Below are 101419 nucleotides of genomic sequence, written 5' to 3'. Positions count from 1 at the left end.
GGCGCGTGGGCCGCCCCCGCCCCGCCCCCCCGGGCGGTCCCCCCGCGCCGCGCCCCGGGCCGCGCGTGGGGGGGGGCGGGGCCCCCCTCCCGGGGGGGGGGGCGGGCGCCCCCCCCCCCCCCCACGGCCCGTATGTGACGGAGTGTCAGCAGCAGGTGCCGCCCGGAGCGCACTCGACGGTGGCGCTGTCGAGCGGCTTGCGGGCGCGGATGATCGCGGCGTGGAGGCCGTCGGCCGCCTCCTGGGTGAAGACGACCTCCGCGTCCTTCAGACCGACCGCGTCGAGGAGTTCCTTGTACTCGCCGACCGAGAGGGCGCCGGCGATGCACTGGCTGTGGCCGCCGCGTTCGGCCCGCTCCTCGGGGCTGAGCCGGTCCTCTGCGACGACGTCGCTGATGCCGAGGCGGCCGCCGGGGGTGAGGACGCGCGCCATCTCGGCGAAGACGGCGGGCTTGTTCAGCGACAGGTTGATCACGCAGTTGGAGATGATCACGTCGACGGTGTCGGCCGGCAACGGGATGGACTCGATCGTCCCCTTGAGGAGGACGACGTTGTCGATCTCGGCGTCCTCGACGTTGCGGGCGGCGAGGGCGAGCATCTCCTCCAGGAAGTCCAGGCCGAAGACGCGGCCGTCGGGGCCGACGCGCCGGGCGCTGAGGATGACGTCGAGTCCGCCGCCGGAGCCGAGGTCCAGGACCGTCTCGCCCTCGCGCAGTTCGGCGACGGCGGTCGGGTTGCCGCAGCCGAGGCTGGCGAGGAGCGCGGAGTCCGGGGCGGTCCCGGGGCCGATCTCGTCGTACGCGGCGGGGCCGAAGGTCTGGGGGTCGGGCGAGCAGCAGGCGCCGCTCGTCTCGGCCTCGGCGGCCTTGGCCCGGTAGTACTCCCGGACCTCCTCCTGAAGGCTCCCGGCGGTGGCGGTCGTGGTGGTGTCGCTCATGACGGTGGTCCTTCTCGGTCAGGCGCCGGCGGGGGCGAGGCGGTGCACGGGGCGCGGGTAGGAGGGCTTGAACGACACCGGGGTGGTCGCCGAGGAGGTGACGGCGCCGGCCAGGTCGGCGGCCTCGACGGCCTCGGTGACGGCCGCGTCCAGGGCGTCGGGCTCGCAGGCGACCCGGGCGTTGACGACGGCCCGGCCCGACGGCGCGAGCGCGGCGGCGGCACGGTCGAGGGTGGGCTGCGCGCCGGCCTCGGTGAGGCTGAGCTTGGCGAAGTCCCCGTCGGCCGTCTCCACGGTGATCTTGGCGTGGCCGATGACGGCGTCGTGCGCGGCGGCCCAGGCCGACAGCTCCTGGAGGACGGTGCGGGCCCACGCGGTCGCGTCGAGGCCCTCACCGGCGGCGGTGAGGTCGAGCTCCTGGTTCATCCAGGCGAGCTGGGCCTCGGCCGCCGCGTAGCGGTCGTAGTCGATGTCGAGGACGACGTCCTCGTTCGTCGCGGGGGCCTGCCAGGCGTCGAGCAGCGTCTCCAGGTGGGCGCCCGTGGTGGCCGAGTAACCGACCACGGTCGCCTTGGGGTTGCTCGTACGGAGCGAGGCGAGGAGCTCCTCGGCCCGCTCCGGCGTGACGGTGTCCAGCTTGTTGACGGCGATGACGTCGGCCTCGGTGACCTGCTGGCGGAAGAGGTACGACAGGTCCGACTCCGGCTCGCCCCGCTCGGCGGCGCGGGCGAAGGCCAGGTGCCGCAGCGGGTCGACCACCGTGGTCAGGGGCGCGACGACCATGTCGTCGCCGTAGTACTGGCGCAGCGGGCGCACGACGGTGGCCTGGAGGTCCGTACAGCTGCCGACGGCCTCGGCGATCACCGTGTCGACGCTGTCGGAAGCGACCAGGGCGACGATGGCCTCGACGAGGTCCTCGAACTTGCAGCAGAAACAGCCGCCGGTGACCTCGGCGACGCTGTCGAGCTTGCTGCGGACCAGCTTGGTGTCGACCAGTTCGACGCCCTGGTCGTTGGTGATGACGGCGACCTTGCGGCCCTGCTCCTGGAGCGCGAGCGCGGCGGCGGTCATGGTCGTGGTCTTGCCCGCCCCGAGGAATCCGGTCAGGGGGATAAAGGTGATCATGGGGTCCTTCTCGTCCTTGTCGTGGGGTCGGTCGGGGTCAGCCGCAGCAGCTGTCGCCGGAGCCGGAGCCGGATCCGGAGCCGCCCAGGAGGGGCAGGTTCACGGGCTGCGCCTGCGCCGGGGCCGCCGCACCGAAGGCGACACGCCTGCTGTTGCCGAAGGCGTCGAGCCAGACCTTCGCCTGCGGCCGCAGTGCCGGGTCGGAGAGCAGGATCGAGGTGGTGACCTCGCGCGGGGTGCAGCCGCGCAGGGCCTTCGCCTGGTGGGCACCGGCGCCGAACTCGACGGTGCGCAGCCCCTCGGCGTACGCGTCACGGACGGGCGCGTCGAGGACGAGGGCGAAGTAGATGCCGCTGCGCTCGCCGATCGCGGCGTAGTCGAAGCCGGCCCACTTCGGGAAGAGGCGGTGGTTCTTGCGGATGGTGACGCAGGTGGCGACGAGCGCGCCGTCCTTGTAGCCGAGGTAGGCGCGGACGTCCGCGCCCTCGTCGATGAGCGCGGAGAGGACGCCGACGATGTGCTCGGGCTCCTCGCCGGCGCCGTTCTTCTCCCTGTTGAGACAGGTGAGTTCGGCGATCCGGGCGACGTAGGGGCGGATGTCGGTGCCGTCGACGCGCTGGATGGTGACTCCTGCCGCTTCGGCGCGGCGGACGTCGCCCTTGATGCGCTGACGCTTCTTCAGCGGCAGGGCGGCGAGGTGCCCTTCCCAGTTGGGGGCGTCGAGGCTCATGAAGTCCTCGTAACCCCAGAAGGTGCTGGACGCGCCGGCGGCGTCGAGGGCCTCGACGAGGGCGTCGTTGCCGCGACGGCGCGGAATCCAGGGGGCGACGATGCAGCGGATGCCGGCCTCGAAGGCGGCGGGCACGAGCTTGTCGACGATCGCCCCCATCAGGGTGGGGGTCCAGAAGTTGTAGGCGACCTCGGTGCGGTAGCCCAGCGGGGAGCCGAGGAGGAGCGTGGGGAAGAACGGCTCGGTTCCCAGCGCGTCGACCTCGGCGCTGCGCGCGGCGTCGGTCTCGGCCCCGCAGCACACCTCCTCGCCGGAGGGCGCCTGCCAGCCGAGGTAGGTGCGCGGCTCGTGGTCGACGACCGGCGGGGTGGTGAGGATGTAGCCGGGCAGCAGGGCCAGTTCGCCCCGGGCGCGGTGGGCCAGGGTGTGCCAGGGCTGGACGTCGGGGAGTACCTTCTCCGTGGCGCGCAGCCAGGTGGGGCCGAGGTACGGCCAGGAGTCGGTGAGTCCGGCGAGCTCGCCGTTCCAGTCCATGTCCGGGAGGGCCTGGCCGGTGGAGATGACGACGCGGGGTGATCCACCCATGTCAGTGTCCTTGTCAGTCGAGGGGGTGGGTCAGCACTTCACGCAGCAGCGGATCTTGCCCGCGTCCTCGGCGTCGGTGCGGCGCTCCTGCCAGAGTTCCTCGACGCGCTTGTCGGGGTGGGTCCACTCCACCCAGAAGCCGCGGTCGACGGTGGCGATGTCCTCCATCCAGGGCGAGGAGAGCAGCGGGGAGCCCTTGAAGAGCAGCAGGCGGGTCTGCAGGGCGGTGGGGTCGGTGACCTTGGCGAGGCCCGTCTCGACCAGCCAGTCCTCGAAGCCGAGGAGCTCCTCGTACTCGATCCACGGGGTGAAGGGGATGAACGTCGGGTACAGCTCGAAGCCGATCCGCGCGGCCTCGTCGACGGCCTCGCGCATGTGGTCGACGTCGATGTGCTTGTCGAAGATGCGCAGGATGCGGTTGGAGGGGAACTCCAGGGCGCAGGTGACGCGGCGGAGCCCGAGGGAGACGAGCTTCTCCAACTCCTTGGTGTAGTCGAGGACGTGGTCGACGCGGGTGGTGAACTCGAAGGTGATGGGGCCGATGGCCTCGACGAGTCGCTCGACCACACCGATGCCGATGGTGCGGGAGTTGAAGAACTCGGCGTCGATGAAGCAGAAGTGCCGGACGCCCTCCTCCGCGAGCTGCAGGGCGTCGGCCAGGACGCTGTCGGCCTCGTAGGCGGCGACTCCGCCGTCGTACGCGCCGTAGACGGAGCAGTAGGTGCACTTGTGGTGGCACCCTCGGGAGGCCTCGATGTTGCCCATCAGGCCGAACGGGGAGTGGTGCGCCGGATAGTGCACGAGGGAGGGGAACAGCTCTCGGGCCGGCTTGGTCACCGAGATGCGCCGGCGCGGGGGCTTGGGACGCATGCCCGTACGGGTCATCAGGGCGGGCACCGCGCCGAGTTCGAGGGTTCCGGCGGCGAGCTGTGCCAGCTCCTTGCTGATGAGCTCGGGCTCTTCCATGATGACGCCGTCGGCGACGTCGAGGAACTCCCGGTGGTTCATCTGCGCGTACTGGCCGAAGGTGACGACCGTGGTGCCGTACGCCTCCGAGACGCGGCGCGCCAGGGCGATGCCCCGCTCCAGGCCCTCGAACTGCTGGACCGAGACGAGCGTGAGGTCGAAGGGACCTTCCGGGACGGCGTCGGGAAGCAGGTGCGCGTCCCAGCCGACGACGTCGGCGCCGTGCTGCCGCAGGGCGGCGGCCGCACACGCGGAGGTCAGGGGCTGGAGCTCCGCTTCGAACGCGGAGGCAACCAGAACACGGGGACTACTCACACTTCCCCCCAGGGAGTGATCAAGGAGCGTCAACGGGTCGAGTGGGGGCCGGGTCAGGGCCCCGGTCGGTAACGACGCTGTCGACCGACGGCCGGAACCCTGCCAGCGTTAAGCGATGTATGTCAATAGATCGATGAATGACTGAAAGCCGATCTCCGAGGCCCCCCGTGGAGGCTGGGTGCCGGTGCCCCGATTCGCCCGCCTCTGTGGCTGGTTGCGAGCGGATCACACGCACGTAAATCCTGTGGTTCACACTGCTCGAAGCGGTACGGGCAGGGCGGCGGCGCGGCGGCCCACGGAGCTGCGGAATCCGTGGCGCACCCCGCTACGGCCGACCGCCCCTCCCCCGGGTGACCGAAATTCCATCGCCGATCATCGATGATTTTGTTCCTTCGATCTGTCGCCAGGACGACCCCGAGGCGGTAGCGTTCGCCCCCGGCAGCACGGTCCGCACCCGGGGTCAGCGGGTGGAACGGGAACACCGATGCCATGCCATGCCGTCCCCCGGCGCGAAGGCGCGTCAGGGCATCCGGCCACCGGCCGCCCGTGGCGTCGTCCGCCCGTCGGCCTCCACTCCCTCCCACACCGCAAAGGCACCGCCATGTCTTTCCTGTCCACCGAAGTCCGTCGTGCTGCACTGTGTCCCGCCGGACAGCGCGTCCGGCGGAGCACCGTCGCCGTCTCCGCCGCGGCCCTCCTCGCCGCCGCCCTCACCGGCTGCGCCGGCTCCGCGAAGGCCGACTCGGACGCCATCCAGGCCAGCGGCTCCACCACCGTCGCCCCGGTCGCCTCCGACGCCGCCGAGGCACTGAAGGCCCAGGGCCTGAACATCACCGTCGCCACCCAGGGCGGTTCCGCCGGCGGCATCTCCCAGCTCGGCACGGGCCAGATCGACATCGCCCTCAGCTCCAAGCCCCTGTCCGACAAGGACCACAAGGCCTATCCCGACACGGACTTCGTCACGACGCAGATCGGCGCGGACGCCGTCGGCGTGATCATCACCAAGGAGGTGGCCGACGGCGGGGTCAAGGGCCTGTCCAAGGTCCAGGTCGCGGGCCTGTTCGAGGGCAGGATCACCAACTGGAAGGAGGTCGGCGGACCCGACCTCCCGGTCTTCGTGTACGACAAGGAGCCCGGCCGCGGCACCCGCGAGGTGCTCGACAAGTTCATCTACGGCAAGGGCGAGGCGCCGGCCCCGCCGAAGTCCGCGAACTACGCCGTCGTCGGCGGCAACCTGGAGACCCGCAACAAGCTGAAGTCCACGCGCGGCTCCATCGCCCCGCTGTCGACCGGCTTCATCGAGGGTCACCCCGATCTGGTCGCCGTCCCCCTGGAGGGCGTCGCCCCCACCCTGGAGAACGTCTCCTCCGGCACGTACCCGATGACCCGTCCGCTGTACATGATCACCAACGGCAAGCCGCAGGGCACCGTCAAGCAGTACATCGACTACATCCTCTCCGCCGAGGGCCAGAAGCTGCTGCCCAAGCACGGCTACCTCACCCGCGAGCAGATGGGTCTCTGACCATGGGTCTCACTCTGGAGCGCCCCGCCCGGGCGCCCGGACCCACCGCGCCGCGGCCCTCCTCCGGGAGCGGCCGCGGCAGCCGGGCGCGATGGGTCTGGAGCTGGGCGTACAGCGGCATCCTGTCCGTGCTGCTCACCCTCGCGGTCCTGGTCGGCTACCTGGTCACGGGCATCGCGAGCGGAACGGTCGACTGGACCGCGCTGCTCACCTCGTCCACCTGGAGCCCGGGCAACCTCGCCTTCGGCGGCCTCGCCATGGTGTACGGCTCCGCGGTCGTGTGCGTCCTTGCCCTGGTGCTCGCCGTCCCGGTCGGCTGGGCGGCGGCCGTCGCCCTGTCCGAGTACCTGCCGCCGCGCCTCGCGAAGCCCCTGCGCCTCAGCATCGAGCTCCTGGCTGCCGTCCCCTCCATCGTCTACGGCCTGATCGGCATCATGGTGATCCGGCCGTTCGTGGCGGAGCTCGGTGACGTGCCCGGCGGAGACAGCCTGCTCGCCGCCGGCATCGTCCTCGCCGTGATGATCATGCCGACGGTCGTGGCGGTCAGCGTGGACGCGCTGAGCGCCGTTCCCGGACGGTACCGGGAGGCCGCGTACTCCCTCGGCCTGACCCGCCGCGAGGTCGTCCGGTCCGCCGTCCTGCCCCAGGCCCGGGCGGGCATGCGCGCCGCCGTCCTCCTCGGCCTGGCCCGCGCGCTGGGCGAGGCCATCGCGGTGTTCATGGTCATCGGCCGCGCCGACGGACGGACGCCCGAGTCCCCGGGGGACGTGTTCTCCTCCCTCGTACGCCCCGGTCAGACGCTCACCACCAAGCTGGCCGGGCCCGAACCGATGCTCGCGGGCACCTCGGGACCGTACTTCGCGGCCCTCTGCGGACTGGGCATCGTCCTGCTGGCCCTGGTCGCCGTCGCCACCGTCTGGGGCACCCGCGGCTCCACCGGGAAGGCCGTCCGACCGCCGCGCGTCGGGCGGTCCGCCGTGTGGCTGCGCACGCCGAAGGACCGGCTCACCACCGCCGTCCGGCTGACCGCCCTGCTCCTGCCCGGCGCCCTGCTCGTCGGCATGCTCGGCATCCTGCTCGCCCGGGGCGGCGCGGCGCTGAACCCGCTGTTCTGGTTCACGCCCTCCGAAGGCGCGGCGGGCGGCGGCATCCGCGACCAGATCGTCGGCACCCTCCTGCTTCTCGCGACCACCGCCCTCATCGCGCTGCCGCTCGGTTACGGCGCGGGCATCGTGATCGGCACGCGTGCCTCCGCCAGGACCGCGCGCGTCCTGGAGACACTGACCGTGGCGATCGGCGGGACGCCCACCATCCTGCTGGGCCTCGCGGGGTACGTCCTCTTCTGTACGACGATGGGCTGGGGACGTTCCTGGCTGGCCGGAGCCGTGGTGCTCGTCCCCGTGGTGGTCCCGGTGGTCGCCCTCACCACGGCGGGCCGGATCCGGAGCATGCCCGGCGAGATCACCGAGGCCGCGCTCGCCCTGGGCCTCACCGGCTCCCAGTACGTCCGCTCCGTCGTCGTTCCGTACACCTGGCCGGCCACGCTCACCGGCCTGCTGCTCGGCCTGGCCCGCGCGGCCGGCGAGACCGCACCCCTGATCTTCACCGCCACGGTGTTCTTCGGGGCGCCCGCCCTTCCGGCCGGCATCGTCAACGCGCCGGTCCAGGCCCTCCCCACGCACATCTTCACCCTGTCGCAGGACTCGGGCGCTCCCGAGGCGGTCGCCCAGGCATGGGGCAGCGCCCTCGTCCTGGTCCTGATCACCGCGGGCCTGCTGAGCCTGGCGGTCTTCCTGCGCAACCGCTTCGAAGGAGCACGCCGATGGACGCTGTGACGACCGATGCCGAGGCGAGGGGCGGCACGCACGAGGGACGTCCCGTCATCGCCGTCCGCGACCTGGAGATCCTCGACGGCGCCAAGCGGCTCGTCGGACCGGTGACGTTCGAGCTGGCCGCCGGTTCCACCACGGGTCTGTGCGGTCCCTCGGGCGCGGGCAAGTCCACCGTGCTGCGCGCCCTGGTCGACCTGCTGCCGCACGGGCTGCGCCGACAGGGCGAGGTCGAGGTCCTCGGCCGTCCCGTCCGGTACGGCAAGGGCGACGCCGACCTGCGCAGCACGGTCGTCCTGGTGCCGCAGACCCCCGTGGTCTTCGGCGGCAGCATCCTGGACAACGCCCTGTTCGGGCTCCGTCACCTGGTACGGGCGTCGCGGTCGGAGCTGCACGACCGCGTCGAGCGGGCGCTGCGCGAGTCGGGCCTGTGGAGCGAGGTCTCGCACCGCCTCGACACCCCCGCCCAGACGCTCTCCAACGGCCAGCGTCAACGGCTCTGTCTGGCACGGGCCCTGGCCCTCGAACCGGCGGCGCTCCTGCTCGACGAGCCGACGAGCGCGCTCGACGAGCGGAGCCGCGACACCGTCGAGGAGTCCGTGGCGGCCCTGCGGGGCAACCGGACGGTCCTGCTCGTCTCCCACGATCCGGCGCAGGTGGAACGGCTCTGCGACCGGACGGTCCGCATCGACCTGCCGACCGCCCGGGAGACTCACCCCGTGGGGGACTGACCGTCCGGGGACGGGCTCCGGGGACGGACTCCGGGAGGGACGCCCTCAGGACGTCGGGCGTTCCTCCGGGAGGGTTCTGCGGCGCGGCAGCGGCGAGCAGATGATGACGAGCGGTCCCAAGAGGAGCAGGACGGTCAGGACCCAGAGCGCCGGGCGCAGGCCGATCGCCGAGCCGACTACGCCTCCGAGCAGCGAGCCGACGGGCACCATCCCGTAGGCGACGAAGCGGAGCGAGGCGGTCATCCGGCCGGTGAGGGCGTCCGGGGTGAGCATCTGGCGCAGGGACACCTGGAGGACGTTCGAGACGCCGGTGGCGAAGCCGGCGAGGCCGAGGCCGGAGCAGACGAGGGCGAAGACCATGGTCTGACTGCCGTCGGCGAGCGGGATCAGGAGGAACGAGCCGCCGCCGACCACCGAGCCGAGCACGATGGTGGGGCCGAGGCCCAGCCGCGCGTCGGCGAGCTCGGAGAGGAAGGTGCCGAGCAGCGCGCCGACGCCGCCCGCCGCCAGGCTGAGCCCCAGGAGCAGCGGGGAGAAGTCCAGTTCGCGTACCGCGTAGACGGTGTAGAGGACGAGGATTCCCTGTTCGCAGGCGTTGAAGACGGCGGTCTCCAGGGCCAGGGCGCGCAGCTCCGCCTGGCCGAAGACGAAGACGAGCCCTTCGCGTACCTCCTGCCACCAGGTCGCCAGCGCGCCCCGGGGCTTCGGGCTCGGCGCGGTGTCGGGCTCCGGCACGGACTCGGGCTCGGGCTCGGCCTCGGAGCCCTGCCGGGAACGGGAGCGGGAGCGGAGGGGCCCGATGGCCGCCAGGGTCACCGCCGACAGGGCGAAGGACAGCGCGTCGAGGACGAGCGCGAGCGGAGCGCCCAGCGCGCCGACGACCAGGCCGCCGAGCCCGGGACCGCCGAGATCGGCGGCGGACTGGCTGGCCTGGAGGTTGCGGTTGGCCCGGGGCAGCTGTTCCCGGCCGACGAGCTGGGGCACGTACGCCATGTAGGCGGAGTCGAAGAGCACCTGGAAGACGCCGATGACGAACGGCAGTGCGTACAGCCACCACAGGGTGAGCACGCCCAGGAAGTGCAGCAGCGGCACCACGGCCACCAGCAGCATGCGCGCCACGTCGGCCACGAGCATCAGCCGGCGCCGGTCCTTGCGGTCGACCAGCGGACCGAGGGGCAGGGCGAACAGGAGGAAGGGCAGGTACTGCAGCGCCTTGATGACGCCCAACTGGTCGGCACTGGCGTTCAGTTCGATCACGGCCATCAGGGAGAGGGCGAGCGTGCCGATCTGTGTGCCGATCAGGGAAAGGCTCTGCCCCAGCCACAGGGCGCCGAATCCGTACCGTCGTCCGGTGGCCGGGGAAGCCGTCTTCACTGTGTGGTGCCTGCCTCGAGGAGAGCGTTGCGGTGGATGCCGTCGTACTGGTCGATGAGGTCGCCGTTGAGCTCACGCATCATACGGAGCCGCTCGTCGAGAAGCTGGTAGTAGGAGAGGTGTTCCGTGTTCATCGGCGACAGGTAGACGCTGATGACCTCGGGGTCGCGCTCGATGTCGAACTCCAGGCGGTCGGACTTCTTCTTGAAGTCCGCGGTGCCGGGCAGCAGCGTCCGGTTGAAGACGTTGAAGTACGGCACCACCTGGGGGGCGCGGTCGAGGAGCGCCTGCTTGAGCTGGAGGCTGCGCCGCAGGTAGGTGTCGATCGCGGCCCGGTCGTCCCCGTCGTGCCCGATGAGCACGTTGAAGGTCATGTAGTTGACCCCGTAGCCGAGCATGGCGTCGAGGATCTCCAGCTCCTCCTCGAACCCGCGCAGCTTGTTGAACTGGCTGGTGGGATCGTCGCCGAGGAACTCCAGCGGGATCTGGACGCGGTAGCAGCCCTTCCAGACGTCGCTGGACTGGTCGCTCCAGAACATGTACTCCATGAGCTCCAGGTCGGGCTTGCCCATGTCGAGGAACTTGCCGAACTCCAGGCCGTTGGCGAACTCCCAGGAGAATCCGTACTCCCGGGCGAGGGTGAAGATCTGCTTGACCTCTTCCCGGCCGGTGTCGTAGTACGGGGTGCCCCGGCCGCTGCGCTGCAGCCGGGAGAGGATGTTGTCCTCCTGGAAGAGGATGTTCTGGATGCCCTTCTCCCGGAAGTAGGCGAAGTGCCGTTCCACCGCCGCGGGCGACATGAAGCGGTACTTGCCGCGCATCGGGGTGGCGCAGAACGAGCAGGTGCGGTGGCAGCCGCGGGAGGACTCGAAGCAGGTGAAGGGCGCCGAGACGGTGGGCGGCGGGGTGCCTTCGCCGGTGTCGTTGTACTGCTCCAGGCCTTCGACGAGGTCGAGGGCCATGGGGGGCAGTTCGTCGAGGTTCAGGGCGGGGCTTCCGAAGACGACCTGTCCGCCGTGGTACTCGCGGCAGAACACGGCCTCCTTCAGCGGCTTCCCCTGGGACACCGCCTCGACGATCTTCGCCAGGAGGAACTCGCCCTCCAGCTGGACGACCACGTCGAAGCCGTTGTCGAGGTACCACTCGGGGCGTGCCGTGGCGTCCATGCCGCCGGCGATCACCAGGGCGCGCGGGTTGACGGCCTTGGCGTGCTTGGCGAAGTCGGTGACGGAACCCGCCGAGTTGGTGAAGTTGTTGGAGATGCCGATGATGTCGGCTTCCCTCAGCGACCCGTCGTAGCGCTCGAAGGAACCGCCGTACCGCAGGCACTCGATGCTGCGCGGTCCGTACGCGAACGACTTGTACAGGATGGGCTCCTGGTCGTCGTCCACCTGCGTGTCGATGATCCGGAACTCGGCCTCGACGCCCCACTCCGCGAGGTAGGAGCGCGCGCCCGCCGCCAGGGTGACCAGCGCGCTCTTGGGGTTGCGGACCCGGACGGGGCTGATGGTCTCCTCCTCCCCGGCGAACCGCTGGCCGGGGTACGGAGCGTAGTAGAGATGGACCTTCACGCCGTCACACTCCCGCCGGGGTCGGTCCCGCGTAGATGCCGTCGTACAGCCGGTGCAGTTCCCGGTCGTTGAGGTCGGTGGTCATCTGCAGGCGCTTCTGGTAGACGTCCCAGTAGCTGAAGTGCTCCGTGTCGATCGCGGACAGGAAGATTCCGATGACCTCGGGGTTCGCCTCCACGTCGAAGGCCAGGTGCTTGCGCAGGGTGGTGTAGTCGCGCGCGCCGGGCAGCAGCGACAGGTTGAAGACGTTGAAGTAGGGCTGGTAGGTGTCGCCGCCGAGGGTGGTCAGCTCTTCCTTGATGCGCCGGCAGTAGTCGTTGAACTGGTCGATGGCGACCGCGTCCTGTTCGGGATAGCCGATGAACAGGTCGTAGGTCTGGTGGCCGACGCCGTACTCGGTCAGCATCGTGGCGAGGACGTCCACCTGCTCGTCGAACCCGAGGAGCTTGGGGAAGCGGCTCTTGGCGATGTTCATGTTGTCGAGCGGGATCTGGACCCGGTAGCAGCCGGTCCAGCTGTCCCCCGTCTTGTCGCTGCCCAGCAGGGCCTCGCCGAGCTCGTGGTCGAACTTCCCGTTCTGGTGGAACTTGCCGAACTCGATCCCGTTGGCGAACTCCCAGGCGAAGCCGTACTCGCGGATCATCCGGAAGATCTGCAGGAGTTCCTCGCGCCCGCTGTCGTACAGGTAGCGGCCGGTGCCGTTCTGCTGGATGCGGGAGAGCGGGTTGTCCTCCTGCCAGACGATCGTGTTGATGCCCAGCGAGCGGAAGTACTTCAGGTGGTGCTCGACGGCCTCCGGTGACATGTACCGGTACTTGCCCCGCGAGGGGGCCGTACAGAAGGAACAGCGCCACGCGCACCCGCGGGAGGTCTCCCAGCAGATGAAGTTCCCGTTGACGCCCGCCGGCGGCGGGCCCTCGGCCGTGTCGTTGAAGACGGAGAGGTCGCCGACCAGGTCGAGGGCCATGGGCGGGAGCGTGTTCATGTCGAGGATGTGCGACATGTCGATCTTCGGGTGGATCCGGCCGCGGGTGGCGATGTTGGGGATCTCGCTGTAGTCGCCGCCGTTGGCGTACGCCTGCACCACGCGGGAGAAGACCCACTCGCCCTCGCCCTGGACCACCAGGTCCACACCGCGCTCGAGGTAGTACTGCGGCCGCGCGGTGGGGTCGACACCACCGGCGACGACGAACGCCTTCGGGTTCACGCTCTTGATGAACTGGGCGAGGTCGGCGGTGATCTGGGCGCTGTTGGTGAAATTGCAGGTCAGTCCGTGGATGTCGGCGTCGCGGATCTTCTCGACGTAATCCTCGAACGGCGTTCCGTAACGGAAGCAGTCCATTTGGTGCGGCCCATAGGGAATGGTCTTGTACTTAACCCGCTCCCCGCCGAGCTGCATGTCGATGATCTCGACATCGCACTCGAATCCCATGTCCTTCGAGAACATCCGCAGCCCTGCCGCGAGGGTCGGCAGTGCGCTCTTCGGATTGAATGGACGCTCGGTATTGATCGGCTCGTCGCAGCCTCTGAATATCTGCGAGGGGAAGGGGGCGTAGTACAGGTTGACCTTCACACAAGGCTCCCTGGGCTTGGGGCGTCTGGGCCGAAGGCACATTGTGTAGGGGGGGTGATGGCGCGTCAAGCTCCATCAGAATTGGGCCAGTTGGCCGAGAGACGACGTCTTGCGGAGGGTGTGACGGCCCCTCTCGGCACCCTCCGAAGGAAATTCTTCCGCCTCCTCGCCACCACGGAGAAAATACTTCTCACGTGTTGTGCATATCGTTCGGGATGTGCACTATCCCTCCGCATGGAATCAGCTTCGACTCCCCAGCTCGTCCTGCCAGAGCCGGACGGGAACATCAACAGCGAACGACGCAAGCTCAAAAAGAGCCTCGGACGGTTCGACATCCTGTTCTTCCTGCTGTGCACGATCGTCGGACTCGACACCGTCGGAACCGTCGCGTCCCACGGCCCCGAGGCATTCACCTGGATGATCGTCCTCGCGGTGATCTTCTTCGTCCCCTCGGCCTTCCTCTGCGCCGAGCTGGGAGCGGCCTTCCCCCAGGAGGGCGGGCCCTACCTGTGGGCGCGCCTGGCCTTCGGCCACCTGGCGGGCTCCTTCACCGCCGTCCTGTACTGGATCACCACGCCGGTCTGGATCGGCGGGACCCTGTCGGTCGCGGCCCTGACCTCCTTCGCGACCTTCTTCGGCGACGGCGACCTGCCGACGGGCCTCGTCTTCTACGGGGCCACCGCGGCCTTCATCTGGCTGGGCGTGCTGACCGCCGTACTGTCGTTCCGGATCGGGAAGTGGGTGCCGATCATCGGGGGCTGGGCCCGGCTGGTCCTGCTCGCCCTCTTCTCGCTCACGGTCGTGGTCTACGCCGTCGAGCACGGGCTCAACGGCTTCGGCGCGGGGGCCTTCGCACCGAGCTGGGCGGGCTTCGTCGGCCTGATACCCGTGCTCATGTTCAACTACGTGGGCTTCGAGCTGCCGAGCAGCGCCGGAGAGGAGATGCGCGACCCGCAGAAGGACGTGCCGTTCGCCATCTTCCGCAGCGCCGTGCTGAGCGTCCTGCTCTACTCGGTACCCGTCCTCGGCATCCTGCTGGTGCTCCCGGTGGACGCGGTCACGGGGCTCAGCGGATTCCTCGACGCGGTGCGCCAGGTGTTCACCGTGTACGGCGGCCAGGTCCAGGCCGACGGAACGGTGGAGCTCGCCGGGGCCGGCCTGGTCCTGGGCGGGGCCTGCGCGGTGGCGTTCGCCCTCACCCTCTTCTCGTCGGCCGCCGCCTGGCTCATGGGGTCCGACCGGGCCCTCGCCGTCGCCGGCTACGACGGCTCGGTGCCGAGGAGCCTGGGCGTCCTGTCCGAGCGGTTCGGGACTCCCGTGCGCGTCAACGTGCTGTCCGGGGTGGTGGCCACCGGTGTCCTCGTCCTGACCCATGAGCTGACGGGAGGCAACACGGCGAAGTACTTCGGCGCGGTGCTCTCCCTCGCCCTGTCCACGACGCTGATCAGCTATCTGTTCATCTTCCCGGCACTGCCGGCCCTCCGCTCCAAGTTCCCTCTCGTCGAGCGGCCCTACCGCGCGCCCTGGCCGCGCGTCACCGGCACGGTGCTGACCCTGCTCATCGCCTTCGCGACGCTCCAGCTGGTCGCCCCGGGCCTGGGCGCGGACTGGTTCGGGGCCGACTTCGCCCCGTCGGGGTGGGAGCACGGCGAGCGGTGGGCCTACCTGGCCACCCAGGGCATCCCCCTGATCGCCATCGCCCTGCTCGCCGTCGTGTTCTGGGCCTTCGCGGCCCGCACCCGCCGGGCCGCCGGCGGCAGCTAGACGACTCGCGCCGGTGCCCCCGCCCGTCGTACGGGCGGGGGCACCGGCGTACGGGCGTCAGTCGTTTGTCAACGCACCGACGCAGAGGTCCAGTTCCCTCCCCCGCACCGGTTCCCAGTCCAGCCCGCACGCCTCGGCGAGCTCCGCGCCGAGCTTGTACGAGGCCGTCGCCCACCCGTCGTGGAACAGGTCGGAGAGCGCGTCGGGCCCGGCGGCGTCCGGATCGGTCAGCAGCGACTGGAGCGCCTGGAGGCCCGGCTCGCCCCGGTCCCCGCCCCGGGTGACGGCGGCGTGGAACTCCCGGTAGCCGACGCTCCGCAGCGGCACCCGCTCGTCCAGGAGGTCGAGCAGCGCCTCGACCCGCACGGTCCCGGGCCTGATCACGTGGAAGGTCTCGTTGTCGCGCCCGGTCAGCAGGGCCGCGACGACCGCGGCGGCCGCCTGGTCCACCGGCGTCCAGTCGGTCACCGCGTCCGTCGCCACCCTGAGGCCGAGACTCCGGCACCCGCGCAGCAGCAGCTCCAGGGTGGAGACCGGGTTGCCGCGGCCCGTACGGGAGTGGGCCATCACCTCGCCGAGGCGGACGACCGTGCTCGGGACGCCCCGGGCCCGCGCGTCGACGAGGATCCGCTCCGCCGCCCACTTCGAGCGCTCGTAGCCGTGGCGCGGCGCGACGGGCGGGAGCTCCTCCTCGCGCGCCGGCTCCCGGACCGCGTCGCCGCCCGCCGGCCCGGCCGGGTCGCCGACGGGAACCCGGGGCAGTACGGCCAGGGTGGAGACGTGATGCAGCCGCTTCGGCCGTCCCGTCGTGGCGAGGCGCAGCACCTCGGCCGTCCCCAGCACGTTGGCCTCGCGCAGCCAGGAGTAGCCGAGCAGCAGATTCACCTGAGCCCCGACGTGCAGCACGGAGTCGACACTGTCGGCCAGCGACCGCCAGGTCGCCGCGTCGAGGCCGAGGCGCGGCCGGGCCAGGTCGCCGGGCAGCGCGACCACCCGCCGCGGATCGCGGTCCCCGAGCGCCTCGGCGATCCTGCGCCGCGCCTCGCTCGGGCCGTCGGCCCGTACCAGGCAGTGCACCACCGCGTCCGTGCGGTCCAGGAGTTCGGTCAGGACCTGCGCCCCCAGGAATCCGGTGGCGCCGGTCAGCAGCACCTCCCGGGGCTCGTGCGCCGGGAGGGGGCCCGGAGCCGCCGCGAGCGTGGAGGCCAGCTGGATGTCGAGGTGCAGCTGGGCGTCCGCCGCGGGTGACCAGGCGCCGCCCGGGGCGTCGAGGAGCCCGGCCTGTTCGGCCAGGGTGCCCGCCGCCGCCAGGGCGCCGGGGGCGACGCGGACTCCCACGGTACGGAGGACCAGCGCGGCCAGTCGCTGGAGCGTCAGGGACGTACCGCCGCACGCCCTGAAGTCCGCGTCCGGTCCCAGCTGTTCCGCGTCGACGTGCGGCAGCACCTCCTGCCACAGCGAGGCCAGCCGCCGCTGGGGCCCCGTGAGGGTGCCGGGATCCTCCGAGGTCCGCGCGGTGCGCTCGCCGGACAGCAGGGCGGCCACCTCGCCCCGGAGCGCCCGCCGGTCCGTCTTGCCGTTGGGGTTGAGCGGGATCCGGCGCACCGGCAGGAACACCCGCGGCACGGCCTGTGCCGTCAGGGTGTTCGCGCAGTGCCGCGCCAGTGTCTCGGTGGTGACGCCGGAGGCGGCCGGGTCGAGGACGACGCAGCACACCAGGATCTTCAGGTCGCCCTCGCCGTGGACGACGGCCTTGGCCTGGCGTACGGCGGGGTGCTCCATGACGGCGCTCTCCACCTCCAGGAGGTCGATGAGCACACCGTTGAGCTTGATCTGCTGGTCGCTCCTCCCCGCGAACATCAGCGCGCCGTCCGCGCGCTGCCACGCCAGGTCGCCGGTGCGGTACAGCACCGGCCCCGGTATCTCGGGGAACGGGTTGGGCGGGAAGGCCGCCGCCGTGCGTTCCGGATCGTCCAGGTAGCCCATGCCGAGGCAGTCGCCGCCGAGATGGATCTCGCCGACCGTCCCCCGCTCGACGGGCTCGCCGCGCGCGTTCAGGACGACCGCCCAGGTGTTGTCGATGGGCCGCCCGATGGGGATGGCGCCGTCGTCCTCGTCCCGTATCTCGTGGAAGACCGAACCGATGGACGCCTCCGTCGGCCCGAACGTGTTGGTGAGGGTGACGCCGGGCAGCATCGCACGGAACGCCCGTACCGCCGCCGGGTCGATCTCCTCGCCGCCGATGAGCAGATGCCGCAGCGAGCCGAGCCGTTCGCGCATGCCCTCGTCGACGGTGAGCAGTTCCACCAGCATGTTGAAGACCGACGGCACGAAGTCGGTCGCCGTCACCCCGTAGGCGGCGATCTCCTCCACGGTCAGCAGCAGGTCGAGGATGCCCTCCCGCTCCGGCAGGACGACCTCGCTGCCCTTGGTCAGCGGCCAGAGCAGCTGCCACAGGGAGGAGTCGAAGACGTGCCGGCTGTTCTGCAGCACCACGTCGTGCTGGCCGCCGAAGCGGCGGGTCATCGTCAGGAAACGATTCAGCAGGCCGAGGTGCCGGTTGAGCGCGCACTTGGGCGCTCCCGTCGACCCCGAGGTGAAGAAGCCGTACGCCATGTCGTCCACCGTGGGGACCGCACGGCTCACCGGCTCCACGGGACCCGGCGGGGGTATCGCGCCGTCGACACGGACCACCGTCAGCCCCTCGGCGGGAACGTCCCCCGGGCTCGTCAGGACGACCACCGGAGGGCGCAGCCGGCGCAGGCTCTCGGCGAGCCGCGCCGGGGGCCAGGCGTCGTCGACCGGCACGAACACGGCGCCGAGCTTCATGGACGCCAGCATCATCATGGGGAGAGCGGGTCCGCCGCCGGTGACCAGAGGGACGAAATCACCTCTGGCCAGCCCGAGTTCGCGCAGTGCGGAGGCCCACTGGCCCGCCAGCAGGTCGAGCTCCCCGTAGGTGAGGCAGCCCCGCGCCCAGCGCACGGCCGGGCGTCCCGGGTGCTCGCGGGCCTGGTCTTCGAACAGATGGATCGTGGTCCGGTCGGTGGGATAGGGCACCCGGCGCCCTTGCAAGTCCGCCAAGAACCTACGTCTCAGATCGGGCCGCACCTTTGCTCCTTTCACCGGCTGTCGGCAGGTCGGGCGTTGTACGGTTGCAAGGTCATGACACTACGTTGGGGAAGGCTCGGCGGGTGCGGTTTCGTCGCTTCGGACGTACAGGCTGGCAGGTCAGCGAGATCGGCTACGGCATGTGGGGGATCGGGGGTGGGACCGGCGGCTGGAGCGGGGCGAACGACGACGAGGGCCGCACGGCCCTGAACCTCGCCGTCGAGGGAGGGTGCAACTTCTTCGACACGGCGTGGATCTACGGTCGCGGACACAGCGAACAGCTGCTCGGCGGGCTCCGGCGGTCCCATGCCGACCGTCTCCTCCACATCGCTTCCAAGATCCCACCGCTCGACCGGCGTTGGCCGCCGTCGAAGGAGGCCCGGTTCGTCGACGTGTTCCCCGACGACCACGTCGAGGAGTACCTCCGGTACAGCCTGGAGAACCTGGGCACCGACCGCGTCGACCTGATGCAGTACCACGTGTGGGAGGACTCCTGGGCCTCGGATCCGCACTGGCTGCGGCAGGTGGAGCGGATGAAGCGTCAGGGTCTCGTCGAGGCCGTCGGCATCAGCGTCAACCGCTGGGAGCCGGAGAACGTGGTGGCCGCCCTGGAGACCGGGCTCGTCGACTCCGTCCAGGTCATCTACAACATCTTCGACCAGGCACCCGAGGACGAGCTCTTCGGCGTCTGCGAACGTCTCGACATCGGCGTGATCGCCCGTGTCCCGTTCGACGAGGGAACGCTGACCGGCACGCTCACGGCGGACAGCAGCTGGCCCGAAGGCGACTGGCGCAACAGCTACTTCGTGCCGGAGAACCTGGCCGCGAGCGTCGAGCGGGCCGAGAAGCTGCGCCCCGTGGTGCCGGAGACGATGACCATGCCGGAGCTGGCCCTCCGGTTCATCCTGCACCACCCGGCGGTGCACACGGTGATCCCGGGCATGCGCACCCCCACCCATGTGCGCGCGAACCTTTCCGTCAGCGACGGCACCGCGCTCTCCGCGGAACTCCTCGGCGCGCTGCGCGGGCACCGGTGGGACCGTCTGCCGACGGAGTGGTCGCAGTGAGCGAGCCCGTGGTCGAGGCGACCGGGCCCGCAGTCGCGGCGACCAGGCCTGTGGTCGCGGTGGTCGACCCGTTCAGCACGGGCGCCCAACTCGCCCCGGAATTCGCCCGTCGCGGCTGGGACGCCGTCGCGGTCCTCAGCACGGACCAGGTGCCCGACTCGCTGCTCCGTCACTTCACGCCCGAGCACTTCCTCGCGGTCCTGAGCTCCTCCGACGACGACCTCGCGGAGCGGCTCGGCGCCTACGCGCCGAAGCTGGTCGTCGTCGGCTCCGAGTCCGGGGTCCACACCGCCGACCGACTGGCCGAGGAGCTCGGGCTGCCGGGAAACGGCACGGAGTTGAGCCCGTGCCGCCGCGACAAGTACGCGATGGCCCGGCGCCTCGCCGACCAGGGAGTCGCCGCGGCCGCCAGTCTCGCCACCGACGACCTGGACGAGCTCCTGGACTGGGCTGACGGCCACGGCCACTGGCCTCTCGTCGTGAAGCCCCTCGCGAGCGCGGGTTCGGACTCCGTGACGATCTGCGCCGACCGGGACGAGGCCCGGCAGGCGTTCGCCGGGATCATCGGACAGCACGATCAGATGGGCGGCTTCAACGACCGAGTGCTCGGTCAGGAACTCCTCACAGGAGAGCAGTACTTCGTCAATTCCGTGAGCCGTGACGGCCGGCACTTCATCCACGAGATCTGGCGCGAGCAGCGCGTCGGCGTCGACGGCGCCGTCGTCTACGACTACCAGGACCTCCTCCCGGCCGACGGCGCGACCCAGCGCGCGCTGGCCGAGTACGTCGGCCGGGTGCTCGACGCCCTGGGCATCCACCACGGCCCCGCGCACTCCGAGGTGATGCTCACCCCGCGCGGGCCCGTCCTCATCGAGACGGGCGCCCGGCTCGAAGGGTCGGTGACCTCGCGCGGGCCCCAGGCCGCCACCGGTCACAGCCAGGTGTCCCTGACCGTGGACGCGTACACGGACCCCGCGGGCTTCGCCTCCCTGCCGGGCAGCGAGTACCGGCTGGACAAGCACCTCAGGGTGGTCGTCCTCATCGCCCCGGCGGACGGACACGTCGACGCCGTCGCCCTGGACGAGGTGAGACAGCTGCCCAGCTACCTGTGCGGATCCACCGACGCCCTGCTACCGGGCACCCCCGTCCGCCGGACCGTCGACCTGTTCAGCTCACCCGGCCACCTGTACCTGGTCAGTGACAGCCGTGATCAGGTGGAGCGCGACTACGAGCAGGTCCGGGCGCTGGAACGGAAGGCCTTGTACGGGTCCCCGGACAGCGGTGTGTGAAACTTCGCGGGGCGAGCACCCGGAGGAGTGAAACCGGCGCCCAAATGCCCCGTGGGCAAAGGTTTCTGACGTCACGTCGTCCAGCGTGCGCCACTAGACTTCTCCCCGATCAGCACTCCGGGGAAGGACGCACGTTGGACAGCTTCACGTACGAGAACGGATCGCTGCGCTGCGAGGGGGTGGACCTCCAGGACGTGGCCGCCGAGTACGGCACACCCACCTACGTCTACTCGCGCTCCACCCTGGCGACCCACCTCGCCGACCTGAGCGCCGCCTTCGCCGACCTCGACCCCCTGGTCTGCTACGCCGTGAAGACGTGCAGCAACCTGCACCTGCTGAGCGAACTGGCCTCGGGCGGCGCCGGAGCCGACGTGGTCAGCGGCGGCGAACTGCACCGGGCGATCGCGGCCGGCATCCCGCCGGAGCGCATCGTGTTCGCCGGGGTGGGCAAGTCGCAGGAGGAACTCGAAGAGGCGGTCGCGCACAACATCGGGTGCATCAACGTCGAGTCCGAGTCCGAGCTCGAACTGCTCGCCCGCGTCGTGGCGAAGGCCGGCCGACCGCAGAACGTGGCGGTCCGCGTCAACCCCGACGTCGAGGGCCACAACACCCCGGAGAAGACCACCACGGGCACCCGGGGCAGCAAGTTCGGGGTCGACCTGGAGCGCGTCGCGGACATCTTCGCGCGCGCCGCCGAACTGCCCCACCTGCGGCTCACCGGCCTCCACGTCCACCTCGGCTCGCCCATCCACTCCCCCGAACCGTACGTCCGCGCGCTGACCCGCATCCTCGCCCTGGAGGCCGAGCTGCGCGCCGCCGGTCACACCGTGGAGCTCATCAACATGGGCGGCGGCTTCGCGGCCGCGTACGAGACGGGCAGCGCGCCCGGCTGGAAGGACTACGCGGAGGCCATCGTCCCCGTGCTGCGGCCCTTCGTCGAAGCCGGCGGGCGCGTCGTCATGGAGCCGGGCCGCTCCATCGCGGCGAACGCCGGGATCCTCCTCACCCGCGTCCGGTACCTCAAGCAGGCCGGTGACCGCACCGTCGCCATCGTGGACGCGGGCATGAACAACCTCATCCGGGCCGCGTTCTACGACGCCTTCCACTTCATGTGGCCGGTCCGCCCCGCCGACGGCGTCATCCCGCCCGCGCGCACCGAGAGCCTCCGCCTCGACGGCTCCGTCACGTACGACGTGGCGGGACCGATCTGCGAGTCCAGCGACTACCTCGCCCGCGACCGCGCGCTCCCCGCGCTGCGCGAGGGGGACCTCATCGCCGTGTTCGGCGCGGGCGCGTACGGCATGACCATGGCCAGCCAGTACAACTCGTCGCTGCGTCCCGCCGAGGTCCTCGTGGAGGGCTTCGACAGCCGGCTCATCCGGCGCCGGGACACCTACGAGGACCTGGTCGCCGCGGAGCTGGGACTGCCCGGCAGCCGGATCTGACGAAGTCCGCACCGTTTCGGGCGCCCGGCGGAGACGATCCGCCGGGCGCCTTCGCCGATCCCGATCCAGATCCCGATCCCGATCCCGGGGCCGGGTCCGGGGCCGGGGCCGGGGCCGGGGCCGCGACCTAGTCCGGCCTCGCGCAGCCCCTCGGGCCGTAGGTGTTCAGGAACAGGACCGGGCCCTCGACGTCCGGTGACAGGGCCGCCGCGAAGGCCTTCGCGCTGTAGACGGGGTCCAGGTGGAGGCCGAGGGCCGAGGCCGTCGCGGCGGCGGCCGTGGCCTCGGGAGTGGGGTGGCCGTAGCCCGCGCCCAGGTGGGACCGGGTCGCGGTCAGCGCGAGGGGTGGTGGCGCGGCGGTGGCTCCCCGGTCACGGAGGAGGGTCGACGTCCGGTCGGCCAGGCGGGTCAGGTCCTCCGTGGACAGCGGCAGCGTGTCGTTGACGACCACGGCCAGGACCCGCGAGCGCAGTCCGGCCATCGCGCAGCCCAGGGCCAGGCCCGCGGCCGTGCCGCCCGAGCCGACGGCGGTGACGATGTGGCGGGGCTCCGGCAGTGCTCCCGCGGCCACCTGATCCGCGATCTCCAGGCCCGCCTCGACGTAACCGAGGACGCCGACCGGGGCCGATCCGCCCGCCGGCAGGTAGTACGGGAGCCGGAGTCCGTGCGTGTGGCGCAGGACCAGCCAGGGGGCCAGGGCTATCGTCCGCGCCTTGGTGCGCGTGCGGTGGATCGTGGCGCCGGACTGCCGCAGTCGGCGCAGCTGCTCGCGCACGTGCGCGTCCTCGGGCTGGTCGACGAGCGCGAGCGCCGTGCCGATCCCGAGCTCGCGGGCGTACAGGGCCGCCGCGAGGCCCCAGTTGGTGCCGGTGGCGCCGACGGTCAGGACGGTCCGCGCGCCGCGCCGCCGGATCTCGGGCAGAAGCCATTCCAGCTTCCGCACCTTGTTGCCGCCCCAGCCACCGGAGCCGTACCCGCTCTCGTCCTTGCACCACAGGTCGGAGCGGACGGCCGGTCCGGTCAGCCGTCGGACCGGCGTGGGGGCGTCGCCGAGCCGGAGGAACGGGAGGGTGCGGGCGAGTTCGGGGTGGTGCCGGTGCAGCAGCGGTGTGGTCATATTCTCTCCGGGCACGCGGGGGGGGGCGGGTCGTCGGCGGACGGCCGCCGCAGTTTCCCGGCTCCGCCGCCAACGGTCAACGGACCGGCCCCGTCGAAGGGAGAGACCTTGCGCCTGCGGATCCGCTCGACCGTCCTGCTCCTGTCCACCGCCCTGCTGGCCGGCGGGCTGAGCGGGTGCGCCCTGCTCGTCGCCGAGCTCCGGGGGTGCGACGGGACCGAGGAGCGGGTGAAGGAGCTGGACGCGCTCTCCGTCCTGGACGACCGGCCGGACGGGGCCACGCGGGCCGCGCCCTTCGGCGAACCCGATGCCGGGTGCTGGGCGGACAGCGGCGACGTCGTCGTGTACGCCAACCGGACGTACACCTTCTCCGGCGACCGGGCCGAGGTGTTCCCGTACTACCGGGAGGTGGCGCGGCGCGAGGGGTGGACGGAGTCCGCGGTGCCCTGGCACACCGAGCCCGGCCGGCCGGAGGACCTGTACTTCACGCGCGAGGACGGCGCGGTCACCCTGCTGGTCTCCTTCCTGACGCCCGAGAGCTTCGCGCACGCCGAGGAGAGGCCCGGTCCCGAGTTCTTCTCCTCGGGTTCGCCGTACGAGGTGTCGGTGGAGTCCTTCCTCGACTGAGGCCCGGCCCGGCCTCGACCAAGGCCCGGCGGCCCGCCGCCCCCCGTCTCAGGCGGTGTTGACGTCCAGGAGCCGGTGGGTGCGGGTGCTCGCGCCCGTCAGGGCGAGCGGGATGCCGAGGCTGGCGCACATGCGGTGGGCGCGGGCCAGGGCGCTGAGGGTGGCGGGGGTGGGGTCGGCGGCCGGGACCGCGATGACGACGCGGGTCGGGCGGTGGTCCTGGACCAGGGCCTGGATCTGGAGGGCGGCCGCCGCCCGGTTGGTGACGTCGAGGTCGCGGTGGAGCGTGACGTGCAGGACCTCGTGGCGGACGATGTGGCTGATGAACATGGTGTCCCTTCGCGCAGGACGACGAGAGCCCGCAGTCGGACACGGCGGGGAACATCGTCCGAGGATGTCACGGTGATCGGCGCGCGGGACGTCTCGTCGCGCGGTCGGACGCACGTGTCTGCCCGCGCGTTCCGGGGAACCCCGAAAAGTATTCATGTATATGAATCGGTGCCGGTCGCGCACTAGGGTGGGCGGGACCGGGGCGAGCCGGTCGACCCTTCGCACGTGATTCCTTCCTTTCCACCAGGCCCCAGGCGGTTCCCATGAGTCACTTCGACCTGCCCATCGACCAACTCCGCGCCCACCGCAGCACGTCCGTGGAGCCGGCGGACTTCGACGCCTTCTGGGCGAAAACCCTCGACGAGACGCGGACGCACGCGCTCGACGCGCGTTTCTCGCGCGTCGAGACGGGGCTCGCGCTCGTAGAGACGTACGACGTGACGTTCGCCGGATTCGACGGGCACCCGGTCAAGGGCTGGTTCGTCCTGCCCGCCGGGACGGCCGAACCGCTGCCGGTGGTCGTCGAGTTCCTCGGGTACGGGGGCGGGCGCAGCCTGCCGCACACGCCGCTGCTCTGGGCCTCGGCCGGGTACGCGCACTTCCTCATGGACACCCGGGGGCAGGGCTCCGGCTGGGCGCCCGGTGACACCCCGGACCCGGTCGGCAGCGCGCCGGCCTTCCCGGGCTTCATGACCCGGGGGATCGAGGACCCCGCCACGTACTACTACCGGCGCGTGTTCACGGACGCGGTCCGGGCCGTCGAGGCGGCGCGCTCGCACCCGCTGGTGGACGCGGCGCGCACGGCGGTGACGGGTGGGAGCCAGGGCGGCGGCATCACCCTCGCCGTCGGCGGGCTCGTGCCGGATCTGGCCGCGGTGGCTCCGGACGTTCCGTTCCTCTGCGACTTCCCGCGGGCGACGACGATCACCGACGACGCCCCTTACCGGGAGATCGGGAACTACCTGAAGACGCACCGGGGGAAGGTCCAGCGGGTGCGGGACACCCTCGCCTACTTCGACGGGGTCCACTTCGCCGCCCGGGCCACGGCGCCCGCGCTGTTCTCGACGGCGCTGGAGGACACGACCTGCCCGCCGTCGACGGTGTTCGCCGCCTTCAACGCGTACGCGGTCGAGGACAAGGAGATCGAGGTCTACGACTTCAACGACCACGAGGGCGGCGGGCCGTTCCAGCAGGCCGCCCAGCTGCGCTGGCTGCCGGGGCGGCTGCGCGCGTAACACCGTACGAGGCGTACGGACCGGGGCCAGGTGTCACGTGTGGGCCGGGGCCCGGGCCGTACAGCCGGCTCGGGCCCCGGCGGGGTGGCGCCTCACGGACGGGCGCCACGCTCACGGGTCTCAGTGCCAGTACTTCATGGTGCTACCCCCTCCCCCGTTCCTGGGCGCAAGGCGACCTGGAAGCGGTCGAGACCGCGCAGGGTCAGATTGCGCCGGTGTTCCGGTTCCGCGACTCCCCGCGCGTCGGGGTACTCCCTGGCCAGGGTCCCGAGGACCGATCCGGCGAGCCGGATCGCCATGGAGGCGCCCAGACAGGCGTGGGCTCCGCGGCCGAACCCGAGGTGCGGGTTGGGCGCGCGGTCGAGTCGCAGGTCTGTGGGGTGGTCGAAGCGGAGCGGGTCGTGGTTGGCCGCGCCCAGGAGGAGCGTGACCGGTTCCCCCGCCCGCAGGGTGACGCCACCCAGTGCGGTGTCGGTGACGCAGACCCGGGCGTCCGCCTGGACGGGTGCGTCGTACCGGATGAGTTCGTCGACGGCGGCTGCCGGGGTCGCCCCGAAGGCGGCCGGCGCGCCGGGGGTGGTGAGGAGCGCCGCGGCGGCGTTGCCGAGGAGGCGCGAGGCCGATTCGTATCCGGCATGGAGGACCGCGCGGAGACTGTTCCGCAGAACCGTTTCCTCAACGCCGCTGTCCGCCGCGTGCGCGGCGACGTGGGCGATGAGGCCGTCCTTGGGCGGGTCCGCGAGCCAGCCGCCGGCGTACTCGGCGAGCCGGGCCCGGGCCGCGACGGCCGGCTCGTGCTTCTCCGGCCAGAGCCCGGCGTCCATGCCGTCGACGACGGTACGGGACATGGGCACGAACCAGTCGAGCTCGGGTGCCGGGACGCCGAGGAAGGCGGTCACGAAGCGGAGCGCCACCGGCTCGGCGAGTTCGCCGACGAGGTCGAAGGAGTCCCGCCGGGCCAACTCGGCCAGGAGGTCCTTGATCTGGTGGTCCAGGTCGTCGTGGAGCGCCCGGCGGTCCTGGGCGCGGAAGCCGTCCAGGAGCAGGTGCCGGATGGCGGTGTGCTCCGGCGGGTCCAGGGTCTGCACGCTGAGCAGCGGCGCGGGGATGTCCTCCCCGGCGCGGCGCCAGTCGGAGGCGAAACGGTCGCTGTCGGTGAGCACGGCGAGGCAGTCGGCGTGCCGGGTCAGGACCCAGGAACCGAGCGTTTCGTGCCAGAAGACGGGGGTCTCCTCACGCATCCGGGCATACGCCGGATACGGGTTCCGCAGGTTCGACGGTCCGGCCAGATCCAGAAGCGGGTCCACGGCTGCCGCTTGCTCCACGAAACGTAACCCCCATCGCATTGGGCCTGGTTGAGGCCGTGACTGCATCCGAGTCGAGCAGTGCGGGACGAGCCGCCGGGTGGGGCGGAACGCCTCGCTCGTACGTCCCCGGCGGGTGGCCGGGTTCCTCTTCGAGCATCATGCGGTTCGAGCGCCGGTGACGCTACCACGCAACTGGGGTGGCTGGTATGACTACTTGCCACAGATCTTTCACGGACCTTCGGGGAGTTACGGAAGATGACCGGCCAGGAGCAGACGATTGTTCACGACGTCCCGGTGAACGTCGCCCAACAGCCCGACCCCTACCCGCTTTTCGAGCGCATCCGGGAGCACGGAGTCGTCCAGCGCGTCCGGCTGAATCCGACCCTTGAAGTCTGGATGGTCACCGGCTACGACGAGGCGGTGGCCGCGCTGACCGACCCGAGGCTCAGCAGCAGCCCGGTCGGGGTCACCGGCCTCAAGGAGGAGATGGACCACCAGGAGCGCACCAACGTCCTGATGGCCAGCATGCTCGTGGCCGACGGGGAGAACCACAGCCGGCTGCGGAACCTCGCCTCGAAGGCCTTCACCTTCCGCCGTGTCGAGGAGCTCGCGCCCCGCGTCCAGGCGCACACGGACGCGTTCGTCGACTCCTTCGCCAGTCGCGGATCGGCCGATCTCGTCTCCGAGTTCGCCCTGCCGCTGCCCATGGCCGTCCTCAGCGAACTCATCGGGATCCCTGCCGAGGGGCAGCCCGACTTCGCACGCCTCGCGGTCGGCCTCATCATGCCGCCCAACACCCCCGAGCGGCTCACCAAGGGGGCGAAGGCGCGGGCCGAACTCGCCGAGTTCTTCGAGCCGTTGATCGCCGAGCGCAAGGCGAACCCCAAGGACGATCTGATCAGCGCCTTCTGTGCCGCCCACGCCGAGGAGAAGATCAGCGACCGCGAGCTGACGGCCATGACGATCCTGCTCACCCTGGCCGGGCACGAGACGACGGCGAGCCTCATCGCCAACGGGATGCACGCGCTCCTCCGCCACCCCGAGCAGTTCGCCGCGCTGCGGGACGACCCCTCGCTGCTTCCGGGCGCGATCGAGGAACTCCTGCGCTACGAGGGGCCGGTGAGCCGGGGCGTCGCGCGCTTCACCGTGGACACGTACGAGATCGGCGGCGTGACCATCCCGCCCGGCGAGATGATCATCGTCGGCCTGGCGGCGGCCAACCGCGACCCCGCCCGTTACGACCGTCCCGACCTCCTCGACGTCGCACGCCGCGAGGTTCCGCAACAGCTCGCTTTCGGCCACGGCGTGCACTTCTGCCTGGGGGCACCGCTGGCCCGCGCGGAGGCGCGGATCGCGATCGGCACGCTCCTCCGCCGCCTCCCCGATCTGCGGCTCGCCGACCCGGACGTCGACCTGACCCGGCGGGAGGGGATCCTGCGCGGGATGGCGACGCTGCCGGTGGTGTTCACGCCGGAGGGATAAGCCCGGGGAAGGCAGCCCCCGGGAACCGGCTCTACGCGCGCGGCTCTACGCGCGCGGCTTCCTCGCGGGCGTGCCCTTGCCGCGCAGTGCCGCCGCGTAGGCCACGTCCGGGTCGAGGCGGCGCAGTTCCTCGGCTATCAGTTCGGCCGTGGTCCTGACCTTGAGGGCGAGGACCCGGCTGGGCTGGCCGGGGATGGCGAGACGGGCCACCGGGCCCTCGGGACGGTCGATGCGGATCTCGCCGCCCGCCGTGCCCATGCGGACCGCCGTGACGACCGGGCCGTCGGTGACGACCCGGTCGACGGGGACGCCGAGCCGGACCTCGAACCAGCGGGCCAGGAGTTCGGCGCTCGGGTTCTCCGCCTCGCTCTCGACGGCGGCCGAGGTGACGGTCGCGTGCGCCTGGTCGAGCGCGGCGGCGAGCATCGACCGCCAGGGCGTGAGCCGGGTCCAGGCGAGGTCGGTGTCCCCGGGGGCGTACGAGGCGGCGCGGGCGGCGAGGGCCGCGAGCGGGTCCTCGACCGCGTACATGTCGGTGATACGGCGCTGCGCGAGCACGCCCAGGGGGTCGAGGGACGGGACCTGGGGCGCGTCGACGGGCCACCAGACGACGACCGGCGCGTCCGGCAGGAGCAGGGGCAGGACGACGGAGTCGGCGCGGGCGCCGAGTTCGCCGTGGAGGCGGAGCAGGACCGTTTCGCCGGACCCGGCGTCCATCCCGAGCCTGACCTCGGCGTCGAGGCGGGTCTCGTGGCGCTCGCGCGGGGAGCGGGCGTGGCGCTTGATGACGACGAGCGTGCGGGAGGGGTGCTCCTTGGACGCCTCATTGGCGGCCTTGACCGCGTCGTAGGCGTTCTCCTCGTCCGTCACGACGATGAGGGTGAGGACGACACCGACGGCGGGTGTGCCGACGGCCCTGCGCCCCTCCAGGATCGCCTTGTTGATCTTGCTGGAGTTGGTGTCCGTCAGATCGATCTTCATGCGCCGCGCCTGTCCCTTCGTCTCCGGCGAGCCTAACCCTCCTGCGCCAGTGGGTCGTCCGCCGAGTCGTCCCCGTCCGGGGAGCCCTGGTCCTGATCCTGGTCCTGATCCTGGTCCTGGGCCCGGCGGCCGACGACGGCCGCCGCCGCGAGCGCGGCACCGAGGAAGGCGGTGACGACCACCCAGGGCCGGTCGAGGACGTGGCCGGTGGCGTGGTCGAGGGAGTAGCGCCCGGCGCCCGTGACGCCGATGGCGGCGGCGGTGAAACCGAGGAAGGCCGGGTACTCGTATCCGCCGCCCTGCGCGAAGAAGCCGGCCGGGGCGTGCACGGCGACGGCACCCGCCATCGCGCCCGCGGCGGCGGCGCCGGCCGCCGGGGTGGCGAGCCCGAGGGCGAGGAGGGCGCCGCCGCCCGCCTCGCCGAGCCCGGCGGCGATGGCGCTCTCCCTGCCGGGCGAGAAGCCCATCGCCTCCATCGCGTGGCTGGTGCCCTCGATGCCGCCGCCCCCGAACCAGCCGAAGAGCTTCTGCGTCCCGTGCGCCGCGAGGACGGCGCCGGTGCCGACCCGCAGGACGAGCAGCCCGAGGTCGCGTCGGTTGAGGTGGGTCATGAGCAGTCTCCGTAACGGGTGGGGGGAGGGCTCGTTCCTCGACCACTCTCGGGCCGCTCGTCCCGCTCCGCCGCTCGGAAGCACCGCCCTGTGCTCCATCGGAGTCATCTTTTGCGGCTTATGTTCCGTATTGATTTAGTAAGGAAGCAATTACAGATTTTTCCGACCCGTAGGAAGTGGGTGCGCATGACCGCCGAGTCCGCCGAGACGGCCGCGCTGCGGGAGAAGGTCCGGGCGCTGATGCCCCGCGCCAAGGAGGACCTCACGGAGCTCGTGGCGATGCGGTCCGTCGCCGACCCGCGCCAGTTCCCGCCCGAGGAGTGCGCGAAGGCCGCCGACTTCCTCGTCCGGGCCTTCACCGAGGCGGGCCTGCGCGACATGCGCCGGGTGACGACCCCGGACGGCACGGACGCGGTCGTCGGCCACGCACCGGGCCCCGGGGGCGCGCCGACCGTCCTGCTCTACTGCCACTACGACGTGCAGCCGCCGCTCGACGACGCGGCCTGGCAGACCCCGCCGTTCGAGCTCACCGAACGCGACGGCCGGTGGTACGGCCGGGGCTCCGCCGACTGCAAGGGCAACATCGCCATGCACCTGACGGCCCTCCGCGCGCTCGGCGGACCGGAGGGCAAGGGCTTCCCGGTGAACATCAAGTTCGTCGCCGAGGGTTCGGAGGAACAGGGCACGGGCGGCCTGGAGAAGCTCGTCCCCCTCCAGCCCGACCTCTTCGCCGCCGACACCCTGCTCGTCTGCGACACCGGCAACTTCGCGCTCGGACTGCCGACGACCACCACCTCCCTGCGCGGCCTGGCGAACGTGGTCGTCACCGTCTCCACGCTCAAGGGCGAGATGCACTCCGGCATGTTCGGCGGCCCCGCGCCCGACGCCCTCGCCGCGCTCGTACGGATCCTCGACAGCCTGCGCGACGAGCACGGCAACACGGCGATCAAGGGGCTGCCGGGAGACGGGACCTGGGACGGCGTCGACTACCCCGTCGACCAGTTCCGCGCCGACGTCGGCACCCTCGACGGCGTCGACCTCGTCGGTACGGGTTCGGTCGCCGACGAACTCTGGGCGCGGCCCGCCGTGACCGTGCTCGGCATCGACTGCCCGCCGGTCGTGGGCTCCTCCGCCGCGATCCAGGCGAAGGTACGGGCCCGGGTCAGCCTGCGGGTGCCGCCCGGCATCGACGCGGACGACGCGCTCCGCGCCCTCACCGACCACCTCACCTCGGCCGCGCCGTGGGGCGCGCGGGTCGAGGTGGAGGCCGAGAGCGGCGGCCAGCCGTTCCGGGCGCGCACCGACGGCCCGGCCTACGGCGCCCTGGCGGCCGCGCTCAGCGAGGCGTACGGCAAGGAGATGGTCCAGTCCGGGCAGGGCGGGTCGATCCCGCTGTGCAACGTGCTCGCCGGCCAGTTCCCCGACGCGGAGATCGCCCTGATCGGCGTCGAGGAGCCCGGCTGCCTCATCCACGCGCCGAACGAGAGCGTCGACCCGTCCGAGATCGAGCAGATGGCGCTGGCCGAGGCGCTCTTCCTGCGCGGGTACGCGGCGACCGCTTCCGGCGGCTGACCGCACCGCCCTTCTCCCCCTCCAACGAAAAAGAAGCGAGAGTTCCATGACGCAGACTCACGGCAGACCAGCCCACGACGGACCGACGCGGTCGGACGTCCCGCCGGGCCCCCTCGCCATGCTGGCCGGAGCCGCCTGGCAGGCCCTGCTCATCGCCGGAATCGTGTCCGCGATCCTCGGCATCCTGGTGCTCGTCTGGCCGGGCACCTCGCTCATCGTGGTCGGTGTGCTCTTCGGCCTCTACCTGCTCTTCAGCGGCATCATGCAGCTGGTCGCCGCCTTCGGCACGCACGCGACGACCGCGCTGCGCGTCATGGCGTTCATCAGCGGCGCCCTGTCGATCCTGCTCGGCCTGTTCTGCTTCCGGGGCGCGATGCAGTCGACCCTGCTCCTCGCCCTCTGGATCGGCATCGGCTGGCTCTTCCGCGGCATCACGCAGACCGTGGCCGCGGCCTCCGACTCCGCGATGCCCGCGCGCGGCTGGCAGATCTTCCTCGGCATCGTCAGCGCCATCGCCGGCATCGTCCTGATCGTCTCGCCCCTGGAGTCGGCGGCGGTCCTCATCGTCCTCGCCGGCATCTGGCTGATCGTCGTCGGCATCGTCGAGGCCGTCACCGCCTTCATGGTGCGCTCCCGCGCCAAGAACCTGCCGCCGGGGGCGTGAAGCGGCGCCCGTTCCCCGCGTGACGCGCACCTGGCCGTCCGCCCGTCGCCCACTCGCGGCCCGCTTGCCGCCCGTCCGCCGTCCGCCCGATCCCCGGGCGGGCGGCGGACGAGCTTGACCTGTGCGCTACATTTTGCCGGTCCTTGACCACCGATCCCCCGTGATCGCAACCTTCCGGAGTCGGCAACCCATGAGCGACATCGTCAACGGCCTCGGCCGGGCCGGCGCCTACGGCGCCCTCGGCGTGGTCCTGCTGATCCTCGGCATCGTGCTCGTGGACGTGCTGACGCCCGGCAAGCTCGGCCGGCAGATCTGGGAAGAGCGCAACCGCAACGCCGCGATCCTCCTGAGCTCCGCCCTCCTCGGCATCGGCGGCATCGTCTTCACCTCCATCTGGACGACGTACGACAACTTCGGCAAGGGACTCGTCTCCACCGCCGCGTTCGGCCTGCTCGGCCTCGTGATGATGGCCGTCGCCTTCCTCGTGGTGGACCTGGTCACCCCCGGCCGCCTCGGCGCGACGCTCGTCGACCCCGAGCCGCACCCGGCCGTCTGGGTCACGGCCTCCTGCAACCTCGCCGTCTCGGCGATCGTCTCCGCGTCGATCGCCTGATCCGCCGGGCAGCAGACCTGACACCCTCCGTACCGTGAGCGCGTGGCCCACCGGGTCACGCGCTCACGGCGTACGGGCGTTCCTGGCGTTCCCGGCGTTCCCGGCGTTCCCGGAAGCTCCCCCCTCACCCCTGCGCGCCCGGCTCCACCTCCAGGAAGCGGCGCCCGCGCGGCCCCTTGTAGAGCAGCGCGTCCCAGCCGAGGCGCGCGAGCACCGGTACGCACGCGCCGAGGGCCTCCGCCTCCTCCTGGGCCGCGCCCGAGCCCGTCGGGCCCCGCCACTCCACCACGGCCGTCTCCGGGCGGTCCCCGGCCCTGACCCGGTATCCCGTGCCGACCGGGGCCCCCGTGGCATCCACGGCCGAGGGCGCGATCCCGCCCGCCTCCAGGGCGAGCGCCACCGCCCGGACCGGCCGCGCGCGCTCCCAGTCGGCGGGGAGGGCTCTCGGGTCGCCGCCCCGACCGTTCGTCACTCTCCTGATCTGGAGCAGCCCTTCGAGGGCCGCGCGGACCTCCCGCGACCGCTGCTCGGCGTCGGCCTCCGGCAGCGGTGGTCCGTCGCCCGTGGCCGCCTCGAACGCTCCCCCACCGCTCGTCGTCGTCATGGTCCCAACGTAGGGGCCGCCACTGACAACGGCCTCCCGGGGAGCTTCCGGACTAGGGACCAAAGTCCCGGGCATTCGGGACTTCCGTCCCGGCAATTGGGACATTCTCCACTGTGACGATGGTTTCTGAAGATCATCAGACGTGCCGTCATCTCCCGGACGGCCGGAAGGGCCTCATGAGCGAGCCACAGAAGCGGCCCCTACCCGTCCGATTCCGCCGCCCGTCCGACGGCATACCGATGGACGACCTCTTCCGGTCGGACACCGGGCGGGCGACCTCGGCCACCCTGCCGCGACCCACCGAACCGACCGAGCTCCTGGCGCCGTTGACCGCCGACACGTCCGCCACCCCACCCGTCCGCCCCGACGGCCTCACCCGGCGCCCCCCGCCCTCCGACCCCGACCTCGTCGAGCGCCCCGGCCCCGCCGTCCCCGGCTGGCTCGCCGTCCTCACCGGACTCACGGCACTCGCCGGAGCCGGTGCCACGCTCTGGCGCAGCCGTCCGCTGCGCGACATCCACCTCCTCCCGTGGGAGTGGGCGGTGCTCGGTGCCTGCGCCGTCGTCGCCGTCATCGCCTTCGGCGGCCTGACCCGCGGCCGTACCGGATCCGCCTGGGTCCTCTCCCTCTTCGGCCGCTACCGCGGCACCGTACGCCGGACCGGGCTCGCCTGGATCAGCCCGTTCGTCCTGCGCCGCAGGATCGACGTCAGGCTCCGGCACTGGCGCAGCGAGCCCATCTCCGTCGTCGACGCCGAGGGTTCGGCGCTGCGCGTGGTGGTCCTCGTCGTGTGGTCGGTACGGGACACCGCCCGCGCCCTGTACGCCGTCGACGACCACCTCGACTACCTGCGCGAGCAGGTGGAGGCCGCCGCCGCGCGCGTGCTCTCGCAACTGCCCGCCGACGCCTTCCGGGGCGACGGCCCGAGCCTGCGGGACGCCGAGGCCGTCGGCGACGCCCTGACCCGTACCCTCGCGGCCGAGTGCCGGCCGGTCGGCATCGCCGTCTTCTCGGCCACCCCGACCCGTATCGAGTACGCCCCCGAGGTCGCCGCCGCCATGCACCGGCGGCAGATCGCCGCGCTCGACGCCAAGCACCGGGACAGCGTCCTCACCGGTGTCGTCGACGCCGTGGACGACACCGTGACCCGGCTGACCACCCGCGGGCTCGTCGAGCTCGACGACTTCGAACGCCAGGCCCTGGTCAAGGACCTGACCGTGGCCTTCTACACCCGCCGCAGCGGCACCACCGCCCAGAACCAGGAGTGACGAGGATCGTGAACACCCCCGTATTCACCGTGCCCGGCTTCACCGACGAGATACCCGTCGGCTGCTCCTGCCCCGGCTGCGCGGCCACCGCCGCCGGCGAGACCACCGCCGACCGGGTCGGCGCGGGCCGGGTCGGCGTGTGCCGGGCCGCCGTCGTCGCGACCGTCGGCGTCGTCGCGCTCGCGGGCGCGGGGACGGGCACGGCGCTCGCCGAACCGGCCCCGGCTCACGCGGGCTGGGACGGCACGAAGTACTGGTACAAGAACGCGGCCGGCGAGTGGCGCTGGACCAGCCACCAGTGGAAGTACGAGCAGAACAGCACCGGCGGCGCGGGCACCGGTGCCGGCACCGGCACCGGCACCGGCCAGAACAAGACCCCGACCGCCAAGTACCGCTCCGGCGCGCCCGTGTTCCCCGGCCGCCAGGGCTGGGACCCCCGGTACGGCGTCTACTGGTACAAGTACAACAACCACTGGTACTGGACGAGCCACCAGTGGAAGTACGAGCAGCGCACCGACACCTCCGGGAGGCCCTCGAAACCCTCGAAGCCGTCCAACCCCGCTCCCCCGACCCCGCCCTCCACGCGCGGCTGGACCGTGCCCGTCTCGTCGTACGTCTTCACGGGGTACTACGGCCAGCCCGGCTCCTGGTCGAAGGGCTACCACACGGGCCAGGACTTCGCCGTTCCCACCGGGACGACGGTCCGCTCGGTCGGGCCCGGCCGGGTCGTGTCGACCGGGTACAACCGCTCGTACGGGTACGAGGTCGTCGTCCGGCACGCGGACGGGCGCTACAGCCAGTACGCCCACCTGTCCCGCATCGACGTGTCGTCCGGGCAGAGCGTGTCGGCCGGGCAGCGGATCGCCCTGTCCGGGGAGACCGGCCGGGTGACGGGCCCGCACCTCCATTTCGAGGTACGGACCACGCCGTACTTCGGCTCGGACGTCAACCCGCTGGCGTACCTGCGGAGTCACGGCGTGGCGGTCTGACGGCGCGGGCACGAGGCCGCTGCGCGGGGCCTCTTCCCCACCCCGCCCCTTCCCGAACTGGGGCGCTGCCCCAGCCCCCGCGCCTCAAGCGCCGGCGGGGCTGAGGTGCCGGGGCTCCGCCCCCGGCCCCGGTCCTCAAACGCCGGACGGGCTGAAAAGACTCGGGGCTCCGCCCCCGGCCCCGGTCCTCAAACGCCGGACGGGCTGAAAAGACTCGGGGCTCCGCCCCGGACCCCGCGCCTCAAACGCCGGCGGGGCTGGGTTTCCCGCCCTGCGGGCGGAAACTCAGCCGCGCCGGCATTTCAGCCGGTCCGGCGTTTGAGGACACGGCCGCGTGCCGTACGGGGCCGGGGCGGAGCCCCGGTATCCCAGCCTCGCCGGCGTTTGAGGCGCGGGGTCCTGGGCTGAGCCCCGCACTCCAGCCCGTCCGGCGTTTGAGAACCGGGGGTCCGGGGCTGAGCCCCGCACTCCAGCCCGTCCGGCGTTTGAGGACCGGGGGTCCGGGGGCAGCGCCCCCGGTTTCGGGAAGGGGCGGGGTGGGGGAAGAGGCCCCGCGCAGCGGCGTTACGTGGGGGCGTGGGCCAGGGGGTCCGCCAGGACGTCGTGGAGGACCAGTGCCGCCGCACCCCGCGCCGCGTCCGCCGTCGGCGAAGCCGCCCGCAGCCGCCCCGTCGTCGGCGTCCAGAGGCCGGAGACGACCCGCTCGGCGAGTTCCTCGGTCACGGCCGGCCCGAGCCACGGCATCAGGCGCGGATAGATGCCGCCGAGGACGACCGCCTCGGGGTCGAGGAGGTTCACCGCCCCCGACAGCGCGCGCCCGAGCATGCGGCCGGCTTCGGCGAGCGCGCCGAGGGTCCGGGCGTCGCCGGCCTCGGCGCGGCGGACGAGTTCGGCCAGGTCGGCCGCCTCCGAGGCCTTGAGCAGCGCGGCCTGCCCCGCGTACTGCTCCAGGCAGCCGCGCGAGCCGCAACGGCACTGCATTCCCTCGGCGTCGACGACGAGGTGCCCGATCTCGCCCGCGAACCCGTGCGCGCCGCGCAGGAGTTCGCCGTGGACGACGATCGCGCCGCCGACGCCGATCTCTCCGGTGAGGTGGAGGAAGGTGCGGAGGTCCCCGAGGCCGCCGAACCACAGCTCGGCGAGGGCGGCCATGTTGGCCTCGTTGTCGGTGGTGAGGGCGAGGCCGTCCGGCCCGCCGGTGCCGGGGCGTCGGGTGGCGAGGGCCTCGGTGAAGAGGCGGCCCGCGTCGACCTCGTTCCAGCCGAGGTTGGGGGCCTGCCGGACGGTCCCGGCGGTGACGAGCCCGGGCAGCGCGAGCCCTCCGGCGGCGGGGACGAGCCCTTGACCGGCGGCTTCGTCGAGGGCTTCGGCGGCGATGCGGGCGGCCCGGTCGATGACCTCGGCGGCGTCGGCGGAGCGGTTGTCGTGGCGCTCGGTGCGCCGGATCCGGTCGGTGCCGGTGAGGTCGACGAGGCAGACCGTCACGTAGTCGATGTTGATCTCGACGCCGAGTCCGGCGGGGCCGGTGGGGGCCGGTTTGAGGACGGTGCCCGGCCGCCCCGCCTGGCCGCTGAACGTCTTGCCCGACTCGACGAGGAAGCCGAGGTCGAGGAGCTGTTCGACGAGCGAGGAGATGGCGGGCCTGGTCAGCCCCGAGCTGGCCGCCACGGCGGCGCGCGTGGTCTCGCCGGCCTCGTGGACGGTCCGCAGCACGAGACTCAGGTTGTGCCGGCGCACTCCCGACTTGTCGGCCTTGGGTTCCGTGGGCTGATTCATGGTGAGCGTGAGCCTAGTCGTCCCCTTCGCCCCCATGAAAACAGTTCAGTCACCGAACTCTTCTGCGCTAACCTGCCGCCATGACGCTTCCGCGCGACTACCGCCGCCAGACGTGTGCCCTCTCCCGTTCGATGGAGATCGTCGGGGAGCGCTGGACGCTGCTCATCCTGCGCGACGCCTTCTACGGGGTCCGCAGGTTCGGCGAGTTCGCCGCGCACCTCGTCCTCCCCCGGGCCGTCCTCACCGACCGTCTCGCCACGCTCGTCGAGGCCGGGGTGCTGGACCGGCGCACCGAACCGGGGTCCGGCCGCCGCGAGGTGTACGTCCTGACGGAGAAGGGCGTCGCGCTCTGGCCCGCCGTCCGCGCGCTCACGGCCTGGGGCGAACGGTTCCACCCGGCGGGGGGCGGCGCGCGCCGGACCTTCCGGCACGAGGCCGACGGGGCCGTACTCGACGAGGACGGCCGATGCGCCGGCTGCGGCGAGGCCGTTCCCGTCGGAGACGTCCTGGTCGCCCCCGGTCCGGGGCTCACACCCCCGGCCGACGACGCCGACCCGGTGACGGCGGCCCTCGCCCGCCCGCACCGGCTGCTCACTCCCCTGATCGTCCCCGCGCCCTCACGGCGCCCCACTGGAGGTTCCCTGTCATGAAGATCCTGGTCGTCGGCGCCGGTGCCACCGGTGGATACCTCGGCGCGCTGCTCTCCCGCGCCGGAGAGGACGTCACCTTCCTCGTACGCCCGGCTCGCGCCGCCGCGCTGCGCGAGCGCGGGCTGCGGATCGTCGGCACGGACGAGGAGTGGGCCGTCGAGCCCCGGCTCGTCACGGCCGGCGAGCTGTCCGTCGACGGGTCGGCCGGCTCGTACGACCTCGTCCTCCTCGCCGTGAAGTCGAGCGGGTTCGCGCGGGCGGTCGAGGACCTCGCGCCGGCGGTCGGTCCCGGCACGGCGATCGTGCCGCTGCTCAACGGCCTCGCCCACCTCGACGCCCTCAACGAGCGCTTCGGCCCCTCGGCCGTGCTCGGCGGAGTAGCCCGGGTCGTCACCGTCCTCGACGAGAACGGGGACATCCGCCGCCTCGCCCCGCTGGCCCGCCTGGACATCGGCGAGCAGGACGGCATCGTCTCGGCGCGGGCCGAGAGGATCCGGGCCGTCCTCCAGGGCGCGGGCATCGACGCCCCGGTGTCGGAGCGGATCCTCACGGCGATGTGGCACAAGTGGGTGTTCATCACGACGTTCGGCGCCGTGACGGGCCTGATGCGCGGCACGGTCGGGGACGTGTACGACACGCCGGGCGGACCGGCGTTCGCCCCCGCGGTCCTCGACGAGATCGCCGCGATCGCCGCCGCCGCGGGGCATCCCCTGCCGGAGCCGGAGCGCGCGGCGACGCTCGCCATGGTCGCCGCGCCGGGCTCACGGATGGTGCCGTCGCTCTACCACGACCTGACGGCCGGACGGCCGACCGAGGTCGAGCACCTCTTCGGCGACCTCGCCGACCGGGCACGGTCGTACGGCCTGCCGACGCCGCTGCTCGACCTGACGACCCTGCACCTGCGGGTGCACGAGCGACGGGTCGCGGCAACGGCGTGAGGGAGGCCCTAGCGGCGGCGGTCGCCCCGGATGTGGACGTCCGAGGCCGTCGGCAGGGAGTTGTGGACTCCCAGGCCGAAGGAGACGTGGTCGTCGTGGGCCTGCTGGGCGGCCTGCTGCTCCTTGAGCAGGCCCTCGGCCGTCTCCGTACGGCTGTTGCCGCGCCGCATCAGCGTGACCGTCAGCAGCACGCCGATCCCGGCGAGCAGTCCGAAGAACATCAGTACAGCGGTCATGGCGACTCCCCCGTCGTGGTCGGCTCACCCTACGCGCGCGGCTCCTCGTTGTCCTGAGGTACGCGCGTGACGGGCGAGTTCAGCGGTCAGCGGTAGTCGTCCGGGTGGCCCTGCATCCACGTGTTGATCTTGTCGCGGGTGCCGACGAGCAGCTTCTCGTTCTTCTTCAGGTTCTCGAAGGAACGGTCGCCGCCGAGTACGCCGCGGAGCTTCGCGATCCAGTCGATGGGCTCCGGGAAGTGTCCGGGACCCTTCGGGTCCGCCTTCATGGCGCGGTCCAGGCCGTCGAGTTCCTCGTAGACCCGGCCGAGGAAGTACGCGCAGTCGGTGGCGCAGGAATCGTTCAGGGTCGCCTGGAGTCCGGCGAAGGCGTCGCGGACCTTCTCGGGCGGGGGCGAGGCGGGGTCGACGGAGGCCCCGGAGGTCGCGGAGGCCTCCGGAACCGGCGCCTCCTCCGGGGTCTCGACCTTGACCGTGGCTTCCGCCGAGGCCGAATCCTCCGCCGTCGCCTCCGGGGCCGTCGTGGCGACCTGACCGCCGCCACCGCCCCCGCCGCCCTGCGCGTCGCTCTCCGCCGTACCGCTACAGCCGACGCAGAGCGCGGCGAGCGCGACGGCGATGACCACCGCGCCCGGCCCCTTCGACTTGAACATGGGATTCCCCTTTGATCGTGGAATCCGACGACCCTACCTAACCCGAGCCCTCACCCCAGGAGCGTCGGTGCCGCCGACGTCAGGACTCCGCCGATACGGTCCCAGGTCGCCGTGTCACGTGGCAGCGGCGGCAGTTGCTCGCCGTCGCCCGTCCCCCAGCCCGTGGCGACGGCCACCGGATCGGCTCCGGTGACGGCTCCGGCGGCGAGCGCCGCCGCGCCCAGGGCGACGAGCTCCTCGGCGGCGGGGATCACGACGGGCCGCCCGGACAGCCTGCGGACGGTGTCGGTCCAGGCCCGGCCGCGCGCCCCGCCGCCGATCAGCCGGATCGGCCGGTCCCGTACGGCGGGGTCCGCCGGGTCGAGGCCGCAGGCGGCGAGGAGTCCGTCAAGTGCGCGCAGGACGGTGAAGGCGGCGCCCTCGTAGGCGGCGCCGAGGATCTCGCGCGGGTCGGTGGCGTGCCGGAGGCCGGTGACGAGCCCCGCGGCATGCGGCAGGTCGGGGGTCCGTTCGCCGTCGAGGTACGGCAGGACGACGACCTCCCCGCCGGGCCGTACGTCCTCCCGGTCGAGGCCGAGGAGCGTCGCGAACCGGTCCACGGCGAGCGTGCAGTTGAGGGTGCAGCCGAGCGGGAGGTACGTCCCGTCGGCGGCGGCGAAGCCGGAGAGGCCGGGGTCGGCGGGGCGCGCGCGCGTCGCGGCGAAGACGGTCCCGGACGTGCCGAGACTGACGACCGGGTGGTCGAGCAGCCCCGCACCTCCGAGGCCGAGCCCGACGGCCGCGGCCATGTTGTCGCCGGTGCCCGCCGCGACGAGGACGGCGGGGGAGAGGCCGAGCGCCTCGGCGGCGGCGGGGGTGAGGGTGCCCACGGGGGTGGCACCGGTGGGGGCGACCTCGGGCAGGAGCGCCGGGTCGATCCCGAGGTGGGCGAGGATCCCGGCGTCGTAGGCCCCTGACGACGCGTCATCGGCACCCCGACCGTGTCCGTACCAGCCCGTGCCCGACGCGTCGCCGGGGTCTGTCGTCGCCCGTCCCGTCAGGCGTTCCGTCAGGTAGTCGTGGGGGAGGCGGATGGCCGCCGTGGCGGCGGCGTGTTCCGGTTCGTGGGTGCGGAGCCACTCCCATTTGGCGGCGGTCAGGGCGGCGACCGGGACCGAGCCGGTGCGCTCCAACCAGCCTTCGGGGCCGCCCAGTTCGCCGGCGAGCTCGGCCGCCTGGGGGGCCGGTCGGGTGTCGTTCCACAGCAGCGCGGGACGCAGCGGCCGGCCGTCGGCGTCGAGCACGACGAGGCCGTGTTGCTGGCCGGCGACCGCGAGGCCGGTGACGGCGGAGGCGGGGACGCCCGCGTCCCGTACCGCCGCCCGGACGGCGGACACGAGTGCCGTCCACCATTCCTCGGGGTCGCTCTCGCGGGCGCCTCCGGTGCCGGTCACGGTGTGCGGCGCGCGCCCCAAAGCGAGGACCTCACCGGTCTCCGCGTCCACGACGGCGGCCTTGGTGGACTGCGTGGAGCTGTCCACACCGATCACGACAGAGCGGCTGTCCGCCACATCCTCACCTCGACTTATCGCTACGGGGGGCTGGCGTCGGGCCACCCCCATCCCGTATTAGTTATGTCAGAAAACAAATCCCGCCGCCAGGGTCTCGCACGCCCTGACGCAAGGAGGACCACCATGACGGAACGCTTCTCCCCCACCCCTGACGACCGCTTCACCTTCGGCCTCTGGACCGTGGGCTGGCAGGGCCGCGACCCGTTCGGCGACGCGACCCGGCCCGCCCTCGACCCGGTCGAGTCCGTGGAGCGGCTCGCGGAGCTGGGCGCGTACGGCGTCACGTTCCACGACGACGACCTCATCCCCTTCGGCGCCTCGGAGAGCGAGCGCGACACGGCCGTGAAGCGGTTCCGCGCCGCGCTGGACCGGACCGGCCTCGCCGTCCCGATGGCGACGACCAACCTCTTCACCCACCCCGTCTTCAAGGACGGCGGCTTCACCGCCAACGACCGGGACGTCCGCCGCTTCGCCCTGCGCAAGACGATCCGCAACATCGACCTCGCGGTCGAGCTCGGCGCGAAGGTGTACGTGGCGTGGGGCGGCCGCGAGGGCGCCGAGTCCGGCGCCGCCAAGGACGTCCGGGTCGCGCTCGACCGCATGAAGGAGGCCTTCGACCTCCTCGGCGAGTACGTCACCGAGCAGGGGTACGACCTCCGGTTCGCGATCGAGCCGAAGCCGAACGAGCCGCGCGGGGACATCCTCCTGCCCACCATCGGGCACGCGCTCGCCTTCATCGAGCGGCTCGACCGCCCCGAACTCGTCGGCGTGAACCCGGAGACGGGCCACGAGCAGATGGCCGGCCTGAACTTCCCGCACGGCATCGCGCAGGCGCTGTGGGCGGGCAAGCTCTTCCACATCGACCTCAACGGCCAGTCCGGCATCAAGTACGACCAGGACTTCCGCTTCGGCGCGGGCGACCTGCGCCAGGCCTTCTGGCTCGTCGACCTCCTGGAGACGGCCGGGTACGACGGGCCGCGCCACTTCGACTTCAAGCCGGTCCGCACCGACGGCTTCGACGGGGTGTGGGAGTCCGCGAAGAACTGCATGCGGAACTACCTGATCCTCAAGGAGCGCGCGGCGGCCTTCCGCGCCGACCCCGAGGTCCTCCAGGCGCTGTACGCCTCCCGCCTGCCCGAACTCACCCTGCCCACCGCCGCCGACGGGCTCGCGGGCCTGCTCGCCGACCCGACGGCGTACGAGACCTTCGACGCGGACGCGGTGGCCGGCCGCTCGATGGCCTTCGAGCGGCTGGACCAGCTCGCGCTTGAGCACCTGCTCAACGTGCGCTGAGGGGCAGGACCCCGATCACGCCGTCGATCACGCCGTCGATCCGGCCGTCAGGCCGACTCCCGCCGCACCAGCTCCGTCGGCAGGATCACCGTCGCCGGGTCCTCGCCCGCTATCCGGGCGAGCAGGGTCCGGACCATCTCGGCGCTGATCCGGTCCCACGGCTGACGGATCGTCGTGAGCGAGGGGCGGGTCCCGAGGGCGGCCGGGGAGTCGTCGAAGCCGCCGACCGCGATGTCCTCGGGGACCCGGCGGCCCGCGCGGGCGAGGGCGTCAAGGACGCCCTGGGCCATGAGGTCGGAGGCGACGAAGACGGCGTCGATGTCGGGGGCGCGGGCGAGGAGGGCCTCGGCCGCGTCCTCGCCGCTCCCCCGGCTGTAGTCGCCGGTGGCGACGAGGGCCTCGTCGAGCGGGAGCCCGTACTCCGCGAGGGTCTCGCGGTACCCGGCGAGGCGCTCCACGCCGCCGGGGGTGTCGAGCGGGCCGGCCACGGTGGCGATGCGGCGGCGGCCCGTCCCGTACAGGTGGCGGACCATGTCGCGGGCGCCGTCGCGGTCGTCGGCGGCCACGTACCCGATCTTGGCGGTCTGGCCGAGGGGCTTGCCGCAGGCGACGACGGGGACGCCGGCCTCGTGCAGCCGCTCGACGACGGGGTCGCCGGAGTGGCTGGAGACGAGGAGGACGCCGTCGACGTGACCGGCCTCGATGTACCGGAGGTTGCGGCGGCGCTCGTCCTCGGTGCCCGCGATCATCAGGAGGAGCGGGATGTCCTGGGCGGCGAGGGCCTGGGTGCAGGCCCTCAGGAGGACGTTGAAGTTGGGGTCCTCGAAGAACCGCTCCTGCGGCTCGGTCAGGAGGAAGGCGACCGAGTCGGACTTCCCGGTGATCAGCGAGCGGGCGTGCCGGTTGACGACGTATCCCGTTCTTCGGATGGCGGCGTCGACGGCGGTCTTGGCCGCCGGGCTCACGTAGTGGCCGCCGTTGAGGACGCGGGAGACGGTGCCTCGCGAGACGCCGGCCTCGCGGGCGACGTCGTGGATGGTCGCGGGACGGCGGCGGGACGCTGCTGCTGTGCTCATGCTGTGTGTTTCCCCTCGATCCCCTGTGGTCAGGCGATCCCCTGTGGTCAGGACTTTACGGCGCCGGAGAGCAGATCGAGGCTCCAGAAGCGCTGGATGACCAGGAAGAGCGCGATCAGCGGGACGATGGCGAGGAGGGCTCCGGTGATGACGAGGTTGTAGAGGGCGGGCTGGCTCGCGCCCTGCTTGAGGAGGGTGAACAGGCCTACGGTCATGGGGAACTTCTCGTCGTCGCCGAGCATGATGAACGGCAGCAGGAAGTTGTTCCAGATGGCGACGAACTGGAAGAGGAAGATCGTCACCAGGCCCGGGGACATCATCGGGACGGCGATGCGCAGGAAGATGCGCCACTCCCCCGCGCCGTCCATGCGGCCGGCCTCGACGAGCTCCATGGGGATGGCGGCCTGGGCGTAGATACGGCCGAGGTAGACGCCGTACGGGGAGAGGATCAGCGGCAGGAGGACGGAGGCGTACGTGTCCGTCAGATCGGCCTGGGCCATGAGCAGGTACTGCGGGATGGCGAGGATGACCGGGGGCATGAGGACGCCGGTGAGCATGACGTTGAAGAACGCCTCGCGTCCGCGGAAGTCGTAGACGGCGAGCGCGTATCCGGCGAAGGCGGAGACGACCGTGGACAGGACGGCTCCCAGCCCCGCGTAGAAGACGGAGTTGGCCATCCAGCGCCAGTAGATGCCCTCGCGGTAGGCGGTGAGGTCCTCGACGTTGCCGCCGAGGCCGTTGCCCGGGAGGAAGGTGAAGGTGGAGAAGAGGTCGGAGGCCGGTTTGGTGGCGGCGACCAGGACCCAGGCGACGGGCAGCAGGCAGTAGAGCGCGCCGAGGACGAGGGCGGCCGTGGGCAGCAGGGCGGTACGGCGCGGGCGCGGGCCCCGGTCGGCGGCGGGCGGCCCCTGGGAGGTGCCGGGGGTCGTGCCGGCGGCCGGGGCGGACGCGCGGAGCGGCGGGGAGGCGAGCCCGGTCATCGGCTTGCTCCTTGTGTGGTGCGGCGGTTGGAGATCCTGAGGAGCGCGAAGGAGAGCGCGAAGGTGGCGAGGGCGAGCACGACGGCGGTGGCCGAGGCGGCGTGGATGTTCCCGCCGGTGAAGGCGTCGCTGTACACCTTCATGAGGGGGCTCCAGGAGCTCGGGATGCCGTTGGTGAGCGGCTTGAGCGTCATGGGCTCGTTGAAGACCTGGAGGGTCGCGATGATCGAGAAGAAGAAGGTGAGCACCAGCGAGGGCGCCACCATCGGGATCTTGATGCGGAGCGCGATCTGGAGCTCGGAGCAGCCGTCGAGCTTGGCCGCCTCGTAGACCTCGGCGGGCAGGGAGCGCAGCGCGGTGTAGATGACGATCATGTTGAAGCCGGTGCCGCCCCAGACCGCGATGTTGGACATCGCGAGGTAGAGGGGGCCGCCGTCCATGAGGTCGGGCTGGGGGAGGCCGAGCCGTTCGAGCAGGTAGTGGAAGGGGCTGACGTCCGGGAGGTAGAGGAAGCCCCAGAGGACGGCCGCGATCACGCCCGGGACGGCGTACGGGAGGAAGATCGCGAGCCGGGCGAAGCCGCGGGCCCGGACGCGCTCGGAGTCGAGCAGGAGCGCGAAGAACAGGGCCAGGCCGAGCATCATCGGGACGACGATGGCGCCGTAGCCGAGGACGCGCAGGGCGCTGCCGAGGAGTTCGGAGTCGGTGAGGGCGGAGACGTAGTTGTCCAGGCCGGCCCAGACCTCGGTCTTGGCGCCCTTGCCGAGGCCGAGTCCCTTGATCTCGACCTTGCGGAAGCTGAGCCACAGCGCGTAGCCGATGGGCAGCGCGAAGAAGAGGAGGAAGAGGGTCGCGGCGGGGAGGAGAAAGAAGTAGGGGGCGCTTCGCGCTCGTTTGAGGGTGGTGGTGGGCGACGGGAGGGCGTACGGGGCCGTCTTGGCCCCGTACGACCGGCGCGCGCCCTTGGGGGGCTGCGTCACTTGGCGACCTCGAAGCCCTGCTTGGCGAGGTCGTCGACGGTGGTCTTCTGGACCGTGGCGAGGGCGGCGTCGAAGGCGGGGACCGTCTTGGCCTTGGCGGCCTTGCCGAACTCGTCCTTGAAGGCGGTGTAGGCGACGTTCACGTTCGGGCCCCAGGCGGCGGGGGCCGTGGTGAGCGCGATGCCGGCGGCCTGGGTGTAGAAGTCGGGCTGGTTCGGGAAGAAGGCCGGGGGCTTGGAGAGGGCGCCGCTGGTCTGGGCGGCGGTGGCGGCCGGGTAGATGCCGCTCTCCTTGACGAGGGCTTCGAGGGCCTTCGGGTCGGTGTTCAGCCAGGTGGCGAACTTCGCGGCGGCCGCCTTGTGCGGGGAGTCGGTGGTGACGGCGGTGGAGGAACCGCCCCAGCTGCCGGTCAGGGCCTCGCCCTTGGTCCACTGCGGGAGGGGGGCCATGGCCCACTTGCCCTTGGTGTCGGGGGCGGCGGTGGTCAGGACGCCGGGGGCCCAGACGGCGCTGACCCAGGCGATCTGCTCGCCGGTGTTGAGTGCCTTGTTCCAGGCCGGGGTGTACATGGGCTGGTTGTCGACGGCGCCCTCGGCGACCAGGCCGCCCCAGAAGTCGGTGACCTTCTTGGTGGCGGCGTCGTCGACGCCGACCTTCCAGGTGTCGCCCTCGAAGGACCACCACGTGGCGCCGGCCTGCTGGGAGAGGCCGGCGAAGAGGCCGGCGTCGTTGGCGGAGAAGGTGGTGAGGGACTTCCCGGGCGCCTTCTTCTTGACGGCGCGGGCGGTCTGGGCGAACTCGTTCCAGGTGGTGGGGACCGTCAGGCCGTACTGCTTGAAGAGGTCCTCGCGGTAGAAGAACATCAGCGGCCCGGAGTCCTGCGGCAGCGCGTACACGGCGTCGGTGCCGAAGGTGGTCTGCTGCCAGATGCCGGGGGCGAACTTGTCCTTGGCGCCCTCGACCTCCTTGGCTATGTCGGCGAGGGAGTCGTTGCTGACCAGGGTCGGGAGGGCCTGGTACTCGGCCTGGACGAGGTCCGGGCCCTTGTGCGCCTTCGTGGCGGTGATGATCTTGGTGACGAGGTCGTCCCCGGAGGCCTGCTTCTGCACCGTGACCTGGATGTCGGGGTGTTCGGCGTTCCAGAGGGCCGCGACCTTGTCCATGCCGGGCGCCCAGGCCCAGTAGGTGAGCTTGACCGGGCCGGTCTCGGCGCCCGCCTTGTCGCCGGAGTCGGAGGATCCACAGGCGCTGAGCGCGGTGGCACCGAGGAGGACGGCGGTGGCTGCGGCGAGGCTGCGGCGCGTGAAGTGGGGCATGGGGTGCTTCTCCCTGACCGAAAGGGGCCTCTTCCTCGAAGCGGAAGGGCCTGCCATGCATCTGTGAGCGTTCACAGTAGAGAAACGTTCCGGACACTTGTCAATGGTTGTTCCTGTGCGGTTATGTTGCGTTGCCACATCGAGATCACGTGTGTGCACGTTCCCAAGCAACAGAGCTTTTCACTTCCGAGGGTTCAGGAGACACTCATGCCGCACACCGCTCCCCAGGACGCTCCCGAGGGCGCCCCCAAGGGACTGGAACGGCTCGCGTTCGGCGGTGACTACAACCCCGAGCAGTGGCCGGAAAGCGTCTGGCAGGAGGATGTCCGGCTGATGCAGGAGGCCGGCGTCACGATGGTCAGCGTCGGGATCTTCTCCTGGGCCCTCCTGGAACCCGAGCGGGGCCGGTACGACTTCGGCTGGCTCGACCGGCTCCTCGACCTGCTCCACGCCCACGGCGTCCGGGTCGACCTGGGCACCCCCACCGTCGCCCCGCCCGCCTGGTTCTACCGCGCCCACCCCGAGGCGCTGCCCGTCACCGCCGAGGGCATGCGCCACGCGTACGGTTCCCGCGGGGCGATCTGTCACAGCTCCGCCGCCTACCGCGAGGCCGCCGCCGGGATCACCACCGCGCTCGCCCGCCGCTACGGCGGCCACCCGGCACTCGCCCTCTGGCACGTCCACAACGAGTACGGCGTCCCCGTCAGCGCCTGCTACTGCGACAGCTGCGCCGCCCACTTCCGCCGCTGGCTCCACGGGACGTACGGCTCCCTGGACGCCGTGAACGAGGCCTGGGGCACCGCCTTCTGGGGGCAGCGCTACGGCTCGTACGAGGAGATCCTCCCGCCCCGCGCCACCCCGACCGTCGGCAACCCGGCCCAGCAGCTCGACTACCGCCGCTTCGCCGACGCCACCATCCGGGAGAACTTCCGGACGGAACGGGACATCCTGCACACGCTCTCCCCCGGCATCCCCGTCACCACCAACTTCATGACGGCGCTCAGCCAGTGCGACTCCATCGACTACTGGGCCTGGGGCCGCGAGGTCGACCTCGTCACCAACGACCACTACCTCATCACCGACGGCCGCCGCACCCACGTCAACCTCGCGATGGCCGCCGACCTCACCCGCTCCGTCGCCGGCGGCGCCCCCTGGCTGCTCCTGGAGCACTCCACCTCGGGCGTGAACTGGCAGGCCCGCAACCCCGCCAAGCGCCCCGGCGAGATGGCCCGCAACTCCCTCGCGCACGTCGCCCGCGGCTCCGAGGGCGCCATGTTCTTCCAGTGGCGCCAGTCCCGGCGCGGCGCCGAGAAGTTCCACTCCGCGATGGTCCCGCACGGCGGCACCGACACCCGGATCTGGCGCGAGGTCGTCGCCCTCGGGGCCGACCTCGGCGCCCTGGAGCAGGTACGCGGCAGCCGGACCGTCGCCGACGTCGCCGTGCTGTGGGACTGGCAGTCGTGGTGGGCGCAGAACCTGGAGTGGCGGCCGAACGCGGCCCACGACGCCCGCGAGCGCGCCGACAGCTTCTACGAGACCCTCTACGACCGGCACCTCACCGTGGACTTCGCCCACCCCGAGGCCGACCTCTCCGCCTATCCGCTGGTCGTCGTGCCCGCGCTCTACCTGATGACCGAGGCGGCGGGCCGGAACCTCCGCGCGTACGTCGAGAACGGCGGCACCCTCGTCGTGTCGTACTTCTCCGGCATCGTCGACGAGCACGACGCCGTGCACCCCGGCGCCTATCCGGGCGCCCTGCGGGACGTCCTCGGCCTCACCGTCGACGAGTGGTCGCCGCTCCTCGACGACCAGCGCGTGACGATCACCGGACCCGGCGGCGCCACGCTCGAAGGCGACGTGTGGACGGAGTTCGTCCGGCCGCGCGGCGCGGAGACCGTGTGGACGTACGCCGACGGGCCGGCCGCCGGAGGCCCCGCCGTGACCCGGCACCGGCTCGGCGAGGGCACGGCCTGGTACGTCTCCACCCGCCTCGACGCGGCCTCGCTCGACGCGGTCGTCGGCGCCGCCTGCGCGGACGCCCGGGTCGCGGAGCGGTCCGGGCTCGCGCGGGACGTCGAGGTCGTCCGGCGCGCCGACGAGAACGGCGCCGTGTACGTCTTCGCGCTGAACCACTCGGGCGAGGACGCCGAGGTGCCGCTCGACGGCACCGGCATCGGCACCGGCATCGGCACTGGCACTGGCACCGGCACCGGCACCGGCACCGGCACCGGCACCGAGCTGCTCGGCGGCGGGACGCCCGTGGCCGGGAAGCTCACGGTGCCGGCGGGGGCGGTCAGGGTCGTACGGCTCGACGGCTGACCCCCTGCACCGATCGCCCCCTCTCCCGGTTCCCACCGGGGCCCCTGATCTCCCCGGGGGCGGCCGCCCCGCACGCGCCGCCCCCGGGTGAGCCGCACGACTCCCCCCATCCGCCACCGTCGAAGGGACTCGACGATGCACCTCACCCTGCCCACCGGGCGCCGCTTCCGTGTGCGCGCCGCGGCCGTGGCCGCCGCGCTCGGCGCCCTGCTGCTCGCCCCGCTGCCCACCGCCCAGGAGGCCGAGGCGGCGAGCACGCTCACCAACGCCGGCTTCGAGACCGACGGCACCGGGACCGCCACCCCCGCCGGCTGGTCCACCTACTCCGCCACCGGGCAGAACGCGGCCTCGTTCACCGAGGCCGGGGGCCGCAGCGGCGGCTACCGGCTCAGCCACTGGTCGGCGTCGGCGTACAAGGTGGAGACGTACCAGTACCTCTCCGGGCTCGCCAACGGCACGTACACGCTCAGCGCCTGGGTGCGCTCGGGCGGCGGACAGAACTCCGCCTACCTCGCCCTGCGCAACTGCGGCTCGGCCGAGCAGCGTACGGACCTGCCGGTGACGTCGAGCGCCTGGATACGGATCGTGACGTCGGTCAACGTGACGTCGGGGGCCTGCACGGTCAGCGTCAACTCCGACGCGAACGCTGGCAATTGGCTGAACGTCGACGACCTCACCCTCACGTCCGGCTCGACCGGTCTCGCGGTCAAGGGCGTGGACCTGTCGGCGCTGAAGAAGAGCGAGGACCTCGGCGGCACGTACCGGACGAGCGCGGGGGTGACCGGTGACCCGGTCACGATCCTGCGGAACGCCGGCGCGAACTACGGCCGTCTGAAGGTGTGGGTGAACCCGGCCGACGGCTACAACAACAAGGCGCGGGTCCTCGCCACGGCGCAGCGGATCAAGGCGCAGGGCATGAAGCTGCTCGTCGACTTCCACTACTCGGACATCTGGGCCGACCCGGGCGCCCAGAGCAAGCCGGCGGCCTGGTCCGGGCACTCGTACTCCCAGCTGAAGACGGACGTCTACAACCACACGTACGACGTGCTCAACGCGCTGAAGGCGCAGGGCACGACGGCCGACATGGTGCAGATCGGGAACGAGATCAACACCGGCATGCTGTGGCCTGAGGGTTCGACGTCCAACTGGTCGCAGCTCGGCGGGCTGCTCAAGTCCGGGATCTCGGCGGCGAAGGCGGTCTCGTCGAGCACGCAGATCGCGCTACACCTCGCCAACGGCGGCGACAACGCGCTCTACCGCACCTGGTTCGACAACGCGGCGGCACAGGGCGTGAGTTACGACGTGATCGCCCTGTCCTTCTACGGCTACTGGCACGGCGCGCTGTCCTCGCTCCAGGCCAACCTGGACGACATCTCGGCGCGTTACGGCAAGAAGGTCATGGTCGCGGAGACGGCCTACCCCTTCCGCCTGGACAGCGAGGACTCCCACGAGAACATCATCGACCTGAGCTTGGAGCTCGTCTCCGGCTACGCGGCGAGCACCGCGGGCCAGGCGGCGTGGCTGCGGGACGTGATGAACGTCGTCGAGGCGGTGCCGAACGGCCGGGGTCTCGGCGTCGTCTACTGGGAGCCGGCGTGGACCGCCGTGACGGGCAACGGCTGGGACCCGACGGACGCGTCGTCGGGCAACGGCTGGGAGAACCAGGCGCTGTTCGACTACGACAGCAGGCTGCTGCCGGCGGCGAGCTGGTTCTCGCACCGCTGACCGCGCACCCGGCAGGCCCTGTTCAGCCGAGCCGGGCGGGCTCCGCGAGCAGATCGTCGACGAGCGTGAGGCGCGTCTCGGGGAAGTACTCGGCGATGGCCTCGCGCATCATCGCCTCACCTTCCGGATCGGGGGTCCCGCACTTCTCGCGGGTCTCCCGGTCCGGCCAGCGGGCGTACGCCACCCACGTGTCGTCGTCCGCCTTGTGGAGGCGGGAACCGTAGCTGCCGCACTGCTCGTGGATCGCCTCCGTCACCCGGTGCCACCCGTCGAGGAGCAGCTGCTCCTGCCCTGGACGCACCCGCCACCGGTACACCACAGCGAACATCTCTCCGCCTCCTCACGGGACCCGGCGACCGCTGCCGCCTGACCGGAACTAAACTACACCGACCAGTTCAGAGTCAAGACCGAACGGTTCAGTCGAAGGGTGGACGACGGGCCCGACTAACCGACCGAGCCGGACGAGCCGACCGAGAACTCCTCCCCCGCCCGCAGGGCGATCCGGCGCACCCCCGACGGGGTGCGGAGCTCGATCCGCGCGTCCCGCTCCGGCCTGAGGAGCGCGTGATACGCCCCCGGCGTCCAGGTCAGGTCGAGCCGCGCGCCGAACCGGGTCCGCACCCCGACGAGTCGCCCGCGCGGACAGCGGGCCGGCGGCGCGGGGAGCAGGACGAGCCGCCCCGGTGCCGACTGGACGAGCGACTCGATCAGGAGCGCGGGCAGGACATGGGCGACGACGGAGTGGCGGCCGCTCCGACCCGAAGAGCGCGCACTCATGAGGGAGTCATGGAAGAAGCCCCCCGCGAGAACCCGGGCGAGAGCCTCCTCGGCGCTTTTCCCGTCGCCCAACCGGGCCGCGATCAGGCCGTGGTGGAGATGAGAGACCGCCGAGTCACCCTCAACGCCTGCGAGTTCGAGGTCACGATGGGCCGCCGCCGCAGAGAAGTCCCCGCAAAGCTCGGCGACTTGGGCGAGTTCGGCGATGAGCGCACCGACGTCGGTCGTGAGGCCGCCCGGCCGGGCCGTGCCCCACTCCCCCGCCCAGAGTCCGGCGGAGGGAGAAGCCGGGGACGAGGAGGAGAGGAGGTGGTAGCGGCCGGCGGCGAAGAGGCGTTCCAGGAGGGCGGGGCTGCCCGGGCGCCGGAGCAGCGCCGAGCCGGGCAGGGCCCGCTCCGCGGGGTCGGCGCCCAGGTCGAGGGAGACCCGTCCGTAGGCGGGGCCGTGGAGGGCGGTGTGCCGGGCGAGGAGCCGTGCATGGACACCGGCGGGGTCGGCGGGGTCGGCGCGGCCGGTGCCGCCGGTGCCACCCGTGCCGCCGGTGCCTGTTCCGGCGACCGACCGCACCAGGGCCCGCAGCGCGGCGCCCTCCCCCTCGGGGTCGGGCTCACCCTCGTACCTCCGCACCCGGGTGAGGAGCAGCAGGTGTCCGGCGCCTTCGATCCGGACCCCGCCCGAGGTGACCGTGGTGCGCCCGGTGTCGGTGAGGACGAGGGTGTGGCCGGTGTAGCCGAGGCGGCTGCCGGGGTAGCGGGCGCGGAGGGTGAGGAGGGTCCCGTCGCGGCCGGTGGCGACGCCGCGCCCCGCGCCCAGCTCGGCGGGGACGCCGGGGAGCCGGTGGTCGAGGTCGATCTCGACCACCGGGCCGGGAGCGGAGACGTACTGGACCAGGACGTCGTCGGCGCGGGACACGAACACCTCGCTCCGGCGGTCGCCGCAGACGCCCGCGACCAGGCCGGTGGTGAAGTCCACGGACCGGTGCACGGGATGCGCCGAAGGGCCGGACCGCCGTCGGCGTACACGCGTCTGGAACGCCGGATGGAGGGGGCGGACGAGCGCCTGGTGGGTGACGATCACCCGGTCGTCGTCCGGGTCTCCGTGGACCATGGCCCCGTGGCGGCCGTTCCCGGAGAGGAAGGCGTCCTCCCACCGGGCGGCGGGGGCGGGCTCCCAGGTTCCGTGCGTCACGGCGCTCCTCCTTCCGCGGCTTCCCGCTCGAAGAGCTCCCCACGAGGCCTGGCCGTGGTCACCGTCATGGTCACCTCTCTTCCGCACCCCGGGTCGGGTGGCTACCCCTCTGTCGCCGCCGACGGCGTGAAGGTTGCCGCCGACCGCGAATCCGCCGGCGCGGTCGTCACCTCACGTCCCGGCCGCCCACACCCCGTCCCGCATGAGGTGCCGACCCGCCAGTTCCGGTTCCTCGTGCCAGGCCTGCACGGCGGTCGGCCGGACCCGGTACCAGCGGTAGGCCGGTCCCGAGCCGCGCGGGTCCCAGCCGGTCTTCGCGTGGAACGCGTCCGCCGCCTCCGCCGGGACCTCCTGGGAGGTGTACGTGGTGACCTCGCCGTCCAGCAGCACCACGTCCCGCGTGTCCCCGAACGCGAGCCGCGCCCGCCCGCCGGCGGTGAGGTTCAGGCCGGTCGGGTTGGTGGACCGGGTCGCGAGCCACAGGTCGGCGCCGTCCCAGACGAACGACAGGGGGACGAGGTACGGACCTCCTTCGGGGTCCGCCGAGGCCACCCAGATGTCCTGCTCCCGCTCCAGGCGGGCCAGCACGTCCCGCTTGCGCCGGGCGGGGCCGCGCGGCTGCTGCTCCATGATCGTCATGAACCCGACCCTACTGAGCCGGGACGTCCCCCCATGCGCCCGCCCTTGCGTCCCCCCCTTGCGTCTCCCCATGCGTCTCCCCATGCGTCTCCCCCGCCCGCGTCACATAGAAAGCGCTTGCGCGAAGCATTGACGAAACACGAACTGCCCCCTAACTTCATGCCCGTTGCACTTCGTACGTCATATATGAGACGCGATACACGAGATCTGAGAGTGCTCCATGGCCTTCGCCCCCAGCCCCATTCCCTCCCGGACGCAATACGTCCTGGAAGCCATCAAGCACGACATCCTCACCGGCGGCCTCCCCCCGGGGCAGGCGCTCGTGGAGACCGAACTCGCCGCGCGCTTCGGGGTGTCGAAGACCCCCGTCCGCGAGGCGCTCAAGACCCTCGCGGGCAGCGGGCTCGTGGTGATGAGCCAGTACAAGGGCGTCACCGTCCGGATGGTCGACGCGGACATGGCCCGCGCGGTCTACGACGTACGGCTCCTCCTGGAGCCCGAGGCCGTCCGCCGGGCCGTCGCCTCCGGTGCCTCGCTCGACGCCGCGCACGAGGCGCTGCACCGGGCCGCCTCGGCCGCCGACCCGGCCGAACGGTCCCTGGCCAACCGGGAGTTCCACCGCGCGCTCTACCTTCCCTGCGGCAACCCGCTGCTCGGCCGGATGCTCGACGAGGTCCGCGACCAGGCCGCCCTGGTCTCCACGGTCGCCTGGGCCGCCGTCCCCTCCTGGGAGCGCGAGGCCGCGGAGCACGAGGAGATCCTGCGGCTCGCCGCCGCCCGCGACGTCGAGGGCGCCGGCCGGGCCGTGCACGACCACATCGCGTCCTTCGTCGAGCGCGCCTTCCCCCACTCCCCCGTGAACAGCGAGTGAGCCACGTGACCCGAAACCGCACAGCGGATCCCCTCATGGTCAGGGATGCCGAGGCCCTGAGGCTCGCCCTCGCCGACATCGTCGCCATCCCCGTCACCCCTTTCGCCGAGGACGGATCCGTCGACACCGCGGCCCATCGCGCGCTGCTGCGCCGCCTGTTGGACGGCGGGGTGCGCACGCTCACCCCGAACGGCAACACCGGCGAGTTCTACGCCCTGACCCCCGAGGAGCGCCGTTCGCTCACCGAGGCGACCGTCGAGGAGGCGGGGGACCGTGCCACGATCCTGGTCGGCGTCGGCCACGACGTGCCGACCGCCGTCGAGGCCGCCCGGCACGCCCGCGCCACGGGAGCCCACATGGTGATGGTGCACCAGCCCGTCCACCCGTACGTCTCCGAGAGCGGCTGGGTCGACTACCACCGGGCGATCGCCGAGGCCGTGCCGGAGCTCGGCGTCGTCCCCTACCTCCGCAACCCGCTCCTGAGCGGGGCCCGGCTCGCCGAACTCGGCGCCGCCTGCCCGAACGTGGTCGGCGTGAAGTACGCCGTCCCGGACGCGGCCCGGTTCGCCGCGTTCGCCCGGGACGCGGGCCTCGACCGCTTCGTGTGGGTCGCGGGCCTCGCGGAGCCGTACGCCCCCTCGTACTTCGCGGGCGGCGCGACCGGCTTCACCTCCGGTCTCGTCAACGTCGCCCCCGCGCTCTCCCAGGAGATGCTGCGCGCGCTGCGGGCCGGGGACTACCCGACCGCGATGAAGGTGTGGGAGCGCATCCGCCGCTTCGAGGAGCTGCGCGCGGCCAACGGCAGCGCCGACAACGTGACGGTGGTCAAGGAGGCCCTCGCCTCATTGGGCCTGTGCCGTCGCGCCGTCCGGCCGCCGAGCCGCGAACTCCCCGAGTCCGAGCGGGCCGAGGTCGCCGCGATAGCCGCCGGGTGGCCGGTGTGAAAGAGAGCGGCCAGGAGCGGAAGAAGGGGAAGCGGCCCGAGGAGCTCCGCAGTCACCAGTGGTACGGCACCGACGGCCTCCGCTCGTTCAGCCACCGTGCCCGCACCCGCCAGCTCGGCTACCTGCCCGAGGAACACCTCGGCAAGCCGGTCATCGCGATCCTCAACACCTGGTCCGACATCAACCCCTGCCACGTCCACCTGCGCGACCGCGCGCAGGCCGTGAAGCGCGGGGTGTGGCAGGCCGGCGGCTTTCCGCTCGAATTCCCGGTCTCCACGCTGTCGGAGACCTTCCAGAAGCCGACGCCGATGCTCTACCGCAACCTCCTCGCCCTGGAGACGGAGGAGTTGCTCCGCTCGTACCCGGTGGACGGGGCCGTCCTGATGGGCGGCTGCGACAAGACGACGCCCGCGCTGCTCATGGGCGCGGCCTCCGTCGACCTGCCGACGGTCTTCGTGCCGGCCGGCCCCATGCTGCCCGGTCACTGGCGGGGCGAGACCCTCGGGTCCGGTACGGACATGTGGAAGTACTGGGACGAGAAGCGGGCCGGGCGGATCGGGGACTGCGAGATGGCCGAGCTGGAGAGCGGCCTCGCCCGCTCCCCGGGCCACTGCATGACGATGGGTACGGCGTCCACGCTGACCGCCGCCGCCGAGACCCTCGGCGTGACCGTGCCGGGCGCCTCCTCCGTACCGGCGGTGGACTCGGGCCACGACCGGATGGCCGCCGCCTCGGGGCTGCGCGTCGTGGAGCTCGTACGGGAGGATCTGCGGCTGTCGCGGCTGCTGACCAGGGAGGCGTACGAGGACGCGGTCGCCGCCGTGCTCGCGCTGGGCGGTTCGACGAACGCGGTGATCCATCTGATCGCGATGGCCGGCCGTTCCGGGGTGAAGCTGACGCTCGACGACTTCGACCGGATCGCGCGGACCGTCCCGGTGCTGGCGAACCTGCGGCCGGGCGGGCGCTTCCTCATGGAGGACTTCCACTTCGCGGGCGGGATGCCGGGCTTCCTCTCGCGTCTGACCGACGTGCTGCACCTGGACCGGCCGACGGTCTCGCACGCGACGATGCGCGAGCAGCTGGCGGGGGCCCTGGTCCACAACGACGAGGTGATCAGGGAACGTTCGAGGCCCCTGTCCGCCGAGGGCGGGGTCGCGGTGCTGCGCGGGAACCTCTGCCCGGACGGCGCGGTCATCAAGCACATCGCCGCCGATCCGAAGCTCCTCACCCACACGGGGCCGGCGATCGTCTTCGACGACTACCGGACCATGCAGCGCACGATCGACGACCCGGCGCTCGGGATCACCGCCGACCACGTGCTCGTGCTGCGCGGCGCGGGGCCGAAGGGCGGTCCCGGCATGCCGGAGTACGGAATGCTGCCGATCCCCTCGTACCTCCTGGAACAGGGGGTGAAGGACATGGTCCGCATCTCCGACGCCCGGATGAGCGGGACGAGTTACGGGGCGTGCGTGCTGCACGTGGCCCCCGAGTCCCACGTCGGCGGCCCCCTCGCCCTCGTCAGGACGGGCGACACGATCACCCTCGACGTCAGAGACCGCTCCCTCCATCTGCACGTCACGGACGAGGAGTTGGACCGCCGCAGGGCTGCCTGGACACCCCCGCCGGAGCGGTACGGGCGCGGCTACGGCGCGCTCTACATGGAGCAGATCTCCCAGGCCGACACGGGCTGCGACTTCGCCTTCCTCGCGCGCCCGGGGACGACCCCCGATCCGTACGCGGGCTGAGTCCGCCCCCTCGTCTCACCTCGCCTCCGCCCCCTTCACCTTCCCTCGCTCACCCTGTCCGACATCTCGAACGTCGTTCGCCTAGCGCTTCACCGAGAACGGAGCCGCCGTCATGGCCTCAGCTGTGACCTCACCGCCCCCGGCCGCGCCGCCCGAGGCCGCACCGCCCCGGGCCGCCACGGCACGGAGCCGCCGCCGCACGGGAGCCACCCCCCGCCGACTGCCGTATCTCCTGATCGCCCCGGCCGGACTGCTGATGCTGGGCTTCATCGCCTACCCGGTGCTCAGCGTCTTCTACTACAGCCTCCAGCACTACAACCCCACCAAGCCCTGGCGGAACGGCTTCGCCGGCCTGGAGAACTTCACCGAGATCTTCACCGAGGACCCGCACTTCTGGGGGACGCTCTCCTTCAGCTTCCAGTGGGTCGCGGTGGAGGTGACCCTCCAGCTGCTCTTCGGTCTCGGCCTCGCGCTCATCGTGAACCAGACCTTCGTGGGCCGCGCGCTCGGCCGGGCCCTCGTCTTCTCGCCGTGGGCGGTCTCGGGCGTCCTGACCTCGGCGATCTGGGTGCTGCTCTACAACTCCCAGACGGGCATCACCCGTTACCTGGCGGACCTGGGCTTCGGCGAGTACGGAACATCGCTGCTCTCCGACACCTCCACCGTCTTCTCTGCGGCGATCGTCGCCGACCTCTGGCGCGGAGTGCCGTTCTTCGCCATCCTCATCCTCGCCGACCTCCAGTCCGTGCCGAAGGACCTGTACGAGGCGGCCGAGGTCGACGGGGCGGGCAGGATCCGCCAGTTCCTGCACATCACGCTCCCGCACATCCGGGACGCGATCGTCCTCTCCACGCTGCTGCGCGCGGTGTGGGAGTTCAACAACGTCGACCTGCTCTACACGCTGACCGGCGGCGGCCCGGCGGGCGAGACGACCACGCTCCCGCTGTACATCGCGCACACCAGCGTCGACGCGCACGACTTCGGATACGCCTCCGCGCTCACCACGGTGGCGTTCGTGATCCTTCTCTTCTGCTCGATGGTCTACCTGCGCCTGAGCAAGTTCGGAGGCGACGGCAAGTGACAGCCCCCGCGTTCCCCCAGCGCCGACGCGCCTGGGACGAGGTCCCCCGCTGGCAGATCTACCTGCCCCTCGGCATCTACCTCGTCTTCACCCTCGTCCCCTTCTACTGGATCCTGCTCTTCGCGGTCCGCCCGGCCGGCTCCACCTCGCTGCTGCCCTGGCCGATGACCGCCGCCCACTTCGAGAAGGTGTGGACGGACCGCAGCTTCGGCGTCTTCTTCCAGAACAGCCTGCTCATCGGCGTCGCGGTCCTCGTGATGACCACCGTCGTGGCCCTGGCCGGCGGATACGCCCTGGCCCGCTTCGACTTCCGGATCAAGAAGGGCTTCATGCTGGCCCTGCTCTGCTCGCAGTTCGTGCCGGGCGCCCTGCTCCTCGTACCGCTCTTCCAGATCTTCGCCGAGCTGCGGATGATCAACTCGCTCGGCTCCGTCATCATCGCCGAGACCGTCTTCCAGCTCCCCCTCTCCATGATCCTCATCAGCGGCTTCATCAGGAACGTGCCGTACTCCCTGGAGGAGGCCGCCTGGGTCGACGGATGCAACCGGTTCCATGCCTTCCGGATCGTCGTCCTGCCGCTCCTTCGGCCCGGGCTCGTCGCCGTCGGCTCCTTCGCCTTCGTCCACGCCTGGAACCACTTCCTCTTCGCCCTGATGTTCCTCAGCAGCCAGACCAAGCAGACGATCCCGGTCGGCCTCAACACCCTCATGGGCGCCGACAGCGTCGACCTCGGCGCGCTCGCCGCGGGCGGGGTCATCGCCGCCGTGCCCGTCGTCCTCGTCTTCGCCTTCATCCAGAAGTGGCTGGTCACGGGCTTCAGCGCCGGGGCGGTGAAGGGATGAACCACCCCCACGCGACCAGCGACGTCACGAACAGGGAAGCCATGAGCACCACACCCACCCCGCTGCCCGTCGTCCTCGCCGGTGCCCGCGGCCACGGCCGCAGCCACCTCCTCACCATCCGCCGCCTCGAAGAGCGCGGGCTCGTCCGCCTCGCCGGCGTCTGCGAGCTCCGCCCGCTCGACGCCGACGAGCTCGACGGCATCGGTGACCCCGAGCAGTCCTCCGACCTCGCGGCCCTCCTCGCCTCCACCGGCGCCCGGATCGCCGTCCTCTCCACCCCCATCCCGACCCACACCGACATGACCCTCACCGCCGCCCGGCACGGGGCCCACGTCCTCCTGGAGAAGCCGCCGGCCCCGTCGTACGCGGAGTTCCGGCGGATGGCCGACGGGGTCGAGGCAGCCGGGGTCGCCTGCCAGATCGGCTTCCAGTCGCTCGGCTCGCACGCCGTGCCCGCGATCCGCCGGATGGTCGAGGACGGAGCCATCGGCGAACTCCTCGGCGTCGGCGCCGCCGGTGCCTGGGTCCGCGACGAGGCCTACTTCCGGCGCGCGCCCTGGGCCGGACGCCGGAGGCTGGACGGCGCGGACGTCGTCGACGGGGCGCTCACCAACCCCCTGGCGCACGCCGTCGCCACCGCGCTCGCCCTCGCGGGCGCGACCCGCGCCGAGGACGTCGACCACGTCGAGACCGAGCTGCTGCGGGCCCACGCGATCGAGTCCGACGACACCTCCTGCGTACGGGTGGTCACCTCGGGCGGTACGCCGGTGACGGTGGCCGCCACGCTCTGCGCCGAACGGTCCGGCGAACCGTACGTCCTCGTCCACGGCAGCCGCGGCCGGATCACCTTCTGGTACCGGCAGGACCGGGTGCTCGTGCAGCGCGCCGGGCACGGCCCGGTCGAGACGGAGTACGGCCGGACCGACCTCCTGGAGAACCTCGTCGCCCATGTGACGGACGGCGAGCCGCTGTGGGTGCCGCCGGCGGAGACCGGCGCGTTCATGCGGGTCGTCGAGGCGGTCCGTACGGCTCCGGAGCCTCGGGCGATCCCCGCCGGGTACTGGCGCGCCGAACCCGGCGAGAACGCCCCGCGCCGCGTCGTCGACGGCATCGACGCCCTCGTCGACGCGAGCGCCGACCGGCTGCGGCTGTACTCCGAACTCGGCGCAGTCTGGGCCCCGTCGGGCCGGGCGGCGGCCCGATGAACGCCGGGCCGCCGACCCCGCCGACCCCTCCGACCCCGCTTTCCTCTCCGCTCCGGCTGCGCTGCGCGGGCCGCACCGTCGCCCGCTACACGACCCGGCCCGACCTGGCCCCCGGCCACTCCCCCCGGCCCCACCTGCACCCGGTGACCACCCTCGCCGGGCGGATCGTGACCGAGACCGCGCCCGAGGACCATCCGCACCACCTGGGGGCCGGGGTCGCCGTCCCCGACGTCGCCGGGCACAACTTCTGGGGCGGGCGCACCTTCGTCCGGGACCGGGGGCCGGTCGCGCTGGACAACCACGGCGTGCAGCGGCACGACGGGTTCGCGCTGTGCGATCCGGACGGCTTCGTCGAGGAGCTGACCTGGACGGCGGGCGGCGAACGGCTGCTGCGCGAGCACCGGACCGTGTCGGCGCACGTCCTCACGGAGTCCGCCTGGGCGCTCGACCTCACCTTCTCCCTCGCCAACGTGTCGGGCCGCGACCTGTCGATCGGCAGCCCGGCGACGAACGGCCGGCCGGGGGCCGCGTACGGCGGCTTCTTCTGGCGGGCGCCCAAGGAGGCGGCGGCACCGGAGGTGTTCGGCGCCGTCGCGGGCGCGGACGGCGAGGAGGCGGTGCACGGGACCCGCTCCAACTGGGTGGCGCTCGCGGGCGACGGGTGGACGCTCGTCTTCGCGGGGGCGACCGGGGCGACCCGGCGCGACCCGTGGTTCGTGCGCGCCGCCGAGTACCCGGGCGTCGGGTCCTCGCTCGCCTCCGACGAACGCCTTCCGGTGGCCGCCGGAGAGACCTTCGTACGACGGGTGGTGACCGTCGTCGCCGACGGGCGGCTCGACCGGGCGGGCGCGGCGGCCCTGGTCCGCAAAGCCCTGCGGTCGTGACGTCGTGACGTCGTGACGCCGTGACGCCGTGAGCGTCCTGCCGCCCCACCGCCCCAGCCCTCACTCCCCCACTCCGCAGCACCCCATCCCCACGTACCTCACAGAAGAGAGCCGACGATGACCATCTTCACCGGCGGACGGCGCAGAGCCGCCGTCTCCCTCGCCCTCACCGGTGTCCTCGCCCTGACCGCCACCGCCTGCGGTGACGACGGCAGCGGCGCGGGCGGCGAGAAGGGCACGGAGGGATCGGGCAAGGGCAGGATCACCTTCTGGGACAACAACGGCGGTGTCCGCACCGACGTCTGGAAGGAGATCATCGCGGACTTCGAGAAGGCCAACCCGGACATCGACGTCGAGTACGTCGGCGTGGCCTCCAAGGAGGTCCAGTCCAAGTACGACACCGCCATCCAGGGCGGCGGTCTGCCGGACGTCGGCGGCGTCGGCGCGGCCATGCTGGCCGGGATCGCCGCGCAGGACGCCCTGGAGCCGCTGGACGAGCGGGTCGAGGGCGGCGCGCTCAAGGGCAAGCTGAACGCCGGCATGGTCGACAGCGTCAAGGCCGCCGGCGGCCGGGGCAAGCTGTTCACGGTCCCCACCTCCGCCAGCAACGGCGTGCTCTACTACCGCACCGACCTCTTCAAGGCCGCCGGGCTTCCCGAGCCCGCCACCTGGTCGGCGTTCTACGCGGCGGCCGGCAAGCTGACACAGAAGGACAAGAACCGTTTCGGCTACACGATCCGCGGCGGCGCCGGATCCATCGCCCAGGCCCTCGACGCGATGTACGGCCAGAGCGGCATCACGAGCTTCTGGAACGGCGACAGGACCACGGTCAACGACCCGAAGAACGTGACGGCCCTGGAGAAGTACGCGGGCCTGTTCAAGAAGAACACCCCGGCGGCCGACGTCAACAACGACTTCACCAAGATGGTCGCGCAGTGGGACAGCGGCGAGATCGGCATGCTGAACCACAACCTGGGCTCGTACCAGGACCACGTGAAGGCGCTCGGCACGGAGAAGTTCCGGGGCATCCCGAACCCGACGCTCGACGACGGCACCCGCGTGCAGGTCTCCCACCCCGTCGACGGCCTCGGCCTCTTCTCCTCCTCCAAGAACAAGGCCGCCGCCTGGAAGTTCATCGAGTTCGCGGCCTCGCACGAGGCCAACAGCAAGTGGAACGAGTCGGCCGGGGCGATCCCCGCCAACACCGAGGCCGCGCGGGACGCGTGGCTCCAGGAGTCCGAGCCGACCAAGCTCGCCGCCGACGTCCTCTTCGGCGGCAAGGCCACGATCGTGCAGCTGCCGTACTACCTGCCCGACTGGAACACCATCTCCAAGGCCGACAACGAGGCCGCGTTCCAGAAGGTCCTGCTCGGCAAGACCACGGCGAAGGAGTTCCTCGACGGTCTCGCCGAGGAGCTGAACGCGGCCCAGGCCGAGTGGAAGGCGCAGCAGAAGTGAGCGTCGGCCGCCGCACGGTGGTCACGGCCGGGGCGGGCCTCGCGCTCGCCCTGGCCGGGGCACCGGCCGCCCGGGCCGCCGGACGGCCGGGGACCCGTACCCTCTTCGTCGCCGGGGACTCGACCGCCGCGCAGAAGTACGCCGACGCCGCGCCCGAGACCGGCTGGGGCATGGCGCTCCCCTTCTTCCTGCACCGGGAGCTGACGGTCGCCAACCACGCCGTCAACGGCCGCAGCACCAAGAGCTTCCTCGACGAGGGACGGCTCGACGCGCTCCTGCCGGAGCTCCGGCCCGGCGACGTCCTCCTCGTCCAGTTCGGCCACAACGACTCGAAGGTCGCCGACCCCACCCGGTACGCCGCTCCGTGGACCGCCTACCGGGACAACCTCCGGGTCTTCGTCGAGGCCGCGCGGTCCCGGGGCGCGCTGCCCGTGCTCGCCACCCCGGTGGAGCGGCGGAGGTTCGCCGCCGACGGCACGGCCCTGCGCACCCACGGCGACTACCCGGCCGCCATGCGCGCGACCGCCCTGGAGGCGGACGTGCCGCTGCTCGACATCGAGGCGCTGTCCCTCGCGCTGTGGCAGCGGCTCGGGCCCGAGGCCACGAAGACGTACTTCAACTGGACGGCGACCGAGCAGGACAACACTCACTTCAATCCGCCCGGGGCGATCGAGGTGGCCCGGCTCGTGGCCGCCGAGCTGCTCCGTACCGGGGTCCTGGCGCCGCGCGAGACGCGCCGCCTGGACGACGGCATCCCCACCGACTGGATCACCTGGCCCGTTTCCGAGGAGACCTGACCGTGAACCGACGCAAGAAGCTCGGAGTGGTGGCCGCGGCCGCCCTCGTCCTGACGGTCACCGCGCCCGCCGCGGGGGCCTCCGCCCGTGCCGCCGACCCCGCCCGCGCCACGCTCCCCGCCGGTGACGGCTGGGCCTCCGAAGGCCCCGGCACCACCGGCGGTGCCGCCGCCGACGCCTCCCGGGTCTTCACCGTCACCACCTGGGAGGAGTTCCGGGCCGCGCTCGCCGTGCCCGGCACCGAGCCCCGGATCGTGAAGGTCGTCGGCACGCTCGACGCGACCGCCGCCGGCTGCGCCGCCTTCGAGGCCCCCGGCTACGACTTCGACCGGTACCTCGCCGCGTACGACCCCGCCGTCTGGGGGTACGAGAACCCCGTCAGCGGCCCCCTGGAGGACGCGCGGGCGGCCTCCGCCACCGCGCAGGCCCTCGCCATCAAGGCGAAGGTGCCCGCCCGCACCACGATCGTGGGCGTCGGCCGGAACGCCGGGATCACCGGCGGAAGCCTCCAGGTCCAGGGCGTGGACGACGTCGTCATCCGCAACCTGACCCTGGAGAGCCCGCTCGACTGCTTCCCGCAGTGGGACCCGGAGGACGGCCCGACGGGCGCCTGGAACTCCGAGTACGACAGCCTCGTCGTGTACGGCTCCACGCACGTCTGGATCGACCACAACACCTTCACCGACGGTGCCCACCCGGACAGTTCACTGCCCTCGTACTACGGCGAGGTCTACCAGCAGCACGACGGCGAGCTCGACATCGTGCGCGGCGCCGACCTCGTGACGGTCTCGTGGAACGTCTTCACCGACCACGACAAGACCCTCATGATCGGCAACAGCGACAGCGCGGGCGCCACCGACCGGGGCAGGCTCCGCGTCACCCTGCACCACAACCTCTTCGACAAGGTCGTGGAGCGGGCGCCCCGGGTGCGCTTCGGTCAGGTCGACGCGTACAACAACCACTTCGTGGTGGCCGGCGGCCCGGCCCCGTACGTCTACAGCCTCGGCATCGGTCTCGAATCCCGGCTCGTCGCCGAGAAGAACGCCTTCACGCTCGACGCGGACGTCCCCGCCGGGAAGATCCTCAAGAAGTGGAAGGACGCGCCGGTCACGACCTCCGGCAACTACGTCAACGGCGACCCGGTCGACCTGCTCGCCGTCCACAACGCGCAGTACCCCGCCGAACTCCTGCGCGGCGACGCGGGCTGGACGCCCGCCCTGCGCACCCGCGTCGACCACCCCCGGGCCGTCCCGGCGCTGGTCGGCCACCGCGCGGGCGCCGGCCGCCTGCGCTGACACCCCTGGACGAAAGGAGGCCGGGGTTGTCCACGCGCCCGCCCCGGCCTCCTTTCCCCTGCCCTCTCCGGCTCTCCAGCTCTCCAGCTCTCCAGCTCTCCAGCCAAGCGAAGGAGCACCCGCATGCCCTCGCACCACCCCTCCGTATCCCGCCGATCGATCCTCGCCGCCGGTCTCGGCACAGCCCTCGGCCTCGCGCTGCCGCAGGAGGCGAGCGCCCTGCCGCGAGGCCCCTTCGGCGCGTACGGTTCCCCCGCCGCGCGTCTCACCGAGCGCACCCTGTACGTCCATCCCGGCGGCCTCGGCGACCACACCACCGTCCAGGCGGCCGTCGGAGCCGCGAGCGGCACCGGCTGGACCCTGGTCCTCGCCACGGGCACGTACCGCGAGACGGTCCTCGTCACCGCCGCCCGCGCGGAGATGACCTGGATCGGCGCCACCGGCGACCCGAAGGACGTCGTGGTCGTGTACGACAACGCGACCGGCACGCCCCGCCCCGAGGGCGGCACCCACGGCACGTCCGGCTCGGCGACGACCACCGTGCAGGCGGACGGCTTCACCGCCCACGCGGTGACCTTCGCCAACGACTTCCTCCGCGCCGACCTGCCCGGCAACCCCGGCACCCAGGCCGTGGCGCTGAAGGCGCAGGGCGACCGCTCGGCGTTCCTCCACTGCCGGTTCCTCGGCCACCAGGACACCCTGTACGCGGACTCGATGTCCCTCGGGCACGTGGCCCGGCAGTACTACGCGCACTGCTACGCCGAGGGGGACGTCGACTTCGTCTTCGGCCGGGCCCGCGCGGTCTTCGAGCACGTCCACTTCCGGACGCTCGTCCGCACGGACCTCGCGGGCGCTCCGTACGGTTTCGTCTTCGCCCCGTCGACGGCCGTGGCCAACCCGTACGGCTTCCTGGTCTCCCGCTCCCGCGTCACGAGCGAGGCGCCCGACGGCTTCTACAAGCTGGCCCGGCCCTGGGTCCCGGGCTCGGACCCCACCGCGCGGCCGTCGCTCGTGGTCCGCGACAGCGTGCTGTCCGCGGGGATCGACGCGGTCGCCCCGTACGCGAACATGCGGGACGTCCATCCGTGGCAGGCGCAGCGTTTCGCCGAGTACCGCAACGCGGGGCGGGGCGCCGAGATCTCCGTTCCGGAGAACCGCCCGCAGCTCGGGGAGGCCGAGGCCGCGACCGTCACCAGGTCGGCCTACCTCGGCGACTGGACCCCGCCGCGCGCGGTGTAACGGGACCTTCCGTGGCGTCTTACGGACTCCCGAAGCCGCCCGTGAGCGTGGACCGTCCGCCGTCGGGGCCCGTGAGCGTGACGGTGTACGCGTCGGCCGCGCCGTCCCGTACCCCCTCGGCGTGGTTGAACTGGGCCGCGAACGTGTGCGGGCCGGGCGGAACCGTACGGCCCGGCTTGAGCACCCAGCGGTAGACCAGGGTCCCGGGCTCCTCGACGACCGTGACCGTGAGGTCCTCGGCTGGGCGGGTGTGCCAGTGGCCGGTGCTGACGACGCCCGGGGTGCGGGCCACGCGGATCTCGACGGTGAGGCCGGAGACCTCGGACGTGGTCGTCAGGGCCAGGTCGGACTGGGCCCACCAGCGGTTGCTGCCGGGGTCGACGGTGCCGACGGCCTGGGCCGACGGGCCGGGGGCCGACGGCTGGTGCGCCCCGGGGGCCGTCGGGCCGGGGGTCGTCGGCGCGGGTGCCGCCGCCACCGGGGCGGCCGGGCGGCTCCCGTCGAGCGTCGTCACGGCGAGGCCGCCGAGCCCCACGACCCCGGCCACGGCCGCCGCGACGGCGACGGCGGCCGGCCAGCGGCGGGCGAGGCCCCCGGGGCGCGGGGCACGCGCGCGCGTGGCGCGGGACGGCGACGGCGCGGCGAGACCGCGCTCCACGCGGGCGAGCATGCGGGCGTGGTCGGGCAGATGGGCCTGCCCGGCCTCCCGGAGCTCGCGGCGGAGCCGTGCCTCGTCCATCAGCGCCTCCCCGAGACGAGTTCGGTGGCGGCCCGGTCGCCCAGGAGGCGCTGGAGCTCGGCCATTCCCTTGGCGGTCTGGCTCTTGACCGTACCGACCGAGATCCCGAGGGCGAGCGCGGTGTCCCGCTCCGAGAGGTCGAAGGCGTGCCGGAGGACGACGCAGGCGCGCTTGCGGAAGGGCAGGGCGCGCAGCGCGGACCTGACGTCGAGCACGGCCGGGACGTCCGGGTCCTCGACGTGGTCGGGGCGGCGGTCCCAGAAGGCGGCGATACGGCGCCGTTCGCGGACGCTGCCCCGGATGCGGGTGCGGACGAGGTTGGCGACGACGCCCCGGGCGTAGGCGGCGGGGTGGTCGGCTGCGCGGACGCGGTCCCAGCGGTGCCAGAGCGCGAGCATGGCGTCGGCCGCGAGGTCGTCGGCGGCGTCGGTCTCGCCGGTCAGGAGGTGCGCGAGGCGGGCGAGTTCCGCGTAGTGGCGTTCGAAGAAGGCCCGGAACTCCGTCGCGCCGTTCTCGCCGTCCTCGCCGTCAGAGCCCGCCGAGACCATGACGGCCCTCGTGACCACGTACGCGCTCCTCGGCCGTTCCCGGGGCTCCGGGCGTCCGCCCGGGGCTGATGGTGACCTGCGCGGGCGTCCGCCCGACGGTTCCGGTCCGGGCCCGACATTAAGCGGCCGTTCGACGAGCTGTCCAGGTGGGCCGTGAACGGCACCAGGGCCGGGCGGACCCTTGCGGGGTCCGCCCGGCCTCGTCGTACGCGGTGCCGTCTCCTTGCGGGGCGGGCAGTTATTCGAGCAGCTCCGCGTACGCGCCCATGGCCAGGGCGATGTCCGCCTGGGCCCAGAACCGGTGGTAGGTGAAGACGGGGGCGGCGCCGCCCGCCAGGTAGGCCTCGATCTTCGGCCAGGCCGGGTCGTTCTTGTAGAAGGACCGGATGGAGGAGAAGGTCGAGGAGGAGTTCACGGCGTCGCCGTTCGGCATGACGCCGGTCCAGCCGCTCGGGACGTAGACCGAGTCGTCGAAGCGGCTGTAGTCGGAGCGGGTCTCCGGGACCGCGATGCCCAGCGCGTCCTGGTGGTGCGTCCACATGCCGTCGAGCAGTGCCTTGGCGACGCGCTTGGCCTCGGCGTGGCCGGACTTGGCCGCGTAGTAGGTGAGGGTCTTGGCGTAGGAGCCGGCGACGCCGACGTCGTTGGTGTAGTCGACGACGCTCACGTGCAGGCCGGCGTTGGCGCCGGGGCTCGTCGCGTTCCAAGTGTCGGGCGCGCCGGACCACTGGAGGGTGGACGGGACGCGGTAGGTGCCGTCCGGGTTGATCGTGGTCTTGGACAGGGCCCAGGTGACCCACTTGTCGAGGACCGTCTTGGCCTTGGCGTCACCGGTCTGCTGGTAGTACTCGGCGACGCGCTCCATCGACCAGGTCTGGAAGCCGAACCACTGGTTCGACGCCGGGTCGTGGTAGACGGGCTTCTCGTCGTAGAACATGCCGTAGAAGGTGGGCGTCCCGGCCGGCGGGGTGGCGTAGCGGCCCTGCCAGCTGTTGGTGGCGCCGCCCGCGATGGCACCCTCGTCGGACTGGAGCCAGCGGTAGAACTCCAGCTGCCTGCCGAGGCTGTTCGCCCAGTCGGCCTGGCCCGTCGCCGACTTCGGCTTGAGCGGCGCGTAGGAGCTGAGCGCGTACGCGGCCAGCGGGTTCTGGTAGCCGCTGTGGTTGTGGCTGGAGCCGATGCGCCAGGACCAGCCGGCGGAGGTGTCCGTGGCGCCGCCCCAGGCGTAGTACCAGGAGATCAGGTAGGTGGCGCTGTCCTTGCCGGTGCCGGCCGGGCAGGCGGTCGGGCCGACGCAGTTGCCGATCTTCTTGAAGTACTTGTCGAACATCGCGTACCGCAGGTAGTCGCCCATCTTCGCGGCCTTGCCGATGGTCGTGGCGACCTGGCTCCCCTTGCCCTGCTCCTTGGCCCAGAGGTCGGCCCAGTAGGCGGCCTGGACGGCGCGGGCATCGGCGTCGGGGGCGTTGGTGAACTTCCACTGCTTGGCGTAGGAGGAGTCGCCGGTGAAGAGGTCGAGGTAGCCGTTCTTGCCGCCGTAGGCGAACTTGTCGCAGGTGGGGTGGGTGACGGTCTCCCAGACGGACTCCTGCGGGCCGCGCTGGAAGGTGTTGATGTAGGAGGGGCCGGTCGCCGTCGGTCCGGCGGAGCACTTGCCGGGCTCGTTGCCGAAGCCGTAGACGTTGTCGACGTCCTGGATCCAGTGCATGCCGTAGATGTCGTCGGTGCCGTAGGCGCTCTTCAGCTCGCCGGCGATCGGGTCGGCGCCCGAGGTGACGCCGCCGTCGAGGCGCGCCGGGTACTGCGAGGGCAGGTCCCACTCGGGGGCGTAGGTCGCCGGCTTCGAGGCGTTGTAGCTGCCGGTGGTGGGGGTGTCGGCGTGGGTGGGGATCATGAATTTCTCCATGGTGTCCCAGGCGCCGTTGAACTTGGTCCAGTCGCCGGTGATCTTGCCGTACATCGCCTGGAGCCAGACGAGGTAGCTGTACGCCTCCGAGGTCGTCTCGTGCCCGTGGTCGGGGGCCTCGACGATCAGGGTCTCGACGGAGTGGTACGGGATGCCCTCGGGCGAGAAGTAGCCGTTGGCCGGGTTGGTGATCTTCCCGTGGAGGTCGAGGAAGCGGGCGTCGTACGTGGAGTTCGCGGCCAGCTGCGTGGCGGTGACCTCGGCCTTCGCGTGGCCGGGGGCGGTCGCGGTGAAGACGGCCGACCCGGTGCCGGTGGCCGCCGCGGCGACGGTCACCTTCTGCGCGGTGCTCCAGTTCGCCGGGGTGAAGGTCAGGGTGGCCGGGGTCGCGGTGAGGTTGGTGTTGCCCGAGGTACGGGCGACGGTCACCGTGACGTTGGCGGTGGGCGCGGTGGAGAGCTTCAGGTCGAAGGTGCCGGTGGAGCCCTGCTGGACGCCGAGCTGGCTCGGGGAGGCGACGAGCGCGGGCCCGGCGGCGACGGTGATGCCGACGGGGGCCGACTCGGCGGAGGCGCCGAGGCTGTCGTACGCCTTGGCGTAGAGGGAGTGGGCGCCGGCCGCGAGGGCGGTGGCGCTGTGGGTGAAGGGCGCCGTCGTGTCCGTACCGAGGAGGGTGGTGTCGCTGTAGAACTCCACCTTGCTCACGGTGGCGCTGTCGGCCGCGGCCGCCGTGGCGGCGAGCGGGACGGCGGTTCCCTCGGTGTACACGGCTCCGGCGGTGGGGCTGGTCAGGACCGCCACCGGGGGCTGGTGGGCGCCGGTGCAGGAGGTGCCGTTGACCGCGAAGCCGGTCGGGGCGGCGTTCGTCCCGCTGTACGAGAACTGGGCGCCGAAACTGGCGGCGGCGCCGGAGGCGAGGGTGCCGTTCCAGGCCGCGTTGGTGACGGTGACGTTCTTGCCCGACTGGGACCAGACGCCGCTCCAGCCGTTGCTGAGCTTCTGGTCACCGGCGTAGGAGTAGGTCAGCGTCCAGCCGTTGAGGGTCTCGGCGGCCCGGTTGGTGAGCGTGAGTTCGGCGGTGAAGCCCGAACCCCAGTCGTTGGCCTTGTAGTCGACGCTGCACTGGACGGCGGCGGCCTGCGCGGTGGGCGCCGCGCCGAAGGCGGTGAAGCCGAGGGGAAGGGCGAAGGCGGCGGCCAGCGCGGTGATCGGGCGCCGCGCCCGTCGTCTCGGCCGGGGGCGGGAAGGTGCTCGTGACATGCGGGTGGTTCTCCTCGCGGCTCGGAGGTCGGGGGTGCGAAGAGCGGGGGGCGGGCTGTCCGTGGAGACAAGCCCTGAACCAGTGGGAGCGCTCCCACTGTGCAGTTGGGGCGCAACCGCGTCAAGAGATGTGAAGAGTCGAAGGCAGATGAGCGGGAAATTTACCCAACCCCTCTTTTGCTTGGCGTGAGTTGACGCTACGGTCTGCCCCGACCAGTGGGAGCGATTCCGTCCAGTCGGCACACCGTCCGTGGTGTGCCCTCGCTGTCAGGACTCGCTCATGCGACATCCCCCACGTCTCACCGCGCTGCTCTCCGGAGCGGCGCTCACGATGGCGAGCACCGCTCTCGCCGTCGTGGGTACGGCCTCAGGAGCCGCGGCCGCACCCGTCTGCTCGGTGGAGTACTCGGTTTCCAACCAATGGACCGGGGGCTTCCAGGGCGCCGTCACCGTCACCAACAACAGCACGGCGCTGAACAGTTGGAGCCTCGGCTTCACCTTCCCGGCCGGCCAGGTCGTCAGCCAGGGCTGGGGCGGCAAGTGGTCCCAGACCGGGTCCGCCGTCACGGTCGCCAACGAGAGCTGGAACGCGTCGCTCGCCACGGGCGCGAAGGTGACGGCCGGCTTCATCGCCTCCTGGACCGGAGCCAACACGGCCCCGACCGCGTTCACCCTGAACGGCACGCCGTGCGACACGGGCGCGCCGCCGACGACCCCGCCGACCACGGCGCCGCCGACGACCACGCCCCCGACCACGGCGCCACCCACGACCACTCCTCCCACGACCCCGCCGCCCACCACTACTCCCCCCACCTCGTCACCCCCGACCCCGGTCACGGGAGCACCCGAACTCACCGTCTCCGGCAACAAGTTCACCGACCAGAACGGCGCGGTCCGCCGCCTCCTCGGCGTCAACCGCTCCGGCGGCGAGTTCATGTGCGTCCAGGGCTACGGCTTCTTCGACGGTCCCGTCGACGACGCCTCGGTCAAGGCCATCGCCGACTGGAAGGCCAACACCGTCCGCATTCCCCTCAACGAGGAGTGCTGGCTCGGCCTGGACAACGTCAAGCCCGAGTACCGGGGCACGGCGTACATCAACGCGGTCAAGGACCTGGTGACCAAGGTCCTCGCCCACGGGATGACCCCGGTCGTCGAACTGCACTGGACCCACGGCCAGTACACGGGCAACTCCTCGGGCTGCTCCGACGTGCACGCCACCTGCCAGAAGCCGATGCCCGACGCCCAGTACACCCCGGCGTTCTGGACCTCGGTGGCGAACACCTTCAAGAACGACAAGCGGGTCGTCTTCGACCTCTTCAACGAGCCCTACCCGGACCGGGCCACCTCCACCGCGACCCAGGCATGGACCTGCTGGCGCGACGGCGGGACCTGCCCCGGCATCGGTTACGAGGTCGCCGGCATGCAGGACCTGGTGGACGCGGTCCGCGCCACGGGGGCGAAGAACCTGGTTCTCGTCCCGGGCATCGCGTACTCCAACGACCTCAGCCAGTGGCTCACGTACCGCCCCACCGACCCGGCGGCGAATCTGGCCGCCGCCTGGCACGTCTACAACTTCAACACCTGCTCCACCGAGACGTGCTGGAACGACACCCTCGCCCCCGTCTCCGCCCAGGTGCCCCTGCTGGCGGGCGAGATCGGCGAGAACACCTGCGGACACGCGTTCATCGACCGCGTCATGAAGTGGTTCGACGACCGCGGCCTGTCGTACCTGGGCTGGACCTGGAACACCTGGAACTGCAACTCGGGTCCCGCGCTGATCAGTTCGTACGACGGCACGCCGACCGCGTTCGGCATCGGGCTGCGCGACCACCTGCGCGCCCTCACCCCGTGAAGAACTCCCCCATTCCCCGGAGAGGAACACCCACCCGCATGAGCCGCACCAGAACCACCAGCCGCACCGCCCTCCTGGCGGCCCTCGGCCTCGTCACGGTCACCGGCGCCACGGCGACCGTCTTCGGTACCGCCGCCGCCGGCGCGGCCACCCCCGGCTGCAAGGTCGACTACCAGATCACCAACCAGTGGAACACCGGCTTCGGCGCCAACGTCATCATCACCAACACCGGCGACCCGGTGGCCTCCTGGACCGTCGAGTGGTCCTACGCGGGCAACCAGCAGGTCACGCAGGGCTGGAACGCCACCATCACCCAGTCCGGCGCCGCCGTCACCGCGAAGAACCTCTCGTACAACGGCACGCTCACCACGGGCGGTTCGACGTCCTTCGGCTTCAACGGCTCGTACAGCGGCACCAACGCGATCCCCACGAGCTTCACCCTCAACGGGGTCGTCTGCAACGGCGCCACCCCGACCACACCCCCGACCACTCCGCCCACGACTCCCCCCACCACCCCGCCCACGACGCCGCCGACCACGCCGCCCACCACCCCGCCCGCCGGCAGCAAGGTCGACAACCCCTACGCCGGCGCCAAGGTCTACGTGAACCCGGAGTGGTCCGCGAAGGCCGCGGCCGAGCCCGGCGGCACGAAGGTCTCGAACCAGCCCACCGGCGTCTGGCTCGACCGCATCGCCGCCATCAACGGCTCCGCCACCTCGATGGGCCTGCGCGCCCACCTCGACAAGGCCCTGGAGCAGAAGGGCACCGGCGAGCTCGTCGTCCAGCTCGTCATCTACAACCTGCCCGGCCGCGACTGCGCGGCGCTCGCCTCCAACGGCGAGCTGGGCCCGACGGAGATCGGCCGCTACAAGACCGAGTACATCGACCCGATCGCCGCGATCCTCGCCGACCAGAAGTACGCGGGCCTGCGGATCGTCACCACGGTCGAGATCGACTCGCTGCCGAACCTCGTCACCAACGTCTCCGGACGTCCGACGGCCACCGCCAACTGTGACGTCATGAAGGCGAACGGCAACTACATCACCGGCGTCGGCTACGCGCTCAACAAGCTGGGCTCGATCGGCAACGTCTACAACTACATCGACGCCGGCCACCACGGCTGGCTGGGCTGGGACGACAACTTCGGCCCGTCCGCCGAGCTGTTCAAGCAGGCCGCCACGGCCGAGGGCTCCACGGTCTCCAAGGTGCACGGCTTCATCGTCAACACGGCCAACTACAGCGCCCTGAAGGAGAACAACTTCACGATCAACGACAGCGTCAACGGCACCTCCGTGCGCCAGTCGAAGTGGGTCGACTGGAACCGGTACACCGACGAGCTCTCGTACGCCCAGGCCATGCGCGCCAAGCTGGTCTCGATCGGCTTCGACAGCAACCTCGGCATGCTGATCGACACCTCCCGCAACGGCTGGGGCGGCACCGCCCGGCCCACCGGCCCGGGCGCGCTGACCAGCGTGGACACGTACGTCAACGGCGGCCGCTACGACCGTCGCATCCACCTCGGCAACTGGTGCAACCAGGCCGGCGCGGGTCTCGGCGAGCGGCCCCAGGCGGCGCCCGCCGCGGGCATCGACGCGTACGTCTGGATGAAGCCCCCGGGCGAGTCCGACGGCGCCTCCAAGGAGATCCCGAACACCGAGGGCAAGGGCTTCGACCGGATGTGCGACCCGACCTACACGGGCAACGCCCGTAACGGGAACAGCATGTCGGGCTCGCTGCCGGACGCCCCGCTGTCGGGCCAGTGGTTCTCGGCGCAGTTCCAGGAGCTCCTGAAGAACGCCTACCCGGCGCTGTAACACCCCTCTGACGAGGCCTGCGGCCGGCCGGACCCCCCGGGTCCCGGCCGGCCGCAGGAGTCTGCGCACGACACAACGCCCCACGCCACCCCACGAGGGAGCGGAGGGCTCAGCAGGACTCCCGCACGACCAGCTCCGTCGGCAGGACCTGGCTGCGCGTCTCCTCCGGCGGCTGGGCGATCTCCCCCATCAGCATCCGGGCCATCGTCCGCCCCATCTCCTCGATCGGCTGCCGCACGCTCGTCAGCGGCGGGTCCATGAGCCGGGCCACCGCCGAGTCGTCGACGCCGACCAGCGCCACGTCCTCGGGCACCCGGCGGCCCGCCTCCCGCAGCGCGCCCCGCGCGCCCGCCGCCATGACGTCCGAGGCGACGAAGACGGCGTCCAGGCCGGGGGCGCGGCCGAGCAGCTCGCGCATGGCCCTGCGCCCGCCCTCCTCGGTGAAGTCGCCCGCGGCGACCAGGTCCTCGTCCGGGGCGTGGCCGGCCTCCGCGAGTCCGGCACGGTAGCCGCCGAGGCGGGCCCGCGCCACGTACATGTCGAGCGGCCCGGTGACGGTGGCGATACGGCTCCGCCCGCGACCGACCAGGTGGGCGACGGCCGCGCGCCCCGCGCCGATGTTGTCGGAGTCGACGTACGGCACGGGTTCGGCCTCCGAACGGCGGCCGTTCATGACGACCGGGATGCCGAGTTCGCGGATGCGCTCGGGGAGCGGGTCGTCGCCGTGGACGGAGGCGAGGAGGACGCCGTCGACGCGCTGGGCGGCGAGGTACTGCTCGAAGCGCTGCCGTTCCTGCGCGCTGCGGACCAGGGTGAGGAGCAGCTGTTTGTCGGCTTCGGCGAGTTCGGCGCTGACGCCCCGGATGAGGTCGAGGAAGTACGGCTCCGCGAAGAGGCGGGCCTCGGCCTCGGGGATGACCAGCGCGACGGCGTCGGTACGGCTGCCGGCGAGTGCGCGGGCGGCCTGGTTCGGTACGTAGCCGAGTTCGGCCACGGCTCTGGCGACGGCCGTTCTGGTCTGCTCGCTCACCCGGGGCGAGCCGTTGATCACGCGGGAGACCGTTCCCCGGCCGACCCCGGCCCTGGCCGCGACCTGCTCCAGAGTCGGTCTGCCGCTCTGCCGTCCGTTCACCACCGCCGAACTCCCCTCCTGGACACGGAAGCTATGGGAGCGCTCCCATGTCGCGCTCACCCTAATCCACGCGGACACCCCGCGCCACGATCCCGCGTTCAGGAGATGACGGCAGATGACGGCCATGTGGCCGTGGAGCGCGCCGAAACGCCCGGAAAACCTTCCGGTAACGAATCCGTGTTCACGTCTTGACACTCGCACCCGCCAGGCAGCAACCTTCCGGCAACGACGTGGGAGCGCTCCCATACAGGGGCCGCACAGCGCACAACGAGCACCACCTTTGGGACGAGGAGAGTGGAATGCGCACTTCCAGCAGCAGACGCGGACGCCGCACGGCCATCGCGGCGGTCGCGGCCGTCGTGACCGGTTCGGTGCTGCTCACCGGTTGCGGCAGCGACGGTGACGACGACGCCGCCGGGAACGGCGGCTCCGGGGGCGGCAAGATCACCCTGCGGGTCGGCACCTTCGGCTCCTTCGGGTACGACAACAAGACCGGCGCCAAGCTCTACGCCGAGTACGAGAAGTCCCACCCGAACATCAAGATCGAGGAGACGAACGTCTCCGACGGCCAGAAGTACTGGGACACGCTCAAGCTCCGCCTCGGCCAGAACAACGGCCTGGCCGACATCCAGGCCGTCGAGGTCGGCTACATCGCCGAGGCCACCGGCGAGACGATGGCCGACAAGTGGGTCGACCTGAGCAAGGAGGGCGGCGCGAACCTGGGCGCGTTCCTCGACTGGAAGGTCAAGCAGGCCACCACGGCGAGCGGCAGCGTCATCGGCCTCGGCACCGACATCGGCCCGATGGCCGTCTGCTACAACAAGGACCTCTTCGCCAAGGCCAAGCTCCCGACCGAGCGCGACGAGGTCGCCAAGCTCTGGGCCGGCGACTGGTCCAAGTTCGTCGAGGTCGGCCGTACGTACAAGAAGAACGCGCCGGCCGGCACTTCCTTCCACGACTCGGCGAGCGGCCTCTTCAACGCCGTCATCTCCAGCGACCCCGTCCAGTACGCGAACGAGAGCGGCAAGCTCGACTGGGAGAACAGCCCGGGCGTCAAGAAGGCCTGGGAGACCGCCGTCGCGGCGAGCAAGGAAGGCCTCAGCGCCAAGCTCCGCCAGTTCGACGAGAAGGGCACCTGGAACGCCGCCTTCAAGAACTCGAAGTTCGCCACCGTCGCCTGCCCGAGCTGGATGACCGGCATCATCAAGGACCAGGCCGGCCCCGACAACCAGGGCAAGTGGGACATCGCCGCGCCGCCGGTCGCCGGCAACTGGGGCGGCGCCTTCCTCGCCGTGCCGAAGGCCGGGAAGCACACCAAGGAGGCGGCCGAGCTCGCCGCCTGGCTGACCGCCCCGGAGCAGCACGCCAAGGTCTTCGCGGTGAACGGCAACATCCCGTCCTCCAAGGACACGCTGATCTCCCCGGCGGTCCAGGAGGCCAAGCTGCCGTACTTCGGCGACACCCCGGTCGGCAAGATCTTCTCCTCCGCCGCCGCCGGCATCACGCCCGCCGCGATCAGCCCGTACGACGGCCAGGTGAAGACGATCCTCACCGACAACGGCATCCTCGACATCGAGCAGCGCGGCACCGACCCGGCGAAGGCCTGGGAGAACGTCAAGAAGTTGATCGACGACAAGGTCGGCCAGTAGCGGAAGGCCGAGCGCCGGTCCGCCGCCGCCACGCCCCTGGGGCGGCGGCGGACCGGCACCGTCCGCAGCAGCACCGCACGCATCGACCTGGAAGGACGCCCCCGTGGCCACCTCCGTTCGGGCGAGGTCCGACGGCTCCGCGCCGCCCGCCGCACCGCCCTCCTCCGGCCCCCGGAGCCCGCGCCGCCCCTCGGGCGGCTGGCGCAGCACCCTCTACCGCTGGGACATCAAGGCGATCCCGTACGTCTTCGTCGCTCCCTTCTTCCTCACCTTCGCCGCCTTCGGCCTCTTCCCGCTGATCTACACGGGCTGGCTCTCGCTCCACCGGGTGCAGCTCGGCGGCGAGCCGCAGTGGAAGGGGCTGGAGAACTACACCGACCTCGCCACCAGCGAGTTCTTCTGGAACGCGCTCGCCAACACCTTCACCATCGGGGTCATCTCGACCGTCCCCCAGCTGCTCATGGCCCTCGGCCTGGCACACCTTCTCAACTACAAGCTCCGGGGCCGCGGCTTCTTCCGCATCGCCGTCCTCGCCCCGTACGCCACGTCGATCGCGGCGGCGACGCTGGTCTTCGCCCAGCTGTTCAACACCGACTACGGGATGATCAACAGCATCCTCGGCTGGATCGGTGTCGACCCGGTGAACTGGGAGTCGTCCAAGTGGCCGGCGCAGATCGCCATCTCGGCGATCGTCACCTGGCGCTGGACCGGGTACAACGCGCTGATCTACCTGGCCGCGATGCAGGCCGTCCCCCAGGACCTGTACGAGGCGGCCTCGCTCGACGGCGCCTCACGCTGGCGCCAGTTCGTCAGCGTCACGATCCCGTCGATCCGGCCGACGATCCTCTTCACCGTCGTCGTCTCCACGATCGGCGCGACCCAGCTCTTCGGCGAGCCGATGCTCTTCGGCGGCAGCGTCGGGATCAGCGGCGGCAGCGGCAACCAGTTCCAGACGCTGAGCCTGCTGATGTACGAGAAGGGATGGGTGAACAACTCGCTCGGCCAGGCCTCGGCCATCGCCTGGATCATGCTGCTCCTTCTGCTGGTCGTCGGCGGTGTCCAGGCCCTCGTCTCCCGTCACAACCGCACCAAGCTGGGAGGCTGACCCCATGGCCCGCACGCTCGACACGACGAAGCCCGTCGGGGCACGGACCCCGGACGGCCGCGCCCGCTTCCGCCAGTCCGCCGGCCGCCAGCACCACGCCGGACCGCTGACCTACGTCCTGCTGGTCATCGCCGCGGTCGTCTCGCTCTTCCCGCTGTACTGGAACCTGGTCGCCGCCTCGCACACCGGCGAGCGGGTCGTCCAGGCACCGGCGCCCCTGCTGCCCGGCCCCCGCCTGTTCGACAACCTCAGCTTCGCCTGGAACCAGGTCCACATGGGCGAGGCGCTGGTCAACACGACGATCGTCGCCGGTCTCGTGGCCCTGTCGACGGTCGCCTTCTCGACGCTCGCCGGCTTCGCCTTCGCCAAGCTGCCCTTCCGGGGGCGCGGTCTGCTGCTGTCGCTCGTGGTCGCCACGATGACCGTGCCGCCGCAGCTCAGCGTCATCCCGCTGTACCGGATCATCACCGACCTCGGCTGGTTCGACCAGCTCCAGTCGGTCGTCCTGCCCTCGCTCGTCGCCGCCTTCGGCGTGTTCTTCATGCGCCAGTTCCTGGTGGAGGCGCTGCCCGTCGAGCTCGTCGAGGCGGCCCGCATGGACGGCGCGCACAGCCTGCGGGTGATCTGGCACGTGGTCTTCCCGGTGGCCCGCCCGGCCATGGCCGTGCTCGGGATGCTGGTCTTCGTCCAGGCGTGGAACGACTTCTTCTGGCCGTTCATCGCGCTGACGCAGGACGGCAACCCGACCCTCCAGGTGGCCCTCGCCGGACTCGGCGCGGGCAACCACACCGTGGACCACGCCGTGGTCCTGACCGGCGCCCTCATATCCACCCTGCCGCTGCTCGCCGTCTTCGCCTTCCTGGGCAAGCACATCGTGGGCGGCATCACGGCCGGCGCCGTGAAGAGCTGAGCCCCCGCACCGGCTCAGCTCGCCCCCTCTTCCGAACGTCCCTACCCCGTACCCGCGTTGGGAGCGCTCTCCTATGACCGCGTCCGAAACCCGGCCGCTCACCGCCACCCGCACGTTTCCGCCGAACTTCCTCTGGGGCGCCGCCACCGCCGCGTACCAGATCGAAGGGGCCGCGGCGGAGGACGGCCGAACCCCCTCCATCTGGGACACCTTCTCGCACACGCCCGGCAAGGTCTTCGAGGGCCACACCGGTGACGTGGCCGTGGACCACTACCACCGGTTCCGCGAGGACGTCGGCATCATGTCCGAACTGGGCCTGAACGCCTACCGGTTCTCCGTCTCCTGGTCCCGTGTCCAGCCCACCGGCCGCGGCCCGGCCGTCCAGAAGGGCCTGGACTTCTACCGGCAGCTCGTCGACGAGCTGCTGGCCGCCGGGATCGAACCCGCCCTCACGCTCTACCACTGGGACCTCCCCCAGGAGCTGGAGGACGCGGGCGGCTGGCCCGAGCGGGCGACCGCCGAGCGGTTCGCCGAGTACGCCGGGATCGTCGCGGGCGCCCTCGGCGACCGCGTCACCCGCTGGACCACCCTCAACGAGCCCTGGTGCAGCGCCTTCCTGGGGTACGGCTCCGGGGTCCACGCCCCGGGCCGCACCGACCCGGTCGACTCCCTGCGCACCGCCCACCACCTCAACCTCGGGCACGGTCTCGCGGTCCAGGCGCTGCGTGCCGAGCTGCCGGCGGACCGTCAGATCGCGGTCTCGCTCAACCTGCACGAACTGCGGCCGCTGACCTCCTCGCCCGAGGACGTCGAAGCGGTCCGCCGGATCGACGCCGTCGGCAACCGGGTCTGGCTCGGCCCGATGCTGGAGGGCGCCTACCCGGAGGACCTGATCGCCGACACCGCGCACCTCACCGACTGGTCCTTCGTCCACGAGGGCGACACCGCGGCGGCGAACCAGCCGCTCGACCTGCTCGCCATCAACTACTACACGCCGACGCTGGTGTCGCACGTACCGGACGGCGCGGAGAAGCCGCAGGACGACGGTCACGGCAACAGCGAGCACTCGCCGTGGCCCGGCGCGGACTCGGTCGCCTTCCACCGCGCTCCCGGCGAGCGTACGGCGATGGGCTGGCCGGTCGACGCGAGCGCGCTGTACGACCTGCTGACCCGGGTGTCGGCGGCGTACCCCGAACTCCCGCTGGTGATCAGCGAGAACGGGGCGGCGTACGAGGACGAGGTCGCCGAGGACGGCTCCGTGCACGACCCGGAGCGTGCCGCCTACGTCCACGCGCACCTGGAGGCCGCGCACCGGGCGATCGAGGACGGGGTGGACCTGCGCGGCTACTTCCTCTGGTCGCTGCTCGACAACTTCGAGTGGGCGTACGGCTACGCGAAGCGTTTCGGCGCCGTCCGGGTGGACTACGACACCCTGAAGCGGACCCCGAAGTCGAGCGCGCGCTGGTACGCGCGGGTGGCGAAGTCGGGCGAGCTGCACGCTCCCGACGGCGGCTGACCGACGCGGGAAAGGGAGGGGCCTTGCCGGTGGTCCACCGGCAAGGCCCCTCCCTGTCGCCTGTGCTGAGGGTCTATCAGATGTCGATGACCCGGTAGCCGATCACGTACACGCCGCCGGAGCCCTCGACCGTGCGCCACTGGGTCTCGGCGCCGACCTCGCTGCCGGTGACGAGCGTGGCGCCGAGCTTGTCGTCGCCGCTGGTCGAGTCGTAGTCCCAGAGGGTCAGGGTGCGGGCCTGCTGCTTGCCGAGGATGAGGGCCGCGTTGCCGTTGCCGTCCGCCATGGAGCGGACGTAGCCGGTGCCCATCGTCTGGTACTTGATGCCGTTGCCGGGCCAGACCTTGACGGCGTTGCCGTTGGCGTCGGTGATCTTGAGGTAGGCCTCGTCGTGGTCGCCCTCGCTGTTCTGCTGGCAGTGCAGTTCGAAGAGCTCGATCCGCACGTAGTCGATCGGCTCGGCGTGCGCGGTGCCGGCGAAGGCGCCGAGGCTGCCCAGGCCGAGCAGAGCGGTGGCGGCGGCCCGGACGACGCGGTTCTTGCGCATGATGATGGTCCCCCTGTGGAGTCACTCACGTGACATCTCGGTGTTCCCGGCCCGCCTCCCCCGGCGGCCCGGTGTGCCGTTTCCCCTTGGCACGACACCTACTGTGCCCGGCTCCCCCGGCCTCGTTCTACGCGCGTTCCGCTGAGTGGAACGGCGCCGGGAGCCGGTTTCTCAGAGCACCGGGGCGGCCGGTGGCACGGGTCTTCTCGCCCCGCCCCGGGCGAGCGCGCGGGTGACGGCCGCGCCCGCGTCGGCGACCGCGTGGGCGAGGGCGTCGAGCCTCCGGCCCGCGGGCACGAGGGCGGCGAGGGCCGCGACCGTACGGCCGTCCGGGGAGCGGACCGGCAGCGAGGCACAGCACACGCCGTCCATCACGTCCTCCCGGTCGAGGACGGCCCCGCCCCGCAGCGGACCGCGCAGCGCCTTCCCGGCGGCGGTGTCGAGGTGGAACGCGATCCCGTCCCGTACGGGCAGCAGCGGTTCCAGGTCCCCGGAGGCCGAACTCACCGTGATCGCCATGTCCTCGCGCATCACGGCGAGGACCACGCTCGCGCCCGTGGCCGCCCGCAGGCGCTGGACGGCGGGACGGGCGGCGGGCAGGAGGCCGGGGTGCGGCTCCCAGGCCTGGCCGAGCCGGTAGAGCTGCGGGCCGACGCGGTAGCGCGAGCCGGTCCGTTCGACGGCGCCGACGGCCACGAGCTGGTCGAGCAGTCGGTGAACGGTCCCCTTCGGCACCCCGCAGGCGAGCGCGAGCTCGGTCACCCCGGCCTCGTCGTCGTGGCGCCGCAGGGCGTCGAGGAGCGCGAAGGCCCCTTCGAGCACACCGCGTCCGCGCGGCAGGGTGTCCGTGGCCGTTCGCGTGTTCATGAGTGTCCCCCGACTCCTCGCGCCCCGGCCGCGGTCCCCCGATGGCGCGGCTGCGGGCACTTCTCCCACCATGCGGCAGAACGGGGCGTATCGGCGAGGGGTTCGCGCCGCGCGTCGTGGGCGGAATCCGGACGACTCGTCACCCGCCGTCCGGCGCGTGGTCCCCATGGCGTCACTCTCCGTACCTAAGCTCGTGCTCATGAACCACGCACACCCGTCCGCCGCGCTCCGTTCCTGGCGCTCCGGGCGCGTCGCCTACGGCGCGGCGGCGCTCGCCACGGTCCTCGTGCTGGCCGTGCCGTCCGCGCTCTCCGCCCCGGACACACCGCAGGCCGGGAGTCCGTGGCTGCGGCCGGCGGGGGCGCCGCCGACGGTCATCGCCCACCGGGGCGCGCCCTCGGCCGCGCCCGAGAACACGCTCGTGTCCGACGAGGTGGCCCGGCGCGGCGGGGCCACCTGGATCGAGAACGACGTCCAGCCCAGCGCGGACGGTGTGCCGTACGTGCTCCACGACGCGACCGTCGACCGGACGACCGACGGCTCGGGTCCGATCCGCTCGCTGACGGCGGCCCGGATCGACGCCCTCGACGCCGGCTCGTGGTTCGCCCCGGCGTACGCGGGTGTCCATGTCCCCACCCTGGCGGCCCAGTTGGCGGACCTGCGGGCACGCGGCGGGAACCTGCTCCTGGAGATCAAGGGGCGGCACAGCCGCGAGGAGGTGGCGCGGATCGTGCGGGAGGTCCGGGAGCAGTCGATGACGGACCGGGTCCTCGTGCAGAGCTTCGACCTCCGGTCCCTGGCGTACGTGCGCGAGCTCGCGCCCGAACTGCCGGTGGGGCTCCTCCGCGCGTCCCTCGACGCGGACCCGGTCGACGTCGCCGAGGAGCTGGGCCTGTCCGCGTACAACGTCTCGGACACGGCCCTCGCGACCCGCCCGCGGGTGGTGGGCGAGCTGCACGCGGCGGGTGTCGCCGTGAACGTCTGGACGGTCGACAAGCCGGAGCGCTGGAAGGCCCTGGACGTGCTGGGCGTGGACGGGGTCATCACCAACCGGCCGACGGAGATGGCCGGTTGGAACGCGGGGAGGGACCGCTAGGAGGCTCCGTCCAGCTCCGCGAGGAGGGCGGGGTTGACGATGGTCAGGATGCGCGCGATCCGTTCGCGGTCGACGCCCGCCCAGAGGATCCGCCGTGCGGCGCGGTACTTGGCGGCGAGCCGTTCGCGCTGCTCGGGCGCGAGGGCGGCGGCTCGGTCGGGGTGGCTGTTGTGGGCGTTGTCGGCGATCTTCACGAGGGTGGCGTCGGGGTCCCCGGTGATGCGGCGGAGCTTCTCCTCGTAGGGCAGGCCGGGGCTGTTGGTGACGGCCTCGACGAGGGCGACGACCCGGTCCGGGATCCCGGCCGCCCTGAGCCGGTCGGCGGTCCAGTCGGTGTCCTCGATGACGTCGTGGAGGAGCCCGGCCATCGCCAACTCCGCGCCGAACGGCGCGAGTCCGGCGCCGACGGCGCGGACGTGCTCCACGTAGGGGACGCCGGTCTTGTCGACCTGGCCGGCGTGGGCGCGGGCGGCGAGCGCGTCGGCCTCGGCGAGGGTCGTCATCGCGCCGTCACCGCTCGGCCTGGAGCAGCTTCGGGATCTGGAGGGTGCGGAGCTGGTCGCCGGGGCGGAGCTTCGGGCCGTTGGCCCACTCCATGGTGACGAGCGGGGCGTCACCGCTGCCCGTGTCGACGGTGGCCCCGGCGAGGCGCTCGCCGGAGGCGGTGACGGTGCGGAGCTTGTCGGCGGTGCGGCGGGCGGCTTCCGGGTCGGTGGTCAGTGCGCAGAGCCGTTCGCGCGACGAGCCGTCGGCCTGGGCGTGGGCACCGATCGCGTACAGGGTCACGTCGCGGGTCTGGGACTCGTTGCCCTTGCCGAAGAACGTGGCCGTGTACGGGTCGTCGCCGAGGCAGCGGGCGACGGCCTGGTAGGCGGGGTCGTCGGCGACGGACTTCGCGGGCGCGGCGAGGGCGGGCGGGGACGCGATCCGCGAGGCCGAGGCGGCACGGACCGTCGCGGAGACGGCGACCTGTCCGGCGTCCTCGCTCCTGAGGAGCTTTCCGCCGTCGGTCGTGCCCTCCGTGTAGCCGAGCTTCTTCAGGGCGCCGGTCACGGCATCGGTGTCGAAGCGCCCGGCGAGCCGCCAGCGGTCGGAGCCGATCTGGAGGGAGGTGACCACGTCGTTCTCGTCGAAGCCGTGCGACTGCTTCAGGGGGACGTTCTCGTAGCGGGACTGGGTCAGCTCGGGGATGCCGTACCCGTCGAGCCCGCCGTACAGCTCCTTGTCCTTGGCCACCAGCTCCCGCGCCGCCTTCACGTCCCAGTAGGAGAGGGTCGTCCCCGCGTCCGCTTCCGGCGCGGTCTTCAGGGCGGCGGTCAGACCGGCCCGGGGCGCCGCCCCTCCGGAGGCGTCGGCGGAGTCGTCGCCGCAGGCGGTGGCCGTGACGCCCAGGACGCCGATCAGCGCCGTCGCGGCGATCCCCCTCAGGACCCTGCGTCCGTTCCGCTTCATGCGCGTCCTCCCGTGTCGGCACCGGCGGATCCCGGTGGTAGGGATCGCCCCAGAAGGGTAGTGGGTCCGCGGAGCGGCCCCACGGGTGGGCCGGACGACGGTGTGGCGAAGGGACGGTCGGGAGTGCGGGACGACGGTACGGAACGGAAGGCCCTGTCGGCGGCGGAGCTGTTCGACGACCTGGGCATCGCGTACGAGCGGGCCTTCGGGCACCTTCCGGCGCAGCTGGAGGCGATCGACTGGCTCACGGCGCGGCTGCGTCCGGGGGCGGCGGTGCTCGACGTCGGCAGCGGTACGGGACGCCCGGTGGCCGACCGGCTGTCCGCGTCCGGCTTCGACGTGACCGGGATCGACGTGTCCCGGACGATGGTCGAGCTGGCCCGCGAGCAGGTGCCCGGGGCACGGTTCGAGCACTGCGGAGTCCTCGAGTACGACGCTCCGCCGGGGACGTACGACGCCGTCTGCGCGTTCTTCCCGCTCCTCGTGATGAGCCGGGCGGAGGTGGCGGCCGCGCTGGAGCGGCTCGCGGCGTGGGTGGCCCCGGGCGGGTACCTGGTGACGGCGACGGTTCCGGCGGACGTGGAGGACGTCGAGATCGAGTGGATGGGGAGCCGGGTGCGGGTCTCCAGCTTCTCGGCGGAGGAGTACGTGCGGCGGATCCGGGAGGAGTGCGGTCTGGAGGTGCTCCACCAGGCCGTCTCGGTCTTCCAGCCGGAGGACGACCGGGCGGGCCCGGAGGAGCACGTCTTCTGTTACGCCCGCCGGGCGGAGTGACCCCGCCCGGCCCTGCTCACTCCTCCCAGGGCGGCGGCCCGAAGTCGTCGAGGTCGGCGGGCGGCTCTTCGTCGAAGTCGAAGTGCGGCTCGTCGGCCCGGGCGGGAGCGGGGACGCGGGCGGGAGCGGAGGCGCGGCCAGGCGCGGGGGTACGGGCCGGGGCGGGGGCCGCCGCAGCCGGTGCCGGTGCCGCCGCCGCGGGCGTCGCAGGGGTCGCGGGCGTCGCGGGCGCCTCGCACTCCGCGAGGGCCGCGAGGACCCCCTCGCCGTACTTCCCGAGCTTGGCCTCGCCGACGCCGCCGACCGTGCCGAGCTCCGCGACCGTCGTCGGGAACAGCGTCGCGATCTCCCGGAGCGTGGCGTCGTGGAAGACGACGTACGCCGGGACGCCCTGCTCCTTGGCGGTCGCCGCGCGCCAGGCGCGGAGGGCCTCGAAGACGGGGACGGCGGCGGCCGGCAGGTCGACCGGGACGCGGGAGCTCTTGCCGGAGGACCGGGAGCCGGACTCCTTGCGGGAGACGGCCGGCGCCTTCTCCTTCCGCATGGCGACGGTCCTGCGCCCGCCGAGGACCTCGCCGCTGCCCTCGGTCAGGACGAGCGTGCCGTAGTCGCCCTCGACGCCGATGAGCCCCTGGGCGAGGAGCTGGCGGACGACCCCTCGCCACTCGGCCGTGCCGAGGTCGGCGCCGACGCCGAAGACCGACAGGCCGTCGTGGTCGAACTGGATGACCTTGGCCGTCCGCTTCCCCTGGAGGATGTCGATGATCTGCCCGGCGCCGAACTTCTGGCGCCGCTCCTTGGCGAGCCGCCACACGGTGGAGAGCAGCTTCTGCGCGGCGACCGTGCCGTCCCAGGACTCGGCCGGGTTCAGACAGGTGTCGCAGTTCCCGCAGGGCTCGCCGGACTGGCCGAAGTAGGCGAGGAGCCGGACGCGGCGGCAGTCGACGGTCTCGCAGAGCGCGAGCATGGCGTCGAGGTGGGTGCCGAGGGAGCGGCGGTGCGCCTCGTCGCCCTCGGAGGCGTCGATGAGCTTGCGCTGCTGGACGACGTCCTGGAGGCCGTACGCCAGCCAGGCGGTGGCGGGCTCGCCGTCGCGGCCCGCGCGGCCGGTCTCCTGGTAGTACCCCTCGACCGACTTGGGCAGGTCGAGGTGGGCGACGAAGCGGACGTCCGGCTTGTCGATGCCCATGCCGAAGGCGATGGTCGCGACGACCACGACCCCGTCCTCCCGGAGGAAGCGCGCCTGGTTCGCGGCGCGCGTGCGGGCGTCCATGCCCGCGTGGTACGGCACGGCGTCGATGCCCTGCTCGACGAGGGCGGCGGCGGTCTTCTCGACGGAGGAGCGCGAGAGGCAGTAGACGACGCCGGCGTCCCCGTCGTGCTCGGCCCTGATGAGGTCGAGGAGCTGCTTGATCGGGTTGTTCTTCGGCACGATCCGGTACTGGATGTTCGGCCGGTCGAAGCCCGCGACGAAGTGCTTGGCCTCCTCCAGGCCGAGGCGCGCCGCGATCTCGGCGTGGGTGGCCTCGGTGGCGGTCGCGGTGAGCGCGATCCGGGGCACCTTGGGCCAGCGCTCGTGGAGCATCGACAGGGCCAGGTAGTCGGGCCGGAAGTCGTGGCCCCACTGGGCGACGCAGTGCGCCTCGTCGATCGCGAAGAGGGAGACCTTGCCGCGGTCGAGGAGCCGCTGCGTGCCCTCGGTGCGCAGCCGCTCGGGGGCGAGGTAGAGCAGGTCGAGCTCGTCGGCGAGGAAGGCCTGCTCGACGGCCTGCCGCTCGTACGTGTCCTGCGTCGAGTTGAGGAATCCGGCGCGGACGCCGAGCGCCCTGAGGGCGTCGACCTGGTCCTGCATGAGGGCGATGAGCGGCGAGATGACGACGCCGGTGCCCTCCCTGACGAGCGCCGGGATCTGGTAGCAGAGCGACTTGCCGCCGCCGGTGGGCATCAGGACGAGCGCGTCGCCGCCGCCGACGACCTGCTCGATGATCTCCTGCTGCACGCCTCGGAAGGAGCTGTAGCCGAAGACGCGGTGGAGCACCTGCGTGGCGTCGGAGACCTGGGCGGTTTCGTCGGAAAGGACCATTCGTGAAGACTAGCGGCCCCCACCGACACCCCGGTCCCGCCCGCCGGAACCTGTGGAAAACTCCGCCCACAGCGCGACGGCGCCGGCGGTGACCGGCACGGCGACCCATCCGGGCTCGCGCCCGTCCCCGTCCCCGCCCCCGTCCCCATCCCCGTACCCGTCCCACCAGACGCCCTGCCCGACGTCCAGCGGGCTCTCCCCCGCGCCCGTCCGCCACTGCCCGTGCAGGACGTAGAACACCCCGGCGCGGCCGCTCGCCGACGTGACGGGCCCGGTGGTCCGCTCGACGCGGCCCGCCCGGTCGCCGGGGCCCCGCCGCACCATGATGTTGAAGGCCCGGCAGGGGCCGCCGCGCAGCTCGGCGGCGAGCTCCAGGTCCCCGGAGAACTCCAGGGGCTCCCCCACCCGCGCGGTCCGGTCGTACGCCCCGGGGGCCACGAGCCGCACCCCGTCGCCGGAGAGGAGCGTGAACGTCCGGTCGATCCCCGGGAACGCCGAGAACGGCCCGTCGCCGTCGATGTCGGCGACGCTGGCCCTCCACTGGAACTCCTCGGCGCCGGCCGGCCACGAGACGATCTCCCGCGTGGCGCCGCCCCCGTTGCGCCACCGGCCCGCCGTCAGGGTCTCGACGTCGTAGGGGTGGCGCATGCGGGGGCTCCTGTCGGCCGGCGGATCAGTACGCGGATCAGTACACGGTAATGAACTTGGCGAGGCTCGGTACCCCCTGGCCGTTCAGCGCGAAGAGCATGTACGTACCCGGGAGGGCCGCCCCCTTGTCGGCCGGGATGGACACCTTGTACGTGCCGGTGCCCGCCGCCGTGGACGTCAGCGGGACCCGCCGCTGGTCGTTGTCCGTCGAGTGGGTCGCGGCGGCGGCCCGCATCAGGACGAAGGAGGACACCGTTCCCTGGGTGGTGACGGTGAGCGTGGTGCCGGCGGCCGCACGGGCCGGTACTCCGCCGGTGACGACGGGACGCGGCTTCTGCGTACCGTCCGCGTTGAGCAGGTACGGCGGGGTGAACACGGCCCCGTCGGCGTGGTTGGTGGCGCAGTCGCCGCAGAGTCCGCCGCCGCCGGAGAAGATCCGTCCGTCGGGCAGCAGGTTCGCGACGCTGTGGTAGTTGCGCGGGATGGCCATGGTGGCGAGCGGGGTGAAGCGGCCGGTCGCCGGGTTCCACAGCTCGGGGGTCAGCACGGACGTGGCGTCGCTGAACGGCACGGGGAACGACTGGCCTCCGAAGACGGCGACCTTGCCGTCGGGCAGGACGACGCTGTTGGAGAAGCCGCGGGCGTGGCTCATGTCGCCGGTGCGCGCGGACCGGGCCTGTCCGCCGGCGATGTTCACGGTGTACGCGCGCGGGGTGGCGGGGACGTTCTGGTAGGCGGTCGAACCGCCCAGGGTGAGCAGTTTGCCGATGTCGTACGCGACGGCGTTGCCGGTCATGGCGTCGGGGCTGTCGGCCCGGAGTCCGGCGGGGACGAGGGTTCCGGCTCCACTGGTCGTGATCCAGTTCATCTGCTTGCTCGGCCCCAGGTGGAGCACCCGGCCGCCGGTGGTGGCGTACAGCCACATGTGGTTGTCGGCGCGGTAGGCGCCGGCCGGGTCGGCCGTCATCGCGGGGGCGGCGGGAACGCCGGGGAGCGTGCGCCAGGTGCGGGTGGACGGGGACCAGACCTCGCCGGACTTGTCGCCCGGGGTGCCGCTCCAGGAGCCGCCGAGGACGAAGGCCTCGCCGGTGGAGAGCAGGGTCATGGCCTGGTAGCCGCGGGCGATCTTCATGTCCGCCGTCGCGGACCAGGTGTCGGTGACCGGGTTGTAGATGCTCGCCTTCTGCGCGTTGCTGCCACCGGTGACCAGGACCCTGCCGTCGGCGAGCATGGCGATGCCCGGGCAGAACATGTCGTGGCCGGTGTTGTCGATGCGGCGCTGGGTGACCTGGCCGGTCTTCAGGTTCAGGATCGCGGTCTGGGTGTAGCCGTTGCTGCCGCCGAAGCGGTCGACGGAGTACGCCGACCAGGCCAGGAGCTTGTCCCCGGGCAGGACGGCGGTGGCCACCGGCACGAGGGGGAAGCCGGTGATGCGGCTCCAGGAGCCGTGGGCCGCCGGGTTGGCCGGTCCGCTCAGGCGTATCTCGGCGACGGAGCTCCAGGCACCCCGGTTCCCGGCCTCGGTGGTCGCGGTCAGGCGTATGAACCGCGCGCTGACGGTACGGGTGAAGGTGGCGGTCTTGACGGTGTTGTCGTCGCGCCAGGTGCCCCGGGCCACGGGCGTGCCGAAGGCGATCCCGTCGGTGCTGGTGGTGATCGTGTAGGCCCCGACGCGGCCGTTGACGCCGTCTCTGCGGGGCTGGTAGACGAGGGCCGCGACGGATGCCGTGCGGTGCATGTCGATGGTGATGCTGTGCGGGAACGGGACCACGGTCGGGGAGTAGCGGCTGTGCCAGTGGGTGGCGGCGTCACCGTCGAGGACGTTGGCGGCGCGGCCGTTCGACCTGGTGGTCTCCTCGTCGCTCGCCGTGGCGGTCCAGCCGGTGCGCGGCAGGTCGACGGTGGCGGCCGGGGTGCCGGGGTCGCCGAGCAGGTTGATCTCCGCCGCGGAGCTCCATGGACCGCGGTTGCCGGCCTCGGTGACGGCGGTGAGGCGGACGAACCGCGCGCCCTTCGGGGCGAAGCCGAGGGTCTTGGCGGACGCGTCGTCCGCGAGCGTGCCGGTGGCGACCGGGCTGCCCCAGTTCAGGCCGTCGGCACTCAGGCTGATGCGGTACTCGCCGACGCGCCCGTTGATCCCGGTGGCCCGGGGCTGGTAGATGAGCGCCGAGACGACCGCCGTACGGTGCATGTCGATGGTGATGGTGTGCGGGAGCGGGGCGGCGGTGCCCGTCCACTTGCTGTGCCAGATGGTGGCCGTGCTGCCGTCGAGGACGTTGGCCGCGCGGCCGTTCTCGCCGACGGTCTCCTCGTCGCTCGCGGTGGCGGTCCAGCCGGTCCGACCGAGCACGGGAGCCGCCGGCTCCATGGCGTTCGCCGGCGCCACGGCGTGATGCGGCGACTGCTGCGCCACCTGCTGATCGGCGCCCGGCGACGGCGCGGACCTCGGATGCAGACCCCCCGGCCCCGGACTCGCCACTCCCAGCCAGGGCGTCAGCCCGACGAGCAGCGCACCGAGGGCGAAGGCCACGAGCAGGGGCGATCGCCGGAATGCCCGGGCGAGGATGGCGACGTTTCTGGGGTGCAAGCGGACCTCCAGGGAGATCGTGAACCGCTGACGATCCCCAGAAGATAGGGCAGTGCACATCAACTCGTAAGTCAAACAGTTGAGTTGACGCCATCTCGCCACCAGAGCCGGAACCTCCGGCTCCGCCACACCGGCCGGCGAGTCGCCCCTTCCCGGACCACACCGATATGGCCGACGCCCTCTTGCGGAGCGGTCCTAGGCTGGAGGCATGGCCACCGATCCCGCGCTGAGACAAGGCCCCGACTCGACGGATCTGGTCCTGCGCGCCGGACCGACCGGGCCGGTGTGGACCACGCTGACCTCTGCGGGGCCGGCCTTGGCCATTCCCCTCGTCCTGGGCGCGCCCACCCTGGTCGTCGCCGTCTGGATGGCGCTGGCCGGGGCACAGGCGTCGACCGTGTTCGCCGTAGTGGGGGTCATCGTCGGTCTGGAGTACCTGATCGGCTGGCCGGCGCTGGCCTTGTCCCGGGCCCGGGACATCCTGCGGGTGGAGTTCACACCGGCAGCCGGGGTGCCCACGTCCCTTCGGTTGGTCCGGGCCGCCCGACCGGACGCCTGGCTGCCCGTCGAGGCCCTGCGCCAGGTGCTGCTGACGCACAAGGTGGTGGAGCCGTACCAGGGGGATGACAAACCGGCCGTCTCCACGCTCACGCTGGAAATCACCCTGCAGGGCACCCCTGAGCGTCTCACGCTCCCGTTCGGTGGCGACCCGCAGCGGCTCGCCACCGCACTGAAGGATCTCCTCGGCCCGGCGGGGGTCATGGTGGCGCTGCGCACCGAACGCAGCACGCGCGATCGCCCACAGCCCAACTCCCGCTGGACCAGCGGTGGTTCGGCCTCGGCCGGCTCGGGAGGCGGCTGACCCCGGACTACTGCCGGGCGAAGTTCGCGGCGATCCGCTGCTGGATGTAGTCGGCCGCGGTGATCCGCGGGTAGCGGCCCTCCGGACCCTCGATCACCACGTCGCGGTCGGCCTGGGCGAAGAAGGCGATGCTGTGGCGGGCCGACCGGTCGTCGTCGGGACCCGGTGACCTGACGCGGTGGAAGTTGGAGGGGAGCCGGTCGTCGCTCCACCTCATCAGCATGTCCCCGATGTTGCAGGTGATCACGGAGTCGGCCGGTTCCACCGGTGTCCACTCCTGGGCCTCGGCCTCCTTGCCGGGGCACACCTGCAGGCCGCCCTGGCCGGTCCGCTGGAACAGCAGGGTCAGGCAGTCGAAGTCGGTGTGGGCGCCGGCCCGCCACACGTTCGCGGGGATCACGGCGTCGGCGGGGACCGCGAAGTAGTGCAGCATCCGCAGAGTGGACTGGTAGTTCGGGCTCGCCGGGTCGTGGGCGCGGGTGAAGAACCCGTCGGGGAGCCCCAGTCCGTCGGCGAAGCAGGACAGCACCCGCATCGCCAGGTCCCGGCAGCGCGCCTCGAAGTCCAGGACGCGCCGCCGGAAGCCGGGCAGGGTGTCGTCGGGCCACAGGCCGTCCATGTGCGGCCGGGTGACCTGGTACGACTCCTTCTGGTCGGGGGTCTTGACCGAGGGGCGGACCTGGGTCATCGATTCCCAGCCGGAGTTGAGGCCCTTCTTCAGACCATGCCGGGCCTTGACGTGCTCGGGGAGGGCGAAGAAGGCCTCGGCGTCGGCGAAGGCGCGGTCCACGACGTCGGGTTCGATGCCGTGGTTGACCAGCTGGAAGAAGCCGATGTCGGTGGCGGCGGCCCACAGTTCCTCGGTGATCTCCTCCTTGCGGAGGTCGAAGTCGGTGAGGTCGATGCGGCGGATCTCCCGAGCGGACGTCTCCGTCCCGGCCCCGCCCATGCGGGATTCCTTGGCCAGTTCTTCGAGTGTCTGGATGGTGTGGGTGGTCTGGGTGGTGTGGGTCACGGCGGCTGTCGCTCCTCGGACAGGGGGGGTGTACGGGATGCAGTCACCGCCCCTGCGATCCCCAGCGCGGGTGCTCAGATGCCCGCGTGCACGGTCGCGGCGGACCTCTTCGCGGGTCCGGCGCCGTGGGCTGGCGCGGGTCCCGGTCGCCGGGGCCCGCGCGCGATGTGTTCAGCCTGCACGGTGGGTGTTACCGGTGGGGGTCGTGCTGTTACACGGTGGTAAAGCTCGCGGGACCCTGGTCGAGGTCGTGAAACCGGCCGGTCAACCGCCGCAGGGACCGGAGCGGGTGAGCCCCGCCGCCAGCTCGTGCGAGGGGAGGCGGACGTGTTCTCCGTCGCGTACCAGCACCTCGCCGCCGACGAGTACGGCCGCCACCGTCCTGCTGCCGGCGCACGTCAGCAGCGTGGCGCCCGGGTCGCGGACGGGCAGGCAGGCGTAGTCGCGGTCGAAGCGGTGCAGGACGAGGTCCGCCCGCATGCCCGGCCGCACGCCGCCGTCGGGGTTCTCCTCGATGCCGAGGACCCGGTTCGCGCCGCCCGCCGCCATGGCGATCATCTCGGGGAACCCGAGCAGGTCCGCCTTGCGGTGTGCGGCGCGCTGCAGATAGGCGCCGATGCGCAGGGCCTCCAGGATGTCCTGGGTGTCGTTGCTGGCGGCCCCGTCGACGCCGAGGCCGACGCCGAGGCCGGCGTCGAGCATGTCGGGGACCGGTGCGATGCCGCTGCCGAGCCGCATGTTGCTCAGCGGGTTGTACGAGACGCCGACGCCGTGCCGGGCGAGAGTGGCACGTCCGGCGGCGTCGAGTTCCACGCAGTGCACGGCGAGGAGGCGGTCCCACAGGAACCCGGCGCGTTCCAGGTACTCGACGGCGCCGACTCCCGTGCGGTCGCGGCACAGGACGTCGTCCGTGGTGGTCTCCAGGAGGTGCAGCGAGACGGGCAGGGCGCGCTCCTCGGCGTACGCGCGTACGGTGCCCATGCCCTCCGGGGTCAGGCACCGGGGGTTGGGCACGGCGACGCCGATGTCCACCCGGCTGCCGCGGGTCCGCGCGATCAGCTCGTCGGTGTGGGCGAGGGCTTCCTCCAGCGGCTGCATCAGCCGCGGGTCGTAGCCCCATCTGCGGCTGGGGTCGGAGCGGTCGGCGACGCCCCGGCACAGCACGGCCCGTACGCCGCTGTCGTCGAGGGCCCGGAGCACCGCGTCGTGGACCTCGGGCGACGGGTGGGGCCACATGTGCTCGACGAGCGTGGTGGTGCCGCTGCGCAGTGCTTCGGCCGCGGCCGCGGCGGCGGTCGCGTACGCCCGCTCGGGAGTGAGGAGCGCCGCCTCCTCGCCGACGGCGCCCAGCCAGGCGAGGAGCCCGAGCCCCTCCCCGATGCCTCGCAGTCCCGCCTGGAAGAGGTGGGTGTGGGTGTTGACGAGGCCGGGCGTCAGGTGACCGCCGTGCCCGTCCAGGACATCTCCGGTGCAAGGGAGTTCGCCGTGCTCCGAGATCGCCGTGATCCGTCCGGCGGCGATGTGGACGTCCCTGCCGGGCAGCCAGCGGCCACCGGTGTGGACGGTGACGTCGGTGATGGTCGCGGGGTTCACCGGGCGGTCTCCTTCGGGTGGCGGGCCGCGCCCGTGTGGTGGAACAGGAGGTTGAGCAGGAACGCCACGACCCCGGTGACGGCGATGCCGCTGTCCAGGACGGTGCGCAGGTGGGAGGGGAGCGGCGCGTAGAAGTCCGGTGCGCCGACGGGGATCATGCCGAGCGCGAAGGCCAGGGCGACGGTCAGCAGGTTCCGCGGCTCGGTCAGGTCGGCGCGCGCGAGGATGCGCAGCCCGACCGCGCCCACGGTCCCGAACATGACGAGGGAGACCCCGCCGAGGACCGGCCCAGGGACGGCGGCGACGGCGGCCCCGAGGACGGGCACGAACGCGAGCACCACCATCGACGCGCCCGACAGCGCGACCACATGGCGGCTCTTCACCCGCGTCACGCTCACCAGGCCGACCGACTGACCGAACGTCACGATGGGGAAGGAGGCGAGCGCCCCCGACAGCACCGTGGCGGCCCCGTCCGCGCGCAGCGCCCGTACGACGGTGGGCGCGTCGTCGCCGCGGCCCACGATCTGGCCGACCGCGAGGGTGTCGCCGACGGACTCCACCATGTTCACGAGCTGCACGACGAGCATGGCGGCGATCGCGGGCACCACGAAGGTGGGGGCGCCGAAGACGGTCGGGTCGGGGGCGGTGACGAGACGGGCGTCCGCGACTCCCGATCCGTCGAACAGCCCCAGCGGCAGCGCGGCGGCGGTGCCCGCGGCCATGGCGAGGAGCACGGAGAACCGGGCGAGCGCGGGCGGCGCGAGGCGTTCCACGAGGACCGCGAGCAGCACCGTCCCGGCGGCGAGCGCGAGCCCGCGGCCGCCGGTGCCGGCGGGCTCGTGCCCGGCGACGAGACCGGCCGCCGAGGGCACGAGCGAGAACCCGATGACGGCGATGACCGTCCCGGTGACCAGCGGCGGGAACAGGTGCAGGCAGCGGCCGAACCAGGGCGCGACGGCCAGCGTCACCAGGCCGGAGACGACGGTCGCCCCGAACACGGCGGCGAGACCGTGCTGCCCGCCGATGAGGATGGCGGGGGTGATCGCGGTGAACGTGGAGCCCATCACGATCGGCAGCCGCGCCCCGAACCACTTCAGGCCCAGCGACTGCAGCACGGTGGCGACTCCGCTGACCAGCAGGTTCGCGCTGATGAGCAGGCGTATCCGGTCCTCGGGAAGATGGAGTGCGGTTCCCACGAGCAGCGGCATCGTGGCCATGCCCGCGTACGCGACGAGCAGGTGCTGCAGGCTCAGCGGCACGAGCCGTCGCCACGGGGGTCGTACGTCGACGGGGTGGGGCGCTTGGTGTGCGGGCGCGACGGCATGCTCGACCACAGCCATCGTTCCTCCTCGTAGCTCGGCGGAAGACGGCTGGTTAGCATCCGGGCAGGCTCCGCGCCGGGCACGCACCGGCCGTTGCAGCCATGACCGGTGTGGGAGCGACGGTAGGGAGGGGGTGTTTCGGCGGCATTGCGCTCAGGAAACCGCGGCGTACCCGAAGGCCGGGCTGCCCGGCCTTGCCGCCGAGCCCTGCCCCCAACCGGCCCCCGAAAACGAGTCAGGGGCCGTTTCAGATTTCTCTGAAACGGCCCCTGATCTGCGACTCTTTCGAGTCGGGACGACAGGATTTGAACCTGCGACCCCTTGACCCCCAGTCAAGTGCGCTACCAAGCTGCGCCACGTCCCGATGCGCGTCTCCCCCGGTTTTCCCCGGTGGCGGCGTGCAGGAAGAACATTACCTCACTCCTGGGGGCGGGATGACGCACGGGCTGTCACCGCTGCTTCGGCGAGGGCGTCCGCGCCGCAGGTGGTGGCCAGGGCGGCGGCCTTGTCGAAGGCGGCGGGGTCTCCGGTGGCGAGGGCCAGGTCGTAGTGGGCGCGTGCCTCCTCGTAGCGGGACGGGGAGGCGGCGAGGTGGGCGACGGCCTCGGTGAGGAGGCGGCGGGCCTCGGCGGGCTCGGCGAAGAGGGCCTGGCAGCGGAGGGCCTCGCCGAGGGCCGTGGGGGTGCCGAGGCGTTCGGCGTGGACGCGGGCCTCGGCGGCGATCCGGGCACCGCGCTCCGGGTCGGTCGGCGCCAGGGCGCGGGCCAGGTCGAAGGGCCACGGGGCCCAGACCACGTGGTGGCGGCCCCGGACGGTCAGCGCCTCGGCCGCCGCCTCCAGGGTGCGTACGGCCTCCTCGACGCGGCCCTCGGCGAGCAGGAGCTTCCCGAGGACGCTGGGGCCGTCGGGGAGCACGATCGCGCCGGGCCAGGGCGGGCCGAAGGAGTACTTGTCGGCGAACTCGCGCGCCTTGTCGACCTGGCCGCGGGCGAGGAGGGTGTCGACGAGGAGGCACACCGTGTCCCAGTGGACCGGCAGCCCGTCGCCGACCCGGTCGGCGAGGCGCAGCGCCTCCTCCAGGTGGTGCTGCGCGCCCGGAAGGTCGCCCTTGCGCCGGTGGGCGAGGCCGAGGAGGGCGCGGGCGAAGGCGAGGTGGGCGCCGCTCCAGCCGGAGATCTCGTACGCCCTGACCGCCTCGCCGAAGAGGGCCTCGGCCCGGTCGGTGCGGTCGGCGAAGGCGTACGCGATGCCGGTGAGCGCCGGGATCTCGAAGCCCCAGGCGGTGTCGGTCCAGCCCAGGCCGCGGGCGGGCAGGCCGTCCTTGAGGGCGCGGTCGCAGAGGCGTACGACCTCGTCGGCGGGTTCGCCCCGGAGCATCGCGTCGAAGCCGCGGACGGTGATGAGGGCCCGCTCGGAGTTCTCCTGGCCGGTGAAGCCGGCGGTGAGCTCGGCGAGGCGGCGGGAACGGGCCGGGCCGTCCTCCTCGGTCGCGACGAAGCCCTCGTACATGAAGTGGGCCGCCTGGAGGCGGCGCCGGTCGGTGCCGGGCGGGGTCCGCTCGATCTCGGCGGCGAGCGCGTCGGCCGCGTCCTGGAGCTGGTTGTTGTGGGCCAGCGCCTGGGCGAGCCGGTAGGTCGCGTCGATGCGCAGGTCGTCGCCGAGGCCGGGCAGGGCGAGCGCCGAGCGAAGGTGCAGGACCGTGGCGGCGGGCGCGGTGAGCAGAGAGGCGCAGCCGAGTTCGAACAGGACCTGGGCGTACGCGTCGGGGCCGGGCGGCTCTTCCATGGCCCGCTCCAGGCAGCGGCGGGCCGCGTCGGGGGCTCCGACGGCGAGGTGCTCCTTGGCCGCGTCCCGCAGGCGCTGGACCACGATCCGGTCGTCGTCCGGGTGGACTTCGAGGAGGTGCCGGGAGATGGCGGCGGCCCCGTACTTGGCCGATTCGAGGATCCAGGCGGCCTGGCCGTGCATGGCGGTCCTGGCGGCCTGCGACATCGAGCCGTAGACGGCGGTCGCGACGAGCGGGTGGGTGAACTCCAGCGGCGGCGACGCGGGCCGGCCGTCGGCCTGGTGGGGGACGAGGCTCAGGTGGGTGGCCCGGGCGCTCCGGCCGTGCGGCGGCGCGGCCACGATGCGGGCGTCGCGGAGCACGTTCGTGAGCTCGGCCACCTCGGCCGGCCTCATGCCGGTGAGCAGGGCGAGGAGCTCCGGCGTGCTGTCGGCGCCGAGGATGGCGATGCCGTACGCGAGGCGGGTCGGGGCGGGGCCGAGGTCCTGGAGGCGGGCGACGAGGCCGCCGCCCCTGGCGCCCGCGCCGAGGCCTTCGAGGAGGGAGGCGGAGCCCGCGACGGGTTCGAGCATCCGGTCGCGGGCCTTCGCGAGGAGTTCGACCGTCTCGTACGGGTTTCCGGTGGTGACCCGCCACAGCTCGCGGCAGAACGGTTCGTCGGCGTGGGCGCCGAGCGCCTCGCGGGCGAGTTCGGCGGTGGCCTCGTAGGTGAGGACGTCGAGGCCGAGGGTTCGGTGGGCGCGCTCGGCGAAGGCGGCGAGGAGCGCGGTGCGCTGGGCACGCCCGGTGGTGTCCGGGGTGTCGGGGGTGTTGGGGGTGTTGGGGACGTCTGGTGTGCCCGGTGCTTCGGGGGTGTCGGGGGCTTCCGCTGCCTGGGCGGCCGACGCGTCCGCCGGGGCCTCGCCGTCCTCCGTGACGGGGCGGTGGGCGAGGACGACGAGCGCGGGCAGCCGGCGGCCCCTGCGCGTCCTCGTGAAGACGTCGAGCCACGCGAGGGTCTCGGCGTCGGCCCAGTGGGCGTCGTCGACGAGGAGGACCGGGGGCTTGTGCCGCAGGCCGTCCGCGAGGCGGCCGAGGAGCCCGGCCAGGCCGTTCCGCACACCCTGCGGGTCGGCGGGCTCCTCGGAGGAGGCGAACGGCGAGGCCAGGCCGAGCGCGGGGGCGAGGAGGTCGAAGTGGTCGCCGAAGAGGCGGTTCAGCTCCTCGGCTCCGTACCCGTCGAGGGCGGGCTGGAGCAGTTGCCGCGTGAGGTGGAACGGGACCGAGGTGAGCGTCTCGCCGCCGCGGGCGGTGAGGATGGTGCACCGGTCCTGCGCGGCGCGGTGTATCTCCGCGAGGAGGGCGGTCTTCCCGACGCCCGCGTCGCCCCGGTAGACGAGGACGCCGCCTCGGGCGGGTTCGCCCGAGGCGGCGCCGGCGACGAGTTCCTCCACGGCGTGCGCGGCCGCGGCCAGTTCGGGGCCGCGTTCGAGAAGGAGTCCGGGCTCCGGGCAGGAGGAGGCCCTGAACGGCCTGGCGAGCGGCGACTGTTCGGGATGCGACGACACGGTGTTTCACTCCCCCACGAGTGCTACGAGCAAGACGCTCCCCCGGTCCGATCCGTGCAACCCGCACGGATCAGGGAGGCGTCGGACCGTTGAGCCTAGCGGTCCCGGTGCTTCCGGGGGCCACAATGGGCAGGTGAACCGGACCACGAGGGATCGCGACGAGGCGGGCAGGGCGCGCAGTGCGCGTCCCCGTGACGGGCTCGGCCGGCCGCTGCCGTACGGGGCCGAGGGGGTGCCCCGGCTGGCCGAGGGGGTCGTGCGGGCGCCGGAGGAGACCGTGCGGGAGGCGCAGCGGCTGCTCGACGCGGGGATGCCGTTCCACGCGCACGAGGTCTTCGAGGACGCGTGGAAGTCGGGTCCCGAGGAGGAACGCGACCTGTGGCAGGGACTGGCGCAGCTCGCGGTGGGTCTGACGCACGCCGCCCGGGGGAACCTGCCCGGCGGCGCCCGCCTCCTCCGCCGGGGCGCGGAGCGCCTCGCGGGCGGCTCGGGGGGCGGGGCGGGGAGCGGTTCCGGGACCGGTGAACCGTACGGGATCGATGTCGGCGGGCTGGTCGCCTGGGCGCGCGGTCTCGCGGCGCGCGTCGAGGCCGGGGCGGGGACCGCTACCGGCGTGGACGCGGCCGTGGAGGCGCCGCGGCTGCTCGGGGGTGCGTGAACGAGGGGCGTACGGGGGTGCGCGCAGGAGCGCGACCGCTCCCCGCACGCCCCCTCCTGTGACCGCGTGACCTTCTATGGCCGCCCGTCCGCGACCGTCACGCCCCCTTCGACAGCTCCGCCTGGAGCACCGTCGTGTGGCTGACCGACGGGTCCTTGGCCGCCGTCAGCAAGGTCAGCGTCTCGTCGGCCGCGCGGGCGCGCAGGCGGTCGAGGGCCGCCGCGGCCTCGGGGGCGGCGAGTTCGGCCTCGTAACGGCGGCGGAACTCCTCGTACTCGCCCTCGGGTCCGTGGTACCAGCGGCGCAGCTCCGTGGAGGGCGTCAGCGCTTTGGGCCACTCGTCGATGCGGGCGTCCGCCTTGGCGAGGCCGCGCGGCCAGAGGCGGTCGACGAGGACGCGTACCCCGTCCTCGGGCGACGGCGGCTCGTAGATCCGGCGGACACGGACGCCGGGGGTGCGGGAGGGCATCCCCCCAGGGTGCCGGACGGTCCGGCCGCTCAGCGGGCGGCGCGCAGTGCCGGAAGGAGGACGGCGTCCACGAATCCCTCCATCGTCGACTCCTCGGCGAACCGCTCCTCGAAGATCCGCTCGACGCGGAGCATGCCCATGAAGCAGGGCGCGACGAAGCCGATGGCCGGGTTGTCGGCGGCGATCTCGCCGCGCTCGACCGCGCGCGCCACGACGGCGTCGATCGCCGCGACCTCGGGCGCGATGACGGTCTCGCGGAGCGCGGCGCGCAGGTCGGGGTGCTGGATGTACGCCTGGGCGACGGCCTCCATCAGCTCGGCGTCGCGCTCGCGGTGGGAGGCGGCGACGCGGGCCGCCTCGTGGAGGTCCCCTTCGAGGGTGCCGGTGTCGATGCCGGCGAAGACGGTGCAGCGGCTCCGGGCGAGGGCGGCCGTGACGAGCTGCGGTTTCGTGCCCCACTGGCGGTAGAGGGTCGCCTTGCCGCACTTGGTGAGCGCCGCGACGCCTTCCATGGTCACCGAGTCGTAGCCGCCCTCCCGGAGAAGGCGGATCACCGCGTCGTACAGCTCGCTCTCGCGCTCCGGCGTGATCTTGCTGCGACGGGCGGCGGTGGTCGCGGCCTGCGTGGACATCGAACCCTCCCGAACACCTCTATCCCTGCACATACGAGAGTAGGGGGTGCACAATCGAGACGCAAACGTATCGAGACGTTTGCGTCTCGATGAAATCGGATCTAGGCTCACTCCGTTTTCCTGCTTTCCTGCCGGAAGCCCGGTACGCCGAAAGCCCAGTACGCCGAAAGCCCAGCACGAAGAAGAGGGGACGCGCGATGCCTGCCGGAATACGCCGGACACCAAGTCCCGCGGGCGACGACGCCACCGCGCGTCCGCCGCTCCTGCGCGAGTTCCTGCTCGTCTCCGCGCTCTTCCTCGTCTACAAGCTCGGCCGGCTCCTCGCCAACGGCCACGAGGCCGCCGCCTTCCGCAACGCCCACCGCGTCTGGGACGCCGAGCGCGTGCTGGGCCTGCCGAGCGAGGCGACGGTCCAGCACCTGCTGACGCAGGGCGGCGAGCCGCTGATCCGGATCGCCAACACGTACTACGCGGCCGTGCACTTCCCGGCCACGATCGCCTTCCTCGTCTGGCTGTACTGGCGCCGACCCGCCCACTACCTGTGGTCGCGCCGCGTCCTCGCACTCCTCACCGGCGCCGCGCTCGCCCTGCACCTCCTGATGCCGCTCGCGCCGCCCCGGATGCTCGCGGCGACCGGGCTCGTCGACACGGCGCGGGTGTACGGGCCTTCCGTGTACGGCGCCACGCCGGAGACCGACTCGATGGCGAACCAGTTCGCCGCCATGCCGTCGCTCCACTTCGGCTGGGCGCTCATGGTCGCCGTCGGCCTCATCGTCGCCACCCGCTCCCGCTGGCGCGTGCTCTGGCTGCTGCACCCGCTGCTGACGCTGCTCGTCGTCGTCGGCACCGCCAACCACTACTGGTTCGACGCGCTGGCCGCCGCCGCGCTCCTCGGCATCGCGCTGCTCGCCGTCCGGGCCCCCGCCCACGGCGACGACCCCGCACCCCCGTCCGTACCGCGCCCCCGTGACACGGCCACCACCGTCCTTCCGGCCGGAGTCCTGAGATGAACCCCGTCACCGGCACCGTCCTCGCGGTGCTCCTCTCCCTCGTCTCGGCCGCCGGGTACGCGCTCGCCGCCGTCGCCCAGTCGCGGCTCGCCGCCTCGTCCGCCGCACCGGCCGACGGACGCGGGGCACTGAAGGCGCTGCTCGCGCGCGGGCAGTGGTGGTGGGCCGTCGGCCTCAACGCCGCCGGGGCGCTCGCCCACGTGGCCGCCCTGCACTACGGGCCGCTGACGCTCGTCCAGCCGCTCGGCG

The 101419-nt window shown here is 72.2% G+C and carries 85 protein-coding genes and 1 tRNA gene (1 of these 86 running past the window's edge); 43 read left to right on the top strand and 43 right to left on the bottom strand.

Going from position 1 to position 101419, the window contains the following annotated elements; genetic code table 11:
- Positions 1–145: 145 nt before the first annotated feature.
- Genes ACFC0Z_RS01725 through ACFC0Z_RS01710 form a run of 4 tightly spaced genes read right to left on the bottom strand, consistent with a single transcriptional unit; the run spans position 146 to position 4658 of the window.
- Positions 146–937 carry a methyltransferase domain-containing protein gene (locus ACFC0Z_RS01725; RefSeq protein ID WP_376431619.1) on the bottom strand — a complete coding sequence of 264 codons (792 nt, stop codon included), beginning with the start codon at positions 935–937 and terminating at the stop codon, positions 146–148.
- An 18-nt stretch (positions 938–955) separates the two neighbouring features.
- A complete protein-coding gene (locus tag ACFC0Z_RS01720) occupies positions 956–2062 on the bottom strand; it encodes a GTP-binding protein (protein WP_376431617.1) in 1107 nt (368 codons plus the stop codon).
- A 37-nt stretch (positions 2063–2099) separates the two neighbouring features.
- A complete protein-coding gene (locus ACFC0Z_RS01715) occupies positions 2100–3377 on the bottom strand; it encodes a GNAT family N-acetyltransferase (RefSeq protein ID WP_376431615.1) in 1278 nt (425 codons plus the stop codon).
- A gap of 30 nt (positions 3378–3407) precedes the next feature.
- Positions 3408–4658, bottom strand: a complete 1251-nt coding sequence (locus ACFC0Z_RS01710) for an RCCLKC-tail radical SAM protein (protein WP_376431613.1) — start codon at positions 4656–4658, stop codon at positions 3408–3410.
- A gap of 601 nt (positions 4659–5259) precedes the next feature.
- On the opposite strand from ACFC0Z_RS01710, the gene ACFC0Z_RS01705 reads away from it, so the two are divergent.
- Genes ACFC0Z_RS01705 through ACFC0Z_RS01695 form a run of 3 tightly spaced genes read left to right on the top strand, consistent with a single transcriptional unit; the run spans position 5260 to position 8740 of the window.
- On the top strand, positions 5260–6180 hold the full coding sequence (locus ACFC0Z_RS01705) for a phosphate ABC transporter substrate-binding protein (protein WP_376431611.1): 921 nt from the start codon (positions 5260–5262) through the stop codon (positions 6178–6180).
- A 2-nt stretch (positions 6181–6182) separates the two neighbouring features.
- Positions 6183–8015 carry a phosphate ABC transporter permease subunit PstC gene (gene pstC / locus ACFC0Z_RS01700; protein WP_376431609.1) on the top strand — a complete coding sequence of 611 codons (1833 nt, stop codon included), beginning with the start codon at positions 6183–6185 and terminating at the stop codon, positions 8013–8015.
- On the top strand, positions 8003–8740 hold the full coding sequence (locus tag ACFC0Z_RS01695) for an ATP-binding cassette domain-containing protein (protein WP_376431607.1): 738 nt from the start codon (positions 8003–8005) through the stop codon (positions 8738–8740). The genes pstC and ACFC0Z_RS01695 overlap by 13 nt, the downstream gene beginning before the upstream one ends.
- A gap of 45 nt (positions 8741–8785) precedes the next feature.
- Here ACFC0Z_RS01695 and ACFC0Z_RS01690 read toward each other — a convergent pair whose 3' ends face one another.
- The 3 genes from ACFC0Z_RS01690 to ACFC0Z_RS01680 are packed head-to-tail and all read right to left on the bottom strand — an operon-like array spanning position 8786 to position 13258.
- Positions 8786–10114 (bottom strand): MFS transporter, encoded by a 1329-nt coding sequence (locus tag ACFC0Z_RS01690; RefSeq protein WP_376431605.1) that lies wholly within the window; start codon positions 10112–10114, stop codon positions 8786–8788.
- Positions 10111–11685: a B12-binding domain-containing radical SAM protein gene (locus ACFC0Z_RS01685; RefSeq protein ID WP_376431603.1), complete on the bottom strand. Its 1575-nt coding sequence runs from the start codon at positions 11683–11685 to the stop codon at positions 10111–10113. The genes ACFC0Z_RS01690 and ACFC0Z_RS01685 overlap by 4 nt, the downstream gene beginning before the upstream one ends.
- A gap of 4 nt (positions 11686–11689) precedes the next feature.
- Positions 11690–13258: a B12-binding domain-containing radical SAM protein gene (locus ACFC0Z_RS01680; protein ID WP_376431601.1), complete on the bottom strand. Its 1569-nt coding sequence runs from the start codon at positions 13256–13258 to the stop codon at positions 11690–11692.
- 234 nt (positions 13259–13492) lie between these two features.
- Between ACFC0Z_RS01680 and ACFC0Z_RS01675 the strand changes: the two genes are divergently transcribed.
- Entirely contained in the window at positions 13493–15022 is a 1530-nt protein-coding gene (locus ACFC0Z_RS01675) for an APC family permease (RefSeq protein ID WP_376431599.1), read from the top strand.
- Positions 15023–15079: 57 nt separating this feature from the next.
- On the opposite strand, the gene ACFC0Z_RS01670 is transcribed toward ACFC0Z_RS01675, so the two are convergent.
- Positions 15080–18082, bottom strand: a complete 3003-nt coding sequence (locus tag ACFC0Z_RS01670) for an amino acid adenylation domain-containing protein (RefSeq protein ID WP_376431597.1) — start codon at positions 18080–18082, stop codon at positions 15080–15082.
- Between the two features lie 134 nt (positions 18083–18216).
- Here ACFC0Z_RS01670 and ACFC0Z_RS01665 point away from each other — a divergent pair, with 134 nt between their 5' ends.
- The 3 genes from ACFC0Z_RS01665 (at position 18217) to lysA (ending at position 21934) form a co-directional block, all read left to right on the top strand.
- Positions 18217–19200, top strand: coding sequence for an aldo/keto reductase (locus ACFC0Z_RS01665; RefSeq protein ID WP_376431595.1), 984 nt, complete (start codon positions 18217–18219; stop codon positions 19198–19200).
- Positions 19197–20489 (top strand): ATP-grasp domain-containing protein, encoded by a 1293-nt coding sequence (locus tag ACFC0Z_RS01660; RefSeq protein WP_376431593.1) that lies wholly within the window; start codon positions 19197–19199, stop codon positions 20487–20489. The genes ACFC0Z_RS01665 and ACFC0Z_RS01660 overlap by 4 nt, the downstream gene beginning before the upstream one ends.
- A 134-nt stretch (positions 20490–20623) precedes the next feature.
- Positions 20624–21934 (top strand): diaminopimelate decarboxylase, encoded by a 1311-nt coding sequence (gene lysA, locus ACFC0Z_RS01655; protein WP_376431591.1) that lies wholly within the window; start codon positions 20624–20626, stop codon positions 21932–21934.
- Between the two features lie 127 nt (positions 21935–22061).
- On the opposite strand, the gene ACFC0Z_RS01650 is transcribed toward lysA, so the two are convergent.
- Entirely contained in the window at positions 22062–23051 is a 990-nt protein-coding gene (locus ACFC0Z_RS01650; protein WP_376431589.1) for a 1-aminocyclopropane-1-carboxylate deaminase/D-cysteine desulfhydrase, read from the bottom strand.
- Between the two features lie 108 nt (positions 23052–23159).
- On the opposite strand from ACFC0Z_RS01650, the gene ACFC0Z_RS01645 reads away from it, so the two are divergent.
- Positions 23160–23678: a hypothetical protein gene (locus ACFC0Z_RS01645; protein ID WP_376431587.1), complete on the top strand. Its 519-nt coding sequence runs from the start codon at positions 23160–23162 to the stop codon at positions 23676–23678.
- Positions 23679–23726: 48 nt separating this feature from the next.
- Here the strand turns inward: ACFC0Z_RS01645 and ACFC0Z_RS01640 are convergent, their stop codons facing one another.
- The gene (locus tag ACFC0Z_RS01640) at positions 23727–24008 is read right to left on the bottom strand and encodes a hypothetical protein (protein WP_376431585.1); all 282 of its coding nucleotides are present in this window, start codon (positions 24006–24008) and stop codon (positions 23727–23729) included.
- A gap of 263 nt (positions 24009–24271) precedes the next feature.
- Between ACFC0Z_RS01640 and ACFC0Z_RS01635 the strand changes: the two genes are divergently transcribed.
- Entirely contained in the window at positions 24272–25243 is a 972-nt protein-coding gene (locus tag ACFC0Z_RS01635; RefSeq protein ID WP_376431584.1) for an acetylxylan esterase, read from the top strand.
- A 134-nt stretch (positions 25244–25377) separates the two neighbouring features.
- On the opposite strand, the gene ACFC0Z_RS01630 is transcribed toward ACFC0Z_RS01635, so the two are convergent.
- Entirely contained in the window at positions 25378–26550 is a 1173-nt protein-coding gene (locus tag ACFC0Z_RS01630; RefSeq protein ID WP_376431582.1) for a cytochrome P450, read from the bottom strand.
- Between the two features lie 255 nt (positions 26551–26805).
- Between ACFC0Z_RS01630 and ACFC0Z_RS01625 the strand changes: the two genes are divergently transcribed.
- On the top strand, positions 26806–28032 hold the full coding sequence (locus ACFC0Z_RS01625; RefSeq protein WP_376431581.1) for a cytochrome P450: 1227 nt from the start codon (positions 26806–26808) through the stop codon (positions 28030–28032).
- A gap of 45 nt (positions 28033–28077) precedes the next feature.
- On the opposite strand, the gene opcA is transcribed toward ACFC0Z_RS01625, so the two are convergent.
- Positions 28078–29013 (bottom strand): glucose-6-phosphate dehydrogenase assembly protein OpcA, encoded by a 936-nt coding sequence (opcA, locus tag ACFC0Z_RS01620; protein WP_376431579.1) that lies wholly within the window; start codon positions 29011–29013, stop codon positions 28078–28080.
- A 32-nt stretch (positions 29014–29045) separates the two neighbouring features.
- Positions 29046–29624 (bottom strand): DoxX family protein, encoded by a 579-nt coding sequence (locus ACFC0Z_RS01615; RefSeq protein ID WP_376431577.1) that lies wholly within the window; start codon positions 29622–29624, stop codon positions 29046–29048.
- 186 nt (positions 29625–29810) lie between these two features.
- Here ACFC0Z_RS01615 and ACFC0Z_RS01610 point away from each other — a divergent pair, with 186 nt between their 5' ends.
- From ACFC0Z_RS01610 to ACFC0Z_RS01600, 3 genes are all read left to right on the top strand, one after another.
- Positions 29811–31196, top strand: a complete 1386-nt coding sequence (locus tag ACFC0Z_RS01610; RefSeq protein WP_376431575.1) for a dipeptidase — start codon at positions 29811–29813, stop codon at positions 31194–31196.
- A gap of 46 nt (positions 31197–31242) precedes the next feature.
- Positions 31243–31860 (top strand): HdeD family acid-resistance protein, encoded by a 618-nt coding sequence (locus tag ACFC0Z_RS01605; RefSeq protein WP_376431573.1) that lies wholly within the window; start codon positions 31243–31245, stop codon positions 31858–31860.
- Between the two features lie 190 nt (positions 31861–32050).
- Positions 32051–32473, top strand: coding sequence for a DUF350 domain-containing protein (locus tag ACFC0Z_RS01600; protein ID WP_360804603.1), 423 nt, complete (start codon positions 32051–32053; stop codon positions 32471–32473).
- A gap of 124 nt (positions 32474–32597) precedes the next feature.
- Here ACFC0Z_RS01600 and ACFC0Z_RS01595 read toward each other — a convergent pair whose 3' ends face one another.
- A complete protein-coding gene (locus ACFC0Z_RS01595) occupies positions 32598–33077 on the bottom strand; it encodes a hypothetical protein (protein WP_376431571.1) in 480 nt (159 codons plus the stop codon).
- 176 nt (positions 33078–33253) lie between these two features.
- Here ACFC0Z_RS01595 and ACFC0Z_RS01590 point away from each other — a divergent pair, with 176 nt between their 5' ends.
- Complete coding sequence (locus ACFC0Z_RS01590) at positions 33254–34345, top strand: SPFH domain-containing protein (protein WP_376431569.1); 1092 nt, start codon at positions 33254–33256, stop codon at positions 34343–34345.
- 8 nt (positions 34346–34353) lie between these two features.
- On the top strand, positions 34354–35334 hold the full coding sequence (locus ACFC0Z_RS01585; protein WP_376431567.1) for a M23 family metallopeptidase: 981 nt from the start codon (positions 34354–34356) through the stop codon (positions 35332–35334).
- Positions 35335–35898: 564 nt separating this feature from the next.
- On the opposite strand, the gene ACFC0Z_RS01580 is transcribed toward ACFC0Z_RS01585, so the two are convergent.
- Positions 35899–37110 carry an ROK family protein gene (locus ACFC0Z_RS01580; protein WP_376431565.1) on the bottom strand — a complete coding sequence of 404 codons (1212 nt, stop codon included), beginning with the start codon at positions 37108–37110 and terminating at the stop codon, positions 35899–35901.
- Between the two features lie 80 nt (positions 37111–37190).
- On the opposite strand from ACFC0Z_RS01580, the gene ACFC0Z_RS01575 reads away from it, so the two are divergent.
- Positions 37191–37760 carry a winged helix-turn-helix transcriptional regulator gene (locus ACFC0Z_RS01575; RefSeq protein WP_376431563.1) on the top strand — a complete coding sequence of 190 codons (570 nt, stop codon included), beginning with the start codon at positions 37191–37193 and terminating at the stop codon, positions 37758–37760.
- Positions 37757–38698, top strand: coding sequence for a ketopantoate reductase family protein (locus tag ACFC0Z_RS01570; protein ID WP_376431561.1), 942 nt, complete (start codon positions 37757–37759; stop codon positions 38696–38698). Before ACFC0Z_RS01575 ends, ACFC0Z_RS01570 begins: the two co-directional genes overlap by 4 nt.
- An 8-nt stretch (positions 38699–38706) precedes the next feature.
- On the opposite strand, the gene ACFC0Z_RS01565 is transcribed toward ACFC0Z_RS01570, so the two are convergent.
- The 3 genes from ACFC0Z_RS01565 to xylB form a co-directional block, all read right to left on the bottom strand.
- Positions 38707–38934, bottom strand: coding sequence for a hypothetical protein (locus ACFC0Z_RS01565; RefSeq protein ID WP_376431559.1), 228 nt, complete (start codon positions 38932–38934; stop codon positions 38707–38709).
- Positions 38935–39020: 86 nt separating this feature from the next.
- Positions 39021–39587, bottom strand: a complete 567-nt coding sequence (locus ACFC0Z_RS01560) for a hypothetical protein (RefSeq protein WP_376431557.1) — start codon at positions 39585–39587, stop codon at positions 39021–39023.
- 50 nt (positions 39588–39637) lie between these two features.
- The gene (gene xylB / locus ACFC0Z_RS01555; protein ID WP_376431555.1) at positions 39638–41188 is read right to left on the bottom strand and encodes a xylulokinase; all 1551 of its coding nucleotides are present in this window, start codon (positions 41186–41188) and stop codon (positions 39638–39640) included.
- Between the two features lie 72 nt (positions 41189–41260).
- Between xylB and xylA the strand changes: the two genes are divergently transcribed.
- Positions 41261–42430, top strand: a complete 1170-nt coding sequence (xylA, locus tag ACFC0Z_RS01550; RefSeq protein WP_376431553.1) for a xylose isomerase — start codon at positions 41261–41263, stop codon at positions 42428–42430.
- Positions 42431–42477: 47 nt separating this feature from the next.
- Here xylA and ACFC0Z_RS01545 read toward each other — a convergent pair whose 3' ends face one another.
- Genes ACFC0Z_RS01545 through ACFC0Z_RS01530 form a run of 4 tightly spaced genes read right to left on the bottom strand, consistent with a single transcriptional unit; the run spans position 42478 to position 46782 of the window.
- On the bottom strand, positions 42478–43506 hold the full coding sequence (locus ACFC0Z_RS01545; protein ID WP_376431551.1) for a LacI family DNA-binding transcriptional regulator: 1029 nt from the start codon (positions 43504–43506) through the stop codon (positions 42478–42480).
- A 47-nt stretch (positions 43507–43553) separates the two neighbouring features.
- Positions 43554–44486, bottom strand: a complete 933-nt coding sequence (locus ACFC0Z_RS01540) for a carbohydrate ABC transporter permease (RefSeq protein WP_376431549.1) — start codon at positions 44484–44486, stop codon at positions 43554–43556.
- Positions 44483–45466 carry a carbohydrate ABC transporter permease gene (locus ACFC0Z_RS01535; protein ID WP_376431547.1) on the bottom strand — a complete coding sequence of 328 codons (984 nt, stop codon included), beginning with the start codon at positions 45464–45466 and terminating at the stop codon, positions 44483–44485. Before ACFC0Z_RS01535 ends, ACFC0Z_RS01540 begins: the two co-directional genes overlap by 4 nt.
- Positions 45463–46782 (bottom strand): ABC transporter substrate-binding protein, encoded by a 1320-nt coding sequence (locus ACFC0Z_RS01530; protein ID WP_376431545.1) that lies wholly within the window; start codon positions 46780–46782, stop codon positions 45463–45465. The genes ACFC0Z_RS01535 and ACFC0Z_RS01530 overlap by 4 nt, the downstream gene beginning before the upstream one ends.
- A gap of 207 nt (positions 46783–46989) precedes the next feature.
- Here ACFC0Z_RS01530 and ACFC0Z_RS01525 point away from each other — a divergent pair, with 207 nt between their 5' ends.
- Complete coding sequence (locus ACFC0Z_RS01525) at positions 46990–49101, top strand: beta-galactosidase (protein WP_376431543.1); 2112 nt, start codon at positions 46990–46992, stop codon at positions 49099–49101.
- A 135-nt stretch (positions 49102–49236) separates the two neighbouring features.
- Positions 49237–50826, top strand: coding sequence for a glycosyl hydrolase 53 family protein (locus ACFC0Z_RS01520; RefSeq protein ID WP_376431541.1), 1590 nt, complete (start codon positions 49237–49239; stop codon positions 50824–50826).
- Between the two features lie 22 nt (positions 50827–50848).
- On the opposite strand, the gene ACFC0Z_RS01515 is transcribed toward ACFC0Z_RS01520, so the two are convergent.
- The 3 genes from ACFC0Z_RS01515 to ACFC0Z_RS01505 form a co-directional block, all read right to left on the bottom strand.
- A complete protein-coding gene (locus ACFC0Z_RS01515) occupies positions 50849–51154 on the bottom strand; it encodes an antibiotic biosynthesis monooxygenase family protein (protein WP_376431539.1) in 306 nt (101 codons plus the stop codon).
- 116 nt (positions 51155–51270) lie between these two features.
- Positions 51271–52791: a glycoside hydrolase N-terminal domain-containing protein gene (locus ACFC0Z_RS01510; RefSeq protein WP_376431537.1), complete on the bottom strand. Its 1521-nt coding sequence runs from the start codon at positions 52789–52791 to the stop codon at positions 51271–51273.
- Between the two features lie 171 nt (positions 52792–52962).
- Positions 52963–53430 (bottom strand): pyridoxamine 5'-phosphate oxidase family protein, encoded by a 468-nt coding sequence (locus tag ACFC0Z_RS01505; protein ID WP_376431535.1) that lies wholly within the window; start codon positions 53428–53430, stop codon positions 52963–52965.
- Between the two features lie 220 nt (positions 53431–53650).
- Between ACFC0Z_RS01505 and ACFC0Z_RS01500 the strand changes: the two genes are divergently transcribed.
- The 11 genes from ACFC0Z_RS01500 (at position 53651) to ACFC0Z_RS01450 (ending at position 65791) form a co-directional block, all read left to right on the top strand.
- A complete protein-coding gene (locus ACFC0Z_RS01500) occupies positions 53651–54301 on the top strand; it encodes a GntR family transcriptional regulator (protein ID WP_376431533.1) in 651 nt (216 codons plus the stop codon).
- A gap of 35 nt (positions 54302–54336) precedes the next feature.
- Entirely contained in the window at positions 54337–55245 is a 909-nt protein-coding gene (locus ACFC0Z_RS01495; protein ID WP_376431531.1) for a dihydrodipicolinate synthase family protein, read from the top strand.
- Positions 55242–56990, top strand: a complete 1749-nt coding sequence (gene araD / locus ACFC0Z_RS01490; protein WP_376433416.1) for an L-arabinonate dehydratase — start codon at positions 55242–55244, stop codon at positions 56988–56990. The genes ACFC0Z_RS01495 and araD overlap by 4 nt, the downstream gene beginning before the upstream one ends.
- Positions 56991–57102: 112 nt before the next feature.
- Entirely contained in the window at positions 57103–58071 is a 969-nt protein-coding gene (locus ACFC0Z_RS01485; RefSeq protein WP_376431529.1) for a carbohydrate ABC transporter permease, read from the top strand.
- Entirely contained in the window at positions 58068–58913 is an 846-nt protein-coding gene (locus ACFC0Z_RS01480) for a carbohydrate ABC transporter permease (protein ID WP_376431527.1), read from the top strand. The genes ACFC0Z_RS01485 and ACFC0Z_RS01480 overlap by 4 nt, the downstream gene beginning before the upstream one ends.
- Before the next feature lie 41 nt (positions 58914–58954).
- On the top strand, positions 58955–60118 hold the full coding sequence (locus tag ACFC0Z_RS01475) for a Gfo/Idh/MocA family protein (protein ID WP_376431525.1): 1164 nt from the start codon (positions 58955–58957) through the stop codon (positions 60116–60118).
- A complete protein-coding gene (locus ACFC0Z_RS01470) occupies positions 60115–61002 on the top strand; it encodes a PmoA family protein (RefSeq protein ID WP_376431523.1) in 888 nt (295 codons plus the stop codon). Before ACFC0Z_RS01475 ends, ACFC0Z_RS01470 begins: the two co-directional genes overlap by 4 nt.
- Before the next feature lie 117 nt (positions 61003–61119).
- Positions 61120–62460, top strand: coding sequence for an ABC transporter substrate-binding protein (locus ACFC0Z_RS01465; RefSeq protein ID WP_376431521.1), 1341 nt, complete (start codon positions 61120–61122; stop codon positions 62458–62460).
- Positions 62457–63257: a rhamnogalacturonan acetylesterase gene (locus tag ACFC0Z_RS01460; protein ID WP_376431519.1), complete on the top strand. Its 801-nt coding sequence runs from the start codon at positions 62457–62459 to the stop codon at positions 63255–63257. Before ACFC0Z_RS01465 ends, ACFC0Z_RS01460 begins: the two co-directional genes overlap by 4 nt.
- A 2-nt stretch (positions 63258–63259) precedes the next feature.
- Positions 63260–64552: a polysaccharide lyase family 1 protein gene (locus ACFC0Z_RS01455; RefSeq protein ID WP_376431517.1), complete on the top strand. Its 1293-nt coding sequence runs from the start codon at positions 63260–63262 to the stop codon at positions 64550–64552.
- Between the two features lie 123 nt (positions 64553–64675).
- On the top strand, positions 64676–65791 hold the full coding sequence (locus ACFC0Z_RS01450; RefSeq protein ID WP_376431515.1) for a pectinesterase family protein: 1116 nt from the start codon (positions 64676–64678) through the stop codon (positions 65789–65791).
- Between the two features lie 19 nt (positions 65792–65810).
- Here the strand turns inward: ACFC0Z_RS01450 and ACFC0Z_RS01445 are convergent, their stop codons facing one another.
- The 3 genes from ACFC0Z_RS01445 to ACFC0Z_RS01435 all read right to left on the bottom strand — a co-directional run bounded on the left by ACFC0Z_RS01445 (position 65811) and on the right by ACFC0Z_RS01435 (position 70244).
- Positions 65811–66530 carry a hypothetical protein gene (locus tag ACFC0Z_RS01445; RefSeq protein ID WP_376431514.1) on the bottom strand — a complete coding sequence of 240 codons (720 nt, stop codon included), beginning with the start codon at positions 66528–66530 and terminating at the stop codon, positions 65811–65813.
- The gene (locus ACFC0Z_RS01440; protein ID WP_376433414.1) at positions 66530–67078 is read right to left on the bottom strand and encodes a SigE family RNA polymerase sigma factor; all 549 of its coding nucleotides are present in this window, start codon (positions 67076–67078) and stop codon (positions 66530–66532) included. The genes ACFC0Z_RS01445 and ACFC0Z_RS01440 overlap by 1 nt, the downstream gene beginning before the upstream one ends.
- A 238-nt stretch (positions 67079–67316) precedes the next feature.
- Entirely contained in the window at positions 67317–70244 is a 2928-nt protein-coding gene (locus tag ACFC0Z_RS01435) for a glycoside hydrolase family 48 protein (protein ID WP_376431513.1), read from the bottom strand.
- 280 nt (positions 70245–70524) lie between these two features.
- Here ACFC0Z_RS01435 and ACFC0Z_RS01430 point away from each other — a divergent pair, with 280 nt between their 5' ends.
- Both ACFC0Z_RS01430 and ACFC0Z_RS01425 read left to right on the top strand, forming a co-directional pair.
- Complete coding sequence (locus ACFC0Z_RS01430) at positions 70525–72096, top strand: cellulase family glycosylhydrolase (protein ID WP_376431512.1); 1572 nt, start codon at positions 70525–70527, stop codon at positions 72094–72096.
- A 38-nt stretch (positions 72097–72134) separates the two neighbouring features.
- On the top strand, positions 72135–73910 hold the full coding sequence (locus ACFC0Z_RS01425) for a glycoside hydrolase family 6 protein (protein WP_376431510.1): 1776 nt from the start codon (positions 72135–72137) through the stop codon (positions 73908–73910).
- A 109-nt stretch (positions 73911–74019) separates the two neighbouring features.
- On the opposite strand, the gene ACFC0Z_RS01420 is transcribed toward ACFC0Z_RS01425, so the two are convergent.
- Positions 74020–75042 carry a LacI family DNA-binding transcriptional regulator gene (locus ACFC0Z_RS01420; protein WP_376431508.1) on the bottom strand — a complete coding sequence of 341 codons (1023 nt, stop codon included), beginning with the start codon at positions 75040–75042 and terminating at the stop codon, positions 74020–74022.
- Positions 75043–75341: 299 nt separating this feature from the next.
- On the opposite strand from ACFC0Z_RS01420, the gene ACFC0Z_RS01415 reads away from it, so the two are divergent.
- From ACFC0Z_RS01415 to ACFC0Z_RS01400, 4 genes are all read left to right on the top strand, one after another.
- Positions 75342–76691, top strand: coding sequence for an ABC transporter substrate-binding protein (locus ACFC0Z_RS01415; protein WP_376431506.1), 1350 nt, complete (start codon positions 75342–75344; stop codon positions 76689–76691).
- 103 nt (positions 76692–76794) lie between these two features.
- Positions 76795–77796: a carbohydrate ABC transporter permease gene (locus ACFC0Z_RS01410; RefSeq protein ID WP_376431504.1), complete on the top strand. Its 1002-nt coding sequence runs from the start codon at positions 76795–76797 to the stop codon at positions 77794–77796.
- 4 nt (positions 77797–77800) lie between these two features.
- Entirely contained in the window at positions 77801–78706 is a 906-nt protein-coding gene (locus ACFC0Z_RS01405) for a carbohydrate ABC transporter permease (RefSeq protein ID WP_376431502.1), read from the top strand.
- Between the two features lie 73 nt (positions 78707–78779).
- Positions 78780–80222 carry a GH1 family beta-glucosidase gene (locus tag ACFC0Z_RS01400; RefSeq protein WP_376431500.1) on the top strand — a complete coding sequence of 481 codons (1443 nt, stop codon included), beginning with the start codon at positions 78780–78782 and terminating at the stop codon, positions 80220–80222.
- A 76-nt stretch (positions 80223–80298) separates the two neighbouring features.
- Here ACFC0Z_RS01400 and ACFC0Z_RS01395 read toward each other — a convergent pair whose 3' ends face one another.
- Positions 80299–80769 (bottom strand): hypothetical protein, encoded by a 471-nt coding sequence (locus tag ACFC0Z_RS01395; protein ID WP_376431498.1) that lies wholly within the window; start codon positions 80767–80769, stop codon positions 80299–80301.
- A gap of 171 nt (positions 80770–80940) precedes the next feature.
- Positions 80941–81636, bottom strand: coding sequence for a helix-turn-helix domain-containing protein (locus ACFC0Z_RS01390; protein ID WP_376431497.1), 696 nt, complete (start codon positions 81634–81636; stop codon positions 80941–80943).
- A gap of 199 nt (positions 81637–81835) precedes the next feature.
- Here ACFC0Z_RS01390 and ACFC0Z_RS01385 point away from each other — a divergent pair, with 199 nt between their 5' ends.
- A complete protein-coding gene (locus ACFC0Z_RS01385; RefSeq protein ID WP_376431495.1) occupies positions 81836–82732 on the top strand; it encodes a glycerophosphodiester phosphodiesterase in 897 nt (298 codons plus the stop codon).
- Here ACFC0Z_RS01385 and ACFC0Z_RS01380 read toward each other — a convergent pair.
- Both ACFC0Z_RS01380 and ACFC0Z_RS01375 read right to left on the bottom strand, forming a co-directional pair.
- Positions 82729–83235 (bottom strand): HD domain-containing protein, encoded by a 507-nt coding sequence (locus ACFC0Z_RS01380; protein WP_376431493.1) that lies wholly within the window; start codon positions 83233–83235, stop codon positions 82729–82731. The genes ACFC0Z_RS01385 and ACFC0Z_RS01380 overlap by 4 nt on opposite strands.
- A 7-nt stretch (positions 83236–83242) precedes the next feature.
- The gene (locus ACFC0Z_RS01375) at positions 83243–84184 is read right to left on the bottom strand and encodes a hypothetical protein (RefSeq protein WP_376431491.1); all 942 of its coding nucleotides are present in this window, start codon (positions 84182–84184) and stop codon (positions 83243–83245) included.
- 123 nt (positions 84185–84307) lie between these two features.
- Between ACFC0Z_RS01375 and ACFC0Z_RS01370 the strand changes: the two genes are divergently transcribed.
- Complete coding sequence (locus tag ACFC0Z_RS01370; protein WP_376431489.1) at positions 84308–84958, top strand: class I SAM-dependent methyltransferase; 651 nt, start codon at positions 84308–84310, stop codon at positions 84956–84958.
- Between the two features lie 16 nt (positions 84959–84974).
- Here the strand turns inward: ACFC0Z_RS01370 and recQ are convergent, their stop codons facing one another.
- The 3 genes from recQ to ACFC0Z_RS01355 are packed head-to-tail and all read right to left on the bottom strand — an operon-like array spanning position 84975 to position 90276.
- Positions 84975–87041 carry a DNA helicase RecQ gene (gene recQ / locus ACFC0Z_RS01365; RefSeq protein ID WP_376431487.1) on the bottom strand — a complete coding sequence of 689 codons (2067 nt, stop codon included), beginning with the start codon at positions 87039–87041 and terminating at the stop codon, positions 84975–84977.
- 9 nt (positions 87042–87050) lie between these two features.
- Positions 87051–87689, bottom strand: coding sequence for a HutD family protein (locus ACFC0Z_RS01360; protein ID WP_376431485.1), 639 nt, complete (start codon positions 87687–87689; stop codon positions 87051–87053).
- A gap of 37 nt (positions 87690–87726) precedes the next feature.
- Positions 87727–90276: a discoidin domain-containing protein gene (locus ACFC0Z_RS01355; RefSeq protein WP_376431483.1), complete on the bottom strand. Its 2550-nt coding sequence runs from the start codon at positions 90274–90276 to the stop codon at positions 87727–87729.
- Between the two features lie 208 nt (positions 90277–90484).
- Here ACFC0Z_RS01355 and ACFC0Z_RS01350 point away from each other — a divergent pair, with 208 nt between their 5' ends.
- Positions 90485–91138, top strand: coding sequence for a hypothetical protein (locus ACFC0Z_RS01350; protein ID WP_376431481.1), 654 nt, complete (start codon positions 90485–90487; stop codon positions 91136–91138).
- 7 nt (positions 91139–91145) lie between these two features.
- Here the strand turns inward: ACFC0Z_RS01350 and ACFC0Z_RS01345 are convergent, their stop codons facing one another.
- The 5 genes from ACFC0Z_RS01345 to ACFC0Z_RS01325 all read right to left on the bottom strand — a co-directional run bounded on the left by ACFC0Z_RS01345 (position 91146) and on the right by ACFC0Z_RS01325 (position 98287).
- On the bottom strand, positions 91146–92153 hold the full coding sequence (locus ACFC0Z_RS01345; RefSeq protein WP_376431479.1) for an isopenicillin N synthase family dioxygenase: 1008 nt from the start codon (positions 92151–92153) through the stop codon (positions 91146–91148).
- A gap of 264 nt (positions 92154–92417) precedes the next feature.
- Complete coding sequence (locus tag ACFC0Z_RS01340) at positions 92418–93746, bottom strand: amidohydrolase family protein (protein ID WP_376431477.1); 1329 nt, start codon at positions 93744–93746, stop codon at positions 92418–92420.
- On the bottom strand, positions 93743–95086 hold the full coding sequence (locus ACFC0Z_RS01335) for a uracil-xanthine permease family protein (protein ID WP_376431475.1): 1344 nt from the start codon (positions 95084–95086) through the stop codon (positions 93743–93745). The genes ACFC0Z_RS01340 and ACFC0Z_RS01335 overlap by 4 nt, the downstream gene beginning before the upstream one ends.
- A 272-nt stretch (positions 95087–95358) precedes the next feature.
- Positions 95359–95432 (bottom strand) — tRNA-Pro (locus tag ACFC0Z_RS01330).
- A 53-nt stretch (positions 95433–95485) separates the two neighbouring features.
- Positions 95486–98287 carry an AAA family ATPase gene (locus ACFC0Z_RS01325; RefSeq protein WP_376433412.1) on the bottom strand — a complete coding sequence of 934 codons (2802 nt, stop codon included), beginning with the start codon at positions 98285–98287 and terminating at the stop codon, positions 95486–95488.
- 247 nt (positions 98288–98534) lie between these two features.
- Here ACFC0Z_RS01325 and ACFC0Z_RS01320 point away from each other — a divergent pair, with 247 nt between their 5' ends.
- Positions 98535–99059 (top strand): DUF309 domain-containing protein, encoded by a 525-nt coding sequence (locus ACFC0Z_RS01320; RefSeq protein WP_376431473.1) that lies wholly within the window; start codon positions 98535–98537, stop codon positions 99057–99059.
- Positions 99060–99156: 97 nt separating this feature from the next.
- Here ACFC0Z_RS01320 and ACFC0Z_RS01315 read toward each other — a convergent pair whose 3' ends face one another.
- Complete coding sequence (locus tag ACFC0Z_RS01315) at positions 99157–99528, bottom strand: DUF488 domain-containing protein (RefSeq protein ID WP_376431472.1); 372 nt, start codon at positions 99526–99528, stop codon at positions 99157–99159.
- Between the two features lie 29 nt (positions 99529–99557).
- Positions 99558–100160: a TetR/AcrR family transcriptional regulator gene (locus ACFC0Z_RS01310; RefSeq protein WP_376431470.1), complete on the bottom strand. Its 603-nt coding sequence runs from the start codon at positions 100158–100160 to the stop codon at positions 99558–99560.
- A 197-nt stretch (positions 100161–100357) separates the two neighbouring features.
- On the opposite strand from ACFC0Z_RS01310, the gene ACFC0Z_RS01305 reads away from it, so the two are divergent.
- Both ACFC0Z_RS01305 and ACFC0Z_RS01300 read left to right on the top strand, forming a co-directional pair.
- Positions 100358–101170 (top strand): phosphatase PAP2 family protein, encoded by an 813-nt coding sequence (locus tag ACFC0Z_RS01305; protein WP_376431468.1) that lies wholly within the window; start codon positions 100358–100360, stop codon positions 101168–101170.
- On the top strand, positions 101167–101419 hold the beginning of the coding sequence (locus ACFC0Z_RS01300; protein ID WP_376431466.1) for a DMT family transporter. Its footprint extends 728 nt past the window's final position; only the first 253 of its 981 coding nucleotides appear in the window; it begins with the start codon at positions 101167–101169; its stop codon lies off the right edge, out of view. The genes ACFC0Z_RS01305 and ACFC0Z_RS01300 overlap by 4 nt, the downstream gene beginning before the upstream one ends.

The sequence above is a fragment of the Streptomyces sp. NPDC056144 genome (assembly GCF_042264145.1).
Lineage (GTDB): Bacteria > Actinomycetota > Actinomycetes > Streptomycetales > Streptomycetaceae > Streptomyces.
This window is presented reverse-complemented; position numbering and strand designations above follow the sequence as displayed.

Bases quoted from the DNA above. Each gene is read 5' to 3' on its own strand.
- ACFC0Z_RS01725 (WP_376431619.1), bottom strand. From the start codon at position 937: ATGAGCGACACCACCACGACCGCCACCGCCGGGAGCCTTCAGGAGGAG.
- ACFC0Z_RS01720 (WP_376431617.1), bottom strand. From the start codon at position 2,062: ATGATCACCTTTATCCCCCTGACCGGATTCCTCGGGGCGGGCAAGACC.
- ACFC0Z_RS01715 (WP_376431615.1), bottom strand. From the start codon at position 3,377: ATGGGTGGATCACCCCGCGTCGTCATCTCCACCGGCCAGGCCCTCCCG.
- ACFC0Z_RS01705 (WP_376431611.1), top strand. From the start codon at position 5,260: ATGTCTTTCCTGTCCACCGAAGTCCGTCGTGCTGCACTGTGTCCCGCC.
- pstC (WP_376431609.1), top strand. From the start codon at position 6,183: ATGGGTCTCACTCTGGAGCGCCCCGCCCGGGCGCCCGGACCCACCGCG.
- ACFC0Z_RS01695 (WP_376431607.1), top strand. From the start codon at position 8,003: ATGGACGCTGTGACGACCGATGCCGAGGCGAGGGGCGGCACGCACGAG.
- ACFC0Z_RS01675 (WP_376431599.1), top strand. From the start codon at position 13,493: ATGGAATCAGCTTCGACTCCCCAGCTCGTCCTGCCAGAGCCGGACGGG.
- ACFC0Z_RS01650 (WP_376431589.1), bottom strand. From the start codon at position 23,051: ATGACCACACCGCTGCTGCACCGGCACCACCCCGAACTCGCCCGCACC.
- ACFC0Z_RS01640 (WP_376431585.1), bottom strand. From the start codon at position 24,008: ATGTTCATCAGCCACATCGTCCGCCACGAGGTCCTGCACGTCACGCTC.
- ACFC0Z_RS01635 (WP_376431584.1), top strand. From the start codon at position 24,272: ATGAGTCACTTCGACCTGCCCATCGACCAACTCCGCGCCCACCGCAGC.
- ACFC0Z_RS01625 (WP_376431581.1), top strand. From the start codon at position 26,806: ATGACCGGCCAGGAGCAGACGATTGTTCACGACGTCCCGGTGAACGTC.
- opcA (WP_376431579.1), bottom strand. From the start codon at position 29,013: ATGAAGATCGATCTGACGGACACCAACTCCAGCAAGATCAACAAGGCG.
- ACFC0Z_RS01615 (WP_376431577.1), bottom strand. From the start codon at position 29,624: ATGACCCACCTCAACCGACGCGACCTCGGGCTGCTCGTCCTGCGGGTC.
- ACFC0Z_RS01610 (WP_376431575.1), top strand. From the start codon at position 29,811: ATGACCGCCGAGTCCGCCGAGACGGCCGCGCTGCGGGAGAAGGTCCGG.
- ACFC0Z_RS01605 (WP_376431573.1), top strand. From the start codon at position 31,243: ATGACGCAGACTCACGGCAGACCAGCCCACGACGGACCGACGCGGTCG.
- ACFC0Z_RS01600 (WP_360804603.1), top strand. From the start codon at position 32,051: ATGAGCGACATCGTCAACGGCCTCGGCCGGGCCGGCGCCTACGGCGCC.
- ACFC0Z_RS01595 (WP_376431571.1), bottom strand. From the start codon at position 33,077: ATGACGACGACGAGCGGTGGGGGAGCGTTCGAGGCGGCCACGGGCGAC.
- ACFC0Z_RS01590 (WP_376431569.1), top strand. From the start codon at position 33,254: ATGAGCGAGCCACAGAAGCGGCCCCTACCCGTCCGATTCCGCCGCCCG.
- ACFC0Z_RS01580 (WP_376431565.1), bottom strand. From the start codon at position 37,110: ATGAATCAGCCCACGGAACCCAAGGCCGACAAGTCGGGAGTGCGCCGG.
- ACFC0Z_RS01575 (WP_376431563.1), top strand. From the start codon at position 37,191: ATGACGCTTCCGCGCGACTACCGCCGCCAGACGTGTGCCCTCTCCCGT.
- ACFC0Z_RS01570 (WP_376431561.1), top strand. From the start codon at position 37,757: ATGAAGATCCTGGTCGTCGGCGCCGGTGCCACCGGTGGATACCTCGGC.
- ACFC0Z_RS01565 (WP_376431559.1), bottom strand. From the start codon at position 38,934: ATGACCGCTGTACTGATGTTCTTCGGACTGCTCGCCGGGATCGGCGTG.
- ACFC0Z_RS01560 (WP_376431557.1), bottom strand. From the start codon at position 39,587: ATGTTCAAGTCGAAGGGGCCGGGCGCGGTGGTCATCGCCGTCGCGCTC.
- xylB (WP_376431555.1), bottom strand. From the start codon at position 41,188: ATGGGGGTGGCCCGACGCCAGCCCCCCGTAGCGATAAGTCGAGGTGAG.
- xylA (WP_376431553.1), top strand. From the start codon at position 41,261: ATGACGGAACGCTTCTCCCCCACCCCTGACGACCGCTTCACCTTCGGC.
- ACFC0Z_RS01545 (WP_376431551.1), bottom strand. From the start codon at position 43,506: ATGAGCACAGCAGCAGCGTCCCGCCGCCGTCCCGCGACCATCCACGAC.
- ACFC0Z_RS01540 (WP_376431549.1), bottom strand. From the start codon at position 44,486: ATGACCGGGCTCGCCTCCCCGCCGCTCCGCGCGTCCGCCCCGGCCGCC.
- ACFC0Z_RS01530 (WP_376431545.1), bottom strand. From the start codon at position 46,782: ATGCCCCACTTCACGCGCCGCAGCCTCGCCGCAGCCACCGCCGTCCTC.
- ACFC0Z_RS01525 (WP_376431543.1), top strand. From the start codon at position 46,990: ATGCCGCACACCGCTCCCCAGGACGCTCCCGAGGGCGCCCCCAAGGGA.
- ACFC0Z_RS01520 (WP_376431541.1), top strand. From the start codon at position 49,237: ATGCACCTCACCCTGCCCACCGGGCGCCGCTTCCGTGTGCGCGCCGCG.
- ACFC0Z_RS01515 (WP_376431539.1), bottom strand. From the start codon at position 51,154: ATGTTCGCTGTGGTGTACCGGTGGCGGGTGCGTCCAGGGCAGGAGCAG.
- ACFC0Z_RS01505 (WP_376431535.1), bottom strand. From the start codon at position 53,430: ATGACGATCATGGAGCAGCAGCCGCGCGGCCCCGCCCGGCGCAAGCGG.
- ACFC0Z_RS01500 (WP_376431533.1), top strand. From the start codon at position 53,651: ATGGCCTTCGCCCCCAGCCCCATTCCCTCCCGGACGCAATACGTCCTG.
- ACFC0Z_RS01495 (WP_376431531.1), top strand. From the start codon at position 54,337: ATGGTCAGGGATGCCGAGGCCCTGAGGCTCGCCCTCGCCGACATCGTC.
- ACFC0Z_RS01485 (WP_376431529.1), top strand. From the start codon at position 57,103: ATGGCCTCAGCTGTGACCTCACCGCCCCCGGCCGCGCCGCCCGAGGCC.
- ACFC0Z_RS01475 (WP_376431525.1), top strand. From the start codon at position 58,955: ATGAGCACCACACCCACCCCGCTGCCCGTCGTCCTCGCCGGTGCCCGC.
- ACFC0Z_RS01470 (WP_376431523.1), top strand. From the start codon at position 60,115: ATGAACGCCGGGCCGCCGACCCCGCCGACCCCTCCGACCCCGCTTTCC.
- ACFC0Z_RS01465 (WP_376431521.1), top strand. From the start codon at position 61,120: ATGACCATCTTCACCGGCGGACGGCGCAGAGCCGCCGTCTCCCTCGCC.
- ACFC0Z_RS01450 (WP_376431515.1), top strand. From the start codon at position 64,676: ATGCCCTCGCACCACCCCTCCGTATCCCGCCGATCGATCCTCGCCGCC.
- ACFC0Z_RS01445 (WP_376431514.1), bottom strand. From the start codon at position 66,530: ATGGACGAGGCACGGCTCCGCCGCGAGCTCCGGGAGGCCGGGCAGGCC.
- ACFC0Z_RS01440 (WP_376433414.1), bottom strand. From the start codon at position 67,078: ATGGTCTCGGCGGGCTCTGACGGCGAGGACGGCGAGAACGGCGCGACG.
- ACFC0Z_RS01435 (WP_376431513.1), bottom strand. From the start codon at position 70,244: ATGTCACGAGCACCTTCCCGCCCCCGGCCGAGACGACGGGCGCGGCGC.
- ACFC0Z_RS01430 (WP_376431512.1), top strand. From the start codon at position 70,525: ATGCGACATCCCCCACGTCTCACCGCGCTGCTCTCCGGAGCGGCGCTC.
- ACFC0Z_RS01425 (WP_376431510.1), top strand. From the start codon at position 72,135: ATGAGCCGCACCAGAACCACCAGCCGCACCGCCCTCCTGGCGGCCCTC.
- ACFC0Z_RS01415 (WP_376431506.1), top strand. From the start codon at position 75,342: ATGCGCACTTCCAGCAGCAGACGCGGACGCCGCACGGCCATCGCGGCG.
- ACFC0Z_RS01405 (WP_376431502.1), top strand. From the start codon at position 77,801: ATGGCCCGCACGCTCGACACGACGAAGCCCGTCGGGGCACGGACCCCG.
- ACFC0Z_RS01400 (WP_376431500.1), top strand. From the start codon at position 78,780: ATGACCGCGTCCGAAACCCGGCCGCTCACCGCCACCCGCACGTTTCCG.
- ACFC0Z_RS01395 (WP_376431498.1), bottom strand. From the start codon at position 80,769: ATGCGCAAGAACCGCGTCGTCCGGGCCGCCGCCACCGCTCTGCTCGGC.
- ACFC0Z_RS01390 (WP_376431497.1), bottom strand. From the start codon at position 81,636: ATGAACACGCGAACGGCCACGGACACCCTGCCGCGCGGACGCGGTGTG.
- ACFC0Z_RS01385 (WP_376431495.1), top strand. From the start codon at position 81,836: ATGAACCACGCACACCCGTCCGCCGCGCTCCGTTCCTGGCGCTCCGGG.
- ACFC0Z_RS01380 (WP_376431493.1), bottom strand. From the start codon at position 83,235: ATGACGACCCTCGCCGAGGCCGACGCGCTCGCCGCCCGCGCCCACGCC.
- ACFC0Z_RS01375 (WP_376431491.1), bottom strand. From the start codon at position 84,184: ATGAAGCGGAACGGACGCAGGGTCCTGAGGGGGATCGCCGCGACGGCG.
- recQ (WP_376431487.1), bottom strand. From the start codon at position 87,041: ATGGTCCTTTCCGACGAAACCGCCCAGGTCTCCGACGCCACGCAGGTG.
- ACFC0Z_RS01360 (WP_376431485.1), bottom strand. From the start codon at position 87,689: ATGCGCCACCCCTACGACGTCGAGACCCTGACGGCGGGCCGGTGGCGC.
- ACFC0Z_RS01350 (WP_376431481.1), top strand. From the start codon at position 90,485: ATGGCCACCGATCCCGCGCTGAGACAAGGCCCCGACTCGACGGATCTG.
- ACFC0Z_RS01335 (WP_376431475.1), bottom strand. From the start codon at position 95,086: ATGGCTGTGGTCGAGCATGCCGTCGCGCCCGCACACCAAGCGCCCCAC.
- ACFC0Z_RS01315 (WP_376431472.1), bottom strand. From the start codon at position 99,528: ATGCCCTCCCGCACCCCCGGCGTCCGTGTCCGCCGGATCTACGAGCCG.
- ACFC0Z_RS01310 (WP_376431470.1), bottom strand. From the start codon at position 100,160: ATGTCCACGCAGGCCGCGACCACCGCCGCCCGTCGCAGCAAGATCACG.
- ACFC0Z_RS01305 (WP_376431468.1), top strand. From the start codon at position 100,358: ATGCCTGCCGGAATACGCCGGACACCAAGTCCCGCGGGCGACGACGCC.